We start from the raw sequence: 115,343 nt of genomic DNA, 5'->3' as shown, positions 1-115,343 counted from the left end.
CTGAAGGCCTCCATCAAACAATCCAAAATCTCCATCAATACGGCCGAATCCGAACTGGGCCACACGCGGATTACCGCCACCATGGACGGCACCGTAGTCGCCATTCCTGTTGAGGAAGGCCAATCCGTCAATGCGGCGCAATCTACGCCGACCATTATCCAGCTGGCCAATCTGGAAACCATGTTAAACAAAATGCAGATTGCCGAAGGCGATATTACGAAAGTCAAAGCCGGTCAGGATATTTCGTTCACCATTTTGTCCGAACCGGACACGCCGATTAAAGCAAAATTGGACAGTGTCGACCCCGGCCTGACCACCATGTCTTTGGGCAGCTACACCAGCAGCACGGACACGACTTCCAATGCGATTTACTACTATGCCCGCGCCTTGGTGCCAAATTCCGACGGCAAACTTTCCATCGGCATGACCACTCAAAACACGATTGAAATCAACGGCGTGAAGAATGTCTTACTGGTACCGACGCTGACTGTAAAAAAACATAACGGTAAATCCTATGTCAGCATTTTGGGTGCAGACAATAAAGCGGTAGAACGCGAAGTAACCGTCGGTTTGAAAGACAGCATGAATACCGAAATCAAAAGCGGCTTGAAAGAAGGCGAAAAAGTAATCGTTTCTGAAATGAGCGCAGACGAAAAGAATAAGAGCAGCGAACGCGCGATGATGGGCGGCGGCCCTCCCCGCTGATTGATTAAGGCCGTCTGAAAGGTTTGGCTGTGTTTCAGACGGCCTTGGTTTCTGTATGTCTATTTTTCGCCCGGAAAGATTATGAGTTTAATCGAATGTAAGAATATCAACCGTTTTTTCGGTAGCGGTGAAAACCGTGTGCACGTATTGAAAGATGTCAGCCTTTCTATTGAAAAAGGCGACTTTGTGGCGATTATCGGCCAATCCGGCTCGGGCAAATCGACGCTGATGAATATCTTGGGCTGTCTGGATACCGCCACCTCCGGCTCTTATCAAATCGACGGCATCGAAACATCGCAAATGCAGCCGGATGAGCTAGCAGCTTTGCGCCGTGAGCGTTTCGGCTTTATTTTCCAGCGTTACAACCTGTTAAGCTCGCTGACCGCCCGAGACAACGTCGCCCTGCCTGCCGTGTATATGGGCATGGACAGCAAAGAGCGCGCGGAACGTGCAGAAAAATTATTGGGCGATTTGGGTTTGCAAAATAAAGAAGGCAACAAACCCAGCGAACTTTCCGGTGGCCAGCAACAGCGTGTTTCGATTGCCCGCGCGTTGATGAACGGCGGCGAAATCATCTTTGCCGACGAACCGACCGGCGCATTGGATACCGCCAGCGGTAAAAATGTGATGGAAATCATCCATAAGTTGCATGAAGACGGGCATACCGTGATTATGGTTACCCACGACCCGGGCATTGCGGCAAATGCAAACCGCGTCATCGAAATCCGCGACGGTCAAATTATTTCGGATACGTCTAAAAATCCCGATATCCCGCCCAGCAAAGTGGAGCGGATTAAAGAAAAAGCTTCCTGGTCGTTTTATTACGATCAATTTATGGAAGCATTCAAAATGTCGGTACAGGCGATTATGGCGCACAAAATGCGTTCGTTACTGACCATGCTGGGGATTATCATCGGTATCGCTTCGGTGGTATCGGTGGTGGCCTTGGGTAATGGCTCGCAACAAAAAATCCTGGAAGACATCAACTCGATGGGCACAAACACCATCAGCATCTTCCCTGGACGCGGTTTTGGCGACCGTAGAAGCGGACGAATCAAGACACTGACGATTAATGACGCAAAAGCCATCAGCCAACAAAGCTACGTCGCCTCTGCCACCCCTCAAACCAACTCCGGCGGCACCTTGACCTACCGCAACACCGACCTGACCGCCTCGCTTTACGGCGTAGGCGAACAATATTTCGACGTACGCGGTTTGAAATTGGAAGAAGGCCGTCTGTTTGATGATGACGATGTAAAAACCGATGCCCAAGTCGTCGTTATCGACCAAAACACCAAAACCAAACTCTTCAGCGAAGGCGTTAATCCTTTAGGCAAAACCATCCTTTTCAAAAAACGCCCGCTAACCGTCATCGGCATTATGAAAAAGGATGACAACTCATTCGGCAATTCCGACTCGCTGATGCTTTGGTCGCCTTATACAACGGTCATGCACCAAATTACTGGTGAGAGCCATACCAACTCCATCGTTGTCAAAATCAAAGACGATGCCAACACGCAGGTTGCTGAAAAAAGCCTGACCGAGTTGCTGAAAGCACGCCACGGTACAGAAGACTTCTTTATGAACAACAGCGACAGCATCAAAGAAATGGTTGAAAGCACGACCGGCACCATGACGCTACTGATTTCTTCCATCGCGGTCATCTCTTTGGTGGTCGGCGGTATCGGCGTGATGAACATCATGTTGGTCTCCGTTACCGAGCGCACTAAAGAAATTGGCGTACGCATGGCAATCGGCGCGCGGCGCAACAATATTTTGCAGCAGTTTCTGATTGAAGCCGTCTTAATCTGTATCATCGGCGGCCTGTCAGGCGTATTGTTGTCCGCAAGCATCAGCCTGGTGTTCAACTATTTTGTTACCGATTTCCCGATGAGCATTTCCATGGCTTCCGTCATCGGCGCAGTTGTCTGCTCAACCGCCATCGGCGTCGCGTTCGGCTTTATGCCTGCCAACAAGGCTTCCAAGCTCAACCCGATTGATGCCTTAGCTCAAGATTGATTATGTTTCAGACGGCCTATTATCTTAAGGCCGTCTGAAATGCCGTTACCCGAAAGATTTTTATGAAGACGAAACCTTTTTCCCAAGCAGCCTTGTCATTGGCTGTTGCCCTTGCCCTAAGTGCGTGCGCCGCGCCTAAAGCCAATCCGAACCTGACGTTGGAAGCAACCGGCCAAGTCATGAGTACGGCGGAAACTGCCGAACGCTACGATGTAAACGGCAACTGGTGGGAAATCTACCAAAGCCCGCAGCTCAACGCGCTGATGGAGCAGGCGCTGGCGAACAATATCGATTTGAAACAGGCGGCCATCAGCGTCAACAAGGCTTTGTACCAAGCCAATATTTTGGGCGCGGATTTGGTACCTTCGTTCAGCGGCTCGTTGGGTGCGAATGCTTCTAAAAACCTGAAAACCGGCAGCCACGGTAATACCTTCAGTAGCCAGCTTGGCTTAAGCTATGAATTGGATTTGTGGCGCAAACTCAGTGCCACTGCCGATGCGCAGGTATGGGAATACCAAGCCACGCAGGAAGACATGGCCAACACGCGCCTGACTTTGATTAATAATGTCGCCGATGCGTATTTCAATATCGCCTACCTGAACGAAGCCATTGAGTTGGCGCAAAAATCGCTGAAGCAATATCAGGAAATCAACCGCATTGCGAATGCCAAGTTCCGCTACGGCCGGGCCGATTCCAGCCAGCCGACGCAAGCTAAACAGTCATTGTTGAACGCAGAAAACAGTCTGTTGTCTTTGCAAAACAATTTGGATACGCAAAAACAGGTTTTGCGTAATTTATTGAATTTAAGGCCGTCTGAAAACATGGCCGCCGATCCGGCACAATTCCGCCTGTTGCCTGTCAAAGGCGTGAACTTGGACGTACCGATTACCGTTTTAGCCAACCGCCCCGACCTACGTGCCGCCGAATACCGCCTACAAGCGTCGCAACAATCGGTCAACGCGCAAAAACGCAGTTGGTATCCATCGATTACTTTGGGCGCAAGTTTGAGTACGTCTTCCGATAAAGCGAAAAGCACGTTCAATATCCCCATGTTGGGCGGTTCGGCCACCATCAATCTGCCTTTCCTCAATTGGCAGACCATGAAATGGAAAGACAAAACCGTACAAGCGGAGATGGACAGTGCCAAGCTGAATTTTGAAAAAGCCCTGACCACCGCGCTCAACGAAGTCAACACCAACTACCTTGCCTACAAAAACGCGCAGGCCGGCCTTGCCAATCAGGAACAGCGTTATCAATTGGACAAGAAAAACAGCCATTACTATCAAGTGCGCTACCAACACGGTAAAAATGAACTGAAAGACTGGCTGGAGGCTTTGAATACGGAATACAGCTCGGCACAAAACCTGCTGAACCAACGCTATGAGGCTTTAAAATACGAAAATATGGTCTACAAAGCCATGGCGGGACGTTATACGCCGAAATAGCATTTTTAGACGGCCTTTGGTTAATTTCCGTCAAAGGCCGTCTGAAACCATTCAAGCAACTGAATTTTCATATATAATCGCGCGTTTATTTGATTTTATCCGGATAACATTATGGCCTTCGCCTCTCTCTTTACGCTTTTGGACGACATTACCGCCGTTTTGGACGACGTAGCGATGATGACCAAAGTCGCCGCCAAAAAAACCGCCGGCGTGGTCGGCGACGATTTGGCACTCAACGCCAATCAGGTAACCGGCGTATCTGCCGAGCGCGAATTGCCGATTATTTGGGCGGTGGCAAAAGGCTCTCTGGTCAACAAGCTGATTCTGGTGCCGCTTGCGCTGTTGCTTTCCGCTTTCGTGCCTGCGCTGATTACGCCGTTGCTGATGATCGGCGGTGTTTATTTGTGTTTTGAAGGCGTAGAAAAACTGTTGCACAAATTTCTGCACCGCAATGAACACGAAGACGGACACGATGCCGAGCCTGAAGTTACAGACGAAAAAACAAAAGTTAAAGGCGCGGTCCGCACAGATTTCATCCTCTCCGCCGAAATCATCATTATTGCGCTGGGCGTTGTTGAAAAATATGACCTGATAACACGTTCTTTGGTTATGGTTGCCATCGGTATCGGCATGACGGCGTTGGTGTACGGCTTGGTCGGTATTATTGTCAAACTTGACGACCTCGGTATGATGCTGATGCGCCAGAAAAGTGCCGCCGTACAAGGCATCGGACGCGGTTTGATTTCATTTATGCCTTGGTTTATGCGCGGCTTGAGCATTGTCGGTACGCTGGCGATGTTCTTGGTCGGTGGCGGACTGATCGCCCACAACCTTGGTTTTTTGCACGACTTCCTCCACGCGCAACATTGGGACAGCGGCATGATGGAACATATCGCCAATCTGGTGGTCGGAGTAGCCGCCGGTGCCTTAGCTTGCGCCATCGTCCTGCCTGCAATGAAATTGTTTCAAAAAGACTGATTTTGTTTCCCTGCCGTCTGAAAACCTTTCAGACGGCCCCAATACCATTTAAAGCATGAATATTTTCCGTAAACTCGAACAATACTGGCAACACCCGCTGCTGTACTGGCCGCTGGTCATCTTGATTGCCGCCGCGACGCCGTTCACTTTCGCCCCGTATTATCATTTCTGGCTGATGCCGCTGTTGTTTGGCGCGCTGATACGCCTGATTGAATTGCGTCCGCGCTTCGCCGTCATGACTGCCTATCTGTTCGGATTAATCGGTTATACGGCGCAGTTTTATTGGATACACACTGCCTTACATGATGTTTCGGGTCTGCCGGATTCATACGCCATCCCCCTCACCTTCCTGCTGCCGGCATTTCTTGCGCTTTATCCGGCCATCTGTTTTTGGGTGTGGAGAAAATGCAACCTGGCGCGCTGGGCCAAAACCGGCCTCCTGCTGCCGATTTTGTGGACGCTGGCAGAATTTGCCCGCGAACGCTTCCTGACCGGATTCGGCTGGGGTGCCATCGGCTATTCCCAAATCATCAAAGACAGCCCGTTGGCAGGTTTCGCGCCGTTAGGCGGCATTCATATGGTCACGCTGGCAACCGCTTTCCTCAGCGCATGGCTGGTGTTGCTGATTGACAACCACGGCCGTCTGAAACACCGCCTTCTGCCCTTATTCCTTATCGTTGCGCTCTGCTCCGTCGGCTATATTTCCCAACAAACCGAATACACCCGCCCCGACGGCAGCACCAGCACCGTCGCCCTGATTCAAGGCAATATCGAGCAAAATCTGAAATGGAAAGAAGAACAAATCATTCCGACCATTCAGAAATACTACGAACAAATCAGCAAAACCAGTGCCGACATCGTCATCCTGCCTGAAACCGCCTTGCCGCTGATGCGCCAGGACCTGCCCGAAGGCATCTTAGAACAATTCGCCGAACAGGCGCAAAGCAACGGCAGCGCATTGGCCATCGGTATCAGCCAATATACGCCCGACGGCAACGGCTACGAAAATGCCGTCATCAATTTGAGTGACTATCACAACAGCACTTCCGATACCATCCCCTACTACGCCAAGAACCACCTCGTTCCATTTGGCGAATACAAGCCATTGCCCATCATTACCGAGCGCCTCTATAAAATGATGGATATGCCTTTGGCCGACTTCCAAAAAGGCGGCGACAACCAAGCGCCTTTGATAATGAAAGATCAAAAAGTCGCCTTCAATATCTGCTATGAAGACGGTTTCGGCGACGAACTCATCGCAACGGCCAAACGCTCCACCCTGCTTGCCAACATCAGCAATATGGCGTGGTACGGCAAATCCAATGCCATGTACCAGCAGCTTCAACAGTCCCAAGCACGCGCAATGGAGCTGGGCCGCTACATGGTTCGCGCCACCAATACCGGCGCAACCGCCATTATTTCCCCTAAAGGCACGATTGTTGCCGAAGCCCAGCCGGATACAGAAACCGTCCTCGAAGGCCACGTCAAAGGCTACATCGGCGAAACGCCTTACATGAAAGCAGGCGGCTCAACCTGGCTTATCAGTATTTTGGCCACCATCAGCGTATTCCTTATCCTAATCGGCAGAAAGAAGTCTGAATAAAATTTTAAGACCTTGTTTAACAAGGTCTTTTTTATTGCTATAACTATTTACATACAGAAATGTTTGTAATATACTTATTCAAAACCTAGCAAATCACTCAAATTTTCAAAGACAATCAACTCCTGCAATTTAAGCAGCAAAAACTATTAAATCCATCGTTTAATTTACAGAAAAAATCCAACCCATAACAAAACAAACCACAGGCAGTGTTATACTGCTTGTCACACAATAAACAAAAAGCCGTTTTCAGACGGCCTAATCAAGGAGAGCATCCTTTTATGAATAAAGCTTTTGCATTACCCGTTATCCACAGCGGCAACGGTAGCCTCGAGCAATACATTCATACAGTCAACAGCATTCCCATGCTGACTGCCGAAGAAGAAACGCAACTGGCCGAACGCCAACAAAAAGGCGACCTCAACGCCGCCAAACAGCTTATTCTGTCCCATCTTCGCGTCGTCGTATCCATTGCACGCGGCTACGACGGCTACGGCCTCAACCAAGCCGACCTGATTCAAGAAGGCAATATCGGCCTGATGAAAGCCGTCAAACGCTACGAGCCAAGCCGCGGCGCGCGCCTGTTTTCGTTTGCCGTGCATTGGATTAAAGCCGAAATCCACGAATTCATTTTGCGCAACTGGCGTTTGGTCCGCGTTGCCACAACCAAACCGCAGCGCAAACTGTTCTTCAATCTGCGCAGCATGCGTAAAAACCTGAATGCCTTGTCTCCAAAAGAAGCGCAAGAAATCGCCGACGATTTGGGCGTCAAATTGTCCGAAGTCTTGGAAATGGAACAACGCATGACCGGCCACGACATCGGCATCATGGCAGAAAACAACGATGACGAGGACAACTTCGCCCCTATCGACTGGTTGGCAGACCACGATGCAGAGCCCAGCCGTCAATTGTCCAAACAAGCCCACTACGCCCTGCAAACCGAAGGTCTGCAAAACGCCTTGGCACAACTGGACGACCGCAGCCGCCGTATCGTTGAAAGCCGCTGGTTGCAAGACGATGGCGGTTTGACTCTGCACGAATTGGCTGCCGAATACGGTGTATCTGCCGAACGCATCCGCCAAATCGAAGCCAAAGCCATGCAAAAACTGCGCGGTTTCTTGGCAGAAGAAGCAGAAGCCGTTTAAGCCTTTCTTGATAAAAAGGCCGTCTGAATCTTTTCAGACGGCCTTTTCGATGGCAAACCTCATCATATCTTATCCCCCCAACACATTCATTTTAAAGCCCACTTAAGCTATAATAGCCACCACACACACTACCCGGTCATACCATAACCATGCAACTTACCGTCGTCGGACTCAACCACCAAACCGCGCCCTTAAGCATACGCGAAAAACTGGCATTTGCTGCTGCAAATCTGCCGGATGCCGTGTCCAACCTCGCGCGCAGCGAGGCGGCGGAAGAAGCAGTCATTCTTTCTACCTGCAACCGTACCGAGCTTTACTGCGTCGGCGAATCCGAAAAAATCATCAACTGGTTGGCAAAATATCACAATCTGTCCGTCGAAGAAATCCGCCCCTACCTCTATACCCTAGACAACAACGAAACCGTCCGCCACGCCTTCCGCGTCGCCTGTGGCTTGGATTCCATGGTCCTGGGCGAACCGCAAATTCTCGGTCAAATCAAAGATGCCGTCCGCGTTGCGCAAGAACAAGAAAGCATCAATACCCACTTAAACGCCCTGTTTCAAAAAACCTTTGCCGTTGCCAAAGAAGTGCGCACCGATACCGCTGTCGGTGAAAACTCCGTCTCTATGGCTTCCGCATCGGTCAAAATGGCAGAGCAAATCTTCCCTTCCATTTCCGACCTTAACATCCTCTTTATCGGCGCAGGCGAAATGATCGAGCTGGTGGCCACTTATTTTGCCGCCAAAAACCCCAAGCTCATCACCGTTGCCAACCGTACACACCAGCGTGCGCAGGAATTGTGCGACAAACTCAGTGTCAACGCCGAAGCCTGCCTGCTGAATGAATTGCCCGATATTCTTCATGATTATGACGTGGTTGTTTCTTCCACCGCCAGCCAACTCCCCCTCGTCGGCAAAGGCATGGTCGAACGTGCATTGAAAAAACGCCACAACATGCCTGTTTTCCTACTGGATTTGGCCGTTCCGCGCGACATTGAAGCCGAAGTCGGCGAATTGGAAGACGCATATCTCTATACCGTGGACGACATGATGGATATTGTCCAAAGCGGTAAAGACGCGCGCAAAAAGGCAGCGGCGGCAGCTGAAAGCATGGTGGAAGAAAAGGTCAGCGAATTTATCCGCCAGCAGAAAAACCGCCAAAGCGTTCCGCTTATCCGTGCCTTACGCGACGAAGGCGAACGCGCACGCCGCCAAGTGCTGGAAAATGCCATGAAACAACTGGCAAAAGGCGTATCGGCCGAGGATGTCCTCGAGCGCCTCTCCATTCAGTTGACCAACAAACTGCTCCACTCTCCGACACGCACGCTCAACAAAGCCGGCTCGGACAACAGCGAATTAATCGATGCCGTGGCGCAAATCTACCACTTGGACCAACACGACTGACCGTAATTTAAAGGCCGTCTGAAAGAAGCGAGACAACAGGTTCTATGCCAAAGTTTTCAGACGGCTTCAAAGCAACAAATTTCAATCATCATTTTTTCATTTAAAATGAAATGCTTGAAAAAAAACCGTTAAAGTGTAAAAATCCTACTTTATACATTTGAACAACATTCAAACAATAAAACTGCCTGCCGGCTCAAATACATGCCGACAATAAGATAGGCACCGGCAAAAGGAACTTTCGTGCATATTAAAACAAACACATATCTGGCCCTTGCTGTCCTCTCAGCATCCCTTCTTTCAGGTTGCGACAAAGTCAGCACCTTTTTCGGCAAAGAAGAAAGCAAAGAACTCGTCCAACGCATAGAAACCAATACCGATGACGGTAAGGTCGGCATGCTGTTGCCCGATTTCGCCCAATTGGTACAAAACGAAGGACAGGCCGTCGTCAATATTCAAGCAACTCCGGCAAAACGCACTGCGACACCGGATGACGACCACAGCATGGACCTGAGTCAATTCCCAGACAACGACCCGTTTTACGAGTTCTTCAAACGCCTCGTTCCCAATATGCCCGATATGCCTCAAGAAGAGGCCGAAAGCGATGATTTGAATTTCGGCTCCGGCTTCATCATCAGCAAAGACGGCTATATCCTGACCAATACCCACGTGGTTGCCGGCATGGGCAACATCAAAGTCCTGCTCAACGACAAACGCGAATACACGGCCAAACTGGTCGGCTCAGACGCCCAATCCGACGTTGCCCTCTTAAAAATCGAGCCGCAAGAAGACTTGCCGGTTGTCAAAATCGGCAATCCGAAAGATTTGAAACCGGGCGAATGGGTAGCCGCCATCGGCGCGCCTTTCGGCTTTGACAACAGCGTAACTTCAGGCATCGTCTCCGCCAAAGGCCGCAGCCTGCCGAATGAAAACTACACGCCGTTCATCCAAACCGACGTTGCCATCAACCCCGGCAATTCAGGCGGCCCGTTATTCAACCTCCGCGGCCAAGTGGTCGGCATCAACTCGCAAATCTACAGCCGCAGCGGCGGTTTCATGGGTATTTCGTTTGCCATTCCGATTGATGTCGCTATGAATGTGGCCGACCAATTGAAAGCCAACGGCAAAGTCCAACGCGGCCAATTGGGCGTGGTTATCCAAGAAGTTTCTTACGATTTGGCCAAATCTTTCGGTTTGGACAAAGCAAGCGGCGCGTTGATTGCCAAAATCATGCCGAACAGCGCAGCGCAACAAGCCGGTTTGCAAGTCGGTGATATTGTCCGCAGCGTGAACGGAGAAGAAGTCCGCGCTTCCAGCGATTTGCCGGTCATGGTCGGCTCGATGATGCCGGGTAAAGAAGTGACTTTGAGCATTTGGCGCAGCGGCAAACAAACCGATGTCAAAGTCAAACTTGGCAGCGCAGCCGAACAAACGGAAACATCGGCCAAAGAAACCGAACAGCCGCAACACGAAGGCGACCGTGACGGCTTTACCGTTGAAAACGCAGGCCTGACTTTGCAGGTTGAAAACGCAGACGGCAAACAACGCTTGATCGTTCTGCGCGTTAGCGGTGCGGCCGAACGTGCCGGCCTCAAACGCGGCGACGAAATCATTGCCGTCAGCCAAATCAGCGTCAATGACGAATCCACTTTCCGCAGCGCCTTGGAAAGCGCAGGCAAAAACGTACCGCTTCTGGTGCAACGCGACGGCAACACCTTGTTCCTCGCACTCAATCTGCAATAGCAAGATTTTCAGACGGCATGATGATGCATTAAATGATAAAATACCCATCAGTCAGAGGCGGTGGGTATTTTGTTATCCGCTTTCCAAATCTAGGCCGTCTGAAAATATTTCACTGCTTATATACAATATAATTATGCAACTTATTAATTATTCGAATTCTATTTTATCCATTGTTCCGGCAGCCATCGCGCTCGCCCTGGCCATTGCTACGCGCCGTGTATTGCTGTCCCTGGGTGTCGGCATTATCGTCGGCTCATTCCTGCTGGTAGGCGGTAATCCGCTTGATGCCTTGGTTCACTTGAAAGACATGGCCGTCAGCCTGACTTGGGCGGACGGAGATTGGTCTTTGGGCAAACCCAAAATCCTGCTCTTCTTGGTACTTTTGGGGGTTTTCACTTCTCTGCTGACGCATTCCGGCAGTAACCAAGCATTTGCCGATTGGGCGAAACAGCACATCAAAGGCCGCCGCGGCGCGAAGCTGCTGACTGCCTGCCTGGTATTCGTTACCTTTATTGATGACTATTTCCACAGTCTTGCCGTCGGCGCGATTGCCCGCCCTGTAACCGACAAATTCAAAGTTTCCCGTGCCAAACTGGCTTACATCCTGGACTCCACTGCCGCACCGATGTGCGTTTTGATGCCGGTATCCAGCTGGGGCGCATCGATTATTGCTACTTTGGCCGGCCTTTTGGTAACGTACAACATCACAGACTACACACCGATGGGCGCATTCGTGGCCATGAGCCTGATGAATTACTATGCCGTCTTCGCATTGATTATGGTGTTTGTCGTGGCCTGGTTCTCTTTCGATATCGGCTCAATGGCTCGTTTGGAACGCGCCGCTTTAAACGAAATTCATGATGAAACCGTTGACACCGGCCATCCTAACGGCCGCGTATTCGCGTTGATTGTACCGGTTTTGGTACTGATCGCCGCCACGGTTTCCGCCATGATTTACACTGGCGCACAAGCTTCTGAAACCTTCTCTTTGCTCAGCGCATTTGAAAATACCGATGTGAACACTTCCCTCGTGTTCGGCGGCACTTGCGGCGTATTGGCCGTCATTCTCTGCACCATCGGCACCATCAAAACCAGTGATTACCCCAAAGCCGTTTGGCAGGGCATCATCTCTATGCGCGGCGCCATTATCATCTTGATTTTGGCATGGATTATCAGCACCGTTGTCAGCGAGATGCACACCGGCGAATACCTCTCCACTTTGGTGGCAGGCAATATCCATGCAGGCTTCCTGCCCGTGATTTTATTTCTGCTCGCAGGCGTGATGGCCTTCGCTACCGGTACAAGCTGGGGCACATTCGGCATCATGTTGCCGATTGCCGCCGCCATGGCCGTCAAAGTCGAACCAGCGCTGATTATCCCCTGCATGTCCGCCGTCATGGCCGGTGCCGTATTTGGCGACCACTGCTCGCCGATTTCCGACACCACCATCCTCTCTTCTACCGGCGCACACTGTAACCACATCGACCACGTTACCTCGCAATTCCCTTACGCACTGACCGTTGCCGCCTCTGCCGCTATCGGCTACCTGATTTTAGGCATGACCGGCTCTGCGCCTTTAGGTTTTGTGGTAACCGGTATCGTGATGGTTGTGTTGATTTTCATCTTAAAAGACAAGAACAAAGCAACTGCCTAATTCAAAACCAATATTCAGACGGCCTGAGATATTCCGACACGCTCAGGCCGTCTGAATATTGCAATTACCCATATATCCATTATTCAGGACAAAACAATGAATATGCCCCATCTTCCACGCGGCCCCGTCATGGCCGACGTCGCCGCCTACCATCTGACCGAAGAAGAAAAACAACGCCTGCTCGACCCTGCCGTCGGTGGCGTTATTTTGTTCCGCCGCAACTTTGAAAACGTCTCCCAGCTCAAAGCTTTGGTTCAAGAAATCAAAGCCGTCCGCACGCCTGAACTCATCATCGCCGTCGACCACGAAGGCGGACGGGTTCAACGTTTTATTGACGGCTTCACCCGCCTGCCGGCCATGAACGTATTGGGTGAAATTTGGGACAACGAAGGCCAAGAAGCCGCCTGCGCCCAAGCAGAACAAGTCGGCTGGGTTTTGGCAACCGAACTCTCCGCCTGTGGTATCGACCTATCCTTCACGCCTGTATTGGATTTGGACTGGGGGCAATGCGCCGTTATCGGCAACCGCAGTTTCCACCGCGACGCCAACATCGTAACCCAGCTTGCCCTTGCCTTACAAAAAGGCCTGAACAAAGGCGGCATGAAATCTTGCGGCAAACACTTTCCCGGCCACGGCTTTGTCGAAGGCGACAGCCATCATGTCCTGCCTTGCGACGAACGCAGCCGCGAAGCGCTCGAAGCCGCCGACCTTATCCCCTTCCGCGCACTGAGCCAAGCAGGCATGGCCGCAGTCATGCCTGCCCACGTCGTATACCCGCAAATCGACAGCCAACCTGCCGGCTTCTCTGAAAAATGGCTGAAACAAATCCTGCGCCAAGAAATCGGATTTAACGGCGTTATCTTTTCAGACGACCTGACCATGGAAGGCGCATGCGGCGTCGGCGGTATTAAAGAACGCGCCCGACTTTCTTTTGAAGCAGGCTGCGATATTGTACTGGTATGCAACCGCCCTGACTTGGTCGATGAATTGCGAGACGGTTTTCACGCGCCGGCAAACGCCGATTTGGCAGCACGTTGGCAATACATGGCCAATACATTGACCGTACAAGAAGCTGCCGACATCATGGCAACTGAAGCATTCCAAGCCGCCCAACAAGCAACTGCCAAACTGGCAACGCCTAAAGACATCGCAGGCGGTGTCAAAGTTGGCGAAGCATTCTGATTCAAGGCCGTCTGAAACATTGACGGCAAATAAAAAAGGAAGACTTTTCAAGTCTTCCTTTTTTGATTCAAACCGATTAGCGGTGTTGCGGATTGTATCGGCTTTCCAATCGCAGGAATACCCAACCCAAAAAGCTTGTCAGCACCAAATAAATCAGCGCAATCGTATAAAGCGGTTCCTCATAGACAGAATAGCGGCCAGTAATCGTGCTTTGTACATAAGCCAACTCAGCCACACCGATGACGGACAACAATGAGCTGTCTTTCAACAAAGTAATAAATTCACTGGCCAATGGCGGCAACATACGGCGCAACGCTTGAGGCAAAATGACATAACGCATTGCCTGAGTATAGGTCAGCCCCAGAGAACGCGCAGCTTCCATTTGGCCTTTATCAATTGATTGAATACCGGCACGGAAAATTTCACAAATATACGCACCCGAGTTTGCAACCAAAGCCAAAGAGCCGGCAATCAGCGCACCATAAGAACGGCGCAGATCAACAGCTGCTTCGCCGCTAATCAGCACACCGTCGGCCGGGTGAACGAAAAATGGGAACCAAACATAAGCCCAAATCACAATTTGTACAAACAATGGCGTACCACGAAACAGCGTCACATACCAAAAAGAAATCTTACGCAATACCCAAGCCAAAGCACGCATCGGTGCACCGGCTTTTTCCGGATTGATCAAACGCGCCAATGCCAGCAGCAAACCCAAAACTGAGCCGCCTGCCGTTGCAACCACCGTCAGTCCCAGCGTCGTCAACACGCCGTAAAAAAACATCCAGCGGTATTCATAAATAATGTCAAAACGAAAATCCATAAACCTTCCGTCGGTCAAAATCGGTAACGAATCCGAATATTTTTTAAAATGAAGCTTGATATTTTACAAGAAAATACATTGCTTGAACGGTTTTTTGTTAAATTATTCCGCCCAACCCTGCTTTTTTTACATTTCCAATGAATTGACACCCCTTTTCACCTTTGCCCATATAGGACATTTTCCGTATAAAAAACAAAGCGCAAACCCAACACAAAATTGACCGAAACACAAAAACAGCGGATAATCCGCCCATTCTTCAAACATCTTTCAGACGGCCTTCCCTCTTCCCTTAAAGGCCGTCTGAAAACATTTTAAAAAGCATAAAACATGAAAGCACCCGAACTCTTATTGCCTGCAGGCGGCCTCGAGCGCATGCGTGCCGCCTACGATTACGGCGCAGATGCCGTTTACGCCGGCAGCCCGCGTTACTCCCTGCGCGCCCGCAACAACGAATTTGCCAAACTCGACGTCCTCGAGCAAGGCATTAAAGAAGCGCACGAGCGCAACAAAAAATTCTTCCTGACCGTCAACACGCTGCCGCACAACTCCAAGCTCAAAACCTTCGTTTCCGATATGGAGCCCTTGATTGCCATGAAACCCGATGCGCTGATTATGGCGGATCCGGGTTTGATCATGACCGTGCGCGAAAAATGGCCGGGAATGCCGATTCACCTGTCCGTACAGGCCAACACCACCAACTACTGGGGCGTAAAATTCTGGCAAAATATCGGTGTCGAACGCATTATTCTGTCGCGCGAATTGAGCATGGAAGAAATCGCCGAAATCCGCCAAGAATGCCCCGACATCGAGCTTGAAGTCTTCATTCACGGCGCATTGTGCATCGCTTACTCCGGCCGTTGCCTATTGTCGGGCTACTTCAACCACCGCGACCCCAACCAAGGCACCTGCACCAACTCCTGCCGTTGGGACTACAAAGTCCACAACGCCGTCGAAAGCGACGCGGGCGATGCCCAGCTTCTGCAGGGTTTCAACTTTGAAAAAGCCCAAGAAGAAGCCAACCAAAACTTCGAAGGCATCAACGGTCAAAAACGCCATCCCTACGCCGACAAAGTTTTCTTGATTGAAGAGTCCAACCGCCCGGGCGAAATGATGCCGATTATGGAAGACGAACACGGCACCTACATCATGAACTCCAAAGACCTGCGCGGCATTGAAGTCGTTGAGAAACTGGCCAAAATCGGCGTGGACAGCCTCAAAGTCGAAGGCCGTACCAAATCGCTTTATTATGTTGCACGCGTGGCCCAGTCCTACCGCAAAGCGATTGACGATGCCGTCGCAGGCCGTCCGTTTGATTACAGCCTGTTGAGCGAACTCGAAGGCCTTGCCAACCGCGGCTACACCAGTGGCTTCCTCGAGCGCCACCAAACTCAGGATTACCAAAACTACCTGACCGGCCACTCCATCGCCAAACAAAGCCAATATGTCGGCCATGTTACCGAAATCGATGAAAACGGCTGGGCGACAATCGAAGTCAAAAACCGCTTTGCCATCGGTGATTCACTCGAAATCATCCACCCAAGCGGCAACCAAACCATCAAATTGGAACAAATGACCCGCAAAGGTCAGCCTGTCGATGTTGCCCCAGGCAACGGCATTCAGGTCAAAATCCCCAACATGCAGGGCAAAGAAAAAGCTTTGGTTGCGCGGATTATGAATCCTTAAGCATCTACAAAACAAAGGCCGTCTGAAAGTTTCAGACGGCCTTTTTACATTATCTATGCTGTTTTAAGCCTGTTCTTGCAATACGGCGGCAATCAATTCTTCCGCACCATCATCTGCCAATTTTTTGGCGACAGCGCGACCCAAAGCATCGGCGTATTCGGTAGGGGCTTGCGCGTCCGCCTGCAAGATTATCGAGCCGTCGGGATGGCCGACCAAGCCGCGCAAGGTCAGCAAGCCGTTTTCTTCAGTGCAATATGCGGCCAGCGGCACTTGACAGCTTCCACCCAAAGCGCGCGCCAACGCGCGTTCGGCCGTAACGCAGGCGTGTGTGGTATCGTGGTTCAACGGCTTCAAGACTTCGTACAAATCTTCGCGATGCGCTGCAATTTCAATACCCAATGCACCTTGTCCGGCGGCAGGCAGGCTGTCGGATTCCGACAAAATCATGCGGATGCGTTCGTCCAATTCCAGACGCTGCAAACCGGCGGCGGCCAAGATAATCGCGTCGTATTCGCCGTTATCGAGTTTGGACAAACGGGTTTGCACATTGCCGCGCAAAGGTTTGATAACCAAATGCGGATAGCGGGCGCGCAACTGGGCTTCGCGGCGCAGGCTGGATGTGCCAACGACGGCGCCTTTGGGCATTTCTTCCAGACGCGCGTATTGGTTGGACACAAATGCGTCAAACGGATTGGCGCGTTCGCCGATGGCTGCAAGCGCGAAACCTTCAGGCAAATCCATCGGTACGTCTTTAATCGAATGCACGGCCAAATCAGCCCGGCCGTCATACAAAGCCTGTTCCAACTCTTTGACAAACAAGCCTTTACCGCCGACCTTTGACAAAGTTCTGTCCAAAATTTGGTCGCCGCGCGTGGTCATGCCCAAAATCTCGACCTCGCAATCGGGATACAGGGCTTTCAGACGGCCTTGAATGTGTTTTGCCTGCCACATGGCAAGCAGGCTTTCGCGACTGGCGATAACGAGTTTTTTCGGATTCATAATGGTTGCCTGAAAGATGGAAAACGGCATGAAGTCTATCATATTTTGGGCGGTTTTTCAGACGGCATGAGGGTGAATATGTTATATTTACGCCTAAAAACCAAATTTTCCGGACAACATGAAACGCGCCAAACAATATCCTTTTTTATCCTTACAGCGGCAACGTTTTCATCTGAACTTTGAAAACGCTTCTTCCGCCGCCGACCTTCCGAGCGAACGCGATTTTTACCGCTGGGCATGGTCTGCACTGAAAAACGAATACCGCCGCGCTGACATCAGCCTGATTCTTCTGGACGAAGAAGAAGCCCGTGCCTACAACCGCGACTACCGCGGCAAAGATTACGCCACCAATGTATTGAGTTTCGCACTCAACGAAGGCGAAATCCTGCCCGACCAGTTTTCAGACGGCCTGTATGGCGATTTGGTGATTTGTCCGCAAGTGGTTTTGAAAGAAGCCGCCGAACAAGGCAAAACACCCGAGCAGCATTTTGCCCACCTGACCATACACGGCACTTTACACCTGATGGGCTACGACCACATCGAAGACGATGAAGCCGAAATAATGGAAGCCGAAGAAATCCGCCTGATGCTGGCGGCAGGTTTCCCCAACCCCTACCAAGAGGACGAATATTAAAATGGACGGTACGCAGTCGAAACCCAAGTTTTTCGAACGCCTAATCTCCCGACTTGCCGGCGAGCCCGACTCCGCCGAAGACGTATTGACCCTGTTGCGCCAAGCGCACGAACAGGAAGTTTTTGATGCCGACACACTGACCCGGCTGGAAAAAGTATTGGACTTTGCCGAGCTGGAAGTGCGTGATGCCATGATTACGCGCAGCCGCATGAACGTATTGAAAGAAAACGACAGCATCGAGCGCATCACAGCCTACATCATCGAAACCGCCCATTCGCGTTTCCCCGTCATCGGCGAAGACAAAGACGAAGTTTTGGGCATTTTGCATGCCAAAGACCTGCTCAAATATATGTTTAATCCCGAGCAGTTCCACCTGAAATCCGTCTTGCGCCCTGCCGTTTTCGTTCCCGAAGGCAAATCACTGGCCTCCCTTTTAAAAGAATTCCGCGAACAACGCAACCACATGGCGATTGTCATTGACGAATACGGCGGCACATCCGGCCTGGTAACCTTTGAAGACATCATCGAGCAAATCGTCGGCGACATCGAAGACGAGTTTGACGAAGACGACAGCGCCGACAATATCCACGCCGTTTCTTCCGAACGCTGGCGCATCCACGCCGCAACCGAGATCGAAGACATCAACGCCTTTTTCGGCACGGAATACAGCAGCGAAGAAGCCGACACCATCGGCGGCCTGGTCATTCAAGAATTGGGGCACCTGCCCGTACGCGGCGAAAAAGTCATCATCGGCAACCTGCAATTTACCGTCGCACGCGCCGACAACCGCCGTCTGCACACCCTGATGGCCACACGAATTAAAGAAAACACGGATAAACCATGATTATTCTGGATCACGTCTCCAAACACTATCAAACACGCGACAACAAAGACTTTATCGCCGTCGAGCCGACCAGCCTCGAAATCAAACAGGGTGAAATCTTCGGCCTGATGGGCTATTCCGGCGCAGGTAAATCCACCCTGCTGCGCCTGATTAATTTATTGGAACGTCCGGATACAGGTACCGTCAGCGTATGCGGCCAAGAGCTGACCGCGCTCAATGCCACGCAACTGCGCCACGCCCGACAAAACATCGGCATGGTGTTCCAACAGTTCAACCTATTGAGCAACCGTACCGTTGCCGAAAACGTCGCCTTCCCTTTAGAAATTGCCAAATGGCCGTCTAAAAAAATCCAAGCGCGTGTTGAAGAATGTTTGGAAATCGTTGATTTGCAAGACCGTGCCAACCATTACCCGTCCCAACTTTCCGGCGGTCAAAAACAACGTGTCGGTATCGCCCGAGCGCTGGCGCCGCAACCTCAAGTCATCCTTGCCGACGAACCCACTTCCGCCCTCGACCCCGCCACTACGCGCAGCGTTTTGAAGTGTTTGGAAGACATCAACCGACGTTTCAACGTAACCATCGTCATCGTTACCCACGAAATGAGCGTTATCCGCCGCCTGTGCGACCGCGCCGCCCTCTTGGACAAAGGCCGTCTGCTGGAAATCGTTGAAGTACACGGCAACCAAATCCATGCCCAATCCGAAATCGGGCAAGAGCTGATTCGAGAGGACTAATATGGCAAATTTGACATTTGAAAGTGCTGTTGACACCATCGTCAGCATGAAAGGCGAAATTATCCAAGCCTTGGGCGAAACCTTTATTATGGTCGGCCTATCGACTACTTTTGCCGTTATCTTCGGTACGGTTTTGGGCGTATTGCTGTTTGTGACGTCTAGCCATCAGTTGCACTACAACAAACAGCTGAATTTGTTTTTGGACAACTTGGTTAACCTGATGCGTGCCTTCCCTTTCGTCATCCTGATGATTGCCATGATTCCCGTTACACGCGCCATTATCGGCACAACCATCGGCCCGGTTGCCGCCTCATTGGTATTGAGTGTATCCGGCCTGTTCTACTTCGCCCGTCTGGTCGAGCAAAACCTGCGCGAAGTGCCTAAAGGCGTGATTGAAGCGGCCTCCGCAATGGGTGCTTCCCCCATGAGCATCATCTGCAAAGTGCTTTTGAATGAAGCGCGCGCAGGTATGGTTTCCAGCATTACCGTACTGGCTATCGGCCTTCTGTCGTACAGCGCGGCGGCAGGTATGATCGGCGGCGGCGGCTTGGGCGACCTTGCCATCCGTTACGGCTACTACCGCTATCAAATGGAGGTCATCATCTTCATCGTCGCCATCCTGGTTTTACTCGTTATCCTGATTCAAGGCATCGGCAACAGATTGGCACGCAAACTGGACAAGCGTTAAGTAAACAGGCCGTCTGAAATGGACTTACTATTTTTCAGACGGCCTGTTATCTATTTAGAACATATTAGGATATATATTTCAAATAAATTTACAAAAAACATCCTCATATTTTCAAAATAGATTTACAATCCCTCTTTTTTGACGGCGGCAGCTTGAGGCCGTCTGAAACCGTTTTATCATCCATCAGGAGCAAAATTATGCGAATCAACCCATTCTTCAAAACCCTTTCTGCTGCTGCGCTGGCCATCGTATTGGCTGCCTGCGGCGGTCAAAAAGACAGCGCACCTGCTGCTTCTGCCGCTTCTTCTGCCGATAACGGCGCAGAGAAAAAAGAAATCGTCTTCGGTACAACCGTCGGCGACTTCGGCGATATGGTAAAAGACCAAATCCAACCGGCTTTGGAGAAAAAAGGCTATAAAGTCAAACTGATCGAGTTTACCGACTATGTGCGCCCCAACCTTGCTTTGGCAGAAGGCGAATTAGACATCAACATCTTCCAACACAAACCTTATCTGGACGACTTCAAAAAAGAACACAAACTGGACATCACCGAAGCCTTCCAAGTACCGACTGCTCCTTTGGGCCTCTATCCTGGCAAACTGAAATCTTTGGACGAATTGAAAGACGGTGTCAGCGTTTCTGCACCTAACGACCCATCCAACTTTGCCCGTGCATTGGTTATGTTGAACGAACTGGGCTGGATTAAACTGAAAGCCGACGTTGATCCGCTGACCGCATCTAAAGCAGATATTGCCGAAAACCCTAAAAATATCCAAATCGTAGAACTTGAAGCCGCCCAACTGCCGCGCAGCCGTGCCGACGTTGACTTTGCCATCGTTAACGGCAACTACGCCATGAGCAGCGGCATGAAACTGACGGAAGCCCTGTTCCAAGAGCCGAGCTTCGCCTACGTTAACTGGTCTGCCGTCCGCACTGCCGACAAAGACAGCCAATGGTTGAAAGATGTAACCGAAGCCTACAACTCTGACGAGTTCAAAGCCTACTCACAAAAACGCTTTGCCGGTTACAAATACCCTGCGGCATGGGGTGAAAACGCAGCTGCAGGTGCTCAAGCCGAAGCCGCCTCTACTGCTTCTGCAACCAAATAAATCGCTCTTTAAAAAAAGGCCGTCTGAACGTTCAGACGGCCTTTTTCTATCATCACTCACAAAGTCAAAAAATTATTTCTTATTGATATCAATCACTTAAATAATTTATTATATCAAACCGAATTAACTGTTGTAAAAATATTCAATAAAAATCCATGTTTTTATTCAATATAATCAATCACTAAATGAATTATTCTACTTTTTTATAATATTCACTGGTAATGTTCCGCTTATCCTGATATTATACCGTTTATCTAAAGACATCCGGTTATCTGCTTTTTAGACCGCTCATCTTAATTGCTTTAAACCACTTTGTCGGATTTTCCCATAATGTTGTGTTTCTCCGTTTCGAAGGGGTTTGAGCGGTCGAAATACCGTATTGCTTAGATATTAAAGCTTCGTGCTTTGAAATGAGTGAATTTTTGTTTTAAGTGTCGTAATCTCTTGCTAATTACTCCCAGCTGCAAGAGTTTCAGGGTTGTCTATTTGGACAACCCTTCTTTTTTATACTCCATTGTTTCAATAACTTAGACTTTCCCTTATTCATATATTCAAACCAACTGGCAAAACCATTCTTTTTCCCACCTCAAATCTTCTTCAATTCATTATTCGGCATTACCAGCCAAACCTGTGCATTTTTGACTTGGGCCGCTGCTCGGATGGCCGCTTCATCCATAATAGAAAATGCAGTCGAAAAAGCATCGGCAACCGCCGCACTCTCCGCCATAACGCTCATGCTTTTATAGCGCGGCTGGCTTCTGCCTGTGCGCGGGTCAAACAGATGGGTAAATTTGCCTGCCTCGTCCATTACCGTGCCATAGCCGCCCGATGTGGCAAACGCTTGATTTTTCATGGCAATGGTGGTCAGAATTTGGTCTTCTTGGTCAGGATTGCGGATGCTGACATTCCACTCGCGCTGGTTGGCATTATCAAAGCCGTAAATCTCCCCCATATCAATCAATGCCTGAGAAACGCCTTGCTGCTTCAACAATTCAGCTACTTTGTCGGTAATATAGCCTTGGGCGATACCATTAAGCGACAAGCCCATGCCTTTTTGGGCAAAACGGATTTCTTTTGTATCAAAGTCGACTTTATTGAAGTCCACCAATTTAAGCGTATCTTTGATGCTGCGTTCGGACGGCGGCGTTTCGGTTTTCGGATTCCGTCTGAAATGGTCGGCATACAGATTCCACAAAGGCTGAATACTGGGATCAAATGCACCTTGCGTCAGCCGATGAATATCCCGGCTGATACTGAGCAGCTGCAAAAAATCGGATGGCGGATTTTTCAGACGGCCTTCTCGGTTTAAGCGGCTGATCAGGCTGTCGTCCCGATACAGGCTGAAGATTTTTTCCAATCGTGAAACTTCCGCCAATACTTTGTTGATCAGTATCTCCGCCTGCTTGCGCTCAACGCCGAACAAACGCAATTCCGCACCCGAGCCTAATGCAATCCCTTTCCAGATAACAGGCTGCCCTTCTTGATTCGGGCTGGCTGAATGAGCCGGCCGATTGGTTTTTCGGCTGATGGCAAAGGGAATGCCGGCACCGACGGCAAGTGTGGCGGCGATGGCAATGAAGCGGCGACGCGTTAAAGGAGTGGACATGGCATATTCCTTGGATTTTTTATTTTTACATTGCAAGCCTGCATCATTAAATATCAATCGGCAAGCTTTCAACACAAAGGCCGTCTGAAATGGTTTCAGACGGCCTTTATTGATTGTTTTATTTGAAAATATATTCGTCGGGCATCTCTGCGAAACCGACAACTCTGCCGCCTTTTTCTTTGGCGAATTTTTCAGCTTGTGCCTTGTCGGCAAAAGGAAGCGCATCTTCCGCACCCATGCCGCCGATAAAGCTGCTTTCGATAACGTAATAGGCTTTTTTCGCATCTATCCATTCGGTGTCGGCATTGGGTTTTTCCCAATCTTTGACTTTACCCATATCGGTAACATAGATGACATGAATGCCTTTCGGCTCTTCAGGCAGCTTGGTGTAGCCGAACATCTGCTTGATGGTGGAAAACCAAACTGGTTTTTCAGGTTTGCCGTTCAAGAAGATTTGCGCTTTAGGGCCGTTGTGTTCAGTCAAATTCATGCTGCAGTAATGACCCACTGCGCTGTCGCTGATTTGTTGGGGCGCAGGCGGAGGGCTGTTGTCCTGCTTGCTGCAGGCTGCCAATGCGATGAGTGTGAAGGTTGTCAATAATATTTTTCTCATATTTGTCGCTTTCCGAAAATCCAGGCGGCTAAAATCAAAGGAATGATAACCCATAATACCTGAGCCGTCAGCAAAACAGGCATACTCAGGCTGATTTGTTCGCTCAAACCCGCCATGCCGGCATACATGGCTGTATTTTCGTAACCCGTCAGGTTCAGCAGGCGATAAATGTCTGCGGGGTTGAACAAAAGAACGGTTTCCACTACAGGCGCGGTAATGACTTGTTCGGTATCGGCAACCAAAACACCCAAAAGCGCCATATCGAAAATAACGACAAAAAACAGCCAAACGCCGATGGCGATACCGGCGGCAGTACCGCGTTCTTTAACTTTTGCGCTGATCAAATAGCCCATGGACAAAAAGGCTGCGCCAAGAATCACGCTGGCAGCAATCAAGAGGGCGAAAGGCTGCCATGCGGCAATATCAAAACCGCCGTTGGCAAGCTGAAGGGTAATACCTGCCAATCCGTAGCCTGCCGTGGTAGCAAGGGCAAGGATGATGAGGTGGCCGATAAATTTACCGGCAAGGATTTGGTTGCGCGAGATGGGGTAACTTAGCAGCAACGCCATTGTACCGCGCTCGATTTCGCCGATCAGTGCATCATAAGAGAGCAACATCGCAATCAGCGGAATCAGGAAAATAGACAGGCTGGACAGGCTGACTACGGTTACCGTCAAGGGATCAACTTTGACCGAACCGGTCGGCGAGCTGCCGAGAAAGCCTAATGACAGTGCCAATGCGGCAAGCAAAAGTGCGGCGGCAAGAACCCAACGGTTGCGCAGGCTGTCGCGGACTTCTTTGCCGGTAATAATCCAAACGGGGTTCATACGTCTTCCCTCTTCAAGAATTGCGCGTACATATCGTCAAGTGTAGGCGTGTGGATATCGATGTAGGCAAGACTGCCCAAATCACCCAATTCACTCAAAAGAGCCATGCGCTCTTCTGCTTTACATTGCGCTTGGTATGACAGGCCGTCTGAAAGCGGATGCCAACGCTCGCTCAACGGGCGCGCTTCCTTCAAGCGGACGTTGACGGTCAGCGGCAGGCCGCTTTGAACATGCAACTCATCCATGCTGCCGTCGGCAACTTTCACGCCGTTTTTCATGACGATGATGCGGTCGGCGTGGCCGTCAAGCTCGGCCAGTGCGTGGGTGCTGAGCAATACGGTTGCGCCGCGTCCATTGAGTTCGCGCACAACTTCATAAAACATTTGACGCGAAGCCGGATCAAGGCCGGTAGTCGGCTCGTCAAATAGTAAGACTTTAGGCTCACCCAACAAGGCTTGTGCCAAAGCGAGGCGTTGACGCATACCTTTGGAGTAAGTGCCGACACGGCGGCGTGCGGCCTGGGAAATGCCGACACGTTCGAGCAATTCGCGGTTTTTACTCAGGGGCTGTTTTTTAAGTTTGGCATAGAAATCCATGGTTTCGATACCGGTCAATGAAGGGTGCAATGCAACCGTTTCAGGCAGGTAACCGATTTGGCTGCGACGCTGCGCCCCTGCTTTACTTCCGGTCGGTTCTCCCAAAAGCATCACTTCGCCCTCGGTCGGCGTAATCAGGCCGAGTATCAGCTTCATAATGGTAGATTTGCCCGCACCGTTGTGTCCTGCCATGCCGACGCTCTCGCCAGCCTTGAGAACCAGATCGACTTGGTTGACGGCCTTTTGGCTGCCAAACTGCTTGGTCACGTTTCTCAATTCAACGTGGTTGGTACTGCTCATGGATATTCCTCTAGTGAATGTTTCAGACGGCCTTTGATATTGGGCCGTCTGAAAGGTTACATATTGGCATTTCCGCCTGTCAGCGCACCGTTTTCGGCATTACCCCATTCGGATTGGTGCGTTTTTGCCTCATGCAGCAATTCGTCCTTCATGGCTTCGTATTTGGTTGTCGTTTTATTGCGGACGGGGTTCATCAAAGGCTTGCTGTCAATTACACCGCCGGGCAGGATGGCGGGAAATTGCGATTGCGCCCATTTGACAATGCTGATGGCAGGGCTGTTCATCAATAACCGGGCGACGGGTGCGCGCCAGATGATTTGGTCGATAATCCCGTTGGGACGGTAGGCACTGTCGCCGAAGCCGTCGCCGTCAAGGTCAAAGGCGCTGTTATCGCTCCAATAGTTGCCGCGACCACCCTCGCCCCAATCGAGGAAGCGGGTGCTGACATATTTAACCTGGCTTTCGTTGTTAATAAATGAATTTTCGTACAGGGTTGTGCCTTCGATGGCTGCGGTGAAGTGGATACCGATTTGGCAGTTCTCAAAATGATTGGCAAAGATTTTATCGTAGTTGGCATTGTAGGCAAACACGCATTTGCCTGCCTTATTGATCACATTATCGTGAATTTCGGAATAATTGACGTAGTTGAGCATAATGCCTTGGTCGCGACTGCCAACGGCAATGTTGCCATACACTTTCAGGCGTTCGGAAAACATCAGCACATAACCCATATTGTTGCCGACGGAGATATTGTTGCTGACTTCGCTGTCATTGGTGTACATATAATGGACGGCAAAGCGTAAGTCGCTAAAACGGTTGCCTTTGTAGGTATTATGGGTACTGGTATTTGAAAAAATACCGTCACGGCCTTTGGAAATATCGTTATCGACCACTTGCGCACCGGGCGCATTCCAGACGGTTACGCCGTTGCCGCGTTCGTTGACGCGCAGGGTTGCATCGCCGATGATTTTATTTTCCCGCACCATGGATTCTGCCGCACCGTGAATATACACGCCGACAGAGTTGTCGATGATGTTGTTATGCTCCACCAGCGCGCGCGTTGCCGTCTCTTCTAAATAGATACCGGCATCCATTGCCGGCAAACTCATGCCGGAATGGGAAACGGTCAGATTGCGCAAAGTTACATCAGGCGCATGAACGGCAACCGTCCTCCCGCTCCGGTCGCCGACAATCTTGGCGGAACGGTCGGCAGGGCCTTCGATGGTAATGGGTTTGTCGATATAGAGTTTGGTTTTGTATGTACCGGAGGCAAGCTTGAGCGTATCGCCGGCTTGGGCGCGCGCCAAAGCATCATTGAGATTGTCTTGTGCGGATACGTTGATGACTGCGGCAAAGGCCGTCTGAACCATGCTGCCAAGCAGCAATACGAGTGCGGCACGTTGCCATTTGGAACGATGGATTTGTGTGTGCGTCATAATCATATCTCTGTTTCAGACGGCCTGCTTGCCGCATGATAAACCGATGCGGAAACAGGTATTTTGGTGTTATAGCAAAGCTGTCTGATGATGGCTTTCATTTTGTGGCCATATCGGCCGACAAACAACTTTGCTATAAAGGCCGTCTGAAAGAATATTTTTTCAGACGGCCTGAAGAATTAAATCATCAAACCGAAATTATTTTGGTTTAACAATCATTTGGCCAGACATTTCCATGTGCAATGCGTGGCAGAACCATTGGCAGTAGTACCAGTGTACGCCTGGACGGACAGCTTTGAAGGTTACAGAAGATGTAGCTTGCGGGCCAATCTCCATAGCAATGCCATAACCTTCCAAAGTAAAGCCGTGAGTCAAGTCTTCAATGGTCTCAACGTTGGTTACATATACAGTAACTTCGTCGCCTTGGTTCACTTCAAATTGAGGAACGCTGTAAGCAGGCGCAACGGCAGTCATGTACACGCGTACTTTGTTGCCTTCGCGTACGACTTTGGCAGCTTTTTCCAGCTCAACACCGTCTTTTTGAGCTTGTTCCAAAGCTTCTTGCCAGAACCATGGGTCTTTGCGGTCCCAAGTTTTGCTTGGGTTCACTTTAGACGCGGCAACTAAGCACAAGTCGTGTGGTTCGGCAAAAGTCGGATTGTCATGCACCAGACGCATTTCGTCGCCGGAGATGTCGATCAATTGGTCACACTCAGGTTTCAAAGGACCGGCATTCAAGAAGCGGTCTTTAGAGAACTTGTTCAAAGATACCAACCATTTACCGTCGGCTTCTTTGGTTTCGCCCATGGTAGTGTGGTTGTGGCCAGGTTGATAGTGAACGTCGAGTTTTTGTTTAATCGGATCGATTTTCTCGCCTTTATAGGCTTTAATCGCGTCATCGATGTTCCATTTCACCATTTGGCTGTCGATAAACAATGTAGTATAGGCATTGCCGCGACCGTCAAATGCAGTGTGTAATGGGCCAAGACCCAGTTGAGGCTCGGCTACGACAACATCGCGCTCTTTGATTTTACCTGCAAACAAGTCATCCAGTTTGCTGACATCCAATACGGTAACGGTTGGAGACAGTTTACCGTTGAGCATGATGTATTTACCGTCAGGGCTTGCATTACAGCCGTGAGGAGAGTTAGGAACCGGGATATAACGAGTGTATGGAGAGTTGGCTTCCGCACGACCGTCCAACATTTTCACGCCGTTAACTTCTTTGAAATCGCCTTTTTTGATGCCTTCTTCGATGGCGGCCAGGTTAAATACCACACACCAGTCTTGTTCGTTAGAAGATGCACCTTGTACAGTCAGAGCACGCTCAGAGTTATAGCAGGTAGAGAAAGAGTATTTACCTTGGTAGTCGGCATCGCCATTATCCAAGTTACCGTCTACCAATACTTGCCATGCGATGTCCATGGTTTCGCCGTCAACGGCAGTATAAACGGCATTCCAAGTTTTAGGATCATCCCATTTGCCTACGCCGTCAACAGGAACGATATGCTCGCCGTTGGCAAAGACGTAGCCGGTTTTCGGATAGCGTTGAGGACGCAGACCGTGAACACCTGAAACGTTTGGAATTTCAACGATTTTATCGGTTTTCATCACATCCAAGCGGATACGGCAAACACGGTTGTTTGCTTTATCGTTGGCATATGCATAGCGGCCGTCATAAGTTTGATCGGTAAAAGACAAGTGCGGGTGGTGCAAGTCGCCGTTAGGGTAGCAGCGCAGACCGCTGTCTTGCAGGAATTTACGGGTTTCCGGCGTAATTTTTTCATTCAAAATACGCAGGCTCTCATTGGTACGACCCCAACCGGTAGCGCTGTCCATATTGAATACAGGGATACGCATCAACTCACGCATAGAAGGTACGCCGATCAAGCGCATTTCGCCTGATTGACCGCCTGACAAGAAACCGTAGTATTGGTCAAGTTCGCCCGGACCGACTTCGGAAGTTTGTTTGCCCGGCTCGGCAGAATGAGCAGCGGCTTTTTCGGCAGGTGCAGCACCGGAAGCAGCAGCTTTATCACCCTCGCCGTTAGAGCAACCGGCCAAGCCCAACAAACCGGCACCGGCAATACCTGCACCGGAAGCAGCGGCAGTACCTAAGAATGAACGACGGCTTAAGCCGTTTTGTTCTAATTTTTCGTCTGACATACGACACTCCTTGGATAAAATCCGGCGGCCGATTTTTCAGACGGCCTGCCGATGAAAAACTTTCTAAGTCGGGCTGCCGATACAGCCCTCTTTTTTTATTGATAAATTACTACTTGTCGACACTGATTGCCGATTCTTTTTTAACAAACTGGACGACTTGTTCTTGGGCATTTTGCGTTGCTGCCGCATCATGCTGTTCAGCTTTTGCCGCCGCTTGTTTTTGTTTTTTCTTATTCGTTGCCACTACTTGAGGACAACGCGTATCGTGATGATACATTACCTGACAATGCAGACATTGGATACATTCGTTCGGATGAATGTCGCCTTCTGGTGCGATTGCCTGTACTGGACATTCGTGTGTACAAATCTGGCATGGATTACCGCACATTTTATAACGGCGCAGCCAATCAAACACACGGAAGCGGCCCGGCAATGCGATACCTGCACCCAAAGGACACAGATAACGGCAGAAGAAACGTTCGATAAACAAGCCTGCAATCAGCAACGCGGCAGCAAACAGAACAAACCACCATTCACGCATGAATTTCAAAATAATTGCAGTTTTGAAAGGCTCAATTTCAGCAAATTTTTCAGCCGTACCCAAATCGTACAGGGAAATTGCCAACAAAGCGAAGAAAATTACATATTTAATCGCACTCAGACGGGTATGCAACAAGTGTGGCACGGTAATTTGTTTCAGACCCAATTTTTTAGCGATACGGTTGGCTAACTCTTGCAATGCACCGAAAGGACACAACCAACCACAGAATGTACCGCGGTTCCACAACAGCATGGTTGCCGCCGTAAAGAGCCACAGAATGAATACCAGCGGATCCATCAGGAAGAATTCCCAGTGGAATTCAGTCAAAATGGCTGAGAACAACGTCAAAGTATTCACTACCGATAATTGTGCCTGAGCATACCAGCCGATATAAAACAGCGTAAAGGTCAGGAAACAGAGACGGAACCGGTCATACCATTTTTCGTAACGGACAATCCAGTCTTGGAACAGGAATACCAACAGAAGAATTGTCAAAGCAATACCGACAACCACGATTTGACCTTGTTTGGCTTTCCAAACCTGTTTCCAAAGTTGGTTGGATACGCCTTCCTCAGCTGTTGCATCTTCTGCAATACCTGTACTTTCTTCCGGAGCAGAGGCTGCCGCAGCCACCGGCTCAACCGGTGCGCTGATTTCAACCGGCGGTGCTTTAGGATCGTCAACGTAGTAGCCTTTTGGCAATTCATAATCCAAATCGGCAGTTACAAATGCCTTATCATTTACGCTCAATACACGTTGAATCATCAATTGCAAACGCCATGGCTCAGCACCATCAAATTCCACACCTTCGGGGATAGTGAACCAAGAAACTTCTTTAAACGCGGGCGCACCTTCGGCGGATAAAGCAACTACACGTTCATGTTGCGCATCAGTAAAGCGGAAGCTGGTATCGCCTTGAATCATTTCAATACGGTCAAAGATACCGCCGCGGACATAACCTGAACCTTTCCAAGAATAGCGACCCTCGCCGGCCACCATCACGGCTTCTTGGCCAGGTTTCAAACGTTTTTGCAGGTTATTCCAACCAGCTTCACCTAAAAGGCTTTTACCGATGGAAGGTTGGCTGACCAAGGCAACATACAGATCAATAAATGTATCGTTACCATCGCCCTGCTCCGCATGATCTGCCACACCTGCTTTACCGCTTTTCTCAAACAGTTTATTGATTTCGTCGATAGAAATATGCAGATGACCGACGGCTTTTTGTTCCAAAAGCGCATTCCATGACAGGATATCTTGTTTGTCTTGATTGGCAACACGACGCGGACGAGTTTGAACGGCAGGTTCGGCAGACTGTTCGCCGGAAGCAGCGGCCGTACCGGCTTGAACTGCTTTATCTGTACCCAAATGATATTGATGGATTACTGCTTTAACAGAGCGCTGAATACTGTCATTGATGACCATCAGGGTTACAGTCGCACCACTAATAATATCCCCCGGTGCAACACCTGGTTGAGGCGGGTTTTTAATAAAATTTAAGCCGATATATTTGTCAATGAATTTATCGACACGGGATTGCGGGATACCGATCAGCATAATCGGCTCATGGTGCTCAACCAATTTTGCGCCGGCAATAGTGCCATCATTGGCCAAGGCAACCATCGTATCGATCGGTTTACTCGAATAACCGCGCGTATTGACTACGTCAGTCGTAATATAAACCAAGCCAAGCTGCTCTTCGCCTTTGTATACGCGAGCAACCAAGGGCTTACCTTCTGGCTTACCGTAGCGGTTAGCACCTGGGAAAATTTCAGACGGCTGAACTTTTGCCAAGAAATCAGGTAAGCGTTCCGCATAAGCAGGCAGGCTTACCATCATCATGAAAAATACAGCAAACAGCATAAGGATTCGTTTCCAAATGCCACTTAAACACTTTACTTCAAGGCAGGACATGGCTATTCCCGATATATCGATACTCTAAACACTGATATTATATGAATCATCCATCGGCAATAATTTGATTAAAATCAAGTTTACAAATCTTAAAACCAAATTCTATATGCTAATAATACTTTAGAACTATATTGAACAATCCTATCTTTAGCAGACATGAAACACTGGAAAATCAACCCGCTTCAACAAATCTTCTTATATTATTAATTTATTTATAATAATATTCAAAACAATTCCTAAAATTCTATTCAGCATATATTAAAGTAGAATACAAAGATTCAATCTTAATTTCAATAGGCCGTCTGAAAATAATCTAAAAACTTTAGCTCCCCATTCTTTCAACACAAAATATACTTTCCGTACAAACAAAAAGAGCCTGTATAACACAGGCTCTTTTTTCAGACTAATCTTAAGTCAGATTAGAATTTATGACGCAGGCCAACAGTACCAGCAGTTTTCTCGTATTTGTAGTCGCCTTTGCCTTCTTTCAACCAACCGGCTGACAACAGGGCAGACGTACGTTTAGAGAAGTCGTAGTCAGCACCAACGATAACTTGGTTGTACGCGCTGTTTTTTTGTTTTACGCCATCTTCTTTAGCTTTGAAGCCGTGAGCGTAAGAAACACGAGGAGTTACATTGCCGAAGCGGTAAGCAGCAGTTGCACCAACTTCAACACGTTCGTTTTTCTTAGCATGAGCAGTATCAGCTTTGAAGCCTTCGTATTGACCTACAACAGCAACCATCAGGTTGTTAGCATCGTAACCAGCAGTCAGACGGTGTGCTTGGTGATCTTTGTAAGTACCAGCAGCCAAAGTAGTGTTGCCGTTGAATGCATCCAAGTAGCCAGCATCCAGGTCAGCACGTTTAGCGTAAGAACCAGCATAGCGACCGAAGAAGCCAGAGTTTTCGTAGTTCAGACCCAAATCGTAAGATTCACGGCTTTTCACAGTGTGAGTGTATTTGTCGCCAGGATTAGCATTGTCGCGAGGTTGGTATTGTACGCTTGTACTGAAACCACCAAATACAGGAGAGTCGTAACGTACAGACACTTTACGAGTATCTACACGTTTGATTTTACCCAGTTGCAGAGCGTCTGCGTTAGCGGCACCAGATTCCCAAGGGTCGAAGCTGTCGCTGCTGTCTTTCAGAGCAGTGTTCAGGTTACCGGCACGAACTTTACCGAAGCCACCTTCCAAACCGATGAAAGATTCACGGTTAGCAAAACCAGAGTCACCACCGGCGATAGAAGTGTTTTGTTCAACTTGCCAGATAGCGTTCAGGTTGCTACCCAAGTGTTCGTGGCCTTTGAAACCGATGCGAGAACCGTAGTCAGCAATCTCAGTAGCAGTTTTAGAAGTAGCTTTACCCACTTTTACTTTAGAAATTTCAACGCCGGCTTTAACTTGACCGTACAGAGTCACATCAGCCATAGCTGCAACAGGCAGAGCTGCCAAAGTCAGAGCAATCAGAGATTTTTTCATTGCTGTATTCCTTTTCTATTGTGAAGAAATAACTTAAGCAGACCGGACAATCCGCTTAGGCTTACATTATCGCTGGAATCAGCGATTCCATGACTGTTACTATAATTGCTCCTCTCTAAAAAAACAAACTTTATTCAATCCACCCCCACCACCCTTGAAACCCAGTAAAGGCAAACACAGCCTAAAAAAAGGAAATTTATTATTTAAAATCAATGATAAATTTCTTTTAAAACCAGTTGTGCATTTTTACAACACTTTATTAATTTACACATCAATCACGCTATTTTGTTGCTTTTATACCAACAATCCGTCAATTAGGCCGTCTGAAAAACGTTACCCGAAACATTCATCCACTCAGGCAGAGGCAGTTTTACCACCCCAAACTCATCAGGATAATCAACACCTGTCAAATACAGGCCGTCAGACATAAAAGTCGGAGGCGCTTTCAATCTGCTTCTTGCATGAAAGATTGACTGAAATTCATCCACACTGATCCTGCCACTTCCCACATATACCAATGCACCCATGATATTGCGCACCATATGATGCAAGAATGCATTTCCATGCAAATCAAGGCACAAATAATGAGGAGTCCCACTAATACTTGCCCTATATAGCGTTTTTATAGGCGATTTTGCCTGGCACTCAGCCGCACGAAAACTGGAGAAGTCATGTTCACCCTCCAATAAAGCAGCAGCCTGCCTCATTAAATTTAAATCTAATTTCAAATGCGTCCACCCCACCCTGCCGACCAACAACGGAGAGCGAACCGGAGATGACTCCAGCAAATAACGGTAATGCCGACCATAAGCATCAAATCGGGCATTGAAATGCGGTGCAACTTTTTGCGCAAACAATACAGCCACACCGTCAGGCAAATGCGCATTGACTCCACGCACCCACGCTTGCTCCGGACGGCTTACAGATGTATCAAAGTGTACAACCTGAGCTGTCGCATGCACGCCCGTATCCGTCCTTCCCGCAACAATCGTATTAATCCGCTCTCCTGCTATTGAAGTTAATGCCTGCTCTAAGGCCGTCTGAACAGTCGGCAAATCTCCTGCCTGTTTTTGCCAACCATAAAAACGGCTTCCGTCATAAGAGAGGGTTAAAGCCCAACGCTGAACGGAACGTCCTGTTGTATTCGTTTGTTCGGTCATTTTTGATACTTCTTATAAATTGATATTGCTGCCCACACTCGAGTAACAAATATTAAAAGGCGTGATCATCGCACGCCTTTCATCATGTATTTCAGACAGCCCTTATCTTCGTCCACCATAGAACTGCCATGCAATACTGTCATATCTAAAAATGGATTCGGCCCAAATCTCATTTTTTAATTTACCATAAAAAAGATGCCGTCTGAAACGGCATCTTCATTTGACTGACACTTATGCGCCAAGTTCTTTCATCAGTTTTTGGGCTTTATATAGAATATCGCCTTCAGCTTCTTCGATCAGCCCTTGCAATGTTTCTCGGGCTGCCTCAGGATCACCGATCTCGATATACATCTTGGCCAAATCATATTTAGCCTCGAGCGGAGCAGTCATACCGACTGATTCTGAAACAAAGCCCCTTTCGCTATTGCTTTTATCGGCTGCCACTGAAACATCTTCAGCCTCCCATTCCAATGCACCTTCTTCAATCACAAACTCGGAAGCAGCTTCTTCTTTCTCTGCTTCTTCTTTGGTTTCTTGAATTTGCACGTCCTGATCTTGTTTCACATCAAATGGCAGCACATGGTCATCTGAATTTTCAGGCGTTTCTACTGTAAACTCTAGCGGCTCTTCATTTCGCTCAGGCATAACAACAGATACCGGCTGATACGGATTTTCCGGCTCAGGCTCGTACACGCTTTCTGTCGACTCGATATTGTCCCAATCAGCATGGCGGCGTTGCTCTGTTTCTGCATCATGCGTTACTGCACTGGAAAGAATACCTGCCTGACTATGGTCAATCTTGCCCAAGTCAAGTTTGACATCGTCAACATTGGAAGATTCTTCTACTTCATTGATAACGATATCATCTTCAAAATCATCTTCGACAAGCAAACCTTCTTGAGTTTTTTCAGACGGCGTTACTTTGCTTGCGGCAACCGCAGCGGCGGCTGAAGCAGCAACACTTTTCTGTACAGGCTTTTCTTCATCCTTACGGCTTGCAGACGCGGCTTTCGGCTCGTCTTTACGTTTACCGGCAACTCTCAACAACAACCAAGCAGCAATAAGGGCTGCGCCGCCTGCCAACAGCCATTTCCACAAATTGCCGTCTGATTCACTCTCTACCGACTCTGCAGCAGAATCAGTCGTAGCAACAGGTTCTGAAGCCAATACATTATCTTGGGCATCAGAAGCCATAGCATCTTGAACATCGGAAGCAGGAGCTGCTGATGCTGCATTTTCATTGATAGACGCAGATGCCACTTGCTCTGTTTGCGCAGCTGAAGCTTGTTTCACTTCTTCCTGTTGCGGAGGGTTTGCGCCGGCATCTTTAACCTGAGTTTCAGGCTGAGTAACAGGTTTTTCTGTTTTAACTTCTGTTGCATTGGCGGCTTCATTGCCTTTTTCCGGCGCCGTATCGGCTTTAACAGGCGAAGAAGCAGCCAAGCGTTGCAACTCGCTACGGCTCGGGATATTCAGCACTTTACCTGCCAACATACGGTTGGCATTGTTATCAATAAACACATTCGGATTGGCATTAACCAACGCTTGAATGGTTTGATCCAAGGTCATACCTTGCGGACGGATGCTGGACGCAATGGCAATCAGGGTTTCACCCGTACGTACCAAATGCTGCCTGCCTGAACGTACGGCCGTATCGTTTTTAGCAGAGGCCGTCTGAACTTGTTTTTTCTCAGCCTTACGTTGCGCATCTTTACGCGCTTGAGCTGCCTGATTGCCTGCTGCTTTATTGTTTTTTGTTACAGGCTGTTGGGCATTGCGCGTCGGCTCGAAGGATTGGGATTCGGCAGCTTGATGGGGGCGAACGGATGCCGCATCTTTAGCGTCGTATCCGGCCGGATCAATGATGGCAGTGTATTCACGCGATTGCGCGCCGACACCTACTTGGAAAACCAAAACAGGATCTTTAATGGCTTTGGAAGAACGAATCGTAACGACTGCCTTATCGCCTGATTTGCGTACCGCTGCGCGCAAATTGCCATTTGAAATAGTGGCCTTACCGCCATTAAGTAGAGCCTGAGCTTCCTCGCCTGTTACGGTAATACTGCCTGTAAAAGGTTCGCCCAGATGAGATTGGACATTCAAGCCGCCCAAACCTGCTGAAGCACCGAGCGATGTCATTAAAGCGATAGAAGCTGTAATTAATTTAATATTGTGATGTTTTTTCAAAACTGATCCCCTGTTCGGAAATTATGGTACTGACCAATGTGCGCGCATTTAACCATATATTTACTAGATATTACGTCATGATATATTTTTAACCCATTCCTGCCAAGCAATAGAGGCCATTCAGCCTGAAATTCCTTGGTAAATCTATTACTTTTGCATGCTTGTGTTTCTTTTTTACAAATTTCTCCGACCCAAAACAAATATTTTATATAAATATATGCGGCATTAAAGTCATGAGGGAAGGTGCAAAAAAACACATCTGCCTGTATGATTAGCATTTACTCAATTAGTTTCATCATTAACATATGAAAGTTTTGAGCGACTTATTCGCCGTATTCTTATTTTTCATTACATACATCATCACCAAAGACATGATTGCCGCAACGGCTGTTGCGGTTATAGTCGGCATTGCCCAAGCTGCGCTGACCTTTTGGAAACACCGCAAGCTGGACACCATGCAATGGATCAGCCTGATTTTGATTGTCTTTTTTGGCGGTGCAACGATTTTACTGAAAGACAACCGATTCATCATGTGGAAACCGACCGTTCTGTTTTGGATCGGCGCGATCGTCATGCTGTTTAGTCATCTTGCCGGTAAAAACGGGCTAAAAGCCGTGATGGGTAAAGAAATGCAGCTTCCTGATTTTGTATGGACGCGCCTGACTTATGCATGGATTGGCTTCCTGATTTTTATGGGCGCTGCCAATCTCTTTGTCTTTACGTATTTTCCAGACCAATGGGTCAATTACAAATTGTTTGGCACATTGGGTTTCACAATCATTTTTTCTATCGCACAGGGCATGTATCTGATGCGTTTCCAGCCTAAGGAGAACCAATAATGGAATATTTCATGCTTTTGGCCACTGATGCCGAAGATGTCCACGAAGCACGCATGGCGGCACGCCCCGCGCATTTGGCACGTTTGGAAGAATTGAAAGCGCAAGGCCGTCTGCTGACTGCCGGCCCCAATCCCCTGCCGGATAATCCGGAACGCGTCTCCGGCAGCCTGATTGTGGCTCAATTTGAGTCTTTAGACGCCGCACAAGAATGGGCCGAACAAGACCCTTACGTCGATGCCGGCGTATACGCCGAAGTCTTGATCAAACCCTTTAAAGCCGTGTTCAAATGAGCAATATGCGTCAAATGATTGAAGAACGCCTGCAAGCACTTGAGCCTGAGTTCTTCGATTTTGAAGATGAGAGCCATCTGCACGCCGGCCATGCCGGCAATAAAGGCGGCGGGCATTATGCGATATTGGTGGTCAGCAACGCATTTGAAAATATCGGCCGCCTCCAACGGCAACGTATGATTAAGCAGCTTTTACAAGACTTGTTTTCAGACGGCCTGATTCATGCGCTCAGCATCAAAGCAACCACGCCGGACGAATACTTCCATTAAGATTACCGCCCAAACTTTGATTTCCAATCATTAATTTAGAAGAGAAATACGATGAAAAAAACCTACTTTGCTTCAGCCTTGATGCTCGCCCTGACTTCCGGCACCCTGTTTGCCCAAACTTTGGTTACCGTCAACGGCCAGGCTATCGACAGCAGCGTTATTGACGACCAAGTGGCTTCCGTACGCGCCAGCAATCCTAACATTCAAGATACGCCTGAATTGCGTCAAATGCTGACTGAACGTCAAGTTATCAGTACTGTGGTTACCCAAGAAGCCAAAAAATTAAAGTTGGATCAAAGCGCTGAATTCAAAGCGGCACTGGAGCAAGCACGTGCCGATGCCGCCAAGCAAGGAGCGGATAAAAAGCCTACATTCAAAACCGAATGGGCGGCTTTTGAAAATGACTTGCTAGGCCAAGCTTTCGCAGCACACATCATCCGCCAATTTCCTGTTCAAGAAAAAGATGTCAAAGCCGCTTACAATGATTTCAGCAACTTCTATAAAGGCACCCAAGAAGTCCAACTGGGCGAAATCGTAACCGACAGCAACAGCAATGCCCAAAAAGCCATTGCCGACTTGGACGCAAAAAAAAGCTTTGCTTCGGTATTGAACCAGTATTCAATTGATGAGGCAGCCAAAAAAGCCGGCGGCATCCCTAAAGCTTATGTTCCGCTCAAAGATTTACAAGAATCAGCACCTCCGCTTTATGCAGCCGTCAAAGACCTGAAAAAAGGCACGCACACTAAAACGCCGCTACAAAACGGTAATCTGTATGCCGTCTTCTATGTCAATGATCGCCGTAACGTTACCGTGCCTTCTTATGAAGCCTCTAAAAACGAGATTGGCAGCGATTTACAGGGAGCCCGTGTCAATGCGGCCATTCAATCATTGCTGAAAAAAGCCAGCATCAAAGTCAACAAATAATATAACATGCCCGCCGTTTATAGCGGCGGGCAATAAGGAACTCACATGAACATCAAGCCCAAAACTGCCGTTTTGGCCATCATTACCCTGTCAACGATCGGTTTGGCAACCGCCAAAGCGCCTGATATCGATCCCGCCCGTATCGACAGCATGGTTGCCGAAGTATTGAGACAGGCCGACCAGCATCCTAACCAGACTGCCAAACCCGATGGTCAGGCAATTCGCAAAGATGTGGTTACACGCTTGCAGACTTTGGAAATCTTGAAAAATGAAGCCTTCAAAGCTGGTTTGGACAAAGATGCGGAAGTGCAAAATCAGTTCAAAAACGTTGAAGCTGAGTTCTATGCCAACCAATACGCCGCTTATCTAGAACGTCAAACCGCAGTTGACGATACCGAGTTGCGCCGTTTCTACGACCAGCAAACACGCATTATCAAGCTGCAACAAGTCAGCTTTGCCTCCGCCGACGAAGTACGCGCCGCGCAAGAACTGCTGCTCAAAGGCTTGTCATTCGAAGAGCTGATGAAGCGCTATCCTAACCCAGAACAAGAATTTGACGGCTTCATTTCTCCGCAACAGCTTCCTCCCCAACTGGCCGTTGCTTTTGCCGACATGACTCGAGGCGACGTAACGCATGAGCCGATTCAGATGGAAAACCGTTTTTATCTGTTTAAACTCAGTGCAGTAGAGCATGATCCGAATGCCGAACCTTTCGAGCTGGTACGCAATCAAATTGCCCAAGCAGTTAAACGACAAAAAGTTAGTAATCAGATTGAACGCATCTTAAAAGAAAACGGCATTAATCCGTAAATTGATTCAATGGTTTCAGGCCGTCTGAAACCATACTCCAACCCAAAGGGCGTGTCTTTTACGCCCTTTTTCTACAACTCCTTGTATTCACAAAACATCATGCGCGCCGTTATTCAAAAAGTTACCCAAGCCAAAGTTGACGTTTTGTCCGAAAACTCCCGCGAAACCTGCGGCAAAATCAACAACGGATTTATGATATTGCTCGGCGTTACCCACACCGATACAGAAACAGACGCCAAATACATTGCGGATAAAACCGCCAACCTGCGTATCTTTGAAGACGAAAACGGCAAATTAAATTTATCGCTCAAAGATGTCGGTGGCTCGATATTGCTAGTTTCCCAGTTTACCCTTTACGCCGATGCGCGCAGCGGCCGCCGTCCGTCCTTCTCCAATGCCGCCCCTGCCGAACAAGCGGATAAACTCTATCAATATACCGCACAACTTCTACGCGAACATGGACTGACTGTTGAAACCGGCAGATTCCAAACCCATATGCAGGTTTCCCTTTGTAATGACGGGCCGGTTACCTTATTGCTTGATTCGCAAAAAACATTCTAAATTTCATCAAAAAAGGCCGTCTGAAATCTTTCAGACGGCCTTTTCATTTCTAATCATCACTAAATCAAGCCTTGCGCTTTCACCCAGTTCACAATATCTGCCTCAACGGCTTCAGGCGAACCCGGATTGTCGATTTTAACGCCGTACTCATCCGTACCCAGCTCTTCCAAAATCTCCAGCTGCGAATCCAGCATACCAGCTTTCATATAATGCCCCTGGCGCGACAGCATACGTTCGAGATTGATTGCTTGAGGCGGAGTCAGATGGATAAAAGCCACCTTCCCTTCCGCACCACGCAGAATATCGCGATAGTGATGCTTGAGTGCGGAACAAGTAACGATGGAATATTTCTCCCCGTTTTTTGCCTGCTCCGTCATCCAGTCACGCAAATTGCCCAGCCAAGGATAGCGGTCTTCATCCGTCAGCGGAATACCGGCACCCATTTTGTCGCGGTTGGCTTGGGTATGGAAATCATCGCCTTCGGCATAGGGACATTGATCAAGATATTTTTGTAATGAGAGTGCGGCCGTGGTTTTACCGCAACCGCACACGCCCATCATGACAAAATGTGTCGTCATTTTTCTACTCCTTGTTTATCTGGATTTTAACGGCATTTGAAAACAGGCGGATTGTGTTATCTCAAAAACACTATCCGCCGGCCATTTTCGATTAAACCAAGATAAACAACACTGACGATAAAGCAAAACCGATGAGTGCGATAAGTGTTTGGTTGACCGTCCATGTCTTCAAGGTCGTCGGCACATCCATATCCAACAGACGGCCGACAAGCCAGAAGCCTGAGTCGTTAAAGTGGCTGCAACCGACGGAACCCGCCGCCGTCGCCAATACCACGCAAGTAATCTGCCAATCGCTGAAACCTGCCGCCGCAACGGCCGGTGCCATCAATGCGGCAGCGGTAGTCAATGCAACAGTCGCAGAACCTTGCGCAATACGTAAAGCCAAAGCCACCAAGAAACAGCCCAGTAAAACAGGAATACCCAAGTCCGCCATGCTGTCAGCCAAAGCCTTACCGATACCGGAAGCACGCAATACGCCGCCGAACATACCGCCTGCACCGGTAATCAAAATAACCGAGCAAACCGGGCCCAATGCGCCATCAATGGTTTTCTCCAAAGCACTGGCTTTTTCGCCACGTTTGCTGCCCAATACATACAGGGCTACCAAAACAGAAATCAGCAAAGCAATCGGTGTCGAACCGAGCATTCGTGCAAACTGCACCCAACCTTCATCCGCACTGACCATTTTCTCGCTGATCAAAGTAGATAAACCAGTATTCAAGAAAATCAACAACATAGGAATCAGCATAATGCCGATGACTGTAGATGCTTTTGCAGGCGCTTTCGGTTGGTCGTTATCTTGCGTACCGCCGCTGAGCAGATCAGGAACGGGCACATGAATGCTGCGACCCAAAACTTTACCCAATAAATAGCCGCTAAAATACCAAGTAATCAAGGTAACCGGCAAACCCAAAATCAGCAGTTGACCGATGTTTGCGCCATAAAACTCAGAAGCAGCAATCGGGCCGGGATGTGGCGGCAGGAAGACGTGCATGACGGAAAATGCGCCAATAGACGCCAACGCATAGGGCAAAACAGTTTGCTTCATGCGGCGTGCCGTTGCAAACACAATCGGCAACATCACCACCAAGCCGGCATCAAAGAAAATCGGAAAACCAAAAATCAAAGAAGCCACGCCTAAGGCAAACGGCGCACGTTTTTCACCAAAAATCCGAATCAGCGCATCCGCCAAAGACTGGGCACCGCCGGAAGTTTCCACTAAACGGCCGAGCATTGCGCCCAAACCGACCAGCAACGCTACGCTGCCGAGCGTGCCGCCAAAGTTTTTGACCAACACATCATTAACGATACTGCCCATAGGCAGGCCTGTTACGATAGCAGTCAGCAGGCTGACCAATACCAACGTCAGCAAAGCATGAACACGCAGTTTCACAATTAAAATCAAAATCAGCAAAATTGCTGCCGCCGCAATACCGAGCAAAGTACCGGCACTCAGCGTTTGAGTCCAACCATCCATTTTGAAGCCTTTCTCTGTAAGAAAAATACAAATTTATTAATGTTTTTTAACATATATGAATACGATAACACATTTATCCATGAAATCGTACGGCTGAATCCGGCCAAAATATAAGCACCTATTTTTCCGAACCCTTTTTGTAAGATGCTTGAAAATAAGGAGGACAAAGAAAAACAAGAGCAATAAAAAGGCCGTCTGAAAAGTAGTTTATTTTCAGACGGCCTGACATTATGCTTCTCAATAAGATAGAAACAGATGGCTTTTTCAAAGATCTGAGACCAAGCCCCTCGGTTATACCTGGGTAAAAATTACCTCGTTTTCCAAACGTGATTTCGGCAATTTGGCATTAAAATCATCTTCGGCGCGATAGCCCAATGCGACAACGGCAACAGCACGATAACCTTTTTCAGCCAAACCAAATTCTTGATCCAAAACAGCCATATCCACCCCTTCCAACGGAACGGCATCCACCCCCAAGGCCGCGGCGGCAAACAGGGTAAAGCCCAAATTAATATGAACTTGTCTCGACAACCATTGGGTTTCGTCTTGCATTTGATTGCGGTGGATACCCAAGAAAGTACGGCGCGCATTATCACCCATTTGCTTATTTTCGGCCGTAGCAAAACGTCCGTCTTTATCTTCCTGTTCCAACACGCCTGCCAAATAGTCATCATCGGCATGCACCCGCGCCGCAAATACGATTACATGTGAAGCGTTGATAATTTTGGGCAGGTTGTACGGAAAATTTTCTGCAGATTTGGCTACCCGTGCTTTCCCTGCTTCATTATCCGTAATCACAAAATGCCAAGGTTGGATATTGACGCTGGAAGGACCGTAGCGCAGTGCCGCTTCGATTTGGGCAAAATCTTCGGCTGAAATTTTTTTGGAGGCATCAAAAGATTTGGTGCTGTAACGTTTTTGTACGATATCCTGAACATTCATCATGTTGTTCCTTAAAATTTAAAACTATCATAAACACAAAGGCCGTCTGAAAAATCCTTCAGACGGCCTTTATTCTCAAATTTCCGCCGGCGGCTGCGGTGTATCCTCATCTTCCTGCTGCGTTTTGGCCTTGGCAAAACGGCTGAACCAAATGCCGGCTTCGTAGAGCAGAATCAACGGAACGGCAAGCAGGGTTTGAGAAATTACATCAGGCGGCGTGATGATTGCGGCCACGATAAACGCTCCCACGATAACATACGGACGGGCGTTCTTAAGCTGAGCGGTCGAAACAATGCCCATTTTTGCAAGCAATACCACAACGACGGGAACTTCAAACGTCGTACCGAATGCGACAAACATGCCCAAAATAAAGGACAGGTATTTGTCGATATCGGTCGCCATATTGACGCCGACAGGGGTTACACCGGCCAAGAATTTGAAAATAACGGGAAACACCAGAAAATAGGCAAACGCCATACCGACGAAGAAAAGCGTTACGCTGGACAACACCAGCGGCGTAATCAAACGCTTTTCGTTTTGGTATAAGGCCGGGGCGACAAACGCCCAGACTTGATACAGCGTGTGCGGCAAGGACAGCAGAAACGCCGCCATCAAGGTAACCTTGACCGGCACAAAAAACGGCGCGATCACATCGGTCGCAATCATGCTGGTATCTTTAGGCAGATTGGCCATCAATGGTTCGGCAACAAAAGTATAGAGCTGCTGGGCAAACGGCATCATGCCCAAGAAGCAGACGACGATGCCGATGACGATCCACATCATGCGGCGGCGCAGCTCGAGAAGATGCTCAATAAGCGGTTGGACGGGTTGTTCGTTTTGAGGTTCGGACACCGGTTGACTCACTTTTTACTTACGGACGCGCAGTTTGGGTTTGGCGTGGAATTTCGGGCGCATATCGCGCTTGCGGCTCATCGCCTGCTTACGCAGAGATGTCGTATGCAGCGGAGGAACATCGGCGGCAGGAGCTTCGACATAGCTGACTTCAACCGCCGGAGCGGGGGAAACCGATGCGGTCAAATACTCACGCCAAGCGCGGTCTTGCTCGGACTCGGCATTTTCAGCCCCGGCAGGCTCTTGAGTTTGCACTGCCCCACCCTCTTCAGGAACTTGGGACGCACTTTCATTTTCAGTGCTGCTTGAAGCCAAATCAGGCAGAGGATTACCGAACTCGTCCACGCCAAAATCGGCTGGCGTTTTTTGTTCGGGCAGGCGCTCCCAAGGCTTGAGGCCGTCTGAAATATCATTCAGATTTTTTTGTGCATCATCGCCCAAGTCTTTGATACCGTCGCGAAACTCCGAAGCGGCGGCTTCAAATTCCTGCTTGACTTTGCGCAATTCATCCAACTCAGCCTGAGTATTGAGCTCCTGCTTGACGTTGTTGACGAAGCCTTGCAATTTGCCGACCAAACGCCCGGCCGTGCGCGCGGCTTGCGGCAGACGTTCGGGGCCTAACACTATCAGGGCGACAACGCCGACCAGCAGCAATTCACCCAAACCGAAATCAAACATGGATTATGCTTTGTCTTCGTCTTTTTTGTGTTCGATAACTTCGTCTTTTTTGGCATCTTTGCCGTCTGTACCTTCGTTCAGGCCTTGTTTGAAGTCATGCACTGCGCCGCCGAGGTCTTTGCCGACGTTGCGCAATTTTTTGGTACCGAATACCAAAACGACAATAATCAGTACGATAATCCAGTGCCAAAGAGAGAAGCTACCCATGATAAATCCTTGAATTTGTTTAATTTAAAAAGAGATAATAATTATGCGGGCGTACCCATGATATGGATATGCAGGTGGAAGACTTCCTGTCCGCCGCCTTTGCCTGTGTTGATCAGGGTTTTGAAACCGTCGGTCAAACCTGCCTCATGGGCGATTTGAGGGACTTTCAACATCATTTTACCCAACAGGGTTTGATGTTCGGCAGTGGCGTGTGCCAGTGAATCGAAGTGTACTTTCGGAATCAGCAGCAGATGTACCGGCGCGGCAGGGCGAATGTCTTTGAAACAAAGCATCTCATCGTCTTCGTAAACGGTTTGTGCCGGAATATCTTTGGCGGCGATTTTGCAGAAAATACAATTATCCATAATGGCTCCAATGGCCGTCTGAAAACGGGTGCAACGGGTTTCGCCAAACAAAGTGAAATCGTTTTTGCCCCAAGAGACGGATTCTGAAACAGGTCAAATACGGGATTGTAATATAAATTCAAGATTCTTTGCGAGAAGCTTTTTCCACCAATCCCGACAAACCTTGACGGCGCGCAAGCTCGTTGACCACATCTTCGGCGCGCAATCCATGATGCGCCAATAAAACCATGGTGTGAAACCACAAATCCGCCACTTCGTAAACCAAATGTTCGCCGCCGCCATCTTTAGAGGCCATCAAGGTTTCACCCGCTTCCTCGATAACTTTTTTCAGAATCTTGTCTTCGCCTTTGTGCAACAGTTGGGTAACGTAAGAAGCATCGGGATCGCCGCCTTTGCGCGAATCGATGACGTTTTGGATTTGGGTAAGGATGGTATCGGTCATGGTCGGTTTCTCTTATTTCTTTCAGACGGCCTTAAGGATGTTTATGTCCGTAAATTGCTTCTTCGTCTTTCAACACGGCATCCACTGTCTGCCATGCACCCTCTTGCCAAACTTTGTAAAAGCAGCTTTCACGCCCGGTATGACAGGCAATGCCGCCGTTTTGTTCAATCAACATAACCACAGCGTCGCCATCGCAATCCAGGCGCAATTCGTGTACTTTTTGCGTATGCCCGGACTCTTCGCCCTTCATCCATTGTTTTTGGCGGGAACGGCTGTAATAGTGGGCAAAACCGGTTTCTACGGTTTTTTGCAGGGCTTCTGCGTTCATCCAGGCGACCATCAGCACACGGTGTGTCTGCCAATCTTGGGCAATCGCGCAAACCAAACCTTTTTCATCAAATTTTACGGCATTTAGCAGCGTTTCGTTTATGTTCGACATTCGCGTTTTCTCCCATATTTTTCAGACGGCCTTTGGATAGCAATCACAAACGCACTTCGATTCCTGCTTCGCGCATGGCCAGTTTTGCTTCGCAGATACTCGCTTCGCCAAAGTGGAAAATACTGGCGGCCAATACCGCATCGGCCTTCCCTTCTTTAATGCCGTCCACCAAGTGTTGAACCGAACCGACGCCTCCGGAAGCAATGACCGGAATATCGACCGCTTCACTGACCGCGCGTGTCAAAGGCAGGTTGAAACCTTGCTTGGTGCCGTCCCGGTCCATGCTGGTCAGCAAAATCTCGCCCGCGCCGCGCCGCTGCATTTCGACAGCCCATTCCACCGCGTCCAAACCGGTCGGATTACGTCCGCCGTGGGTAAAGATTTCCCAACGGGTGTTTTCAGGGTTGACCGCTTTGGCATCGACAGCAACGACAATCGCCTGAGAACCAAAAAAACCGGCCGCTTCGTTGACCAAATCAGGATTGGTTACGGCTGCCGTATTGATGCTGGCCTTATCGGCACCGGCATTGAGCAGGCGGCGGATATCGGCAACCGTACGCACACCGCCGCCGACTGTCAATGGAATAAAAACTTGCGAAGCGACCGCCTCGATAACGTGCAAAATAGTATCGCGGTTGTCGCTGGAAGCGGTGATGTCCAAAAAGGTCAACTCATCCGCACCTTCATCATTGTAGCGTTTGGCAACGTCAACCGGATTGCCTGCATCGCGCAAACCCAAAAAGTTGACGCCTTTTACCACACGGCCGTCTTTTACATCCAGACAAGGAATAATTCGTTTTGCCAATGCCATACCCAATACCTCTTATCCGTTATCAGGCCGTCTGAAACCGTCAGGCCAAAAATTTGCCCAACCAATCCGGCAAATGTTGCAACAATTGAAAATAACCGATACCGGCCATCATCGCCAACACGCAGGAAATAATAAAATTGCTGTCGATACGGCCGACAATGGCGAAAATCAACCCGGCAAATGCCCATATTATCCCGTTGAAAATCATCCAATAGGTATCGATAATCGGCAAATCAAACGCCGTCAGCTGCCGCAATATCACTGCAATCAGTGTAAACCACAAACTTTCGCTTAGCGGATACACTTCTCGGTCGGATGACCAGATAATCCAAAAACCCAAAACAAACGCTTCAAGCATATTAATCCCTTAATAAAATATCGATTGGGCTGTTTTTATAATTATTTCAAATAGATATAAACCCATGACCCATACAGGCAATCCCTTTGAGTGCATTTTTGTGTGCCGCGTCAGCCGCTGCATTTTAATGGCCTGCAAGGTCTTATCTGTATAATCCGACACATTTAAGCCAAAGAATCGGCCAGTTTTTGCGACTGTGCAAAATCAATGCTTCCCTCGTAAATTGCACGGCCGGTAATCGCACCGCTCACGCCTTCTTTTTCGACGGCACACAATGCGCGGATATCATCCAAATTCGTCAAGCCGCCGGAAGCGATAATCGGGATATTCACGGATTGGGCCAATTTGACGGTAGCTTCGATATTCACCCCGCTCATCATGCCGTCGCGGCCGATATCGGTGTAAATAATGCTATTGACGCCGTCATCTTCAAAACGTTGGGCCAAATCGACGACATGATGTTCCGTTACCGTTGCCCAACCGTCTATCGCCACCATACCGTCTTTGGCATCCAAGCCGACAATAATCTGCCCCGGAAATTCCTTGCATGCTTCGCGCACAAATTCAGGATTTTTTACCGCAGCCGTGCCGATAATCACATCAGTCAGCCCCAAATCCAAATACTTTTCAATGGTTTCCAAATCACGGATGCCGCCGCCAAGCTGTACCGGAATATCTTTGGCCACGGCGGCCAAAATTTCTTTAATCGCCGGAAAATTTTGAGGAACGCCTGCGAATGCGCCGTTCAAATCAACCAAATGCAAACGGCGTGCGCCTTGGTTGCGCCAATGCAAAGCCATCTCTGCCGGCGAATCGGAAAACACCGTCGCCTGCTCCATCAAACCTTGTTTTAAGCGGACACAACGTCCTTCTTTCAAATCAATGGCAGGTATCAACAGCATTTTTTTCTCCTCTATTCAGTTTCAGTATATTTTACACAAATTAGCGATTTTTAGCAGATTTATGTTAAAAACCTCAAATCTGCCAATTTAAAAAATTCCGCAGCAGCAATAATCCTGCCTGATGACTTTTTTCCGTGTGAAACTGTGTGGCAAACACATTGTCTTGACCGACAATGCAGGCAAATTCATTCGGATATTCGCTGACGCCTAAAACAATCTCTTCATTTTTCGGCGCAAAATAATAGCTGTGAACAAAATAGAAATACTCGTTCTGCCCAATGTCTTGAAACAAAGGATGCGGGGGGGTTTGATGTACTGTATTCCAGCCCATATGCGGCACTTTCAGACGGCCTCCTTGCGCATCGGTTTGATTGGGCAAAAACCGTTTGACTTGGCCTTCAAACCAACCCAAACCATCCGTATCGCCTTCTTCGCTGTGTTCAAACAATAATTGCGCACCTACGCAAATTCCAAAAAACGGCTTGTTTTTCAGGCCGTCTGAAACCGCCTCGCCCAAACCACTGGCCTTCAGCGCAGACATACAGTCCGGCATGGCGCCCTGCCCCGGAAAGATAACCTTATCCGCCGCCATCACTTCTTCGGGCCGCGAAGTCAGATAAACCTCGGCATTTTGCTTGGACAAGACCTGCGCCGCCTGAACGGATTTCAACACTGAATGCAGGTTCCCCATTCCATAATCGACAATCGCTACTTTCATTGCATCTCCTCAGGCCGTCTGAACCATTTAATGATTAATATAATAATAAGAATGATTGTAGCAAAAGATGGTTTAAAACAAAATATTGCCACTATACAAAACGAATAATAAAAGGCCGTCTGAAATCCCAATCGGTTTCAGACGGCCTTTATTCATTCAAACGCTGCCTTATTCTTCTGATGCGGCTTCCGCTTCTTCTTGAACAGATTCTTCGCTCAGCGTGCCTTTGGTAGAAGGCGTTTGACCAATCATGCGCGGATCGTATTCGACTGCCATGCGCAGGGCGCGGCCGAAGGCTTTGAAAACGGTCTCGGCTTGATGGTGCGCATTACGGCCGCTCAAGTTATCGATGTGCAAGGTCATCATGCTGTGGTTCACAAGGCCGTGGAAAAATTCTTCAAACAAATCGACGTCAAAACGGCCGATCAGGGCGCGGGTAAAGTCGATGTTGTATACCAAACCGGGGCGGCCGGAAAGGTCGATAACCACACGGCTCAACGCTTCATCCAGCGGAACATAGGCATGACCATAACGGGTAATGCCGGCTTTATTGCCAAGCGCTTGTTTCAAGGCTTGACCCAATACGATACCGATGTCTTCAACGGTGTGATGGTCGTCAATGTGCAAATCGCCTTTGCAGGTAATATCCAAATCAATCAAACCATGACGCGTCACTTGGGCAAGCATGTGTTCAAGGAAAGGAACGCCTGTATCCAAGCGGTATTTGCCAGTACCGTCAAGATTGAGGCTGACGGTGATTTGGGTTTCGCTGGTATTGCGGGTAACGGTAACAAAACGGCCCTCGGTTGAAACACTGGCATCTGCCGCTTCGGCGGTTTGTTTTTCCAAACGTGCCGCTTCAACCGCTGCTGCTTTTTCTTGGTCTTTGCTGTGATCACGGTTCAGCCAGCCTTTGCGTTTGTGCATGCCGGATTCCAACTTCGCAGCCAGGCTCGGACGAATGCCGCGCGCAGACTCATCGCCTGCTTGTTGTTCCAAACGGCGTTTGAGCTGAGACAGAGAGGCAGAGTTTTCATAACCGCATGCGCGTGCAAGCTTGGTCAATGAGCCGGCTTCTTCAACCAGTAACAGAAAATTGGTCAAATGCAGTTGAGCTTTGTTCATGATAATAGTTCCTTGAAATCAAAGATTGGGGTAAAGGTTTTTAATAACGGCCAAGACGGCATCATTTTGCGCTGCCGAGCCTATGGTTATGCGGACACACTGATCCAAAAGCGGATGGCTTCCATGCAGTTTTTTAATCAGTATGCGGTTTTGCTTCAATGTTTCAAACAGCCCGTCCGCATCAGGAACGCGAACGGTAATAAAGTTGGCTTCGCTTGGGAAAACTTCCAAACGGTTTAATTTCAACAATTCATTCATTATGCGCGAACGCTCGTTTTTTAATGTATCTATGTTTTGTTGAATGATTGGATGATGTTTCAATGAGAATTTCGCCGCCGCCAAACTCAATTGATTCATATTGTAAGGAGGCAGGATTTTAACCAGCTCTCCAATAATGCCCGGGCTTGCCGCCGCATACCCCATCCGCAATCCGGCAAAGCCGATTTTGCTGATGGTACGCATTACAACCAGATTTTCAACTTCTCCCGCCCACGGAAGGAAACTGTCATGATGAAATGCGCCATATGCCTCATCAACAACCACAATGCCGGTTGCCGCACGAACAACCGCCTCTACTTCTTCTCGTTTAAAGCACACGCCGGTAGGGTTATTGGGATAAGCAATAAAAATTAATGACGGCTGATGTTGCTCAATCGCGGACAAAACGGCAGGAAGATTTAAAGTGAAGTCCGGATTTAAGGGAACGCCGACATATTCCATGCCATAAAGCGCGGCATTATGACGATACATAACAAAACTTGGCTCAATACCCAATACACACGCATTGGGTTTGGCAACCAGCATGGTCAAAAACTGGATAAGCTCGTCGGAGCCGTTGCCCAATGCGATTTCCGCCTTACCGGGAATACTGAAGACTTTCCTTAATTCTTCATAAATCCCGCTCTTGGCTGTATGAGGATACAAATGAATCGGGGCTTCTTTTACTATATCCGCCCATTCTGACAACAAAGATTCATATCCGGCGAAAGGATGATGCGGACACTCCATGGCGTCCAACTTAATAAAACCTTCCGGCAAATCGGCAACCTGATAGGCTGTCATTACTTTAATATCATCACGGATAACGTCAGCAATGCGATTCATGGTTTTCTATCCTCCTGAGATAAAGCGTCTATAATAATAGCACAATCTTTATTTGATAAATATATTAATAAGACTATAAAACAGGATAAAGTTTCATTAATTTAAAGAAAAACAATAAATTCTTTCTTGAATATCCTTAAGCAATATTCTTGGCTCCCCCTGCATTTTTAGCGGTATAATTTCAAGTTTTCCAGTACGGCTTACGCCCTTTATATCGTGAACAATACACGCTCCCTGTTACCTTATCTTGCAACTTCCATAAGTCTTATCCTTTTGATTTTGCTTTCCTTATCATGGGAATTATGGATCGCACCATTGCGCGAAGGCGGCTCATGGCTGGCACTGAAAGCCCTGCCTTTGTGCCTGCCGTTGACCGGCATTTTGAAAAAACGCATCTACACTTACCAATACAGCTCCATGCTGATTCTGATTTACTTTGCCGAAGCCTGTATGCGCCTGGCAGACACGGCTCTCGTCAGCCGGATTTGCGCCGCCGTTTCCGTATTATTGTGCATTGCTTTTTTCCTCGGCTGCCTTGCATTTATCAAACAACAAAAACACACATCAAAATGACCTACCACACACTTTCAGACGGCCTGACCCAATCTTCAGTAAAAACCTTTTGGCCTTTATGGCTCAGTTTTCTTTGGATTTGCGCCGTCCCTTTTCTCTCACTCTACCGAGTCGGCCCACTACCCAGCTTTTATCTGGAAGCCATTTCACTGAGTGGCTCATTGGTACTGACATTGATTAGCGCACACAAAGGCCTGTTGAATATCCGCCTTCCTGCACTCAGTATCGGTTTGTTTACCATGGCTGCATTTTGGTCGCTCCAAGCGCGCCTCATGCACTCTACCTACCCCGGCATGAGCGACATCACTGCCTGGACCTTTGCCATTTTGGCACTGGGCGCATGGTCGGTTCGCGGCTGGGTAACGGCTTACGGACAAGAACGTGTCGTCAGCATCTTTGCTTGGTCTTTATTGATAGGGGCAACCATACAGGCCGCCATCGTCTGGCTGCAATTTAAAGGCTGGTCCAATGTAGAGTGGTTGAACGGCATCATTGCCCGAAGCAACGGCACCGTAAACGGCCAACTCGGCCAACGAAACCATTTGGGACATTATTTAATGTGGGGCATTTTGGCGGCATCCTATTTATGGACGGCACGCAAAATGCCCAATACAGCAGGTTTTCTGTTCGTATTGGCTTTGACCGCAACCCTCGGCCTTGTCAACTCACGCACCATCTTAGGCTACATCGCCGCCCTATTCCTGATTACGCCGTTATGGTTTTGGCGTACCCGTTTCCAACACAAACGCGCACTGTGCATTTTTCTCCTGACCGCCATCCTGGCCGCCGCTTTCCAATTCGGCATGGGCAGCCTGTTGGACTTGTTTGGCAACGTCAAATACGAAACCGCTGTCGAACGCGCAGGCACCAGCGGTTTTGAAGGTTCTATGCGCCAAATCGAATGGAGTAAGGCATGGATTGCCTTTCAATCCGCACCTTGGTTCGGTCATGGCTGGAACAGCTTTGCCCAGCAAACCTTCCTGATCAATGCCCAACAACACTACTTCCCCAACAACATCCTCGGCGTACTGTTTACCCATTCGCACAATATCGTTATGCAGTTATTGTCCGAAATGGGCATTGCCGGCACCTTGCTCGCAGCCTTAACCCTGCTTGCAGCCGTGTGGCGACTGTTGGGCCGCAACCAAACACCGGCCTCGCTGTTTTTACTGACTGCCGCCGCCGTCAGCCTTTGCCACAGCATGCTTGAATATCCGCTTTGGTATATTTACTTCCTCACCGTATTCAGCCTGATTCTGTCGTTGACACCCTCTTATCCGAAAGATGTTTCAGACGGCCCTTTATCTACCCGAATCAGACAATGGGCAGGCGGTATAGCCGCTTTATCGATTTTAATCGGCATGGCAAACCTCAGCTGGGAATATCAAAATCTGACCCAATATAGCCGTGTAGGGAAAACCGATGATCAGCAAACGGTTCAAAACAAAATCGACGGCTTGCAACGACTTTCCAAAGAAAGCCCCATGCTTGCCTATTACGCCGATTTGAGCTTGAGCAAACGTGCAGATCCGACCGATGCCTACATCCGTCCGTGGGCGGAAGAAGCCGCACTCAAAGCCCTGACCTATCGCCCCTACTCCAGCGCCTACCAAGTCGGCCTTTACCTCTACCGGCAAGGCAAAAAAGAAGAAGGTGCGCAATGGATGCAGGCAATGCAATATTATTACCCTTATATGATGTATTTCTACGCCGACAAAATACGCAGCCACCCGGCATTCGCCCCCTTGTTGCCCAAACTTTTGTCCGATTGCAAAGATTTCATCAACGCACCGAAACACCAAACCGCCCAATCATGCGACAAACCCTGAACAAAATACACCCAATTGTCAGTTTGTCCTTACAGGCCGTCTGAAAATGTAAAGAGCAGCGAGTTTCTATGCAAAAAAGCGCAAAAGCACAGAAAATTACGCTATCAACAAAAGCAGATTGCATGTTAAGATTGAACACAACTCTATTTTAAGCGCCGTACTGCCATTTAGTACCGCGGCGCATACAATCACGAAAAGGAAATTCCATGAGTCGCGTATTACTCGTAGATGACGATGCCCTCTTGACCGAATTGCTGACCGAATACCTGACCGCCGAAGGCCTCAACGTTCATAGCGTTCCCGACGGCGAAGCCGGCGTTCAAGAAATTCTGACCGGACAATACGATGTCGTCGTATTAGACTCCATGATGCCTAAAATGAACGGTTTGGACGTACTGAAAAACGTACGTACCCAAAGCACCGTGCCCATCATCATGCTGACCGCGAAAGGCGACGACATCGACCGCATCATCGGTCTGGAAATGGGTGCGGACGATTATGTTCCGAAACCATGTACACCGCGCGAACTCTTGGCACGCATCAACGCCATCCTGCGCCGTGCGCAACACAGCAACGAACAAAACAACGCGCCTAACAGCATTTCTGTCAGCGACGTCGTTTTGTACCCGGCCAAACGCCAAGCCAGCATCAAAGACACTCCGCTCGAATTGACCAGCACCGAATTCAACCTGCTCGAAGTTTTGATGCGCCACGCCGGACAAGTCGTCAGCAAAGAGACCCTGTCTATCGAGGCACTCGACCGCAAACTGGCTAAATTTGACCGCAGCATCGACGTACACATCTCCAGCATCCGCCACAAATTGGGCGATGCCTCCCTGATTCAAACTGTACGCGGCTTAGGCTACCTGTTTGTTAAAAACTAAAGATTAAACAGATCAATGAAACTGTTTCAACGCATCTTCGCCACATTTTGCGCAGTCATCGTCTGCGCAATCTTTGTGGCGAGTTTTTCATTTTGGCTGGTACAAAACACCCTCGCCGAAAACCAATTCAACCAACGCCGTACCATCGAAACTACATTGATGAGCAGCATCATCTCCGCGTTCAACTCGCGCGGAGACAGCGGTGCGCGCGAAATTCTTTCGGAATGGAAAAACAATCCGGTTTCCAATGCCGTTTATGTGATTACCGGCGACGATAAAAAAGATATTTTAGGCCGCAACATCGACAGCCTGTCCATCGAACGCGCCCGCATCTTTGCCATCAACAATCCCGAATCCGATTTAGCCCACATCGAATACGACCGTTTCGGCGAAGAATACCTCTTCTTCATTAAAGGCTGGGACAATCATCAAGCCCAACGCCTCCCTAGCCCGCTCTTTATTCCCGGCCTGCCGCTTTCACCTATTTGGCACGAATTTATCATTCTGTCTTTCATCATCATCGTCGGCCTGCTGATGGCATACATCCTTGCCAACAACATTACCAAGCCCATCAAAATTCTTGGTAGTGGCATGGACAGAGTAGCCAACGGCGAACTCGAAACCCGTATTTCTCAACAAGTTGACGACCGTGACGACGAATTGTCCCACCTTGCCGTACAGTTCGATAAAATGGCCGAGAAACTGGAAAAACTTGTGGCCAAAGAGCGCCACCTGCTTCACCACGTTTCTCATGAAATGCGTTCGCCGCTGGCGCGTATGCAGGCGATTGTCGGCCTGATTCAATCTCAGCCGCAAAAACAAGAGCAATACCTCAAGCGGCTTGAAGGCGAATTGGTGCGCATGGATACTTTGGTAGGTGAATTATTGACCCTCTCCCGCCTGGAGACCTCCAATATTCCTTTGGAAAAAGAAAACCTCAAACTCGTTCCGTTTCTGACCAACTTGATTGAGGACAACCAAAGCATTGCCCACCAAAACAATCAAAGCGTTACCCTGAGCATTGACCCTAAAATCCCTGAAAATGCCGTGATCAGTGCCAACGAAGGCTATCTGTACCGCGCCTTTGACAACGTTATCCGCAACGCCATCAACTACAGTCCGGAAGGCAGCACCATTCAGGCCCATATCGGACAAGACGGCAAACACTGGATTATCGATGTTACCGACAACGGCCCGGGGGTCGATGAAATGCAGCTTCCGCATATTTTTACCGCCTTTTATCGTGCCGACTCCAGCGCACACAAGCCCGGTACCGGCTTGGGACTTGCCTTGACGCAACACATCATGGAGCAGCACTGCGGCAAAATCATTGCTGAAAATATCAAACCCAACGGCCTGAGGATGCGTTTTATCCTTCCCAAAAAGAAAGCCGGAGACAAAAAAGAAGCCTAAAAATAAGGCCGTCTGAAACTCTTCAGACGGCCCAAAACACAAATAAGGAACCATCATGAATGCAACCGTCCAAACCGGCTACTTCTTCATGCCCGAACACATCATCCTTGTCGGCGCCAGCGAACGTCCGCACAGCCTTGGTGAACGCATTTTCAGCCACCTGCTCGGTTCCTCATATCAAGGCAAAATCACGCCCGTCAATCTCCGCCACAGCAGCGTCGCCGGCCTCCCTTCCTACTCCAGCCTCAGCAAAATTCCAGGCCAGGCCGACCTAGTTGTCGCCGTCATCCCGCACGACCATTACGACACACTGTTCAAAGCCTGCCGCAAAAAAGGCCTGCGCCACATTATCCTGATCCAAGATTGGGAAAACCTGCCGCCCGAATCCTGCAAAAACGCCCGTTCCATCATTCAAAAATATCACGGCGACGAATTAAACATCAGCGTGTGCAACAGCGCAGGTGTCCAACTTCCCTCACTCAATCTCAATATCGGCACCCAAGCCGACTATCCGGCCGGCCATATCGCATTACTCACCGGCCACAGCACTGTCAGCCGCAACATCAACCATCTGCTGAACGCAATGCATCAAGGCGTATCGCGCCACATCAGCCTCAACTACAACCTAAGCCCCACCACATCCGCCGACTGGCTCAACCGCTTCGGCCACAACCGCCATACCAAAGTTGCCGTCATCCACTACAATCCGGCCGAAAACCAACGCGAGCTGTTCAGCGCCATCCGACACTTTGCACGCCACACCCCGCTTATCCTGTTGTCCACACATTACACCGACGACACAGACAAAGCCGTCCTACACAGCCTCAGCCGCCATTGCAACTTCCTGCCGGTATTCAAGACCAACGAACTCGAAGCAGCCTTAAAAGCCCATCTTTCCGGCATTCCCGTCATTACCCATCCCACCATATTGTCCGATACGCCGATAGAATGGCTGCGTAGCACCGCCGATGCCTGCCAATTGACCCTCAACCTTCCAACCGACGCACCATCCATCCAACAAGGCTGCATCGGCAGCGACCCCACGCCTGCACGCATCCACCGCCTGGCACTCGAACAATTGCAAAATCCGCACACCCAAGCCCTGCTCGGCATTATTTCGCCGGACGCGTACGGCATTCATCAAACACTGAATAACTTAGCACAAAAAACCAGCAAGCCCATTCTCATCAGCCATCGTTTTTCAGACGGCCTAACCCGGTTCAACACCCCGGAAGAAGCCTTGCTGACACTTTATTTCCGCAATCAAACCGCCTGTTTGCAACAAGCGCAAAACACCCCTGCCCCAGCAAAAACAGGCCGTCTGAAAATGCCTAAAAACAAAAGTATCGATAAAGCCATTGCATCCGGTCAAACCGACCTGATGGCAGAGGCCCTATACCTGCCTCCGTGCCAAACCCAAAAGCATAATGCCGTTCAATTCCGATTCAGCCGTCATCCCATTTACGGCAAGATCCTGACCGCCCATTACAACGGCCAAACCCAAGCCGCATTACCGCCCTTTACCACGCTCGATATCCAGCGTTTAAGCCAATTTGCAGAACTTGACAACACTTCCGTTCTCAATCAATTCCTGCATTCCCTAAACACGCTTATCCACAACAACCAGCATATCGGCGACATCATCCTCAACTACAACGGCGGCCAATACAGCAGCACCATCATTCCCGAAATTATAGAAAAACCAGCCGCGCCGACAACCAAAATCCCCAAAAAAGCCGTCCAAACCTTAGAACAGGCCGCCGCCAAAATGCAAAGTGCCGCCGCCTACCTCCAACAAAAAAATCCGGCCGCAGCCGAGTTTCTACGCAACACCGGAGAAGCCGCGTCCGAACTGCTGCACCCTAAAACCGAAACGCCCGAGATACAAAACGTACTCGCCCCCTACCCGAACCAAACCGACACATTCGTCCTACCCGACGGCAATACCCTGCACATTCGCGCACTAGAGCCTGAAGATGCCGAAGCCAAACAAAAATTTGTCTGCCAATTACCTGCGGCCGACCGCTATACGCGCTTCATGACCCACACCAACGAATTGCCGCAGCCCACACTCGCACGGCTGACCCGCCCCGATTTCCATAACGAATGCGCATGGGCCGCCTTCGCTTCAGACGGCCGTATCGTCGCAGTCAGCCGTTACAGCCGCATCAATCGCAACGAATGCGAATTCGGCATTACATTGGCTGCCGAAGCCCGTAAAACCGGCTTGGCCGGCAAAATGATGAGCCTCATTATCCAAACTGCCACACAGCAAGGTTATCAAACCATGAATGCAGAAATCCTCAAAGAAAACACACCGATGCTCAAACTCGCTGAAAAATCAGGATTTACCGTTACCCCGTCGGAAACCGACCACGGACTGTATCAAGCAAGCCTCGATCTGAACGCATGGCAAAACAGCAACAAAAACAAATAAAAACTTGCATAACCCGTGTGAAATATCCTAAAATTAGCGGTTTCTATATATCCGCATTTTTCAAAAGGACTCAAAATGGTAGTTATCCGTTTGGCTCGCGGCGGCTCAAAACACCGCCCTTTCTTCAACGTAGTCGTAACTGACTCTCGCAACCGTCGTGACGGCCGCTTCATCGAGCGCGTAGGTTTCTACAACCCCGTTGCCAACGAAAAACAAGAACGCGTACGTTTCGACGCAGACCGCATCAACCACTGGGTCGCTCAAGGCGCGAAAGTTAGCGATGCAGTTGCCAAACTGATTAAAGAGCAAAAAATCGCTGCTTAATCAGCTGAAACGACCATGACAGACACTCAAAAACGGGTAGCCATGGGCTACATCAAAGGCGTATTCGGCATTAAAGGCTGGCTTAAAATCGCCGCCAATACCGAATACACCGACAGCCTGCTGGACTACCCAGAGTGGCAGTTGTGCAAGGATGGCAAAACCCTGAATGTCACGCTTGAGACAGGTAAAATTGTCAATGGCGAACTTCAGGTCAAATTTGAAGGTATAGACGATCGCGATCAAGCATTTGCCTTGCGCGGCTATACCATCGAAATTCCCAGAGAGTCATTCGCCCCTACTGAGGAAGACGAATACTACTGGGCAGATTTAGTCGGCATGACCGTCATCAACAAAGAAAACATCGTCCTCGGCAAAGTCAGCAACCTGATGGAAACCGGCGCGAATGATGTTTTGATGATTAAAGGCGAACACGGACAAATCCTGATTCCCTTCGTCTCCAACTATATCGAATCTGTCGATACCGACAGCAAAACCATTATCGCCGACTGGGGCTTGGACTACTGATGCTGATTCAAGCCATCACCATTTTTCCAGAGATGTTCGACAGCATTGTCGAATATGGCGTTACAGGCAGGGCAAGAAAACAAAACCTTTGGCAGTTTCAAGCCATCAATCCCCGAAAATTTGCTGACAACAAACTTGGCTATATCGATGATCGCCCCTTCGGAGGTGGCCCGGGAATGATTATGATGGCACCGCCGCTTCAAGCGGCAATCGAAGAAGCCAAAACAAACTCGCAAAAGCCTGCCAAAGTAATTTATCTCAGTCCGCAAGGTCAGCCGCTGACACACAAAAAGGCTGTAGAACTTGCCGAACTGCCCCATCTTATTCTTCTATGCGGACGCTATGAAGGCATAGATGAAAGACTGCTGCAAAGCAGTGTGGACGAAGAAATCAGCATTGGCGACTTTGTTGTCTCGGGTGGCGAATTACCCGCCATGATGTTGATGGATGCCGTCTTAAGATTGGTTCCGGGTGTATTGGGCGATATACAGTCAGCCGAACAAGACTCGTTTTCAGACGGCCTTTTAGACTATCCTCATTACACCAAACCCGTAGAATTCCAAGGCATGATGGTTCCTAAGGTCTTACGCTCAGGAAATCATGGCTTGATTGCCGAGTGGCGATTAAAACAATCGCTGCGACGCACTTTAGAGCGCCGACCCGATTTACTGGAAAAGCGCAGTTTAATCCCAAAGGAATCCCGCCTCTTAAAAGAAATCTTGCAAGAGCAACAGGAAATCCAATCATAACTTAGGAAAAACAAATGAACTTGATTCAACAATTAGAGCAAGAAGAAATCGCTCGCTTGAACAAAGAAATCCCTGAATTCGCTCCAGGCGACACCGTTGTCGTATCTGTACGCGTGGTTGAGGGTTCTCGCAGCCGTCTGCAAGCATACGAAGGTGTGGTTATCGCCCGCCGCAACCGTGGCCTGAACAGCAACTTCATCGTTCGCAAAATCTCTAGCGGCGAAGGTGTAGAACGTACTTTCCAACTGTACTCTCCTACCGTAGAAAAAATCGAAGTTAAACGCCGTGGTGACGTACGTCGCGCTAAACTGTACTACTTGCGTGGCCTGACCGGTAAAGCAGCCCGCATTAAAGAAAAATTGCCTGCTCGCAAAGGCTAATAGCTTTCATCAAAAACCCACTTCAATGAAGTGGGTTTTTTGTTTTTATACAAAATCTCCTCGTCTTTCTTACACAATCCTGCAAGCCAATCACAATTCCCATATCACGCATAAACTTAAACAGAATCATAACTCCCCTGCTTCTTTTAACCTTTATAAAAAAGGCCGTCTGAAACAAAAGATTCAGACGGCCTTTAATCACATCGGGCAGTTATTTAAACCATCTTGCCAATGCTGGGATACGCGACAACAACAGTGTATCCAAAATCCAAATAACAACGATTGCAGCAATGGCCGTTGGGAAAATCACAGCCAAAATCAAAAGTGGCACAGCCATTGCCCACCATACCGGCAATTTGATTTTCTGTGCAGGAGGAACCAGACCACGCGCTTCCGAAGGACGGCGTTTCCACCACATCACACAGCCGCTGACACAGATAAAGATAATCGCCAGACAGAACAAGACATTTGCCAATACGCTCCACCAGCCCAGTGTACCCATATGCAAAGCAATGCTTGCCGCCATGAATTTACCAAACCAGTTGTAATCGTCAAAATGAATATCAGCCAGGATTTTGCCGCTGTATTGATCAATATGTACCGTACGGTCGGCGGTCGGACTAATCATATCGTAACTCATTGAGTCTTGCGACAGCGTCCATACACCGGTCTCACCCTTAGGTAAATTAAGCTGATAGCGGCCTTTAAAGCCAATTTCGCGTGCAAAGCGGTCAACCGTCTCCAACGTCATCGGCTCGCTCGGATTAATGCCGTTTTCACCCAGTGTCGTACCGGAAACTGGCATAGGTGTCAGCTCCAAAATCCATGGCACTTCTTTGGATTTGCCATCATTCAACACATCGCCATGAGTTGGCACGGAAGATATCGGATTAGGCTCCACACCCCATTTACCGGCTGGGAATTGGCTCCATGCCTGCACAGCCTTACCGCCCCAAATACCTGCCCAAGCAATACCAGAAAAACAGAACAGCAGCAAAATCAAAGAAACCCAAGAGCCAACCGCACCGTGCAGGTTACGCCACCAAGAACGGCCTTTTCCTGCTTTAGGTAAAAGAACGGCCTTCAGACTACGCTGTTTTACCCACCACAAATAAATACCGGTCACAATCATGATGATGGTTAGCGACGCAGCAGTTTCCAACAGGTAGTCACCAGTCGCACCCATCATCATGTCGCCGTGGATTTCGTCCATCGTGTGATACCAGCCTTGACCGCGCGGCATCGTATTCACGACTTTTGCCGTATAAGGATCAACGGCAACCATAGTGGCTTTATCGTCGTTGTTCACACGAAATACGGCCACCATATCATCTGCGCGCGGCGCAATATATTGCACCACAGAAGCAGTTTCCGGATTCACAAACTGTCTGGCGGCCTCAGCTTGAGCCGACAAAGGCTGCACCACTGCTTGCGGCGTAACATGTATCCGCTCGCCCTCTTTACCGGTGATATTGGCAAATAACAGCATTCCCAACCCTGTAACAGCCAGCAGGGTTAAAAACGGCGCGACCAAAAGTCCGGCATAAAAATGCCATCGCCAAACAGTCAAATAACGGCGGTTAGCCTGTTGTTCATTTTGGGAAGTTGGTTTTGTTTCCATATATTCTCTTTATATAATTAAAGCAGACTAATCCTTAAGGATTATTAACAGACATTTTAATCAAAACCATTCATTTACGAAACCGTTTTTCAAGTGCAGCTTTGAAATACTTCAATATTTAGTTTGCAGGCCGTCTGAAAAAACAAAATAGACAGAAAACAACACTTTACTGAAAACCCGTTTTAATCATTGCGGTTTCGGCAGAATTTGGTAGAATACAGGCATTACTTATTTATTCATCAAGCCGCCAAGCTTTGGCGGCTTGTATTTTTATTTCCAATCCGGCTACTGTGCGTGGCCGGATAATATTTTAAAAGCATCATCATGCTTTCATGGAGAATCTTATGCAAAAAATCCCTTTGACCGTCCGCGGTGCAGAATTATTGAAACAAGAACTTCAACACCTAAAAAGCGTGGCTCGTCCAGAAATTATTGAAGCCATTGCAGAAGCACGTTCACACGGCGATTTGTCTGAAAATGCCGAATACGAAGCCGCCAAAGAGCGCCAAGGCTTTATCGAAGGTCGTATTGCCGAGCTGGAACACAAACTCTCTATGGCCCACATCATCAATCCTGCCGAAATCCATGCCGAAGGCAAAATCGTATTCGGCACAACAGTAACACTGGAAGATTTGGAAACCGAAGAACAAGTAACCTACCAAATTGTCGGTGAAGATGAAGCAGACATTAAAGAACGCAAAATCTACGTTGGCTCCCCAATTGCCCGTGCCTTGATCGGAAAAGAAGAAGGCGACGTTGCAGAAGTTCAAGCCCCCGGCGGCGTGCGTGAATATGATATTATTTCCGTACAATACATCTAAATAAACTCAAGGCCGTCTGAAAACGTTTTCAGACGGCCTTTTGTTACACCATCACAACTAAAACAGAATTTCCCAAAGAGAAACCAGATGAGTCTACCCTACAAAATCACTCAAACCGCTGCTGCCATTTGGCTAGGCATGCAACTGACAGCAGGCTATATTATCGCCCCCATCCTATTCCATCTCCTGCCTAAGATGCTGGCAGGAGAAATCGCCGGCATTTTGTTTGCCATTACCGCAATATGCGGCTTAGTTATTTTTGGTGCAGCCTATGCCTTTTTTAGACGGCAACTTGCCTCCCTCTCTTGGTGGGTTTTGGTACTTTGGCTACTCTTAGCCTGTAATCATCTTTTGGTTACGCCGGTTATCGAGGCGCACAAGTACGGACTGGATAACTGGCTCTTGTCCCTAGTAGGCGGAACATTCGGCATTTGGCATGGTTTATCCAGTATTATTTTTTTAATCTGTACGATACTGGCAGCTATGTGCGTATGGAAATGGCCCGGGCCAAACTAAACTGTTTTAATAAAAGGCCGTCTGAAAATAAATCTTTCAGACGGCCCTTCTTATTTTGAAATCACGAATTATCTTGATTACTCAAATACAAGCCATAAAAAAATGCCCCACATATCGTAGGGCATTTTTCACAAACCGATTAAGGTTTAGCGTAACCGTGAACGCCATTGTAAGGAGCTGGGATCCAACCTTCATCAGTAGCAGGCAATTCGCCTTGACCTTCGATAGTTTGGCCTGGAGCAACTTGACGAGTAACAACGCTGCGGATTTTAACATCAACGCGACGGTCAGGTTCGATACAAGCGATAAGAGCAGCACGTTTCTTAGCTTTAGAAACTTTTTTGCCCAGTTTAGCAACTTCAGCTTCACAAGTAGCAGTCATTTGAGCTTGAGATTCGCCCAGACCTACTGCAGAGATTTTGCTAGAAGCAACGCCATGGCCTACCAAGTAGTTAGCAACTACGTTGGCACGACGCTCAGACAGAGCTTGGTTGTATTGTTCAGAACCCATGAAGTCAGTGTGACCTTCAACACGTACGGTTTGTACGCTTTCGTTGCTCAGGCGTTGGGCCAAAGCGTCCAGGTTTTCTTGAGCTTCAGGACGGAGGTTGTCTTTGTCGAAGCCGAACAGAGTTTTAGAAGACAGGGAAACAGTTTCATCAACATACTCAGGAGCTTGTTGTACAGGAGCAACTGCTTCGCGGTCACCACATTCAACACGGCCTTCGGTAGCTTTGTCGAAGTAGCTGTTTTTCCAGCATTCGCCGTAGTTGTTACGGACGATTTCTTGAGATTGGCTGCTTACGGTGTAACCGTGTTTGGTATGCGCTTCGCTGGCCATTGCGGTGCCAGAGGCAACCAAGGCAACGAACAATGCGCTTAATTTCAGCTGTTTGGTCATTTTATTCCCTCATCAAATTGTTATGCGGCGGACTAGGAAAGCAACCGCTGCAAAGTACCAATATACAGGCCGCAGTATCAAAACAGCGGCAAATCGGATATATCAGGTTGCACTATAAAGAAGCGCAAGGCAAACTGTCAATACTCGATGCCTTCAAACAATTATGAAGTGCCTGCTTCCTAGTAGTTAATCATGCCGAAAAATCAATCTTGTGTCATTAATTTAGGGCAAAATCAGCCAATTCATCCGCTCAAAGTTGTACAAAAACAACAAAACTTCATTCCCCTTTCATTCACAGATTTCCTGTTTTCATATCATTAAAAGATATTTTCATTAAAAACAACCATTTTCAAAACTCAGGGCAAAACCGGGCAAAATATGTTAAATTACAGACCGTTTGTCGCACAAAATCCACAATAACAACGTATCCGATACTGCTACCATGAAACTGCAACAATTACGTTACGCCCTTGAAGTTTACCGGCACAATCTGAATGTCTCCGAGGCTGCCGATGCGCTTTTTACATCCCAGCCCGGCATTTCCAAACAAATCCGCCTGCTTGAAGAAGAATTGGGTATCCAAATTTTTATCCGCAGTGGCAAGCGTGTGGTTTCCGTTTCGCAACCGGGCAAAGCCGTGTTAGAGATTTCGGAACGGATTTTGCGCGATGTACAGAACATTAAAAATATCGGCAGCGAATTTACCGATCATGACAGCGGCTCCCTGACCATTGCCACGACGCACACCCAGGCGCGTTATGCATTGCCTAAAATCGTTGCAGAATTTGTGAAAAACTACCCTAAGGTCAATTTGACCATCAAACAAGGCAGCCCTTCCGCTATTGCCCAAATGGTCAGCAGCGGAGAAGCAGATTTGGCAATTATTACCGAACGCATTGACGATCACCCCGAGTTAGGCAAACTGCCCTGCTATGAATGGAACCATGCCGTCATTGTTCCGCACGACCACCCTCTTTTAGACTGCCGCAATCCTTTAAGCCTTGAAGATTTGGCTTCTTTTCCGCTGGTTACTTACGAATTTGCGTTCAACTCCGGCAGCAGCATTGCACGTACCTTTAATAAAGCGCATATTGAGCAACCTGATGTTGCTTTATCGGCTGCCGATACGGATGTATTGAAAACGTATGTACGCTTAGGCTTAGGCGTGGGTTTGATGGCCAAAATGGCGTACGATCCCGTTGTCGATCAAGACTTGCAGCTGATAGACGCGGCGCACTTATTTGAGCCGTCGCCCACTTGGATAGCCTTACGCACCGATACCTACCTGCGTGGTTATGCCTATGATTTTATACAGATGTTTGCTCCGAAACTGACCCGCGAAGCGGTTGACCGCATTCTGTACACGCCGGTCGTTGAAGATTTTTCAATTTAACATCTAACTATCACTTGCGTAACTTAACAATTATTCTTTAACTTTTGTTAAAAAGGCCGTCTGAACAATTTCAGACGGCCTCAGATTCAGATAGCGTGCGAACAACCGGAAACCATTTTCTTCAAAGTCGTCGCATCTAGGATTTTGATGTGCTTGTGTTCAACCGAAATCAAGCCTTCGTGATGGAATTTGGATAAGGTGCGGCTGACCGTTTCCAGTTTCAGCCCTAAATAGCTGCCGATTTCCTCACGCGACATCCGCAGGATAAAATCGTTGGCGGCAAAACCTCGGGAATAGAGACGCTGAGACAAGTTGAGCAAGAATGCGGCCAAGCGCTCTTCGGCGCGCATATTACCCAAAAGCAACATCACGCCCTGATCTCGGACAATTTCACGGCTCATCAAACGGAAAAAGTGGGAGCGGAGGCTGGGAATATCCTGACCGAGTTCTTCAATATGCGTAAACGGAAGCTCACATACTTCGCTGTCTTCCAAAGCCACAGCATCACAACTATGAATATGGGAGCAAATCCCATCCATCCCGATCAGCTCGCCCGACATAAAAAAGCCGGTTACCTGATCTCGTCCATCTTGGCTGGCGACTGTTGTCTTAAAGAAGCCCGCACGAATGGCAAATAAAGAGGTAAACGGCTCGCCAGCGCGAAATAAGTACTCGCCTTTTTTCAGACGGCGGCTTTGACGGATAACCGCATCCAATTGTAAAAACTCGTTAGGCATTAGTCCGACAGGCAAACACAGTTCGCGTAAAGAACATGTGGAACACAAGGTTTTCATTTGATGTGTTGCATTGTGTGTAGCCATAACGCACCTTTAATTTGCTTAGTTCTCTCAATCCCTGATTAAGCCGAATAACTATTGACCCATGTCAAAGTCGGCATATCATTATGAGGCATTCTACCAAACTATCGAAATTTTGACTAAAATTTTCCCTAATTTCCTTACTTCATACTACAAGCCCCGACCATGAAAATCATCCCCATCTCAAATAACACCAACACAAACAATGAATTACCGGAATTCGACCGCGAATTGATTGCCAGCTTGCCATCAAGCGGTCCGCGTTATACATCCTATCCGACCGCCGACCGCTTCCATGAAGGCTTTAAAGAAGCCGAATATATCCAAGCTTTAAACCTGCGCAACATGGGCGCGCTCAACAAACCCCTTTCACTCTACATCCACATTCCCTTCTGCAATACCATCTGCTACTACTGCGGCTGCAATAAAATCATTACCAAAGACAAAAGCCGTGCCGATGCCTATATCCAATATCTGGAAAAAGAAATGGAATTGCTGGCACCGCATTTGGGCGGAAGACACCAGCTCGCGCAACTCCACTTCGGCGGCGGCACGCCGACATTCCTGAGCGACGACCAACTCGAACGCGTCTTCGACATGATCCGCAAATACTTCCAGCTGATTCCCAACGGCGAATACTCCATCGAAATCGACCCGCGCAAAGTCAGCCGCGAAACCGTCCTCAAACTGGGCAAACTCGGCTTCAACCGCATGAGCGTCGGCATTCAAGACTTCGACCCTAAAGTGCAGGCAGCCGTCAACCGTATCCAAAGTTACGAAGAAACCAAAGAAGTGATTGATGCCGCCCGCGAAGCCGGGTTTAAATCCGTCAGCGTCGATTTGATTTACGGCCTGCCGCACCAAAACACCGAAAGCATCAAAACCACCATCGACACGGTCTTATCCCTCGACCCCGACCGCCTCGCCCTCTACCACTACGCCCACCTGCCGCATATCTTCAAACCGCAACGCCGTATCGACACCAATGTCGTTCCCGGCAGCGAAGAAAAACTCGATATGCTGCAATATTGCGTTCAAACCCTGACCGAGCGCGGCTACGTCTTCATCGGCATGGACCACTTTGCCAAACCTGACGACGAGCTCTCCATCGCCCTCAAAGAAGGTTTCCTGCAACGAAATTTCCAAGGTTATTCCACCTATGCCGACTGCGACTTGGTGGCGATCGGCGTGTCCTCTATCGGCAAAATCGGCAGCACCTACTCCCAAAACGAGCGCGATATCGATGCCTATTACGCCGCACTCGATGCCGGACACCTGCCTATCATGCGCGGCTACCAGCTCAATCAAGACGACATTTTGCGCCGCAACATCATTCAGGATTTGATGTGCCGCTTCTCGCTCGACTATCGAATTTATGAAAGCGTGTTCGGCATTCCGTTTAGCCGTTATTTCGCGGTCGAACTGGAAGACATGAAGCAGCTGGAAACCCTCGGCCTGGTCCGCCTCAAACCGCACGGCCTGACCGTTACGCCGAAGGGCCGTTTCCTGATCCGCAACATCGCCATGGTGTTCGACTATCATCTGCGCCATAAAGAAACCAAAGCCAAATACTCACAAACCGTATAAATGCTTAGGCCGTCTGAAAGTATGTGTTATATTTCAGACGGCCTTTTTCACATCAAAAGCAACACAATGGATCAACCCGATTTCTTCCCCATTCCCAGCCCCTGCATCGGCGTTTGCGAAGCCAATGCCAAAGGCTATTGCAAAGGCTGCCTGCGCAGCCGGGAAGAGCGCTTGTACTGGCACCAGATGACCGACAGCCAAAAGCATCAAGTCATGCACCTTCTATCCCTCAGGAAAGCCAAAATCCGCAACCGCAAAACAGAAAAGCCCGACACGGGCGAACAACCGATTCAAAACCTGCTCGATTTCTAAACCGCCCTTACCGCACACACCAAAAGGAAAAACATGAAAAAGCTGCTCACCTGCCTGCTTGTACCATTGACCGCCCTTGCCCTGGGTGCCTGCAAACCCGCCTCAACTTCACCCGACAGCAAACCTGCCGAACTTAACTGGCAGCAGCCCAAACTCACCAGCAATGTTTGGAAAATCAGCAAAGAAGGCCAACCTGATTCCTATCTGCTCGGCACCATCCACATGGGGCAAACCAATCAGACCTTGTCTTCCGATGCAGGCAAACTGTTGCAATCCACCGACCAACTGACCACAGAAGTTGACGCATTGCCGGACAGCAGTCCGGAAACAAAAAAAATGTATCAAAAATACTTCAAAGAAGTCATGAGTACCGAACCACTCAGCCGCAAGCTTGGCAAAACAGATTTCCGTCTTTTACAAGAAATCTATTCACAAAATGAAGAAAGCCGACCCATCGCCAAAATTGCCGACAAACTCCACCCGTGGGCAGCATTGGTTTTTGCCGGCAGCGCATTTCCCCAAGGATATAGCGCAGAAACCGGTGCAGATATGTTGCTGACCAACGCAGCAGTCAATATCAACAAACCGCGTGGTTCATTAGAAAGCTTGGACGAAGTTTCCGCAATCTTCAAAGCACAGCCTGAAGAAACCATGATCAACTTTCTGAAAGCCAGCATTAAAACCAATAAAGAAGAAACCGAAGATGTCAAAAAACTCCATCAAGCCTATTCAGACGGCCGCTTTGAAGAACTGATCCCACTTTTAGAAGAAACCGAACAACGCACCCTCAAACGTGTTGATGCCAAGTACGCCAAAGCCATGTCCGATTGGCTGAAAAACGATCTCCTGATCCGCCGCAACCAGGCATGGCTGCCTAAAATCCGCAAGCAATCCGCCAAACAAAGCACCCTCTTTGCCGTCGGCATTGCCCATTTACCCAGCGAAAAAGGCTTAATCGAACTATTGCGTCAAGAAGGCTATCAAGTAACGCCTGAACCCAAAGTCCTGATTTGGCAATAAACCCCAATCCAACAACAAGGCCGTCTGAAAGTCTTTCTTTCAGACGGCCTTTATTTAATCTCTATTAAATGAAGCAGTAAGCAATGTTGAGCGCAAAATCAATCGCCCAATGCCGCTACCATCACCGCTTTAATCGTGTGCATCCGGTTTTCTGCCTGATCAAACACAATGCTGGCTTCGCTTTCAAAGACTTCTTCCGTTACTTCCACACCATTCAGGCCGAATGTCTCATAAATCCATTCGCCGACTTTGGTTTCGCGATTATGGAAAGCAGGCAGGCAATGCATAAACTTGACTTGAGGATTTTCAGCCGCGGCCATTAATTCGGGCGTAACTCGGTAATCTTTCAGCAAATCAATACGTTCCTGCCAAGCCTCTTTAGGCTCGCCCATGCTGACCCACACATCGGTATGGATAAAATCCACGCCTTTCACGGCTTCTTTCACATTCTCCGTCAACAGAATCCGTCCGCCGGTCTCTTTGGCAACAGCCTGCACCGTCTCGATAATGTTTTCAGACGGCCATAAACTTTTCGGCGCACCGATACGCACGTCCATGCCCAGTTTTGCAGCCAACACCAGCAACGAATTGGCCATGTTGTAACGCGCATCACCGACATAGGCAAACGCAACTTGTTTCAAAGGCTTGTCGCTATGCTCGCGCATCGTCAGCGCATCAGCGAGCATTTGAGTCGGGTGAAACTCGTTGGTTAAACCATTGAACACAGGCACGCCTGCATATTTGGCCAGCTCTTCCACCACATCCTGCCCAAAGCCGCGATACTCGATACCGTCAAACATCCGCCCTAAAACACGCGCCGTATCCTTAATGCTTTCCTTATGCCCGATTTGGCTGGCAGAAGGCTCCAGATAAGTTACCCCTGCCCCTTGGTCGCGCGCGGCCACTTCAAACGCGCAACGGGTGCGGGTCGATGTTTTCTCGAAAATCAGGGCAATGTTTTTCCCCTTCATCCTCTGCACCTCGCGCCCTGCTTTTTTAGCTGCCTTCAATTCGGCGGCAAGGTCGAGATAGGCGGTGATTTCTTCGGGCGTGAAATCCAGAAGTTTCAAGAAATGGCGGTTTTTCAGGCTCATGTCGTATTTCTCTTTTCTAGCGTGGGCGTTGCCCAACATTTTTCTCCGTGCAGATTTTGTCGGACTTCCCCGACCTTCTGCTACTCAATTTTTCAGAATGCGAAGCCTGCCCGTAGCGCGGCCTCTTATTCTCTATCAAAACTCAAAACAAGGCCGTCTGAACCTCGCCACGCTCTAAAGCAAGCAACGATTGTTTGCGGTTCAAACCGCCTGCGTAGCCGGTCAACTTGCCGTCGCTGCCGATAACGCGGTGGCAGGGAATCAGGATGGACACTTTGTTCTGCCCGTTGGCAGCGGCAACGGCACGAATGGCCTTGGGATTACCCAACTGCTGCGCCTGCTCCTTGTAGCTGCGCGTTTCGCCGTAAGGAATGGTCAGCAACGCATTCCATACCTGCTGCTGAAAGGCCGTGCCTATCATTTCCAAAGGCGTCGCAAAAACTTTCAGACGGCCTTGGAAGTATAAATCCAATTCTTGGCGCAAAAGTTGCGTTTGCTCATTTTCTTGGAAAATAAACTGTCCGTGCAAAGCTTTTTGGACAGCCGTGATTTCCTGCCCTAGCTGTTTCTGACCGACAAATTCCAGCAGACACAAACCCTTACTGCCGAACACCGCCAACATCTCGCCCAAAGGCGTGGCAAGCGCGGCTGCAGTCAGTTCGTTCGGACTATTCGGATAACGCGTTTCCAACAGTCGGATGGTTCGGCGGATACGGACATATTCTTCAGGGGCGCAACCGATACTGTCGATAAAATCCTGCTCAAACTGCTTGGCTTCGTGTCCCGTAAGACGCTCGTCGAAGCCGGTGGAAAAATCGGTTTCCAGTCGCTCGCGGATTTCATTCCACTTTGATGGAAGCTCGTTTAAAGAAGGCAGAGTAATCATATTTTGCCTTATTCAATTATCGATAACTTAATAGAAAACAAAAAGAATAAAAGAATCGTACCGCCCTATCGTTTTTCAAAGCCTACGGCACGGCCTTTTCACTTCAACAAACGCTTCAACATACCTTCATACACTGCCGACAGCTTCGGAATATCTTCCAAACGTACGTTTTCATTGATTTGGTGGATGGTCGCGTTGGACGGGCCTAATTCGATGAGCTCTTTGGCAACGGCCTTGATGAAGCGTCCGTCCGAAGTGCCGCCGGTGGTGGACAATTCGGCCTCAACGCCACAAATCTCGGCAATGGCTTCGCGTGCCACGTCGGTCAGTTTGCCCGCGTGGGTTAGGAAAGGTTGGCCTGAACAAGACCACTGCAAATCGTATTGCACACCGTGTTTATCCAAAATGGCGTGAACGCGTTGTTTCAGCCCTTCTTCGGTAGACTCGGTAGAAAAGCGGAAATTGAATTTGACGTTCAGCTCGCCCGGAATCACATTGGTCGCGCCTGTGCCGCCGTTGATATTGGAAATTTGGAAACTGGTCGGCGGGAAGTATTCGTTGCCCTCGTCCCAAACTTCCTGCGTCAGCTCCAGCAAGGCCGGGGCAAAAGTATGCACGGGATTGATGGCCAAATGCGGATAGGCAATATGGCCTTGCTTGCCTTTGATAGTCAGATTGCCCGACAACGAGCCGCGGCGGCCGTTTTTCAACATATCGCCCAATTTATCCACGGCAGTCGGTTCGCCGACGATGCAGTAATCAATCAACTCGCCGCGCGCTTTCAACACATCGACGACTTTGGTCGTGCCGTCCAGCGCATCGCCCTCTTCGTCCGAAGTAATCAGGAGCGCAATGCTGCCTTGATGATCGGGATGTTCGGCAACGAAGCGTTCGCAGGCGGTAACGAAACAGGCAATGCTGGTTTTCATGTCCGCCGCGCCGCGCCCGTATAATCTTCCGTCGCGCTCGGTCGGCTCGAACGGTGGCGAATCCCATTTTTCAACAGGGCCTGTCGGCACGACGTCGGTATGTCCGGCAAAGCAGAACACCGGAGCCTGCGTACCGCGGCGCAACCAAATATTTTTGGTGTCGCCAAAATGAAGCTCTTCTACGGCAAAACCGATTTTGTGCAGGCGTTCGGCCAGCAGTTGTTGGCAATTTTGGTCATCCGGCGTAACGGACGGGCGGGAAATCAACGCTTTGGCGAGTTCTAGGGATTGGGTTTCGATCATTGTGTTCACTTTGAAAAACAGGCCGTCTGAAACGTTCTGAATATGATTTTCAGACGACCTTGAGTTTATTTGAAGATACTGAATGGGCAGTTTGTCTTTCTGCGTCCTGAGTTATTTTCCATGACAAGCTTCATACAGCGGCAGTAAGTCTTCCACTGTTTCCACTATCCATTTCGCGACATCCTGCTTGCCCAAATCATCGCGTTCGATGTGTTTGCCGATGCAGAAGAAATCTTTGTCGTCTCGAAGCTTTCTATCGCCGTCGCTTTGTTGGGCGACGGTACGATAATCGTCATATTCGCTTTCCGCACCGTGCCACATATCGAAGGAAGCGTATTTTTCGGTATCAAAATTATCCAGCCAGCGGTTGTAATCGGGCAGCGCAATGGGGGAAACATCGGCTTTATAGCAGTGCCAATCCAAGCTGACGCTCAAACGGCGGCGGTTGAGCAAAATCGACAAAATTGCTGCGGAATTTTTATATTGCTCGTATTTGAAATAGGCAAAGAAATGGGCGCGGACCTGCCAGCCGTTACACCAGCGTTCGATATGCGGCGGCGCAAACGGTGCACCCAATTCGGCGGCAACCTGCTGGATCAGCTGCTGCCATACTTGCCAGTTTTCTTTATAGTCGGCCTTGATTTGCGGAATGCTTTCAGGCTGGTATTTTTTAAGCTGGGAAAATTGAAAAAAGGGAATATTGAACAAATCGCAACTTTTTGGGGTCAGCATAATATATCCTTGAGACGATTGTTTCAGACGGCCTTATTTGCGGCGGCGTGCAGCCATAATTTCGCCGATTTCGGTCAGCTTTTCTTTGGGGATAAAGGTTTTGCCCATATCAAACAGCGGCTCTTCAATCGCCAGATGGACATCATATCCTGCGACAAAGCGTTTGAACGTTTCCGCATCGGGGATATAGGCGTTGTCTGCTTCGAGTTTGGCGAATTCGGCGGATACCGCCTCCCAGTTGTTGTGCAGGCTGATATGTTGGCGCAACAGCTCGTCAACGCTTTCTTGAGCTTGCGGTGCATATTGCAATAGAAGCGGGAAGAAATTTTCTTCTTCGTCTTCATGGTGCAACGGCGCGGCAACATTAAAATATTGGGCAATCTGGCGGATGGTTTGCAAAACGATTTGATTGCAGCCGTTTTCGGCAATATAGTCCGACAACATGGCAACCTGGCTGCAGAAACGGCGCACTTTGCCATGACAGGCGTACAACATTTCAATGGGTTCGGCAAAAGTAACGCTTTTGGTTTCAAACGGATTCATGGTTTTGAGGTTTTATTCTGAAATTAATGTTTCCAGATTATAACAAAACAGCCTGCGCAAGGCAGGCTGTCTGTTTTTAAGCTTAAAGCGGATTAGTCAACCAAAGTAACTTTACCGTTCATCAAAGCACCGTGACCTGGGAAGGTACAAGCGAATTTGTATTCGCCGCCGGCCAATTTAGCAGGATCCAGAGTCAGGGAAGATTCTTCGCCGCCGCCAACCAGTTTAGTGTGGGCAACAACGCGTGCGTCGTCAGGTTTAACGTAGTCAGTTGCAGCAGCACCGGCACCGTCTTTGAAAATACCGTCCATGTCTTCGGCTTTACCGATGACGATGTTGTGACCCATGCTTTCTTTAGGTTGGGTACCGGTGTGTTTCAAAGTGATGGTGAATTCTTTACAAGCTTTGCTTACTTGGATTTCTTTAGTGTTGAACTGCATAGCGTCGTTGGCTTCAACAGTAGTTGCGCAGTTGCCGGCAGCAGGAGCGGCGGCAGCATCGGCTGGAGCAGCTTCAGAGGCAGGAGCGGCATCGGCAGGTGCAGTAGTTTCTGCAGGAGCAGCTTCAGAAGCAGCGGAAGCAGCAGGTGCTTCAGCAGGTTTTGCAGCTTCTTGAGAGCATGCAGCCAAGCCGATAACGGCAGCGGAAATCAGAGCCAGATAAGCTTTCATTGATGTATCTCCTAATGATGAGAGTCTTGTTAAGTTCTATTAATAGAACCCGCGCGAATATATTAACAAAGGCAAATACCAGACTTAAACTTATTCACGCAGAGCGATAAGAAATTCAGGCGTTATTTTGCTACAAACTTCGCACGAAATCAAAGTTTCAGGCCAAGTTTACATCAGTTTACCTAAAAGAAAACAGTTACTGTTTAGGTCGTATTTCTTTAGTATTAGATGCTATCGGTCAAATGAAATAAGTTTTAACATTTATTAACTATAATCTCATTCGGCATGATTTTATCGGCTGTGCTTGCGTACCAATTCTGCCAATGCCGCTGCCAATTCGGGATGCCTGTCTTCCAATTTGGCCGCAGCCGCATCGAAGCTATCTAAAGCGGCCTCGCTCAATCGCAAGCTATTGGTTTTCGGCTGAGGAGGAGGTTTGGGGACCACCCTGACCGCTACTTCCCGTATTCCGTCATGCAATGCTTGCAACTTGGGCAACATGGCGGGCAGGATCATTTTCAAACGCGAAGCAGCCATATTGTTGGCGGCCAGCAAAACCAGCCTTCCGTCTTCAATACAGGCCGTCTGAAAATGCGGATGCAGGTTGACCGGCAAAACCGTTTTGATTTTTGCATCCAATTTCCGCCATTGTTGCGATTGTTGCAACAAGCCCGCCAATAAGCGGTCGCGCTTGCCCAATTGTGCTAAATCCATATATTTCAGACGGCCTTTCAGTAAATTAACCAAACAATTACAATTGAAATACAGCAAAACCGCCTTTATTTCAAACAGCATTACCGCGTTATACAAGCGCTTGTGTTAAAATCCCAATTTCGCCCACTATTATATCAAGGCGCAGGAATTATTCATGCTGACAAACATTGCTAAGAAAATCTTCGGCAGCCGCAACGACCGCCTGCTGAAACAATATCGTAAATCCGTTGCTAAAATCAATGCACTCGAAGAACAGATGAAAGCGTTGAGCGACGCGGATTTACAGGCCAAAACCGCCGAATTCAAACAACGCCTCGCTGACGGACAAACGCTAGATGATATTTTGGTTGAAGCCTTTGCCGTCTGCCGCGAGGCATCCCGCCGTGTATTGGGCATGCGCCACTTCGATGTACAGTTGATCGGCGGCATGGTCCTGCACCATGGCAAAATCGCCGAAATGCGTACCGGTGAAGGTAAGACATTGGTGGCCACCCTTGCCGTTTACCTGAATGCATTGTCAGGAAAAGGTGTACACGTCGTTACCGTCAATGACTACCTCGCCTCCCGTGACGCAGGCATTATGGAGCCGTTGTACAATTTCTTAGGCTTGAGCGTCGGCGTGATCGTAGCCGATTTGCAACCTTTCGAACGCCAAACCGCTTACGGTGCCGACATTACTTACGGCACCAACAACGAATTCGGTTTCGACTACCTGCGCGACAATATGGTGACCGACCAATACGACAAAGTTCAGCGCGAATTGAACTTTGCCGTTGTCGACGAAGTGGACTCCATTTTGATCGACGAAGCGCGTACGCCGCTGATTATTTCCGGCCAGGCAGATGACAACATCCAGCTCTACCGCGTGATGGATGCCGTTCCAGCCCACCTTATCCGCCAAGAAACCGAAGAAGGCGAAGGCGATTACTGGGTAGATGAAAAAGCACACCAAGTTATTCTGAGCGAAGCCGGTCACGAACACGCCGAACAAATCCTGACCCAAATGGGCTTATTGCAGGAAAACGACTCGCTCTACTCTGCCGCCAATATTTCCCTGATGCACCACCTCATGGCGGCATTGCGTGCGCACACCCTGTTCCACAAAGACCAACACTACGTCATTCAAGACGGCGAAATCGTGATTGTGGACGAATTTACAGGCCGTCTGATGGCCGGCCGCCGTTGGTCCGAAGGCTTGCACCAAGCCGTTGAAGCCAAGGAAGGCGTAGAAATCAAACGCGAAAACCAAACGCTTGCCTCCATTACCTTCCAAAACTACTTCCGCCTGTACAGCAAACTGTCCGGCATGACCGGTACGGCCGACACCGAAGCCTTCGAGTTCCAAAGCATTTACAACCTCGAAACCGTCATCATCCCGACCAACCGTCCGGTACAACGTAAAGACTTCAACGACCAAATCTTCCGCTCAGCCGAAGAAAAATTTGAAGCCGTTGTCAAAGACATTGCCGAATGCCACAAAAACGGCCAACCGGTTTTGGTCGGTACCACCAGCATCGAAAACTCCGAACTGGTTTCTGACTTGTTACACAAAGCCGGTCTGCCGCATAACGTTCTGAACGCCAAAGAACACGAGCGCGAGGCATTGATTGTGGCCCAAGCCGGTAAAGTCGGCGCAATTACCGTTGCCACCAACATGGCCGGCCGCGGTACCGATATTGTCTTGGGCGGCAACCTCAAACATCAAATCGAAGCTATCCACGCCGATGAAACCCTGAGCGAACAGCAAAAACAAGCGCAAATTTCCGCCCTTGAAAGCGGCTGGCAAACCGAACACGACCAAGTTGTGGCCGCAGGCGGTTTGCACATTATCGGTACGGAACGCCACGAAAGCCGCCGTATCGACAACCAATTGCGCGGTCGTGCAGGCCGTCAGGGCGATCCCGGCTCCAGCCGTTTTTACCTGTCGTTTGAAGACCCATTGCTGCGCCTCTTTGCTCTCGACCGTGCCGCCGCCATCCTCAACCGCCTGGCACCCGAGCGCGGCGTTGCCATCGAACACGGCCTGCTGACCCGTCAAATCGAAGGCGCGCAACGTAAAGTCGAAGGCCGCAACTTCGATATGCGTAAACAGGTTTTGGAATACGATGACGTTGCCAACGACCAACGTAAAGTGATTTACCATCAACGCAACGAAATCCTGACGACTAAAGACGTCAGCGATTTGACCCGCGAAATCCGCGCCGACGTTATCAGCGACTTGGTTGATTACCACATTCCGCCTGACAGCATGGAAGAGCAATGGGACATTCCGGCACTTGAGCACCAACTTGCCGCCGATTTCCGCCTGCATGTCGATATTAAAGGCTGGCTGAAAGAAGACAGCACTTTGGACAACCAAGACATTAAAGAGCGCCTCATCAAACGCATCGAAGACGAATATGCCGAGAAAGTCGAATTGGTCGGCAAACAAGCCATGTCGGATTTCGAACGCAACGTTATGCTGCAAGTTATCGACAACCAATGGCGCGAACACCTCGCCGCCATGGACTACCTGCGCCAAGGCATCCATCTGCGCAGCTATGCTCAGAAAAATCCGAAACAAGAATACAAACGTGAAGCTTTCATCATGTTTGAAAACCTGTGGCGCAGCATCAAACAAAACATTGCCGCTTTGCTGACTGCCGTTCAAATCGAGCGCAACAGCGAATACGACCACACCACCGCACAAAGCGTCAGCGATGTTCAAACCGTCCACTCCGACGCGCCCGATATGGAAGAATTGCTCGGCCAATCGCAAACCGATTTGGTAACCGAAGCGTTCGATCCTGACGGTACCGACTTCAGCCCTGAAGCGCTTGCACAAAACGGCCTGATTGTTCACCGTAACGATCCTTGCCCTTGCGGCAGCGGCCTGAAATACAAACAGTGCCACGGTAAATTGAACTAAGCAGTCATTTCAAAAGGCCGTCTGAACGGTGAAACGAGAATCTTTGATTCCGTTCTCACATCTGTTCAGACGGCCTGAGAATTATCCAAATAAACAAAAAATTTCCAAACCCAATTTCAAAAGAGTATCCCTATGGCAGGCAATACTTTCGGACAAATCTTTACCGTTACCACTTTCGGCGAAAGCCACGGCGCAGGCTTGGGCTGCATCATCGACGGCTGCCCGCCCGGATTAGAATTGAGCGAAGCGGATATCCAATTTGACCTTGACCGCCGCAAACCCGGCACCAGCCGCCACGTTACACAACGCCGCGAAGCCGACCAAGTCGAAATCCTCTCCGGCGTATTCGAAGGCAAAACCACCGGCACCCCCATTGCCCTCCTGATCCGCAATACCGACCAACGCAGCAAAGACTATGGCAATATCGCCACCAGCTTCCGTCCCGGACACGCCGATTACACCTACTGGCACAAATACGGCACACGCGACTACCGCGGCGGCGGTAGAAGTTCCGCCCGCGAAACCGCCGCACGTGTTGCCGCGGGAGCAGTTGCTAAAAAATGGCTGAAAGAAAAATTCGGCACGGAAATTACCGCCTACGTTACCCAAGTAGGCGAAAAAAAAATCCAGTTTGAAGGTTACGAATATATTTCCCAAAATCCTTTTTTTGCCGCCAACCAAAGCCAAATTAAGGACTTGGAAAACTATATGGACAGCGTGCGCAAAGCATTGGACTCTGTCGGCGCAAAACTGCATATCGAAGCGGCTAACGTCCCCGTCGGCTTGGGCGAACCGGTTTTTGACCGTCTCGATGCAGAAATTGCCTATGCCATGATGGGCATCAATGCCGTCAAAGGCGTAGAAATCGGCGCAGGTTTTGATAGCGTAACGCAACGCGGCAGCGAACACGGCGACGAACTCACGCCACAAGGCTTTCTATCCAACCACTCAGGCGGCATCTTGGGCGGCATCAGCACCGGACAAGACATTCATGTAAATATTGCCATCAAACCGACCAGCTCCATCGCCACACCGCGCCGCAGCATCGATATAGAAGGCAATCCTGTCGAGCTTGCCACACACGGCCGCCACGACCCCTGCGTCGGATTACGCGCCGCTCCGATTGCAGAAGCCATGCTGGCATTGGTATTGATTGACCACGCCTTACGCCATCGTGCGCAAAATGCCGATGTTCAGGTTAATACACCAGACATTGCCAAATTGGAAAAGTAACCGTTTATTTCTGAATATTCTCAGAAAAATTTAGCCAAATCACAGTCTTTATACTACAATAGCACCTTATTGCCGTATGACGAAAATACGGATTTAGATTAGAGGAATACAACCGCAATGGCACAAGAAACCGCTTTGGGCGCTGCGCTGAAATCTGCCGTCCAAACCATGAGCAAGAAAAAACAGACAGACATGATTGCCGACCACATTTACGGCAAATATGATGTGTTCAAACGATTCAAACCGTTGGCTGTCGGCATCGACCAAGATTTGGTTGCTGCCCTGCCCCAATACGACCCTGCACTGATTGCACGCGTACTGGCCAACCACTGCCGCCGCCCACGCTATCTGAAAGCCTTGGCCCGCGGCGGCAAACGTTTCGACCTGAACAACCGCTTCAAAGGCGAAGTCAGCGCAGAAGAGCAAACCATCGCTCAACAGCACCCTGCCGTTCAGCAGACATTGGCTGCACAAGCCGAACGCCAAGCCGCTAAAGCTGCCGCCGAAGCAGAAGCGTCTCCTACTCAAGTTGAGGAGACCAACAAAGCTGCTGAATAATGTTCAGACGGCCTGTCATAGCTTGTTCTAAATAAAGACCCCGATTCAATGACTTTCTGACTTTCTTAAATGTCGTTGAATTGGGTTTTTTTATTGCCTTAACCTTATAGTGGACTGATTAAAAATAGCTTTGTTTGCCCTCACCAAGCCAAGTTTTGAAACCAAAAATCTTTTCTAAAATATTCCCAATAAGGTATTTCTCTATCACCTTGATTATTCTTGTATCAGTTCAAACATTGAAAAGCATGATTTATGCATCGTTAAAACAAACTAAAATCTATCCCTTACAAAAATAAGCAAAGGCCGTCTGAAATCTCTTTCAGACGGCCTTTTTCAATCAAGTAATCTTAAAACACGGCCTGCAAAACCAAATAGCTGACAACAGACAAAACGGCAGCAGCAGGCAAGGTAATGACCCAAGCAAGGCCGATCGGTTTCATCAATTTCCAGTTGGCATTGCGGTTAACCAAGCCGATACCCAAAACGGCACCCACCAAGATATGGGTACTGGAAACAGGCAAGCCCATAAATGATGCGGCCATCACGACGGCGGCGGCAGAAAGCTCGGCTGAGAAGCCTGACGCAGGGTGCATTTCCGCCAAGCTGGTCCCTACGGTTTTAATCACTTCTTTACCGACAAACCACAAACCGACGATCAAAGCGATACCAAAAGTTAACATGGCAATCGGTGGCACGGCGTTTTGAGCAGTAATGCTGTTGGTACGCAGCACGTCCATAATCGCGGCAAACGGACCAATCGCATTGGCAATATCGTTCGCACCATGGCTGAATGCGAAACCGCAAGCGGTAAATACCTGCATCCATGAGAACATTTGGAAAGTTGATTTATCCAAATCTTTGCGTTTCAAACTTTTGGCAAATACAAACGTACCCATCCAAATAGCCGCGCCGATCATGAAAATGGTCAGGAAGCTGTTGACGTTGCTCATACCCAAATGCAGATTTTTTAGACCTTTGAAAATCAGCATGGCCGCAATCATCATACCGCCGACAGAAGCAATAAACGGCACCCAAGAATGCAGGGCTTTGTAAGAATCTACTTCACCCTTACGGCTGTCAAAGCGGTATAGGCCGCGATAATACTCAGACTGCAACTCTTCGGGATCAAAGTCCGGCTCATCATAAATTTGGGCATCGTGCGCCATTTTAGTGGCGTATTCGACTTTTTCAGATTCACTCAAGGCCTCAAAAAACTGGCGGTGCTCTTCTTTATAGGCTTTCTTCTCCAGTTTGATGCCTTTCAGCGTATTGCCGGCCCAAGAGTTGTAATCCAAAACATTTTTCTTGATTCGTGAAAACAACAGATAGGAAACGATGCCGCCCAAAACCGGGGACAAAATCCAAGACAAGGCAATCTCACCCAATTTATCCCACTGAATCAATGCAACGGAATCTACGCCGTTTAACGTCGCCATACACAATGCACTACCGACAATACCGCCGATAATCGCATGCGTCGTCGAGACAGGAAGGCCTTTATGCGATGCAAAAAGCAGCCACAATGCCGCAGCCAAAAGCGCAGACATCATAATAAAGACAAACTGCATCGGATCCAAATGCATCGCATTCAAATCGACAATACCCTTGCGGATGGTATCTGTTACCTCGCCACCGGCAATCACTGCGCCGCTGACTTCAAATACTGCCGCAATCAGCAAGGCTTGCGGAATGGTCAATGTGCCGGAGCCGACACTTGTACCGAAAGAGTTGGCAATATCGTTACCGCCCACATTAAACGCCATGAAGACGCCGAAAAAGGTGGCAAGGATAAACAGGCCGGAATGGTTGTAATGGGTATAACCCAGGCCCCAATAAATAAAATAGCCGACCATGCTCACAAGCATAGCGGCGAAAGCCGTATTAATCAGCTTCAAGTTCGCACTCGACTGAGTTTGAGCCATGGAAAGTTTCCTTTTGGAAAACATGTTGAGTCGCGCTATTTTAACCTCTTTGTAATCTTTCTTGCACCAACTATTTACATTAAACGCCGAAATTCCCGTAAAAACGTCAAAAGGCGTTAAAATGTCGTTTTACCTTCCCTTTCTGTAACCGAAATGCAACCTCAATACTATATCGGCATCATGTCCGGAACCAGCATGGACGGTGCCGATGCCGTACTGATTCAAATGCAGGGCAAGCAATGGCAACGCGCCGTCGCCCACAGTTTTCTCCCCTATTCAGACGGCCTGCGCCAAGAATTGTTGGCACTGCAAGACATAGGCGAAAATGAATTGCACAAAAGCAATATCCTGGCGCAAACACTCAGCCGCCTATACGCCCAAACCGTACAGCAACTGTTGACAGAGCAAAACCTGTCTGCCAAAGACATTGCCGCGATCGGCTGCCACGGACAAACCATCCGCCATGCACCTGAACACGGTTACAGCATTCAACTGGTCAACCTCTCCCTGTTAGCTGAACTGACCGGCATTTTCACTGTCGGCGACTTTCGCAGCCGCGACCTTGCCTGCAACGGTCAAGGTGCACCCCTCGTCCCCGCTTTTCACGAAGCGTTGTTTCAAGATGCGAATGAAACCCGCGCCGTACTCAACATTGGCGGCATTTCCAATATCAGCATCCTCCCGCCCGACAGCCCTTCTTTCGGTTTCGATACCGGCCCCGGCAATATGTTGATGGATGCATGGATGCAACATATTTGGCAGCAGCCTTACGACAAAAACGGGGAAAAAGCCGCACAAGGCGAAATCCTCCCTGACCTGCTCGCTTCCCTGCTCGACCATCCTTATTTCAGCCGCCCTTATCCGAAAAGTACAGGACGAGAGTTGTTTTCTCTAAGCTGGCTTCAATGCCGTCTGAAAGGTAATGAAAAGCCGGAAGACGTCATGCGCACATTGGTCTTTTATACTGCACAAACCATTTTTGATGCGACCAAACAAGCTGCCCCGGCGATTCATCATCTTTATATCTGCGGCGGCGGCATCCGCAATCCGGTGTTAATGCATGACTTGGAAACCCTGTTTTCTCCCGACACCCAATTGCACAGCACAGCCAAGCTCCATCTTGACCCGCAATGGGTCGAAGCCGCTGCTTTTGCCTGGCTTGCAGCCTGTTGGTGCAATCAAATTCCAAGCAATCCCCACCATGCAACCGGCGCACATTCACACCGAATTTTAGGCTCCGGACATTACGGCAACTAAAGTCGGATAAATAAAAAGGCCGTCTGAACATTTTCAGACGGCCTTTACTAATTAGCCTTCACTTATTCTTCTTCCGGCAAACGGTTGATTTTCACACGTGCAATCCGTTGTCCGTCCTTCTCAACCACTTCAAAACGCCAGCCGTGATAATCGATGAAATCGCCTACATCAGGAATACTTTGCAATTCTTCCATAATTAAGCCCGCAACGGTATGAAAGTCAGCGTCTTCCTCTTGGGCAGGCAAATTTAATTGAGAAGCCAATTCCACATACTCCAATGCACCATCCACAGACAGCGTTTCATCCTGACTGGCTGGAGCAGCTTCTTCTTCCTCACGCTCGAATTCCTCGGGGAATTCCCCGGCAATGGTTTCCAACAAATCTTTCATGGTTACCATGCCCAATACCGCACCAAACTCATCCACCACCAAGGCATAATCCGCGCTGCTTTGACGGAACAATTCAATCGCATTCAATGCCGTCGTACTGTCCGGCAAAATCAACGGCTGGCGCAAGGCCGTCTGAATATTGATTTCCCCAGATTCAAGCAGCTGGTTCAGCAAATCTTTTTTACTGATATAGCCCAAAGGCTCATCTACACCTGCCTTACCGACAACCAACAAACGGCTATACGGCGTATTTTTCAGCTGCGCATTTTGTTCTTCCCGACTTTGGGAAATATCCAACTTCTCGATCTCCCGACGCGGAATCATCACACCCATAATCGGACGCTCCGCCAAAGTCAGCACGCTGCGAATCATGGATTTTTCGTTTTCTTCAAAATGCTCGTCATCACCGCCGTTATCGCCTGCTTTTGCCAAAATGCTTTCGCGGATACCCATCATGCCCAACACATTTTCAGCGGTACGCTTACGCCAAGAGGTACTGATGTAGTCATTTTTGCGGGCATTCTTTTGCGAAACCTGATTAAACAGTTCGATCAAAATCGAGAAGCCGATCGCCGCATACAAATAGCCTTTCGGAATATGGAAATGGAAGGCTTCCGCAATCAGGCTGAAACCAATCATCAACAAGAAACCCAAACACAACATCACAACAGTCGGATGCTTGTCCACAAAGGCAGTCAACAGTTTGCTGGCAGAAATCATCACCGTCATCGCCACAACCACTGCCCCCATTGCCACCACAATATGATCCACCATCGCCACTGCTGTAATGACAGAATCGATAGAGAAAACCGCATCCAAAATCAAGATTTGCGCCACAACGCCCCAAAAAGAAGAATGCTTCTTCTGCCCTTCAGCAACCGCAAATTGATTGTGGCCTTCAAGGCGTTCGTGCAGCTCGGTAGTCGCTTTATAAAGCAGGAAAATACCGCCGGCAAACATAATCATGTCTTTGCCGGAAATCTCCAAGCCACCCAGCTCAAACAAAGGTCGTGTCAGCGTCATGATGTGCGCCATGAAGCCCAGCATGAAAATCCGAATAACGACAGCCAAACCCAAGCCTGTTATCCGCGCCCTATCCCGTTGCGACGGTTTGACCTTGTTTGCCAAAATTGCTACGAAAACAAGGTTATCTATACCTAAAACAACTTCCAAAACCAGAAGCGTGGCAAAGCCTATCCAAGTATGCGGCTCGGCCAACCAACTGAAATCCATAATGATTGCGTTCCTTTAAAATACAAAAAGGCAGCCGTTCCGCTTAAAACGGACAGACTGCCAAATTTCGGGCATAAATAAAGGGAAAGAAGCGGTATAACAACTACTCTGCTCTGTGTCTTTCATGAAAAATTTATGCCCCGGTCAAAAATAATGGCAAACAGTTTATCAGTTTGACGAAAGAAAGGCAAAGTCCGACAGCATATTTTCTTTTAAAAACAGCCTACAGCTGCCAACAAATCACTTTCTCCAGCGTTAACAAAAGGAATCGGTCGATATATTTGGTGATCATGGTTTGTTCGGTTTGCCAAAAGAAGATTCTTATAAGAGACCCCCTAAATGCCTGGGTAAAAACTTAGGTTTTTTTACTAAGGTCTCAAGCCGTCTGAAAAATTGGGATTTTTTCAGACGACACGGTTTATATAGACAATAATTTTCTTAGAAAATATAACGATTATATTCTTTCAGAAATTACGGATATACTTAATCTCCATACAGTTAAAGTAATTAATCTGCCATCTAAATAAGAATATTCTAATTGAAGAGCATCATCTTCAAAGCAAATATTTCCAGCTGTAAATGTATTGCCATCTAGCCTACCTGTTATCTTATATTGTGTACTATCACCTATTCTTTCAAAAGGAATAATAACAGATTCATCTGTATCAACCTCTTCCAATATAAACTCATCAATAATGAAATAGTCAAGTTCCACATTGTAAACTTTATTCACTTCAATAGCCATTGGACAACAATTAAGGAAACAATATAGATCGTTATTTTCTATAGAAAAATATGCAAATTCCTCAATTGTTTCATCCATTTTTTTTAGCTTTGCTGAGTAAATCATTTTTAACCTTTCATAAATTATTTTACTTCATAAATTGTTTTATCTTTTGGATTGCTACGATTTATAGCTTTCCAAAACTCTTTTCCACTTTTCACATGGATGGTTGTGATGTAACCTTGATGATTTGTTCCTATAAAGGCTGATGAATTAAGTGTAATCATTTAATCAATTACCATCAAAATATCTTAAAATATTAACCAATAGATAAAATAAAAACCACCATGTAACATGGTGGTTTTCAAATCTGGCTCCCCGACCTGGGCTCGAACCAGGGACCTGCGGATTAACAGTCCGTCGCTCTACCGACTGAGCTATCGGGGAATTAAAGACGAAATTATATAGAAAATGTCAGAAACCTGTCAAGAAACAATCTATATAAAAACAAAAATATTTTTATATCTTTTTAATTTATAAAGAAATTTTTATAATATTCCAGCAATTTGTTTGGCCGCACGTTTCGCATCCAACAAAATCAAGCCCAATTTACCGCTTTCTTTTGCCATCAATGCCAACACTGCATTTTCACCTGCCTGACTCAGCAAAATATAGCCATTTTTACCTTTAACCATTACCTGATCCAACTCACCGCAAGCCAACTCGTGTACGGAACGATTACCCAACGCCAAAAGCGTTGCCGACATCGCACCTACACGGTCTGCATTCAAATGCGAAGGCAGCATGGTTGCGATCGGCAGGCCGTCTGTAGAAATAACTGCAGAAGCAGTGATATCAGCAGAGGTATTGTTCAAATCGCTTAATACAGAGATTAATAGTTGTTGCATAGTCGCTCCATTCTAAAATAAATATTGGTCAGGCAAAAATCAACGGCTGCCGTATCGGTGGTACAGCACTTTAACCAAAGTAACAAAAGCCTCTTTATTTAAATCAGGCATTCCGCCAATTACCAAAATCAGTTTGGTCATGCCAATATACAGTGGAAAAAAGGTCAATTCACTTTGGCCTGAAGGATCGCAAATACCCCATGCACTATTATTGATATGCAGATTATTGCGAATCAACAGACGGTGATTGTCTTCCATTTTGGCCACTTCGCTCGCCAAAAGACCCAATTCTTCTGCTGCCTCGTGATGGAAATTGGCATTGGCAAAATACAAACCGTTTTCATCAGCCAACAAAGCTTTGCCAGAATTAGACAACTGTTCCAACAATGTCGGTAATTGTTCGTCAGTCAGATGGATATCCTCTGTGCTGATTTCCTCATCACCGTACAAAAACTCCAAGCGTTGGAGGCGATACAACAGGTTTAAAGCGGTATTGATATCGCTGGTGTCTGCCCACGCCAAAAGTTTTTCACTGCTGATGGTTTCAGACGGCTCTGCACGCAACAGACCATACAATAAAGTTCTGCTGGCGCTGGGCGTATCACTTGAAACGGCATAATACGCACCTGCCGGTGTAATCTTAGGATATAAATTTGATTGTAAAGAGAGTGTCGCTTCCATCTTATACCTCTAATCCGGGGTCAATTGAGAACAACATGGCAGTAACCAATTGTTTTACATCGTCTTCTCGACGTGCATCAATCTCAAAAACCGGTACATTAAAATTATTCTGTGCTAAATATTTTTGATATACATCTACGCTTGGCAAGGAGCGGATATCCATCTTCGTTACCCCTACAACCAAAGGCGCTTTTTTCAGCAACTCTCGGAACGCATCCAAGAAGAATTGCAAATCTTTCAATGGATTGCTTCTTGTATTATCTAAAAGAAGCACTAAGCCCATACTGCCTTGGCTCAGAATTTCCCACATAAAATTAAAACGCTCCTGACCAGGCGTACCATAAAGGTGAACCTTGGTTTCCTCATCCAAATGAATGACACCGTAGTCCATTGCCACAGTCGTGTACCCCTTGCGGACAAGTGTCATATCGGATGCGGATGCATCGGTTTGAACCGGCGGTTCATCAGATAAAGCTGAAATTGCAGTGGTTTTACCTACGCCAACAGGACCGGTAAAGATAATTTTATTTTCTTTCATGACGTGTCCTTTACGATTTACCCAGCAACTTACGCATCAGGCGTTGCAACAGGCCGCGAGGTTGTTCTTTAGACGGACCGGCAACTTTTTGAGCCTCTTTGCTCATTGCTGTTTCAGGTACGTCTTTGCTATTCACATCAATCTGTTCATTCAAGGAAGGCGTATTATTCGCATCTGTTGCAAACTCTGTATCTGTCGCCAAAAAGCCTGTTATATATGTTGCCGATAAATAATTCAAAATATCAGGCATCTCTAATGGCATGACTTTATAAAGAACATTCAGATTAACGGATGTTTTCGTCAGAAATGCCGACAGACGCATAGATTCCGGAACATGCGCCAAACGGGTTAAGTTTGGCCAACGCTTGAGCGTAAAGACAGTTTGCGGCGTCATCGGATAAATCAGACGGCCTGATGCAGTCCAAATGGCCATTTGCCACAAGCATGACATAATGGTAACTTTGGCTTTCTCTTTCCATTGCGGATTATCAGGAACAGCCTTACACACAACTGCCAAGTTATCGTTTTTACACAATTTCTCCAACTCATTGGCACTGACTGTCAGCAGCACACGTTGAATGCTGGGAAACACGATCAATATCGGCTTGCCTTCATGCAAGACGGCAATATCTTGGTGTCCTTGACTGGCAAATTTCAGTGCACCCAACAAGCCTTTATTTGGATTAAATCGGCGAATGGTGGCTTTTCTTTCGCCATCAGAATTTGATTGTCCTTTATTCTCTTCAGCCGCTTGTTGTTCAGACGGCTCAAAAACATTCCCGCCCTGAGCCAGGCTGCGCAAAACAGGAAACAAGGTATCGAATTTAACCGGCTTGGCCAAATAAGGAGTCGTTACGGTTGGCAATTCAGAAGAAAACATTGCCACAGGTACTTCCGGATAAGTTTTCTTCGACTCTTTCCAAGCTTCTACACCTGCCGGAGTATCGGTATCAACCAATACCAAATCCGGTTTTTCATCAGAATCAGGGGAAACGATGATGTAATTCGTCGTATTGTGCATTTTAAATGCCATACGGAATACCGCCTGCTGTTGCTCACCCATCTCCTGTAACATAACCCGTATGGTTTTAATTTTTGGTAAATGATTATTCATTACTCGTACTTTCTACGATTATCTTATTTTTTTGAATATTGGTTCATTCGTTGCAAGAGACGGCTCATTGCCAAGACAACCTCTTCAGGCAGGCTGACAACACGTTCGCGCAACAAGCGCAGGAATTGCTCCAAACGTCCCCAGTCTTCGACGCGTTCGTACAAATCAAACAAGATGATGTACAGCTGCGATTCTTGAGGATACTGTAAAACAGCTTGTTCCAGAGTGCTGATAGCCAAATCCAACTGACCGTAGGCCAACAGAGATTCCACTTCTTTCAGAGCTTCATCGGCAGGTGAAGAGCTTGCGCTGATGACAGAAGAATCTTTTTGAACCAAATCGCGATATTTGGCTTTCATCTGCAAAGAACTTGGCTGAATATAACCGCGCTTCAAACCAATCTCTTTAATTTGCTGTTCAGACGGCCCTTTTTCCAAATCATCAAAAATTTCGTGATAACCAAGGCTATAACCCCAACCAAGCATACGTTCTTTTACTTGACGACCATATTGGCCCAAAGAGTGGTAAAGCTTCCACAGGTGCTTGGCAAACTGCCCTACTTCTTCATTCTGATAATCCAGACGCAAGGCATCGATAATGAGACCAGCAGGTTTCGCAGAAGTTTGGATTGCTTTGTTGTATTGATGCAAAGCAGTCTCGTAGCTGATCTTGTCTTTCAGGATTTTTGCACTACGCTCCGGCTTGGCAAAACCAATCACCGCGCCCATCTCTTCAGGGCTGATTTCGCCAAAGTCTTTCTTGCCTAATACGATAGGCGCGCGTTTGCCCATACCTGGCACGACAATGCGTTCGGCCGAATCGTTCTCAAAGGCAATATGCTCGTCGGAAGCAACTTCCAAACCGCTTTGTTCGCCAATTTGACGATCCACTTCCTGCATATTCCAACCGAGATGATGCTCGGCAAAAACGCGCAAGCGCAGATTGGTTGAATCTAAAGCCAAACCGGCTTTCAAGTATTCGGCTACGCTGTCTTCAGAAAGGGAAGCACTATGGCGCTCAAGCGTATCTGCCAGCATATCGATATTGCCGACGCGCAGATTCAAACCGATTAATTCATGAACCAGTTTTTCCGGTGCACCGTCTTCCAAAGTATTGAGATAACCGGCCAAAGACTCTGCAGCCTTGCTCTCATAACCGAATTGTTTATAAACCTGGTATTCGGTCAATGGATCGACTTCTTGTGCAGAAACAGAAGCCGTAGCATTGCTTGAGCCGCTTCCGCCCCATTCCCAATCTTGATTATCCGCATTGGAAACTGTCTGGTTGACTTTCTCAATCCAGTCGTTTCCATCCTCAGAGGAGGCTGTATGAGCGGCAGATTTATGGCCGCCTTTTGATGCATGTGCGCTTTGTTTGCCTGAGTTGCCTCTTTGTTCGCTACTTTGCTTATGACGAACAAAAAACAACACCAGCAAAAAAAGCACCAGCAAAAAAATAGTTAAAAGTTGATAGTTCAAGAACACCTCCCGGTCTTGTGCTGCAAACTGCATTTATTAACATCTGTTGCTTTACGCGCAACTTCAACGTTATGAATTCCCCAAATGAATGATGATAACATGAATGCACTCATTTTTACATTAAAAACCCTACTCACATAAAGGACTTGATACCAATTTACAACTCAAACACACCGATGGATTCAACATGCGAGGTTTGTGCAAACATATTCATGATTCCTGTCGCCTTAAACTTATAGCCCTTATCCACCAAGACACCGGCATCCCGTGCAAATGTTGATGGATTGCATGAAACATATACTATCTTTTGGGGCAAAAACGGCTTATGTAGCGATTTGACAACAGCATAAGCTCCGCTTCTCGGTGGATCCAGCAGCATCTTGTCAAATTTCCCCCATGACTCGACAGTCTTTTCATCGGTATCGAACAAGTCGGCAACAGAAAACGTCATATTCTCGGCACAACGATTCAGGCGGGCATTTTCCCTTGCCCTATCGACCAAATAATCAGCGCCTTCAATACCGACAACCGATGCGCCACTTTTCGCCAGCGGCAAACTGAAATTGCCCAAACCACAAAACAAATCGGCAATCCTCTCCCCTTTTTGAGGGTTTAAAAGCCTGACCGCCCTTGCCACCATCACTTCGTTCAATTGCGCATTAATCTGCGTAAAATCACCCGGTTTGTAAGGCATTTCCACGTCAAATTGAGCAAAATTATAGTTCAGAGCAGGCGCATTCTCGGGATAAAACGGCAAGGACTCGGCATGATCCTGCAGCCATATTTGCCATGCTTTTTCAGCACCCGACAATATCTTATCAAACCAATTACGCAATTCGCTTAATATTTGTCCAAACGGTTGATTTACGAAACGAATGTTGAGTGCGGTCACATTTCTCCCACAATAAAACTCAACAAATTTCACTTTTACACCGTCATCATGCAGCTTTTGCAGCAAATTTCGGACATCAGGCAATTTATCAGAAACATGTTTAGGCAAAATAGAACAATGGCGGATATTGACGACATCATGGCTTTTTTTAGCCTGAAAACCGAGTTTCAGACGGCCTTTTTTATCCACCGCAACACTTAAACGTGCCCTATCGCGATAATACCAGGAGAAACCATATAAAGGAGGCAAAATTATCTCCGGCTTGACCTTACCTATCCGTTCCAACTGTTCTTCCAAAATCCGTTGCTTTAATGCAACTTGCGCGCCAAAGGAAACATGTTGGAGCGAACAGCCACCACATGTATCAAAATAGCAACAAGCGGGCTCAACGCGTTCGGAAGAAGGTTTTAAAACCGTTTCGACCTGAGCTTCTGCAAACTGCTTTTTCTCTTTATGAATAGCAAACGTTACACGCTCTCCGGGCAGCGCACCGCCGATGAATACAGTCTTCCCATCGACTCTGGCAACACCCCTGCCCTCATAATCCAAAGAAAAAACTTCCGCCTCTTGATACCGTTCTTTCACACTCATACCGTTTCCGTCAGACAGCCGCTTACCGGCCGTCTGACTGTCTTTGCAATACCGAAAGCGCATATTTTCTCACAAAAACACAGAGTTTCAGGTATCATGCGCCAAAAACTTTCATTTCAATCCCTACAAAAAAAGACGACATGAAAAAATTATTCCTTGGCCTGACAGCCGCTCTTCTGACCTCGGCCGCTGCTGCAAACACACTTATTCCAGACGTCTCTCCCGCCTCTTCCGGACAACACGTCGTTATCAATATTACGCAACAGCGTTTGTTCCTCTACGACAACGGCAAACTGAGCAAAATTTATCCTGTTGCCGTCGGCAAAGCCATGACTCAAACCACTCTGGGCGAACACAAAATCGGCGCCAAAGCCTACAACCCGGTTTGGCACATTCCCAAATCCATCCAAAAAGAACGCAATGACGGCGTAAAAAGCGTACCGGCCGGTCCGAATAATCCGCTGGGTCCCGTATTTGTCCGTCTTGGCGACCCCAAATTGAGCCTGGGCATTCACGGCACCAATGCCCCTGCCAGCGTGCCCGGTGTCCGCAGCCATGGTTGCGTGCGCATGAAATCGCCTGACGCATTGGAATTTGCCAAAACCATCGCAACAGGTGCTCCCGCCTCCGTTATCTACCAAATGGCAAGCCTGAACGAAGATGCCAACCAAAACTTGTGGCTGGCTGCCTATCGCGACCCGTACGACAAGAAAAACCTTGATACGGCTGCCCTGAAAAAAAGCATTGCCGCTTGGGCAAAAGCGCACGGCAAAACCATTCCTGCAGCGCGTGTGGATGCAATCCTGAAAGGACGCACCGGCGCGGCAAACTGTCTGACCTGCGCCAAAGGCGTGAAACTCAAATCGCCTTTAAAATCTTTGGCATGGACCAGTGGCACGGATGCTTACAGCAAACCCAAAGTCATGCCGAAACCGGCTCCTGCTAAAGATGTGGTATTGCCTCAAGGCACTGAAATCGAAGTTGATGCTACCGACGATACAAATAAGGCAGCATCCGAACCGAAACAAAGCGTTCGTCCGACTCCGGTGAAACCGGCAAAACCAGCTGCCAAACCGGCAACCACTCCTGCCGAGACACCTGCTTCGGAGCCTAAAGCCGCTTCCGAACCGGCTACTGCCCCGGCCTCTGCGCCTGTGAAAGAGGCTCCGGCAAGCAGCGAACCGGAAGATTTGCTGTTCTAAGCAGAACAAAACACATAGCCAAAGGCCGTCTGAAACGAATTGTTCAGACGGCCTTTTCGTATTACTGAATATTGGAAATAGATGCCCCCTCTTAATTCAGACGACCTTTTTGCTTTCCAAATATTCTGACAAGCCGCGTTCGCGCAAAATACAGCTCGGACATTCATGACAACCACCGACCACGCCGTTATAACAAGTATGCGTATGCTCGCGAATATAATCCAACACACCCATTTCATCCGCCAATGCCCAAGTTTGCGCTTTGGTTAAATACATCAAGGGCGTGTGGATTTGAAAAGCGTAATCCATAGCCAGATTCAGCGTAACATTCATCGACTTGACGAACACATCGCGACAGTCGGGATAACCGGAAAAGTCGGTTTCGCACACGCCGGTAATGATATGGCGTATCCCCTGCCCTTTGGCGTAAATGGCGGCATAAAGCAAAAACAAAGCATTGCGCCCATCTACAAATGTATTGGGCAGGCCGTCTGAAGCCGTTTCAATCGCCGCCGTATCATCCATCAAGGCGTTATGCGTAATCTGTTGCATTAGACTCAAATCGAGCACGGTCTGCTTCACGCCCAAATCTTGGGCAATCCAACGCGCGCGCTCCAATTCGATGGCGTGGCGTTGTCCATATTGAAAAGTGATGGCCTGCACATTTTCAAGGCCATAGGTTTGAATTGCCTGAATCAGGCAGGTCGTTGAATCCTGCCCGCCCGAAAAAATAACGAGGGCTTGCTGTTTTTCCATTGTAAATTCCTAGTTTTGTTAACGCGGGAGGTTTGCGAACCGCGAGATTTGAAGATTGACGGATTATAACGGATTTCGTCTATAATCACGGCACTTCGTTTTCTTTTATATAGCATAATCATGAGCATCTACGCCCTGAAACCAAAATTCCAAAACCTGTTGCGCCCCATTGTTAAGAGACTGTATCAAAAAGGCATTACTGCCAATCAGGTTACCCTGTTTGCCTGCGCCGTTTCCATTTTGATCGGTTTGCTTTTAGCATTGTTTGCAGGTGTATCCACATTATTCTGGCTTTTGCCGATCTGGTTGTTCGTCCGCATGGCACTGAATGCGATGGACGGTATGCTGGCACGGGAGTTCGGCCAACAATCGGCATTGGGCGGCTATTTGAATGAAATCACCGATATTGTTGCCGATGCTGCTTTGTATCTGCCTTTTGCCTTTATCGCGCCCTTCGGCGGCATACAAATTGCCCTGTTTATTTGGCTGGCGACAATGACTGAGTTTTGCGGCGTTTTGGGGCAAGTTCATGGCAACGGCCGGCGTTATGACGGGCCATTCGGCAAAAGCGACCGTGCATTCTTTATCGGCGCATTGGCAGTATGGTACGCAATCGCCGGCAGCTTCCATTCGACTTTCTATATCCTTATGTGGCTGGCCTGCGCGGCATTGGTTTACACCTGCTACAAACGTGTCATCAATGGCTTGAAGGCCGTCTGAAATTTATCCACGTTCTTGGGTTAATCATCGTTGATTAGAGTATTTAAACCCATCAACCTGTTTTACTGAAAACAAGAAGGCCGTCTGAAACCATAAACTATCGGTTTCAGACGGCCTTTTATTCAGCCCAAGATAACTTACTGTTTACCCAGTTGACTGTAATCTACCAACATATACTTGGCAGTAATTTTCTGCGAAGCATTACCTTCATCACCCATCAAAATCATCTGCGGCTTGCCGTTAACGGTAATCGAATCGACGGCTTCGACGTTGGTGATGTGTTGCAGATTAGGCAGAGAGATTTTTTGCGGTTCATCGGTCGGATTACCGCTCCAAGTCCACAGTTGTGAGAATTTCTGTCCATTCTCATCCTTCACTTCATTGGCGATCACGTAGGTTTTCAACACAGGATCATAGTTGAGGGAACGGATACCGCCGCCATCAATATCAATCACCGCCACTTCATCAAATTCAGGTTTGGCATTGCGCTCAAATACATCTTTCGGATTGCTGATAAATGCGACCAAAGCCATGTTGTTGAACTCAGGGTCACGGAATCCCAAAACGAGACGTTTTTTCACCGGATCAAACGCCATGCCTTCAATATTGATTTCTTCAAAAGAAACTTCAGCCTTGGTTCGCTCGCGAATCAAATCATGCAGCTTGTGGTCGGTTTCCAAGACCTGCGTCAGATTGTCGTAGCTGGTCAGCCCCAACACATTACCGTCTTGGATTTTAAAGCGCATCAGGTGTTCGCGGTCAGGCGAGCGGTTACCTTTACGGGTGCGCGAGTGTGAAGTCAGTGCGTAGATAAAGCCTTCATCGTCGCGCGCCAAAGCCTCCAAGTCGCTCAGGCGGCGTTTGAAACCGGTAATCACGCGCGTATCCAATGCCTCGTCTTCCACAAACCTGCCCGTTTTATCAATGCTGACAATACTGAACGCATGGTTGGGTTCGTCTTCCGCAATCAACAAATTCCCGTCCGGAAGCTGTTGTACGGCGGAAGGCTCGTACACACCGTTAAACATATTGATCCCCATCGAACGCAGCTCTGCCGCATTGTTGGCCGACGGTATCAGCAATGACGGCAATGTTTTCACGCCGATAAATGCCACCAGTGAAGCCAGCAAGCCCCAGCGGAATACCGCGTAAGACAAATTGATGTATTTGAACTGTTTGTCCGCCAACAAACCAAGCCAATAAAGATGGTCGCTCATCTTTTCATAGATTTGTTTACGGTCGCCCATAATCTCCTGCATCATTTCCCAATATTGATCTTTTTGCAGTTTCACACGGTCTTCATAAATCAAAATATTGGGTTGGCTGCCGCCAAAAAAGCGCGTTTCGGTACTACTGAGTCGGGTTTTCAAGTCCCGCAGCTTAGAACGGCCGCGGATAAAATCCTTAAACCATGTCCGCGCCGCCTGCATTTTGCCGATACGTTCCGGCGAAGCAGAAAGCAATGCAAACACGATAGACGCGGTGGCAGTAATCATAAACGTACTGGCCGGAATCAAAAATTCGGGCGACGATGAAAAAATAAACGCGCCCGAAATCATCAGTGCAGACACGATAAAACCATTCAGCGAAATCATAATATTCGCTTTGGTTGCCGCCAGTGCCAACAATTCCATCTCCGAGCGTACGGCATTGCGGAACATAGTTTCCACGCCCTTATTCGTACCCAACAGATCAGGCGCATTCAAATCTTCGGCTTTATTTTTTTTTCTTTTTTGCCTTGTCTTTTTTGCGTTTGGTTTTCTTTTCACTTTTTTCAGACGGCATCTCAGGATGTTCAACTGCTTCCTGACCTTCTACCGTTTCCTGAATTTCTACCGTTTCAGCCGCAACCTCAACTTCGTTTTCAACAGTATTGTTTCGATTGCGATCCCAAAAATCAACGTCCTGTTGGGAATCGGCAGATACGCCGTCGTTTAAAGGTTTGCCTTGGTCGCCCATCTGCTTCGGCCGGCCATTTTCCTTCCAATCATTCAAATCCATATCATGACTCCCAACATCAAACACTTTGAATTAAATGGAAAATAAAAAACATATTTAGTTCATTTATTTTAGGTAATTTACATGCCGCTTACACTCTTTAAATACCTAAATAGCAAACTGCCGCAGAACCCCAAAGTCCTGCGACAACCCGCTTTGCATCAAAATATTAATAGTCGATGCGTTCTTTAATAATTTTCAAATCAGGATAAGACAAAACAATGTCGTACTCACGACCGTCTTTAAAAGCCTCGATATCCAACACAGGCTGGCCTCGACGACTATCGGCTTCAACATCGTGAACTTGATAGCCGCGTTGTTCCAACATTTTTACGGCTTTAGCACGGTTTTGCTCGAAGTTTTTGTCGCTGTAGATTTTTTGTTCGATGTAATCGCCGGCACCGGCAGTAGCGGCAGACAAAGCAACGATAGCGGTCAATAAGAATTTTTTCATGTTTGATTTCCTTTTCAAATGTGTATTCGGGTTTCGATGGATGTATTAAAACACAGTAAAATTAGCAGTTAATTAGTGCTTGGTTAAGCGCAGTAAAGGCCGTCTGAAAACTGTTCAGGCAGCCTTTAACCTTAATCATCAAATTTCAAACGTATTGCTTAAGTGTAAATCCAGAGAGTTAGAAACAATGAAAAGCCTGCAGCGAATATTCACCCAACAAACGGACAAATCATGAACAAATTTTGCGAAATCACCTTTTGCCAACAAATCGGCAGTAGTTTGTAAGGTTATCCAAACACCCTCTATCTAACTTTTTAACAATCACTGTCATCAGTTCTAAGTAAAATTTGAAACCATCTTTTACCATTTCTCTCCATCATTGCATTCGTCCGTCTATCGGATAATCATTGCATTTATTCGATATGTCATGATACTGTTCAAAAAATATGACTATTAGGAGTTTCTCATGTCCGAACAGCAAAAATTCTTTTCTACCCAAGACGGGACTTCGCTTTTCTACCGCTATCGCCCTGCTGCCGACGGTTCTTCCGATAAAGCCATTGTGCTGTTTCATCGCGGGCATGAGCATTCCGGCCGGATGATGTTTGTGGCGGATGAGTTGGGTTTTGATGATTTTTCCTATTTTGCTTGGGATGCGCGCGGTCATGGTTACAGCCCCGGTGAACGTGGCGATAGTCCGAGTATTGGCACTTCGGTTGCTGATGTAGATGATTTTATCCGACACATTCAAAGCGAATACGGCATCAAACCTGAAAACATTTGCGTGATTGCGCAAAGTGTCGGTGCGGTATTGGTTTCTACTTGGTTGCACGATTACGCACCGAAAATCCGTTGCGCCGTATTGGCTTCGCCTGCGTTCAAAGTCAAACTCTATGTTCCGTTTGCCCGTATTGGTTTGAAAATTATGCAAAAATGGCGTGGCAATTTCTTTGTCAACAGCTATGTCAAAGCCCACTATCTGACCCACAATGTCGAACGTCAAAAAAGCTACGACAATGATCCGCTGATTGCCCGCGCCATTTCTGTGCGCATTCTGCTGGGTTTATATGAGGCGGCCGAACGTGTAGTCGCCGATGCACAAGCGATTACTACGCCTGTACAACTGTTGATTTCAGGCAGCGATTGGGTCGTTCATCACAAACCGCAACACGATTTTTACAACCGTTTGGGCAGCCATATTAAAGAACGCCATATCCTGCCCGGTTTTTACCACGATACTTTAGGCGAGCAAGACCGTGAAATCGCGTTTGTAGAAATGCGCCGTTTTATCCGCGAGCGTTTCAACCAACCTTTGCAACCAGTTGATTTAACCCAAGCCCATTTGCACAGCGACAGCCGCCGCGAAGCTGACGAACTGGCTACGCCTTTGCCTATTTGTTCGCCACGCGGTGCATTTTGGGCAATATATCGTGCCTCGCTCAAACTGGGTGCGCGCTGGAGTGAAGGCTTGAGAATCGGTCAAGAAACAGGTTTTGATTCAGGCAGCACGCTGGATTACGTCTACCGCAATCAACCGCAAGGCAGCAACGCTTTCGGTGTATGGGTGGACAAATACTATCTCAATGCCATCGGCTGGCGTGGCATTCGCCAACGCAAAGTCAATATCGGCAAAGCCATTCAGACGGCCTCAGCCAAACTGCGTGAAGCAGGCAAACCTGTACACGTTTTGGATATCGCGTCTGGTCATGGCCGCTATGTATTGGACGCACTGACTGCCGACACATTGCCTGATTCCGTACGCTTGCGCGATTACAGCCCGATTAATGTCGAAGCCGGTCGCAAGCTGATTGCCGAGCGCGGCTTGCAAAACACGGTAACCTTCAATGAAGTCAATGCCTACGACCGCGCCAATTATCACGATTTGCAGCCGCGTCTAACGCTGGGCATTGTTTCCGGCCTACATGAATTGTTTGCCGACAATGATTTGATTTTGAACTCGCTCTACGGCTTCGGCGAGGCCATTGAAACCGGCGGCTACCTGATCTACACCGGCCAGCCGTGGCATCCGCAACTGGAAATGATTGCCCGCGCCCTGACCAGCCACAAATCAGGCAGCCCAAACTGGGTAATGCGCCGCCGCAGTCAGCAGGAAATGGATCAGTTGGTTGAAAAAGCCGGTTTTGAAAAAATCCATCAATGGATAGACGAAGACGGTATTTTCACCGTGAGCTTGGCAGTGAAGAAATAAAAATAAAGGCCGTCTGAACAAATTTTTAACTTTCAGACGGCCTTATTAAACCATGTACCTATCCATGAAACCCGCCCTCAAAACCTCCCTAATCAAGCTGATTTTAGTCGGTATCCTGTTCTACACCAGCTACGGCCTGTCCAATCATTACGCGGCATCGCTGGACTATGTGCCGGAAGTTGCTTTTGCATGGGAGCGCAATATTCCGTTTTGGGCATGGACGATTGTGCCTTATTGGTCGCTAAACCTGATGTATGCCGCGGCATTTTTCCTTTGCCGTGATACACATGAACAAAACCGATATGTAGCGCACCTTGTAGCTGCCCAACTGATTGCAACTCTTTGCTTCGTGCTGTTTCCGCTGCGTTTCGGATGGACTAAACCGCCTGCCGATGGGCTGTCGGGCTGGCTGTTTGATTCATTGGCTGCGTTTGATTTGCCGTACAACCAAGCGCCATCTTTACATATCGCGTTGGCGATTATCGTGGGTGCATTTTATTGGACGCGTTTTCCCAAAATCCGCCTGCCGCTTTTCTTATGGCAAAGCCTGATTGCCTTGTCGGTACTGACGACTTATCAACATCATTTTATCGACGTACCAACCGGAGCATTGCTCGGCTGGCTGGTGTTGTGGGCTTTCCCGCATCAGATGACTTCGCCGTTAAAACTGGGCTCAAGTGATGTACGCTCAAGAAAGATTGCGCTGCTGTATTTGCTTGGTGCGTGTTTGATGGCTTTGCCTGCGCTGCTGGGTGGCACGTGGCTGTGGTTGATATGGATGAGCGTGTCTTTGCTGATGGTGGCTTTTGCCTATTTGACTGGAAATGCAAACGTATTCCAAAAACAGGCTAACGGTAAATTATCGGCAGCAGTGACGGTTTTGCTGTTGCCTTATCTGGTGGGCGTACGGCTAAACATGGCGTATTGGTTACGCGGTAAAGCGAAAACAGCACAAATCCGCCATGATGTATGGATTGGCAGCGTTTTAGGGATTTCAAACCATCAGCCTGCGGTATTGGATGTATGCGCCGAATATCCCTGCCGTAGCCATCAGGGAGTATATTGCGCCCTGCCTTTACTGGATATGGCAACGCCGTCTGAAAACGATTTGGTTCAGACGGCCTCGATATTGGAAACCTTGCGCCAAAAACACGGCAAAGTATTGGTATGTTGCGCTTTGGGTTATGGAAGAAGTGCAGCAGTGGTGCTGACGTGGCTGCTAGCCTATGGTGGCTGCAAAGACTTGGCGCAAGCGAAGGCCGAACTCAAACAGGCTCGACCGCAAATGGTATTATCGCCGGCCACCGCCCAGGCAGTCGAAGCTGCGGCCAACCGTTTAAAACAAGGATAATGATGGACAACGCAACCGATAGCCGTATTACTGCCCACCTACTCTCTACCGCACATTATGTTGCCGCCTGCAATGCCTTGCTGCTCGCCTTGTCGGCAAAATATGGTGGTGCTTGGTTTGCGGTGCAACTCGTCTTAGCAGCGGTTTTGTTGTACTGCCATATCCGCATTCACTTCGACCGCCGCGTGTTCCAAGACTTTGCCGACAACCACTACGCTCCTGAAGACTTCGATCACGCCTTACAGCAAAACGGTTTGCGTCAAATTTCAGGCAACCGTACTTTGACCCAACGGATAAACGGCGCACTTTCCCTATGGCGCAAATGCTTATACCTGACCGCCGCACAATTTTTAATTTTGCTTATCCAAAGCATTTGATTATTTTGCTGATTTACTCAAATCGAATCCTTAGCGGTATCTCACTCCCAAAGGCAGAAACAATGAAAAACTTTCTCAAAAAACAACTTGCCTGGCTAACCGACCAAGCCTTGTGTCTGTCGGTCTCTTTTCTTACGGGCGTACGTCCTAAAAGTCCGCGCGAGCTGACATTCAATCAGCACCAAAAAGTTTATTACGCCAATCACGGCAGCCATGGTGATTTTGTGTTGGTGTGGATTTCCCTGCCCCGCCGCTGGCGTTTGTCCACGCGCCCTGTCGCCGGTTCGGATTACTGGCTGACGAGCAAACTCAAACGCTTCATCATTCAAAACGTTTTCAATGCCTTGCTGATTCCGCGCCATAGCGATAATCCGCAAGCGATTACCGAACAGATGAAAGACGCGCTGAACGCAGGCGACTCCTTGATTATTTTCCCTGAAGGCACGCGTAACACTGACGACAACACCTTCCTGCTGCCGTTCAAGTCCGGCATTTATCATCTGGCAAAAAGCAAACCCAATACCGAATTTGTTCCGATTTGGATAGACAACATCAGCCGCGTACTGCCCAAAGGCAAAATCCTGCCTATACCGCTTTTGTGTGAAGTCCATATCGGACAGCCGCTTACCTTGCAGGAAAACGAAGACAAAGACAGTTTTTTGACACGCAGCCGTGAAGCGCTGCTGGCACTCAGGCCGTCTGAAAACGACCGCAGCGAGCTTCGCCAAAATAAACCTGAAGTTCATCAAAACAAAGAAGGACAAGCATGAGCCTTTCTACGACTTCCCAACAAATCATTGTCGAACAAGCCGCCGCTCATCTGACTCCGCAAGCCGGCTATATTTTTGTCAGCGTATTTGCCGTATTGTGTTTCGCCAGCATCATCGGACAATGGCTCAAGCGCAAAAACGGTGCAGATAATGCCACCATCGCCAACCTCAACGCCCGCATTTACGCATGGTGGCTGATGACGCTGGTGTTGCTGGGCGCGTTTTGGTTCGGCAAAATCGGAACGGTTGTACTGTTTTTCCTGATTTCATTTGCCACACTGCGCGAATTCATGACCCTCGTCTATCGCCGCCGCAGCGACTATTACAGCATGGTGGTCTGCTTTTACCTGCTGCTGCCAGTGCAATACTATTTCGTCTATGACGGCTGGTACGGCATGTTCAGCATTTTTATTCCGGTTTACGGCTTTTTGATACTGCCGATTATTGCCAGCCTCAGCGGCCAAACCGCGCACTTTTTGGAACGTGCCGCCAAAACACAATGGATGGCGATGATTTGCATCTTCTGCCTGTCCCATGTTCCGGCGCTGATGTTTCTAGACTTGGACGGCTTCGACAACGGCAACAATATCCTGTTGCTGATTTTTCTGATTGGCGTGGTACAAGTATCGGATGTATTGCAATACGTTTGGGGCAAACTGATTGGCGGTGCAAAAATCATGCCTTCGCTTTCGCCGTCAAAAACCATTTCCGGTACAGTCGGCGGTATTTTGTCGGCCACGGCCATTGCCGCGTTGATGGCGCCGATTACGCCTTTCTCCCACGGCCAAGCGGCCGTTATCGGCTTCATCGTCTGCATGATGGGCTTCTTTGGCGGCCTGGTTATGTCTGCCATCAAACGCGATTACGGTGTCAAAGATTGGGGCAATATGATACGCGGCCACGGCGGCATGCTTGACCGCGTGGATTCGATTTGCTTTGCCGCACCCGTGTTTTTCCACATCACCCGTTATTTCTGGAACGGCTAAACTTCAGGCCGTCTGAAAACTATTTTTCAGACGGCCTTTAATATCCGAAACTGCCAATCCACCGATTCGTTATACAATACGCAACCCTTGTTATTACATACACACAATATGAATAAACCCTCTCCAATCTTTCCCATTTTTCTTGCTACGATTATCTTCGCCCTCATTGTTTGGTCAGGTATCAATCCCCATGACCGCGCAGTCTGGTACGCCGAAATCATCCCCGTAGCCTCCGTATTCTTCCTTCTGGTTGCCACCTACCGCATTTTCCGCTTCAGCAACCTGGCCTACTTATTCATGAGCTTCTGGCTGATTATGCATTCCATCGGCGCATACTATACTTTTGCCGATGTACCGTTTGAATCCATCAACCGCTTTGTCGAACCGATTTTGGGCGAAAACCGCAATCATTACGACCGTATTGCCCACTACATCATCGGCTTTTATGCCTACCCGATGGCCGAATGGCTGCTGCGCCGCAAGCTGTGTAATCTGCCGCTGGCCTTGTTTTTCTCCCTGTTCTTCATCATGAGCGTGGCTGCCGCCTATGAAATCATCGAATGGCAATATGCCGTTATCGACGGCGGAGAGGCCGGACTGGAGTTCTTGGGTTCTCAAGGCGATATTTGGGACGCGCAAAAAGACATGCTTGCCGATACTTTGGGCGCGTTAACCTCGCTGTTTATTTTTGTGTTTACCCGACCCGATAAACGTTTGGGTTTCTCTTAAATATATCCCTTTAAAGCAAAAGGCCGTCTGAAACCAGATTTTCAGACGGCCTTTTTTCATTTTTCTATCGCTATTATTGTAAAAATTAATAAATACGATAGTTAAAAACATAAGCCGATTTTGAAACAAAATCCGTCATCAAAATTTTTAAGCACATGAAATATATAAAAAACAACGTCTGTTAAGATTTTGTAAACAATATGCCTACGTCAACCTGAATTTTTCAATTTGATTTAAATCAGCATATCTTGTGTCATTAATCCATAAAATATCCGGAATTCTACAAAATATTGATTAACCCGATAGAGGTTATCATCAAGACGAGGAACACAAAATGCAGAAAATTCCAGAATTGGTCTGCCCCGCCGGCAACCTGCCTGCACTGAAAACCGCTGTGGACAACGGTGCGGACACGGTTTACATGGGTTTGAAAGATGCGACCAATGCACGAAACTTTCCGGGACTGAATTTCGATATGAAATCGGCGCGGGAAGGCGTAGCTTACGCCCATGCGCGCGGGCGCAATGTACTGATGGCCATCAATACATTCGCACAAGCGGGCCAAGTGGAGCGTTGGCACGCCGCTGTGGATACGGCGGCGGATTTGGGTGCCGATGCGATTATTGTTGCCGACCCCGCCATCATGGCGTATGCGGCAGACAAACATCCGAATTTACGCCTGCATATGTCGGTACAAGGTTCGGCCACCAATTACGAAGCCATCAATATGATGAAAGAGCTGTTCAGCATCCGTCGTGCCGTTTTGCCGCGCGTACTGACCATCGATCAGGTCAAACATGTGATTGACAATACTGATGTGGAAATTGAAGTCTTTGGCTTCGGCAGTTTGTGTGTGATGGTGGAAGGCCGTTGCATCTTGTCGAGCTATGCAACAGGCGAATCGCCCAATATGCAAGGTGTCTGCTCTCCGGCAAAATCCGTCCGCTGGGAACAACTGCCCGACCGCATGAACGTACGTCTAAACCAGGTATTGATAGACCAATACAAACCCAATGAACCGGCAGGTTATCCAACCTTGTGCAAAGGCCGCTTTGAAGTCAATGATGAAACTTACTATGCTTTGGAAGAACCGACCAGCCTGAATGTTTTGGAAATGTTGCCCGAACTCATCAAAATCGGTGTGTCCGCCATCAAAATCGAGGGACGCCAACGCAGTCCGATGTATACGGCGCAGGTAACCAAATCCCTGCGCCAAGCACTGGATGCAGCCGCAGCCGACCCGTCGCATTTCAAAGTCAATCCGTCCTGGAACAATGCCTTGAGCAAAGTTTCGGAAGGTCATCAGACAACTTTGGGCGCATACAACCGCCCATGGAAATAAGGGAAAAAAAATGAATTCATTGAAATTGTCGCTGGGCCCTATTTTGTTTTTCTGGCAAAAAGAAGCCCTGCTGGAATTTTACGTTTCCATGCTGGATACGCCGTTGGATACGGTTTATTTGGGCGAAGTAGTCTGCTCACGCCGTCAGAAAATGCGCTTTGCCGACTGGTTCGGACTGGCTGAAGACCTGGCGGAAAGCGGTAAGGAGATTATTCTTTCTTCACAAGTCCTGCTCGAAAGCGAATCCGATCTGAAACGCCTGCGTAAAATCACGGAGCAGGGAAAGTTTAAAGTTGAAGCCAACGACATGGGTGCGGTCAAATTGGCACGCGAACACGGCATCCCGTTTGTTGCCGGCGCAAGCCTGAATATCTACAACGAAACCACTTTGGACGTATTCCGAAAATTAGGGGCATTCCGCTGGATTGCACCGTCCGAGCTGAGCCGCGATAAGGTTGCAGAAATCATCAAGGCTTCAGACGGCATTGAAACCGAACTCTTTGCTTGGGGCAAAATGCCGCTCGCCTATTCATCACGTTGCTTTACCGCCCGCCATTACAATCTGAATAAAGACAGTTGCGAGTTCCGCTGCCTCGACCACGAGCACGGTATGGCCATGAATACGCGCGAAGGCCAGCCGTTTCTCACCATCAACGGCATCCAAACCATGTCTTACGGCTGCCAAAACCTACTGCCCCACCATGAAGATTTGAATAAAATCGGCGTGAATATGCTCAGACTGTCGCCACAAATGCACGGCATGGCTGAAATTATCCAAATTCACCGCGATGTATTGGACGGAAAAGCTACATGGGAAGATGTCCGCCCCGAGTTGGAACGACTGACTACCGGAACACTGGTTGACGGCTATTGGCGCGGCCAGCCCGGTATTGAAACCGTGAAGGAGGCATATTATGGCGCTGCCTGAAATCATATTACCCAAATGGATGGCAAAAATCGGTACCAAACTTCCCGGTAAACCTCCACGCTTTGTTTTGGTCTCCGTATTGAATACCATGCTGAAAAAAGGTTTACTGCCTGCCGATATGGAACTTTTTGCCGGAAGAAAATTCGAAATCGAAGTTTTGGATGCCGGTATCAAAGTGCGGTTTAGTGCCGATACGGAAAAATTCCTGGACGACAACTTCAGCGGCGCCCCCGATCTGAGACTGGCTGCCAACGGTATAGACTTCATGCGCATGATGATGCGCGAGGAAGATCCCGACACCTTATTTTTTAACCGTAAATTGCAAATTGAAGGCGATACGGAACTGGGGTTAATTACCAAAAACTTACTCGACAGCGTCGAGTGGCCTTTCAGCGAATGGTTCCTGAAACGCAGTACATCCACTTTGGATTGATTAATTTTGGTTGAACCAAGAACAAAGGCCGTCTGAATGTTTCAGACGGCCTTATATATTTTGCCTCTTTTTGATATGTTTTTTCTTATTGGTTTTATCAAATATAAAAAAGCGTACCTTGTTAGGTACGCTTTTTTCAATCCAACTCAAAATTAGAATTTTGCACCGGACTCATTTGCCATAAAGTCTACAGCCGCTTTAACCTCATCGTCACTCAAGCTGCTGTTGCCGCCTTTGGCAGGCATTGAATTAAAACCTTCAAGCGCGTGTTTGTGCAAAGTATCTTTACCTTGCTTAATTCGAGGAGCCCAGTCGTCTTTTTTACCGACAACAGGTGCGCCCGGAATCATACCACCATGACATGTTTTACAGTTGGCTTCAAAAACAGCTTTGCCGTCTACCTTAACCGGAGCTGCTTCTGCTTTTTCAGCAGGTTTGGCTTCAGCAGCCGCCGGAGCAGCTTTGGCATCTGAAGCAGCTTTATCGGCAGCAGGAGTCGAAGCAGCCGCCGGAGCAGAAGCATCGGCAGGTTGAGCTGCCGGAGCAGGCTCGGCTTTTTTAGCAGGAGCTTTTTTACCGTCTTTGTTGGACAAACCCCAAACATAAGCGGTCATGATGTGCAGCTTGTCTTTGTCGAGGAAGTGACCCCAAGCAGGCATTTGGCTGCTGCGGCCGTTGGTAATGGTTTCGGTAATCGCTTTTTGAGTACCGCCCCACAACCATACATCGTCGGTCAAATTCGGGCCGAGGCCTTGGATACCTTGACCTTTGTCGCCGTGACAAGTGAAACAGTTGGCAGGTGGGCCGCTAAACAGGACTTTACCGCGTTCGGCGCGTTCCTCATCGTATTGGCCTTTAGGTTTAGAAAGGGACATCACATAATGTGTTACGTTTTTCACGCCTTCTTCACCCAAAGCAGGACCCCAGGCCGGCATAGAGGCAGTACGGCCTTTTTCGATGGTTTCCTGAATCTTTTCAGGTTCACCGCCCCACAACCAATCGTCGTCGGTCAAATTCGGGAAGCCTTTTGAGCCTTTGGCATCTGAGCCGTGACATTGGATACAGTAGGTATTGAAAAGGTTTTGTGCAATAGCACGGGCTTCAGGGTCTTTAGCCACTTTCTCAATCGGCATATTGGAAAATTTAGCATACACTTTACCGTATTGCTGATTGGCTTTGGCAACTTCTTCTTCATATTGACCATGGCTGCTCCAGCCCCACAGGCCTTTGTAATCGCCGATACCCGGATACATAATCAGGTAGCCGACGCCAAACAGCCATGTGCAGACATAAAGCCAAAACCACCAACGTGGCAGAGGGTTGTTGTACTCCGAAATGCCGTCCCACTCATGACCTGTGGTTTTTACTTCTTCGCCTTTTTTAGGGCGTTTCACAACGTTTTGCGAAAGCAGAAGCCAAGCCAGGCCGATGAAGCTGAGCACGACGATAACGGCAATATATATACTCCAGAAACTACTGGTAAATTGGGATGTTGTGTTCATTATTTTGCTCCGTGATCACGGACTGACTGAGCTTGATCGTCCTTTTCAGACGGCCTTTGTTCGTCATTATCGAAAATACTGCTGGCAGCATCGTCATAGTTTTTCTTATTGCGTCTATTGAACACAATATAGAGGACTAAAATAAAGCTGATAAATACCCAAACAGTAAAGAGCGAGCGAGCCCAGTTAGCGTCCATGATGTTACCTTACGTTTTTCAATGCCAAGCCCAAGCCTTGCAGGTAGGCGATAACAGCGTCCAGCTCTGATTTGTTGGCCAGCATTTCAGGTGCTTTGGCAATTTCTTCATCGCTGTAAGGTGTACCCACTTTACGCAGGGCTTTCATATGCGCCACAGTTGCCTCGGCATCGACTTTATTGCGTGCGAGCCATGGGAATGCAGGCATATTGGACTCCGGCACAACGTCGCGCGGGTTCAGCAGGTGGATGCGGTGCCATTCATCGGAATAACGGCCGCCAACACGAGCCAAATCCGGACCGGTACGTTTAGAACCCCATTGGAACGGATGGTCATAAACAGACTCACCGGCAACGGAGTAATGACCGTAACGTTCAGTTTCTGCACGGAATGGACGAATCATTTGAGAGTGGCAGTTGTAGCAGCCTTCGCGCACATAAATATCGCGACCGGCCACTTGCAGGGCATTATATGGTTTCACGCCGGGTGCAGGTTCGGTAACTGCCTTGGTGAAGAACAGCGGAACAGCCTCGATCAGAAGGCCGACGCTGACTACAAGCAGGGTGAATACAATCAGTACACCGACTTTTTCTTCAGCTAATTGTTGTAATTTCATTTTGGTAGCCTATCTTTCTTGTCATTAGTGGTGTTGAGTTTGAGAAACCGCAGGAATCTCAGCATCAACGGCTTTACCACTGATAGCAGTACGGTAAACGTTATATGCCATGATGCACATACCGCTCAGGTACAGAAGACCGCCGGTGAAACGAATCATGTAGTAAGGCATGGTACGTTTTACGGATTCAACGAAGGAATAAGTCAGCGTGCCGTCGTCATTCAAAGAACCCCACATAAGACCTTGCATTACGCCGGCAATCCACATTGCAGCGATATACAGAACCACGCCGATGGTCGCGATCCAGAAATGCGCCTCAACCAATTTGGTGCTGTACATTTCATTTTTGCCGAACAAGCGGGGAATCATATAGTAAACGGAACCGATGGTTACAAAGCCCACCCAGCCCAATGCGCCGGCGTGAACGTGTGCAACAGTCCAGTCGGTGTAGTGGCTCAGAGCGTTAACGGTTTTGATAGACATCATCGGGCCTTCGAAGGTAGACATACCGTAGAAAGACAGAGAAACGATCAAGAATTTCAAAATCGGGTCGGTACGCAGTTTGTCCCATGCGCCGGACAGAGTCATGATACCGTTGATCATACCGCCCCAAGAAGGCGCAAACAGGATCAAAGACAATACCATACCCAAAGATTGAGTCCAGTCAGGCAATGCAGTGTAGTGCAAGTGGTGAGAACCAGCCCACATATAAGTGAAAATCAAAGCCCAGAAGTGGACAACGGACAAGCGGTAAGAGTAAATCGGACGGCCTGCTTGTTTAGGGACGAAATAGTACATCATACCCAAGAAGCCGGCTGTCAGGAAAAAGCCCACCGCATTGTGGCCGTACCACCATTGAACCATCGCATCAATCGCACCTGCGTAAACCGGGTAAGATTTCATCAAACCGGCAGGGATGCTGATATTATTGACGATGTGCAACAGTGCAACGGCCAAGATAAAGCCGCCGTAGAACCAGTTGGCAACGTAAATATGTTTGATTTTACGTTTGGCAATCGTACCGAAGAATACGATGGCGTAGGCAACCCACACCAGCGTAATCAAAATGTCGATAGGCCATTCCAACTCGGCGTATTCTTTACCTTGGGTGTAACCCATAGGCAAACTGATGGCCGCAGCCACGATAACGGCCTGCCAACCCCAGAAGGTAAATGCAGGCAGCCAACCGCCAAACAGACGGGTATTACATGTACGTTGAACAACGTAGTATGATGTACCGATCAAACCGCAACCGCCGAATGCAAAAATAACCGCATTGGTGTGCAGAGGACGCAGGCGGCCGAAGTGGAACCAAGGTCCGATATTGGATAAATCGAGGGCCGGAGCAAAAAGCTGGGCAGCGACGATAACGCCGACCAACATGCCCACAATACCCCAAACTACAGTCATGATGGCGAACTGGCGCACCACTTTGTAGTTATAAGTTTGTGTGTCCATGGAAGTCTCCATAAATTATGGGTATAAAAAATTTTTATCTCACCCCAACCCCTGCATTTACGAAAAGCGCAATACGGCCAAGGCTCAAATTTTTCTAAATTTAACATAGACACCACAACATGCCAAGCAAAATTACATTCCATATTGCATAAAATATTTAGCAAGACATAAATTCATTTCTTTTATAATCAATAAATTATTAAAACATACGCATTAAATCGGATAGGGTATTTTTTCAAGCCCCCTTTTTCATACAGTTTTATTGATATAGATTAAGCCCACCCCTTAAAACCCCTTCTTCTTAATAAACTTTAGCAAATTAACCAATAGCTATGATTAATTACAAAATTACCCCCAACTTTCTGTCTCATGAATGGCACATCACCTTATCATTCACTCAAACCAATGATTCAGAAACAGAAATCAGCTTACCCAACTGGGTTCCCGGCAGCTATCTCATCCGTGACTTTGCCCGCCACATCACGCACATCAGCGCGCGCTGCAACGGCAAAGCCCAACCGCTGACACAAACCAGCAAAAACCATTGGCAAACCCCTGCCCTCAGTGGAGCGTGGGAAATTTACTACACTGTTTACGCATTCGACTTATCAGTTCGCGGCTCATTCCTCAGTACTGAGCGCGGCTTTTTCGACGGCGCGTGCCTATTCTTAAAAGTGCACGGACAAGAACACCGGCCACATCAAATCAAATTTTCCACCCTGCCGCACACATGGCAGATAGCCACCACACTGCCCCAAACCTCGGCAACCACTTTTCAGACGGCCTCATACGCCGAGCTTATCGACCATCCGGTTGAAACAGGCATCATCGAATTTCTCGAATTTGAAGCACAAGGCATTCCCCACCGTATTGCATTAAGCGGCATCTATCCCGATTTTGACCGTGCCCGCTTCCTCGCCGATATTCAAAAAATCTGCGAAACCGAGTTGGCGATGTTCCCCACCCCTGCTCCGTTTACCGAATACCTTTTCTTACTACATCTGGGCGACAACCTCTACGGCGGGCTGGAACACATCAGCAGCACCGCCCTACTCGCCGACCGCCACAGTCTGCCATCTTATAATATGGGCGAGGCCGATAAAGCCTATACCGAATTGCTCGGCCTTTTCTCCCACGAGTACTTCCACGCATGGAACGTCAAATCCATCAAACCGGCCGTATTCGCACCTTACAACCTCGACCAAGAAAACTACACCGAGCAACTTTGGGCATTTGAAGGCATTACCTCCTACTACGACGACCTCTTTCTTGCCCGAAGCAAAACCATCAGTCCCGAAGCCTACCTCACCCTGCTTGCACAAAGCATCACACGCGTCCAGCAGACACAAGGCCGTCTGAAACAAACACTTGCCCAATCCAGTTTCAGCGCATGGGACAAGTTCTACAAACAAGACGAAAACAGCCCCAACGCCATCGTCAGCTATTATCAAAAAGGCGCACTGGCCGCACTTTGTCTCGACCTTATCATCCGTGAAAAAAGCCAAGGCAAATACACCCTAAACAGCGTGATGCAGCAACACTATCGCGACTGGTGTAATACCCATCAAGGCATACCTGAAAAACACTGGCAAACCCGTTGCCAAGAAATAACCGGTTTAGATTTAGAAACCTTCTTTCAGACGGCCTTATACAGCACCGATGATCTTCCGCTCGCAGAATGCCTGCAAAGCGTAGGTGTCAAACTCGACTTTATCCCCCTACCCCGCCAACACGGAGGAGCATTTGCAAGCAAACCCCAATCAGTTGCACCCGCCAACGATTTGGGCGCACGTTTCAAACAAAACAGCGACCATGCAATCCTGACTCATGTATTCAATGGCGGCAGCGCAGAAAATGCCGGACTCTGCCCGCAAGACAAAATCATCGCCTTGGGCGGCTACGCCTGCAACGACCTTGCAGCGCAGTGGAGCAAACTGCCTATCGGTACGCGCACCACCATCCATTTCTTCCGCCAAGGCCTATTGCGCGAGACCAGCATCACAGTTCAAGCAGCAGAAGCCAATACTGCCCTGCTGCACATTACCGATCGCCAAAAACTCGAAAACTGGTTGTACAATCATTAAATAAAACTTCAGACGGCCTGCTACTTCACAGGCCGTCTGAAATCAACATACCCATTCAATATAAAGAAAGGAAAAACTATGCCCATCCGCAAGCTGACCGACTCCCTCTATATCGCCCCCCAACTGACCGAAGCCGATGTCCAAGAAGCCGTACGTCTCGGCATCCAAACCGTCATCTGCAACCGCCCGGACGGCGAAGAAGAAAACCAACCTGCTTTTGCAGAAGTTCAAAACTGGTTTAAAGAGGCCGGCATCAACCAATTCTCACACCAGCCCGTTGTCGCGCCTCAAATCAACGCAGCCGATGTCGCAGCCTTCCAAAATCTGTTGCAACAATCTCCGACTCCTATCCTTGCCTTCTGCCGTACCGGCACACGTTGCTCCCTGCTTTGGGGTTATCATCAAGTGCAACACGGCGCATCCGTAGCCGAAGTGGTTGCCGCAGCCGAACAGGCAGGCGTTAACCTCAGCAACTTTGAAGTCCGTCTGCAAGAAGCCAAAGATAAAGGTTTGGCTTAATACCTAAGTTATATAGTAACTAGTAGTCCTTAAGGCCATCAGGCCGTCTGAAACCGATTATTCAGACGGCCTGATGGCCTTAGCTTATTTTTAATTTATTTCCACTATCTTAAAGATATATTTTCTAAATTAAAACAGAATTGACCTGTGTCAATACCCCAATCCTATTTTCATTTATAATGCCTTCCAATGATTCAGGGCCATGCCCGAATCTTCCAGTTTCCTCGATAAGAGCCAGCTCTCTTATTCAATGATTTTTCTTTCCTCTTGATGTGTGTGTGTTTGGGTGTGGCTGAGTGCCACCCCCTTTTTTTATACCTACCCTCTTGGAGGCTGTCTGAAACTTTCAGACGGCCTTTTCTTTCCCCTAGCAAAAATAGTATAAAATCCCCTTATCGTTCAAACCACAAACCCCAAACACCATGGTCAACAAACTCACTCCCCCTCCCAGCCTGCCCGATCCGCAAGACCTCCGCGCCGTTATCGCCTACAACATGCGCCTCTATCGCGTCAACCACGGCTGGTCGCAAGAAGAACTCGCACGCCAATGCGGACTTGACCGCACCTACGTCTCCGCCGTCGAGCGCAAACGCTGGAACATCGCCCTTTCCAACATCGAAAAAATCGCATCCGCACTCAAAATCGCCCCTTACAAACTTCTCCTTCCGCCGCAAGAAATGCTCCGCCAAATGACCGAGCCTGCCGATACCCAAGCCTAATTCACAACCAGACACCATCATGACCGCCGCCCAACAAGCCATCCAAACCTACCGGCAGCAAAAAGCCGCAGCAGAAACCGCCTACCGCCAAAACAACCGCCCTACCGCTTACTTCCGCGACCATATCGCCGCTGCCGAAACCCTGCTGCAAACCCTCTGGCAAATCCACTTTCCCGACAGCGACGACATCAGTCTGATTGCTATCGGCGGCTTCGGGCGTTGCGAACTCTATCCCCATTCAGACTGGGATTTAGCGATTATTTCCTCTACTCCTTTTTCAGACGGCCTGCAACAACAAACCGCCCAATTTATCCAAACCCTTTGGGACGCACGCCTCAATCCCGCCATCAAAAGCGGCAGCATAGAAGAAATCCTCCAAAGCACCCAAAACGACATTACCGGCGAAACCGCCTTTCTTGAAGCACGCCATCTCCAAGGCAATCCCAACCTTACCGCCCAACTTCTAAACAAACTCAACACACGCCGCAACACAGCCGCCTTCATCGAAGCCAAACTCCTCGAAATGGAGCAACGCCACACCAAATCCCAAGGTACAGGCGCACAACTCGAACCCAACATCAAAACCTGCCCCGGCGGCCTGCGCGACATCCACACTCTTATCTGGACAGCCAAAGCACAAGGCATAGACAGCAACCCCACCGCCCTCGTTACCGCCGGCTTCCTCACCCGCGCCGAAGCCGGCATGCTGGCCCACGGCTACCGCCGCCTCGCCAACATCCGCATTCACCTCCACCTTACCGCCGACCGCCCTGAAGACAGGCTGCTTTTCGACTACCAGTCCCAAGTCGCCGAAAGCTTAGGCTATACCCAACCCGACATCCGCGGCAGAAGCGAAGCCCTGATGCACACCTTCTACCGCGCCACCAAAGCCATCAAACAACTCAACGGCATCCTCATTCCGATTCTCAAAAACCATCAAACCCCCGGCCGCCTCCAGCACATCCACCCCATCGACAGCCACTACAAACGCATCGGCCACCAAATCGCCGCCAACGACCTTGCCCTGTTCGAGCAAAACCCCGAACACATCTTCACCATCATCCAAACCATGCAGGAGCAAAACATCACCACCATCGAGCCGCAAACCCTGCGCGCATGGTGGGCGGCCACACGGAAAATCAACGCCCGTTTCACCCAAAATCCAGAAAACCGCCGCCGCTTCATCCAATTCTTCAAACACGGCACCGGCCTCACCCAAACCCTCCGTTTTCTCAACCTCTACGGCGTACTTGGCCGCTATCTCCCCGCCTGGGAAAAAATCACCGGCCTGCTCCAACACGACCTCTTCCATATTTACCCCGTAGACGACCATATCCTGACCGTCGTCCGCAATATGCGCCGTCTCGCCATCGAAACCCACAGCCACGAAATGCCCGAGGCCAGCGCCATCATGCAGGCCTACCCACGGCCGCACATCCTCTACACCGCCGCCCTGTTGCACGACATCGCCAAAGGCCGTGGCGGCGATCACGCCAAAGAAGGCATCAAAGACGCCCAACAATTTGCCGCCGACCACTACTACACCGAAGAAGAAAGCCACCTCCTCGCATGGCTGGTTGAAAACCATCTGCTCATGTCCACCGTTGCCCAAAAAGAAGACATCCAAGACCCGCACGTCCTCCAAGCCTTCTGCCGCCGTATTCCCACACGCGAATACCTCGACGCACTCTACCTGCTTACCATTGCCGACATCCGCGGCACCAACCCCAAACTTTGGAACACATGGCGCGCCAGTCTGCTCCAAACCCTCTACCACAGCACCGCCGCCGTTTTAAACAGCAAACACCACGATCCCGAACGCCTCCCCAACCGACGCGAACAAGCCTCGACCGATCAGCTCACGCGCGCGGCCGTTCCCCTCAAAAACCAACAAAAGCTCCGCCGCATTCTCGGCAGCGCATACTACGTCCGCCATCAGACACGGGAAATCCTCTGGCACACCGCAAATCTCGCCTACGATACCCAAAGTCCGGCCGTCCGCAGCCGCATCCTTCCCCAAAGCAACAGCCTTCAAGTCATGGTGTTCATGCCCAATGGCGACCGCCTCTTCGCACGCCTCTGCCGCATCTTCAGCAGCCACCGTTTCGACATCCAAGCCGCCCGCGCCTTCATTACCGAGCACGACTACATCCTCGACACCTTTATCTTGCAACTTCCCGACAATCTCCCGCCCGAAGAATATCCCGACCGCCAAAGCGCACTCGAAGCCGAGCTCAACAGCTTCATCCACGGCAATACCACCGTCCAAAAACAAAGCGGCCGCCCACACATCAGCCGCCGCATCCGCCATATCCCCATCCCTCCTACCGTAATCATCACCCCCGAAGAAGATTATCCCGGCTGGCACACCATAGACATCACCGCCGTCAACCGCCCCCACCTCCTCGCCGACATCGCCGAGACCTTCTTCGCACACAACATCAGCCTGCGCTACGCCAAAATCACCACCTTGGATCAGCGCATTGAGGACAGCTTCATCACCTACAGCCCATCCCTGCAAGACCCACAAACCCAAAACACCCTAAAACAAGCATTGATCGAAGTCTTGACCCCATAAAGGCCGTCTGAATATCTTAAAAACATAGGGTGAGCATTTTTTGCTCACCCTAATCACATCCAAATTATAAACATCCTGAATATATCCTTCTAAAACACTCAAGAAATCCAA

General features: G+C 48.6%; 109 protein-coding genes, 1 tRNA gene, 1 pseudogene and 1 riboswitch (1 of these 112 cut by a window edge). Of the genes and pseudogenes, 56 read left to right on the top strand and 55 right to left on the bottom strand.

Annotated elements, in window-relative coordinates:
• The 10 genes from ACTHUF_RS09460 to nagZ form a co-directional block, all read left to right on the top strand.
• Positions 1-705: the 3' portion of an efflux RND transporter periplasmic adaptor subunit gene (locus tag ACTHUF_RS09460; protein ID WP_101755936.1), read on the top strand. It extends 477 nt beyond the left edge of the window; only the last 705 of its 1,182 coding nucleotides appear in the window; the start codon falls outside the window, past its left edge; the stop codon is at positions 703-705.
• 81 nt (positions 706-786) lie between these two features.
• Positions 787-2,724: a MacB family efflux pump subunit gene (locus ACTHUF_RS09455; protein WP_440407525.1), complete on the top strand. Its 1,938-nt coding sequence runs from the start codon at positions 787-789 to the stop codon at positions 2,722-2,724.
• A 62-nt stretch (positions 2,725-2,786) separates the two neighbouring features.
• Positions 2,787-4,169 (top strand): TolC family protein, encoded by a 1,383-nt coding sequence (locus tag ACTHUF_RS09450; protein ID WP_440407524.1) that lies wholly within the window; start codon positions 2,787-2,789, stop codon positions 4,167-4,169.
• 111 nt (positions 4,170-4,280) lie between these two features.
• Entirely contained in the window at positions 4,281-5,147 is an 867-nt protein-coding gene (locus tag ACTHUF_RS09445; RefSeq protein WP_315093072.1) for a DUF808 domain-containing protein, read from the top strand.
• A gap of 55 nt (positions 5,148-5,202) precedes the next feature.
• Complete coding sequence (gene lnt, locus ACTHUF_RS09440) at positions 5,203-6,750, top strand: apolipoprotein N-acyltransferase (RefSeq protein WP_440407523.1); 1,548 nt, start codon at positions 5,203-5,205, stop codon at positions 6,748-6,750.
• Between the two features lie 278 nt (positions 6,751-7,028).
• Positions 7,029-7,892 carry an RNA polymerase sigma factor RpoH gene (gene rpoH / locus ACTHUF_RS09435; RefSeq protein WP_004519690.1) on the top strand — a complete coding sequence of 288 codons (864 nt, stop codon included), beginning with the start codon at positions 7,029-7,031 and terminating at the stop codon, positions 7,890-7,892.
• Between the two features lie 149 nt (positions 7,893-8,041).
• Entirely contained in the window at positions 8,042-9,295 is a 1,254-nt protein-coding gene (gene hemA, locus ACTHUF_RS09430; protein ID WP_315093068.1) for a glutamyl-tRNA reductase, read from the top strand.
• A gap of 240 nt (positions 9,296-9,535) precedes the next feature.
• Positions 9,536-11,035: a DegQ family serine endoprotease gene (locus ACTHUF_RS09425; RefSeq protein WP_440407522.1), complete on the top strand. Its 1,500-nt coding sequence runs from the start codon at positions 9,536-9,538 to the stop codon at positions 11,033-11,035.
• Between the two features lie 133 nt (positions 11,036-11,168).
• Positions 11,169-12,689 carry a Na+/H+ antiporter NhaC family protein gene (locus tag ACTHUF_RS09420; RefSeq protein WP_440407521.1) on the top strand — a complete coding sequence of 507 codons (1,521 nt, stop codon included), beginning with the start codon at positions 11,169-11,171 and terminating at the stop codon, positions 12,687-12,689.
• A gap of 96 nt (positions 12,690-12,785) precedes the next feature.
• Positions 12,786-13,871 (top strand): beta-N-acetylhexosaminidase, encoded by a 1,086-nt coding sequence (gene nagZ, locus ACTHUF_RS09415; RefSeq protein WP_315093064.1) that lies wholly within the window; start codon positions 12,786-12,788, stop codon positions 13,869-13,871.
• Positions 13,872-13,947: 76 nt separating this feature from the next.
• Here nagZ and ACTHUF_RS09410 read toward each other — a convergent pair whose 3' ends face one another.
• Positions 13,948-14,694, bottom strand: coding sequence for an amino acid ABC transporter permease (locus ACTHUF_RS09410; protein ID WP_049322801.1), 747 nt, complete (start codon positions 14,692-14,694; stop codon positions 13,948-13,950).
• A 327-nt stretch (positions 14,695-15,021) separates the two neighbouring features.
• On the opposite strand from ACTHUF_RS09410, the gene trhP reads away from it, so the two are divergent.
• On the top strand, positions 15,022-16,377 hold the full coding sequence (trhP, locus tag ACTHUF_RS09405; protein WP_315093060.1) for a prephenate-dependent tRNA uridine(34) hydroxylase TrhP: 1,356 nt from the start codon (positions 15,022-15,024) through the stop codon (positions 16,375-16,377).
• 63 nt (positions 16,378-16,440) lie between these two features.
• Here the strand turns inward: trhP and hemC are convergent, their stop codons facing one another.
• Complete coding sequence (gene hemC, locus ACTHUF_RS09400; protein WP_315093058.1) at positions 16,441-17,376, bottom strand: hydroxymethylbilane synthase; 936 nt, start codon at positions 17,374-17,376, stop codon at positions 16,441-16,443.
• Positions 17,377-17,494: 118 nt separating this feature from the next.
• On the opposite strand from hemC, the gene ybeY reads away from it, so the two are divergent.
• From ybeY to ACTHUF_RS09375, 5 genes are all read left to right on the top strand, one after another.
• Positions 17,495-18,010 (top strand): rRNA maturation RNase YbeY, encoded by a 516-nt coding sequence (gene ybeY / locus ACTHUF_RS09395; RefSeq protein WP_311477585.1) that lies wholly within the window; start codon positions 17,495-17,497, stop codon positions 18,008-18,010.
• Between the two features lies 1 nt (position 18,011).
• Positions 18,012-18,854 carry an HlyC/CorC family transporter gene (locus ACTHUF_RS09390; protein ID WP_003748594.1) on the top strand — a complete coding sequence of 281 codons (843 nt, stop codon included), beginning with the start codon at positions 18,012-18,014 and terminating at the stop codon, positions 18,852-18,854.
• Positions 18,851-19,588, top strand: coding sequence for a methionine ABC transporter ATP-binding protein (locus tag ACTHUF_RS09385; protein WP_049331197.1), 738 nt, complete (start codon positions 18,851-18,853; stop codon positions 19,586-19,588). The genes ACTHUF_RS09390 and ACTHUF_RS09385 overlap by 4 nt, the downstream gene beginning before the upstream one ends.
• A gap of 1 nt (position 19,589) precedes the next feature.
• Positions 19,590-20,276 carry a methionine ABC transporter permease gene (locus tag ACTHUF_RS09380; RefSeq protein WP_036493208.1) on the top strand — a complete coding sequence of 229 codons (687 nt, stop codon included), beginning with the start codon at positions 19,590-19,592 and terminating at the stop codon, positions 20,274-20,276.
• A gap of 197 nt (positions 20,277-20,473) precedes the next feature.
• The gene (locus ACTHUF_RS09375; protein ID WP_036493205.1) at positions 20,474-21,385 is read left to right on the top strand and encodes a MetQ/NlpA family ABC transporter substrate-binding protein; all 912 of its coding nucleotides are present in this window, start codon (positions 20,474-20,476) and stop codon (positions 21,383-21,385) included.
• 586 nt (positions 21,386-21,971) lie between these two features.
• Here ACTHUF_RS09375 and ACTHUF_RS09370 read toward each other — a convergent pair.
• The 10 genes from ACTHUF_RS09370 to ACTHUF_RS09325 all read right to left on the bottom strand — a co-directional run bounded on the left by ACTHUF_RS09370 (position 21,972) and on the right by ACTHUF_RS09325 (position 36,164).
• A complete protein-coding gene (locus ACTHUF_RS09370; protein WP_440407520.1) occupies positions 21,972-22,991 on the bottom strand; it encodes an FAD:protein FMN transferase in 1,020 nt (339 codons plus the stop codon).
• 118 nt (positions 22,992-23,109) lie between these two features.
• On the bottom strand, positions 23,110-23,604 hold the full coding sequence (locus ACTHUF_RS09365) for a nitrous oxide reductase accessory protein NosL (RefSeq protein WP_003748604.1): 495 nt from the start codon (positions 23,602-23,604) through the stop codon (positions 23,110-23,112).
• Positions 23,601-24,431: an ABC transporter permease gene (locus tag ACTHUF_RS09360; RefSeq protein ID WP_036493197.1), complete on the bottom strand. Its 831-nt coding sequence runs from the start codon at positions 24,429-24,431 to the stop codon at positions 23,601-23,603. The genes ACTHUF_RS09365 and ACTHUF_RS09360 overlap by 4 nt, the downstream gene beginning before the upstream one ends.
• Positions 24,428-25,327, bottom strand: coding sequence for an ABC transporter ATP-binding protein (locus ACTHUF_RS09355; RefSeq protein ID WP_003748608.1), 900 nt, complete (start codon positions 25,325-25,327; stop codon positions 24,428-24,430). The genes ACTHUF_RS09360 and ACTHUF_RS09355 overlap by 4 nt, the downstream gene beginning before the upstream one ends.
• 56 nt (positions 25,328-25,383) lie before the next feature.
• A complete protein-coding gene (locus ACTHUF_RS09350) occupies positions 25,384-26,763 on the bottom strand; it encodes a nitrous oxide reductase family maturation protein NosD (RefSeq protein ID WP_371460289.1) in 1,380 nt (459 codons plus the stop codon).
• Between the two features lie 198 nt (positions 26,764-26,961).
• Positions 26,962-28,929: a TAT-dependent nitrous-oxide reductase gene (nosZ, locus tag ACTHUF_RS09345; protein ID WP_036493194.1), complete on the bottom strand. Its 1,968-nt coding sequence runs from the start codon at positions 28,927-28,929 to the stop codon at positions 26,962-26,964.
• 109 nt (positions 28,930-29,038) lie between these two features.
• A complete protein-coding gene (locus tag ACTHUF_RS09340) occupies positions 29,039-31,333 on the bottom strand; it encodes a 4Fe-4S binding protein (protein ID WP_440407519.1) in 2,295 nt (764 codons plus the stop codon).
• A gap of 470 nt (positions 31,334-31,803) precedes the next feature.
• Entirely contained in the window at positions 31,804-32,865 is a 1,062-nt protein-coding gene (gene porB, locus ACTHUF_RS09335; RefSeq protein ID WP_049348587.1) for a trimeric porin PorB, read from the bottom strand.
• A 314-nt stretch (positions 32,866-33,179) separates the two neighbouring features.
• A complete protein-coding gene (gene truA, locus ACTHUF_RS09330; RefSeq protein WP_070836892.1) occupies positions 33,180-34,025 on the bottom strand; it encodes a tRNA pseudouridine(38-40) synthase TruA in 846 nt (281 codons plus the stop codon).
• Positions 34,026-34,256: 231 nt separating this feature from the next.
• Complete coding sequence (locus ACTHUF_RS09325) at positions 34,257-36,164, bottom strand: FimV/HubP family polar landmark protein (protein WP_440407534.1); 1,908 nt, start codon at positions 36,162-36,164, stop codon at positions 34,257-34,259.
• A gap of 353 nt (positions 36,165-36,517) precedes the next feature.
• Here ACTHUF_RS09325 and ACTHUF_RS09320 point away from each other — a divergent pair, with 353 nt between their 5' ends.
• The 6 genes from ACTHUF_RS09320 to dtd all read left to right on the top strand — a co-directional run bounded on the left by ACTHUF_RS09320 (position 36,518) and on the right by dtd (position 39,905).
• Positions 36,518-37,051, top strand: a complete 534-nt coding sequence (locus ACTHUF_RS09320; RefSeq protein ID WP_049348592.1) for a septation protein A — start codon at positions 36,518-36,520, stop codon at positions 37,049-37,051.
• Complete coding sequence (locus ACTHUF_RS09315; protein WP_004519663.1) at positions 37,051-37,341, top strand: YciI family protein; 291 nt, start codon at positions 37,051-37,053, stop codon at positions 37,339-37,341. Before ACTHUF_RS09320 ends, ACTHUF_RS09315 begins: the two co-directional genes overlap by 1 nt.
• Positions 37,338-37,610: a BolA family protein gene (locus ACTHUF_RS09310; protein WP_036493183.1), complete on the top strand. Its 273-nt coding sequence runs from the start codon at positions 37,338-37,340 to the stop codon at positions 37,608-37,610. Before ACTHUF_RS09315 ends, ACTHUF_RS09310 begins: the two co-directional genes overlap by 4 nt.
• Positions 37,611-37,661: 51 nt before the next feature.
• Positions 37,662-38,534 (top strand): peptidylprolyl isomerase, encoded by an 873-nt coding sequence (locus tag ACTHUF_RS09305; protein WP_314060202.1) that lies wholly within the window; start codon positions 37,662-37,664, stop codon positions 38,532-38,534.
• Between the two features lie 45 nt (positions 38,535-38,579).
• Positions 38,580-39,344, top strand: coding sequence for a peptidylprolyl isomerase (locus ACTHUF_RS09300; protein ID WP_314060205.1), 765 nt, complete (start codon positions 38,580-38,582; stop codon positions 39,342-39,344).
• 99 nt (positions 39,345-39,443) lie between these two features.
• On the top strand, positions 39,444-39,905 hold the full coding sequence (gene dtd, locus ACTHUF_RS09295; protein ID WP_314060208.1) for a D-aminoacyl-tRNA deacylase: 462 nt from the start codon (positions 39,444-39,446) through the stop codon (positions 39,903-39,905).
• A 59-nt stretch (positions 39,906-39,964) separates the two neighbouring features.
• On the opposite strand, the gene ACTHUF_RS09290 is transcribed toward dtd, so the two are convergent.
• The 15 genes from ACTHUF_RS09290 to hisC all read right to left on the bottom strand — a co-directional run bounded on the left by ACTHUF_RS09290 (position 39,965) and on the right by hisC (position 50,903).
• Positions 39,965-40,483 carry a gluconokinase, GntK/IdnK-type gene (locus ACTHUF_RS09290; RefSeq protein ID WP_311476962.1) on the bottom strand — a complete coding sequence of 173 codons (519 nt, stop codon included), beginning with the start codon at positions 40,481-40,483 and terminating at the stop codon, positions 39,965-39,967.
• 91 nt (positions 40,484-40,574) lie between these two features.
• Complete coding sequence (locus ACTHUF_RS09285; protein WP_070814810.1) at positions 40,575-41,960, bottom strand: GntP family permease; 1,386 nt, start codon at positions 41,958-41,960, stop codon at positions 40,575-40,577.
• Positions 41,961-42,251: 291 nt separating this feature from the next.
• A complete protein-coding gene (gene nfsB, locus ACTHUF_RS09280; RefSeq protein WP_315093043.1) occupies positions 42,252-42,905 on the bottom strand; it encodes an oxygen-insensitive NAD(P)H nitroreductase in 654 nt (217 codons plus the stop codon).
• Positions 42,906-42,977: 72 nt separating this feature from the next.
• Entirely contained in the window at positions 42,978-43,754 is a 777-nt protein-coding gene (gene tatC, locus ACTHUF_RS09275; RefSeq protein ID WP_315093041.1) for a twin-arginine translocase subunit TatC, read from the bottom strand.
• 15 nt (positions 43,755-43,769) lie between these two features.
• A complete protein-coding gene (tatB, locus tag ACTHUF_RS09270) occupies positions 43,770-44,432 on the bottom strand; it encodes a Sec-independent protein translocase protein TatB (RefSeq protein WP_315093039.1) in 663 nt (220 codons plus the stop codon).
• 3 nt (positions 44,433-44,435) lie between these two features.
• On the bottom strand, positions 44,436-44,639 hold the full coding sequence (gene tatA / locus ACTHUF_RS09265) for a Sec-independent protein translocase subunit TatA (protein ID WP_003679438.1): 204 nt from the start codon (positions 44,637-44,639) through the stop codon (positions 44,436-44,438).
• A gap of 41 nt (positions 44,640-44,680) precedes the next feature.
• A complete protein-coding gene (locus ACTHUF_RS09260; protein ID WP_315093036.1) occupies positions 44,681-45,004 on the bottom strand; it encodes a histidine triad nucleotide-binding protein in 324 nt (107 codons plus the stop codon).
• 118 nt (positions 45,005-45,122) lie between these two features.
• Positions 45,123-45,446 (bottom strand): phosphoribosyl-ATP diphosphatase, encoded by a 324-nt coding sequence (locus ACTHUF_RS09255; RefSeq protein ID WP_315093034.1) that lies wholly within the window; start codon positions 45,444-45,446, stop codon positions 45,123-45,125.
• Between the two features lie 31 nt (positions 45,447-45,477).
• The gene (hisI, locus tag ACTHUF_RS09250; RefSeq protein ID WP_003748650.1) at positions 45,478-45,885 is read right to left on the bottom strand and encodes a phosphoribosyl-AMP cyclohydrolase; all 408 of its coding nucleotides are present in this window, start codon (positions 45,883-45,885) and stop codon (positions 45,478-45,480) included.
• 43 nt (positions 45,886-45,928) lie between these two features.
• Positions 45,929-46,696 carry an imidazole glycerol phosphate synthase subunit HisF gene (hisF, locus tag ACTHUF_RS09245; RefSeq protein ID WP_315093032.1) on the bottom strand — a complete coding sequence of 256 codons (768 nt, stop codon included), beginning with the start codon at positions 46,694-46,696 and terminating at the stop codon, positions 45,929-45,931.
• Between the two features lie 40 nt (positions 46,697-46,736).
• Positions 46,737-47,054: a hypothetical protein gene (locus ACTHUF_RS09240; RefSeq protein ID WP_036493171.1), complete on the bottom strand. Its 318-nt coding sequence runs from the start codon at positions 47,052-47,054 to the stop codon at positions 46,737-46,739.
• 164 nt (positions 47,055-47,218) lie between these two features.
• A complete protein-coding gene (gene hisA / locus ACTHUF_RS09235) occupies positions 47,219-47,956 on the bottom strand; it encodes a 1-(5-phosphoribosyl)-5-[(5-phosphoribosylamino)methylideneamino]imidazole-4-carboxamide isomerase (protein ID WP_315093030.1) in 738 nt (245 codons plus the stop codon).
• 73 nt (positions 47,957-48,029) lie between these two features.
• Positions 48,030-48,674 (bottom strand): imidazole glycerol phosphate synthase subunit HisH, encoded by a 645-nt coding sequence (gene hisH / locus ACTHUF_RS09230; RefSeq protein ID WP_440407518.1) that lies wholly within the window; start codon positions 48,672-48,674, stop codon positions 48,030-48,032.
• A 168-nt stretch (positions 48,675-48,842) separates the two neighbouring features.
• Positions 48,843-49,799 (bottom strand): imidazoleglycerol-phosphate dehydratase HisB, encoded by a 957-nt coding sequence (gene hisB / locus ACTHUF_RS09225; RefSeq protein WP_440407517.1) that lies wholly within the window; start codon positions 49,797-49,799, stop codon positions 48,843-48,845.
• An 18-nt stretch (positions 49,800-49,817) separates the two neighbouring features.
• The gene (gene hisC / locus ACTHUF_RS09220; protein ID WP_440407516.1) at positions 49,818-50,903 is read right to left on the bottom strand and encodes a histidinol-phosphate transaminase; all 1,086 of its coding nucleotides are present in this window, start codon (positions 50,901-50,903) and stop codon (positions 49,818-49,820) included.
• 216 nt (positions 50,904-51,119) lie between these two features.
• Here hisC and ACTHUF_RS09215 point away from each other — a divergent pair, with 216 nt between their 5' ends.
• The 9 genes from ACTHUF_RS09215 to rplS all read left to right on the top strand — a co-directional run bounded on the left by ACTHUF_RS09215 (position 51,120) and on the right by rplS (position 60,017).
• On the top strand, positions 51,120-51,476 hold the full coding sequence (locus ACTHUF_RS09215) for a DUF2069 domain-containing protein (RefSeq protein ID WP_440407515.1): 357 nt from the start codon (positions 51,120-51,122) through the stop codon (positions 51,474-51,476).
• Positions 51,473-53,305: a Wzy polymerase domain-containing protein gene (locus tag ACTHUF_RS09210; RefSeq protein WP_440407514.1), complete on the top strand. Its 1,833-nt coding sequence runs from the start codon at positions 51,473-51,475 to the stop codon at positions 53,303-53,305. Before ACTHUF_RS09215 ends, ACTHUF_RS09210 begins: the two co-directional genes overlap by 4 nt.
• 206 nt (positions 53,306-53,511) lie before the next feature.
• A complete protein-coding gene (gene misR, locus ACTHUF_RS09205; RefSeq protein WP_003748666.1) occupies positions 53,512-54,189 on the top strand; it encodes a two-component system response regulator MisR in 678 nt (225 codons plus the stop codon).
• Positions 54,190-54,204: 15 nt separating this feature from the next.
• Positions 54,205-55,602: a HAMP domain-containing histidine kinase gene (locus ACTHUF_RS09200; protein WP_315093020.1), complete on the top strand. Its 1,398-nt coding sequence runs from the start codon at positions 54,205-54,207 to the stop codon at positions 55,600-55,602.
• A gap of 55 nt (positions 55,603-55,657) precedes the next feature.
• The gene (locus ACTHUF_RS09195) at positions 55,658-58,039 is read left to right on the top strand and encodes a GNAT family N-acetyltransferase (protein WP_440407513.1); all 2,382 of its coding nucleotides are present in this window, start codon (positions 55,658-55,660) and stop codon (positions 58,037-58,039) included.
• A 75-nt stretch (positions 58,040-58,114) separates the two neighbouring features.
• Entirely contained in the window at positions 58,115-58,363 is a 249-nt protein-coding gene (rpsP, locus tag ACTHUF_RS09190; RefSeq protein WP_003684452.1) for a 30S ribosomal protein S16, read from the top strand.
• 15 nt (positions 58,364-58,378) lie between these two features.
• The gene (gene rimM, locus ACTHUF_RS09185; RefSeq protein WP_036493152.1) at positions 58,379-58,888 is read left to right on the top strand and encodes a ribosome maturation factor RimM; all 510 of its coding nucleotides are present in this window, start codon (positions 58,379-58,381) and stop codon (positions 58,886-58,888) included.
• Entirely contained in the window at positions 58,888-59,637 is a 750-nt protein-coding gene (gene trmD, locus ACTHUF_RS09180; protein WP_440407512.1) for a tRNA (guanosine(37)-N1)-methyltransferase TrmD, read from the top strand. The genes rimM and trmD overlap by 1 nt, the downstream gene beginning before the upstream one ends.
• A gap of 14 nt (positions 59,638-59,651) precedes the next feature.
• A complete protein-coding gene (rplS, locus tag ACTHUF_RS09175) occupies positions 59,652-60,017 on the top strand; it encodes a 50S ribosomal protein L19 (protein WP_003679470.1) in 366 nt (121 codons plus the stop codon).
• Between the two features lie 211 nt (positions 60,018-60,228).
• Here the strand turns inward: rplS and ACTHUF_RS09170 are convergent, their stop codons facing one another.
• Complete coding sequence (locus ACTHUF_RS09170; RefSeq protein WP_049348234.1) at positions 60,229-61,638, bottom strand: PepSY-associated TM helix domain-containing protein; 1,410 nt, start codon at positions 61,636-61,638, stop codon at positions 60,229-60,231.
• A gap of 344 nt (positions 61,639-61,982) precedes the next feature.
• On the opposite strand from ACTHUF_RS09170, the gene greA reads away from it, so the two are divergent.
• Together greA and ACTHUF_RS09160 are read left to right on the top strand one after the other, a co-directional pair.
• On the top strand, positions 61,983-62,459 hold the full coding sequence (greA, locus tag ACTHUF_RS09165) for a transcription elongation factor GreA (protein ID WP_049322768.1): 477 nt from the start codon (positions 61,983-61,985) through the stop codon (positions 62,457-62,459).
• A gap of 87 nt (positions 62,460-62,546) precedes the next feature.
• The gene (locus tag ACTHUF_RS09160) at positions 62,547-62,975 is read left to right on the top strand and encodes a DUF4149 domain-containing protein (protein ID WP_049348236.1); all 429 of its coding nucleotides are present in this window, start codon (positions 62,547-62,549) and stop codon (positions 62,973-62,975) included.
• A 139-nt stretch (positions 62,976-63,114) separates the two neighbouring features.
• Here ACTHUF_RS09160 and ACTHUF_RS09155 read toward each other — a convergent pair whose 3' ends face one another.
• Positions 63,115-63,876, bottom strand: a complete 762-nt coding sequence (locus tag ACTHUF_RS09155; protein ID WP_049348237.1) for an OmpA family protein — start codon at positions 63,874-63,876, stop codon at positions 63,115-63,117.
• A gap of 442 nt (positions 63,877-64,318) precedes the next feature.
• Here ACTHUF_RS09155 and ACTHUF_RS09150 point away from each other — a divergent pair, with 442 nt between their 5' ends.
• Positions 64,319-65,269 carry a CysB family HTH-type transcriptional regulator gene (locus ACTHUF_RS09150; RefSeq protein WP_049348254.1) on the top strand — a complete coding sequence of 317 codons (951 nt, stop codon included), beginning with the start codon at positions 64,319-64,321 and terminating at the stop codon, positions 65,267-65,269.
• An 86-nt stretch (positions 65,270-65,355) separates the two neighbouring features.
• Here the strand turns inward: ACTHUF_RS09150 and fnr are convergent, their stop codons facing one another.
• Entirely contained in the window at positions 65,356-66,090 is a 735-nt protein-coding gene (fnr, locus tag ACTHUF_RS09145; protein WP_003748691.1) for a fumarate/nitrate reduction transcriptional regulator Fnr, read from the bottom strand.
• Between the two features lie 162 nt (positions 66,091-66,252).
• On the opposite strand from fnr, the gene hemN reads away from it, so the two are divergent.
• The 3 genes from hemN to ACTHUF_RS09130 all read left to right on the top strand — a co-directional run bounded on the left by hemN (position 66,253) and on the right by ACTHUF_RS09130 (position 69,006).
• The gene (hemN, locus tag ACTHUF_RS09140) at positions 66,253-67,674 is read left to right on the top strand and encodes an oxygen-independent coproporphyrinogen III oxidase (RefSeq protein ID WP_036493135.1); all 1,422 of its coding nucleotides are present in this window, start codon (positions 66,253-66,255) and stop codon (positions 67,672-67,674) included.
• A 66-nt stretch (positions 67,675-67,740) separates the two neighbouring features.
• Positions 67,741-67,986 carry a DUF1289 domain-containing protein gene (locus ACTHUF_RS09135; protein ID WP_440407511.1) on the top strand — a complete coding sequence of 82 codons (246 nt, stop codon included), beginning with the start codon at positions 67,741-67,743 and terminating at the stop codon, positions 67,984-67,986.
• Between the two features lie 33 nt (positions 67,987-68,019).
• Entirely contained in the window at positions 68,020-69,006 is a 987-nt protein-coding gene (locus ACTHUF_RS09130; protein WP_440407510.1) for a TraB/GumN family protein, read from the top strand.
• A 98-nt stretch (positions 69,007-69,104) separates the two neighbouring features.
• Here ACTHUF_RS09130 and argF read toward each other — a convergent pair whose 3' ends face one another.
• The 7 genes from argF to ACTHUF_RS09095 all read right to left on the bottom strand — a co-directional run bounded on the left by argF (position 69,105) and on the right by ACTHUF_RS09095 (position 74,878).
• A complete protein-coding gene (argF, locus tag ACTHUF_RS09125) occupies positions 69,105-70,100 on the bottom strand; it encodes an ornithine carbamoyltransferase (RefSeq protein ID WP_440407533.1) in 996 nt (331 codons plus the stop codon).
• 142 nt (positions 70,101-70,242) lie between these two features.
• The gene (locus ACTHUF_RS09120) at positions 70,243-70,986 is read right to left on the bottom strand and encodes a methylated-DNA--[protein]-cysteine S-methyltransferase (RefSeq protein WP_440407509.1); all 744 of its coding nucleotides are present in this window, start codon (positions 70,984-70,986) and stop codon (positions 70,243-70,245) included.
• 98 nt (positions 70,987-71,084) lie between these two features.
• Positions 71,085-72,218: a succinyl-diaminopimelate desuccinylase gene (dapE, locus tag ACTHUF_RS09115; RefSeq protein WP_440407532.1), complete on the bottom strand. Its 1,134-nt coding sequence runs from the start codon at positions 72,216-72,218 to the stop codon at positions 71,085-71,087.
• Positions 72,219-72,329: 111 nt separating this feature from the next.
• Complete coding sequence (locus ACTHUF_RS09110; RefSeq protein WP_004519621.1) at positions 72,330-72,950, bottom strand: glucose-6-phosphate 1-dehydrogenase family protein; 621 nt, start codon at positions 72,948-72,950, stop codon at positions 72,330-72,332.
• A gap of 33 nt (positions 72,951-72,983) precedes the next feature.
• Positions 72,984-73,493, bottom strand: a complete 510-nt coding sequence (locus ACTHUF_RS09105) for a hemerythrin domain-containing protein (protein ID WP_315093006.1) — start codon at positions 73,491-73,493, stop codon at positions 72,984-72,986.
• 92 nt (positions 73,494-73,585) lie between these two features.
• The gene (gene azu / locus ACTHUF_RS09100; RefSeq protein ID WP_036493110.1) at positions 73,586-74,164 is read right to left on the bottom strand and encodes an azurin; all 579 of its coding nucleotides are present in this window, start codon (positions 74,162-74,164) and stop codon (positions 73,586-73,588) included.
• Between the two features lie 291 nt (positions 74,165-74,455).
• The gene (locus ACTHUF_RS09095) at positions 74,456-74,878 is read right to left on the bottom strand and encodes a DciA family protein (RefSeq protein ID WP_315093003.1); all 423 of its coding nucleotides are present in this window, start codon (positions 74,876-74,878) and stop codon (positions 74,456-74,458) included.
• Between the two features lie 154 nt (positions 74,879-75,032).
• Between ACTHUF_RS09095 and secA the strand changes: the two genes are divergently transcribed.
• The 3 genes from secA to ACTHUF_RS09080 all read left to right on the top strand — a co-directional run bounded on the left by secA (position 75,033) and on the right by ACTHUF_RS09080 (position 79,577).
• Entirely contained in the window at positions 75,033-77,786 is a 2,754-nt protein-coding gene (gene secA / locus ACTHUF_RS09090; RefSeq protein WP_440407508.1) for a preprotein translocase subunit SecA, read from the top strand.
• Between the two features lie 132 nt (positions 77,787-77,918).
• Positions 77,919-79,019, top strand: a complete 1,101-nt coding sequence (gene aroC / locus ACTHUF_RS09085) for a chorismate synthase (protein WP_440407507.1) — start codon at positions 77,919-77,921, stop codon at positions 79,017-79,019.
• A 117-nt stretch (positions 79,020-79,136) separates the two neighbouring features.
• Positions 79,137-79,577 (top strand): ProQ/FINO family protein, encoded by a 441-nt coding sequence (locus ACTHUF_RS09080; protein ID WP_315092998.1) that lies wholly within the window; start codon positions 79,137-79,139, stop codon positions 79,575-79,577.
• A 347-nt stretch (positions 79,578-79,924) separates the two neighbouring features.
• Here ACTHUF_RS09080 and ACTHUF_RS09075 read toward each other — a convergent pair whose 3' ends face one another.
• Complete coding sequence (locus ACTHUF_RS09075; protein WP_003748724.1) at positions 79,925-81,499, bottom strand: inorganic phosphate transporter; 1,575 nt, start codon at positions 81,497-81,499, stop codon at positions 79,925-79,927.
• A 153-nt stretch (positions 81,500-81,652) separates the two neighbouring features.
• Here ACTHUF_RS09075 and ACTHUF_RS09070 point away from each other — a divergent pair, with 153 nt between their 5' ends.
• The gene (locus tag ACTHUF_RS09070; protein WP_440407506.1) at positions 81,653-82,756 is read left to right on the top strand and encodes an anhydro-N-acetylmuramic acid kinase; all 1,104 of its coding nucleotides are present in this window, start codon (positions 81,653-81,655) and stop codon (positions 82,754-82,756) included.
• A gap of 62 nt (positions 82,757-82,818) precedes the next feature.
• Here the strand turns inward: ACTHUF_RS09070 and ACTHUF_RS09065 are convergent, their stop codons facing one another.
• The 10 genes from ACTHUF_RS09065 to rlmD all read right to left on the bottom strand — a co-directional run bounded on the left by ACTHUF_RS09065 (position 82,819) and on the right by rlmD (position 91,304).
• Positions 82,819-84,378 carry a TerC family protein gene (locus ACTHUF_RS09065; protein ID WP_049323927.1) on the bottom strand — a complete coding sequence of 520 codons (1,560 nt, stop codon included), beginning with the start codon at positions 84,376-84,378 and terminating at the stop codon, positions 82,819-82,821.
• Positions 84,379-84,832: 454 nt separating this feature from the next.
• Entirely contained in the window at positions 84,833-85,228 is a 396-nt protein-coding gene (locus ACTHUF_RS09060; RefSeq protein WP_036493096.1) for a hypothetical protein, read from the bottom strand.
• A 17-nt stretch (positions 85,229-85,245) separates the two neighbouring features.
• Positions 85,246-85,389 (bottom strand): hypothetical protein, encoded by a 144-nt coding sequence (locus ACTHUF_RS09055; RefSeq protein WP_168166705.1) that lies wholly within the window; start codon positions 85,387-85,389, stop codon positions 85,246-85,248.
• An 84-nt stretch (positions 85,390-85,473) separates the two neighbouring features.
• Positions 85,474-85,549, bottom strand: a tRNA-Asn gene (locus ACTHUF_RS09050).
• Between the two features lie 101 nt (positions 85,550-85,650).
• Positions 85,651-86,010, bottom strand: coding sequence for a roadblock/LC7 domain-containing protein (locus tag ACTHUF_RS09045; protein WP_440407505.1), 360 nt, complete (start codon positions 86,008-86,010; stop codon positions 85,651-85,653).
• A 39-nt stretch (positions 86,011-86,049) separates the two neighbouring features.
• Entirely contained in the window at positions 86,050-86,691 is a 642-nt protein-coding gene (locus tag ACTHUF_RS09040; protein ID WP_003748732.1) for a hypothetical protein, read from the bottom strand.
• A 1-nt stretch (position 86,692) separates the two neighbouring features.
• Positions 86,693-87,229, bottom strand: a complete 537-nt coding sequence (locus tag ACTHUF_RS09035; RefSeq protein WP_003748733.1) for a GTP-binding protein — start codon at positions 87,227-87,229, stop codon at positions 86,693-86,695.
• 10 nt (positions 87,230-87,239) lie between these two features.
• Entirely contained in the window at positions 87,240-88,343 is a 1,104-nt protein-coding gene (locus ACTHUF_RS09030) for a response regulator (RefSeq protein ID WP_440407504.1), read from the bottom strand.
• Positions 88,344-88,366: 23 nt separating this feature from the next.
• Positions 88,367-89,854 (bottom strand): 23S rRNA methyltransferase, encoded by a 1,488-nt coding sequence (locus ACTHUF_RS09025; protein ID WP_070822019.1) that lies wholly within the window; start codon positions 89,852-89,854, stop codon positions 88,367-88,369.
• Between the two features lie 124 nt (positions 89,855-89,978).
• On the bottom strand, positions 89,979-91,304 hold the full coding sequence (gene rlmD, locus ACTHUF_RS09020) for a 23S rRNA (uracil(1939)-C(5))-methyltransferase RlmD (protein ID WP_440407503.1): 1,326 nt from the start codon (positions 91,302-91,304) through the stop codon (positions 89,979-89,981).
• Positions 91,305-91,444: 140 nt separating this feature from the next.
• On the opposite strand from rlmD, the gene ACTHUF_RS09015 reads away from it, so the two are divergent.
• A complete protein-coding gene (locus tag ACTHUF_RS09015) occupies positions 91,445-92,506 on the top strand; it encodes a L,D-transpeptidase (protein WP_070615891.1) in 1,062 nt (353 codons plus the stop codon).
• 96 nt (positions 92,507-92,602) lie between these two features.
• Here ACTHUF_RS09015 and queC read toward each other — a convergent pair whose 3' ends face one another.
• A complete protein-coding gene (queC, locus tag ACTHUF_RS09010) occupies positions 92,603-93,262 on the bottom strand; it encodes a 7-cyano-7-deazaguanine synthase QueC (protein WP_315092986.1) in 660 nt (219 codons plus the stop codon).
• A gap of 3 nt (positions 93,263-93,265) precedes the next feature.
• Positions 93,266-93,311: riboswitch (PreQ1 riboswitch) on the bottom strand.
• 71 nt (positions 93,312-93,382) lie between these two features.
• Here queC and ACTHUF_RS09005 point away from each other — a divergent pair.
• Positions 93,383-93,982, top strand: coding sequence for a CDP-alcohol phosphatidyltransferase family protein (locus tag ACTHUF_RS09005; protein WP_315092984.1), 600 nt, complete (start codon positions 93,383-93,385; stop codon positions 93,980-93,982).
• 137 nt (positions 93,983-94,119) lie between these two features.
• Here ACTHUF_RS09005 and ACTHUF_RS09000 read toward each other — a convergent pair.
• A pseudogene (locus tag ACTHUF_RS09000) lies at positions 94,120-95,983 on the bottom strand (Pycsar system effector family protein).
• Positions 95,984-96,149: 166 nt separating this feature from the next.
• Complete coding sequence (locus ACTHUF_RS08995) at positions 96,150-96,434, bottom strand: PepSY domain-containing protein (RefSeq protein ID WP_049323918.1); 285 nt, start codon at positions 96,432-96,434, stop codon at positions 96,150-96,152.
• A gap of 466 nt (positions 96,435-96,900) precedes the next feature.
• Here ACTHUF_RS08995 and ACTHUF_RS08990 point away from each other — a divergent pair, with 466 nt between their 5' ends.
• The 9 genes from ACTHUF_RS08990 (at position 96,901) to ubiT (ending at position 105,559) form a co-directional block, all read left to right on the top strand.
• The gene (locus ACTHUF_RS08990; RefSeq protein WP_315092979.1) at positions 96,901-98,643 is read left to right on the top strand and encodes a bifunctional alpha/beta hydrolase/class I SAM-dependent methyltransferase; all 1,743 of its coding nucleotides are present in this window, start codon (positions 96,901-96,903) and stop codon (positions 98,641-98,643) included.
• A gap of 64 nt (positions 98,644-98,707) precedes the next feature.
• Entirely contained in the window at positions 98,708-99,994 is a 1,287-nt protein-coding gene (locus ACTHUF_RS08985; protein WP_440407502.1) for a phosphatase PAP2/dual specificity phosphatase family protein, read from the top strand.
• A gap of 2 nt (positions 99,995-99,996) precedes the next feature.
• Complete coding sequence (locus tag ACTHUF_RS08980) at positions 99,997-100,371, top strand: hypothetical protein (protein WP_440407531.1); 375 nt, start codon at positions 99,997-99,999, stop codon at positions 100,369-100,371.
• 62 nt (positions 100,372-100,433) lie between these two features.
• On the top strand, positions 100,434-101,141 hold the full coding sequence (locus tag ACTHUF_RS08975) for a lysophospholipid acyltransferase family protein (protein ID WP_440407501.1): 708 nt from the start codon (positions 100,434-100,436) through the stop codon (positions 101,139-101,141).
• The gene (locus ACTHUF_RS08970) at positions 101,138-102,127 is read left to right on the top strand and encodes a phosphatidate cytidylyltransferase (protein ID WP_070850153.1); all 990 of its coding nucleotides are present in this window, start codon (positions 101,138-101,140) and stop codon (positions 102,125-102,127) included. Before ACTHUF_RS08975 ends, ACTHUF_RS08970 begins: the two co-directional genes overlap by 4 nt.
• A 108-nt stretch (positions 102,128-102,235) precedes the next feature.
• Complete coding sequence (locus ACTHUF_RS08965) at positions 102,236-102,856, top strand: DUF2238 domain-containing protein (RefSeq protein WP_070646683.1); 621 nt, start codon at positions 102,236-102,238, stop codon at positions 102,854-102,856.
• A 334-nt stretch (positions 102,857-103,190) separates the two neighbouring features.
• On the top strand, positions 103,191-104,198 hold the full coding sequence (gene ubiU, locus ACTHUF_RS08960; protein ID WP_440407500.1) for a ubiquinone anaerobic biosynthesis protein UbiU: 1,008 nt from the start codon (positions 103,191-103,193) through the stop codon (positions 104,196-104,198).
• 10 nt (positions 104,199-104,208) lie between these two features.
• Positions 104,209-105,126 (top strand): U32 family peptidase, encoded by a 918-nt coding sequence (locus ACTHUF_RS08955; protein ID WP_070822660.1) that lies wholly within the window; start codon positions 104,209-104,211, stop codon positions 105,124-105,126.
• Positions 105,113-105,559 (top strand): ubiquinone anaerobic biosynthesis accessory factor UbiT, encoded by a 447-nt coding sequence (gene ubiT, locus ACTHUF_RS08950; RefSeq protein WP_049323906.1) that lies wholly within the window; start codon positions 105,113-105,115, stop codon positions 105,557-105,559. Before ACTHUF_RS08955 ends, ubiT begins: the two co-directional genes overlap by 14 nt.
• A gap of 152 nt (positions 105,560-105,711) precedes the next feature.
• On the opposite strand, the gene ccoP is transcribed toward ubiT, so the two are convergent.
• The 4 genes from ccoP to ccoN are packed head-to-tail and all read right to left on the bottom strand — an operon-like array spanning position 105,712 to position 109,332.
• The gene (gene ccoP, locus ACTHUF_RS08945) at positions 105,712-107,061 is read right to left on the bottom strand and encodes a cytochrome-c oxidase, cbb3-type subunit III (RefSeq protein WP_315092969.1); all 1,350 of its coding nucleotides are present in this window, start codon (positions 107,059-107,061) and stop codon (positions 105,712-105,714) included.
• A complete protein-coding gene (locus ACTHUF_RS08940) occupies positions 107,061-107,258 on the bottom strand; it encodes a cbb3-type cytochrome oxidase subunit 3 (protein ID WP_003748776.1) in 198 nt (65 codons plus the stop codon). The genes ccoP and ACTHUF_RS08940 overlap by 1 nt, the downstream gene beginning before the upstream one ends.
• A gap of 4 nt (positions 107,259-107,262) precedes the next feature.
• On the bottom strand, positions 107,263-107,874 hold the full coding sequence (ccoO, locus tag ACTHUF_RS08935) for a cytochrome-c oxidase, cbb3-type subunit II (RefSeq protein WP_003748778.1): 612 nt from the start codon (positions 107,872-107,874) through the stop codon (positions 107,263-107,265).
• A 24-nt stretch (positions 107,875-107,898) separates the two neighbouring features.
• Positions 107,899-109,332: a cytochrome-c oxidase, cbb3-type subunit I gene (gene ccoN, locus ACTHUF_RS08930; RefSeq protein WP_003748780.1), complete on the bottom strand. Its 1,434-nt coding sequence runs from the start codon at positions 109,330-109,332 to the stop codon at positions 107,899-107,901.
• 332 nt (positions 109,333-109,664) lie between these two features.
• On the opposite strand from ccoN, the gene ACTHUF_RS08925 reads away from it, so the two are divergent.
• From ACTHUF_RS08925 to glnD, 4 genes are all read left to right on the top strand, one after another.
• Positions 109,665-111,416 carry a M61 family metallopeptidase gene (locus ACTHUF_RS08925; RefSeq protein ID WP_440407499.1) on the top strand — a complete coding sequence of 584 codons (1,752 nt, stop codon included), beginning with the start codon at positions 109,665-109,667 and terminating at the stop codon, positions 111,414-111,416.
• A gap of 78 nt (positions 111,417-111,494) precedes the next feature.
• Positions 111,495-111,935 (top strand): TIGR01244 family sulfur transferase, encoded by a 441-nt coding sequence (locus ACTHUF_RS08920; protein WP_315092962.1) that lies wholly within the window; start codon positions 111,495-111,497, stop codon positions 111,933-111,935.
• 422 nt (positions 111,936-112,357) lie between these two features.
• Entirely contained in the window at positions 112,358-112,654 is a 297-nt protein-coding gene (locus tag ACTHUF_RS08915; RefSeq protein WP_003680870.1) for a helix-turn-helix domain-containing protein, read from the top strand.
• A 19-nt stretch (positions 112,655-112,673) separates the two neighbouring features.
• A complete protein-coding gene (gene glnD / locus ACTHUF_RS08910) occupies positions 112,674-115,232 on the top strand; it encodes a [protein-PII] uridylyltransferase (protein WP_440407498.1) in 2,559 nt (852 codons plus the stop codon).
• The last annotated feature ends 111 nt before the right edge of the window (positions 115,233-115,343 follow it).

Origin of the sequence: Neisseria sp. P0024.S006 (assembly GCF_051956595.1) — a bacterium.
Classification (GTDB): Bacteria; Pseudomonadota; Gammaproteobacteria; order Burkholderiales; family Neisseriaceae; genus Neisseria.
The sequence above is the reverse complement of the archived record's forward strand: the minus strand, read 5'-3'. Positions and strand labels throughout refer to the sequence as shown.

Bases quoted from the DNA above. Each gene is read 5' to 3' on its own strand.
- ACTHUF_RS09455 (WP_440407525.1), top strand. From the start codon at position 787: ATGAGTTTAATCGAATGTAAGAATATCAACCGTTTTTTCGGTAGCGGT.
- ACTHUF_RS09450 (WP_440407524.1), top strand. From the start codon at position 2,787: ATGAAGACGAAACCTTTTTCCCAAGCAGCCTTGTCATTGGCTGTTGCC.
- ACTHUF_RS09445 (WP_315093072.1), top strand. From the start codon at position 4,281: ATGGCCTTCGCCTCTCTCTTTACGCTTTTGGACGACATTACCGCCGTT.
- lnt (WP_440407523.1), top strand. From the start codon at position 5,203: ATGAATATTTTCCGTAAACTCGAACAATACTGGCAACACCCGCTGCTG.
- rpoH (WP_004519690.1), top strand. From the start codon at position 7,029: ATGAATAAAGCTTTTGCATTACCCGTTATCCACAGCGGCAACGGTAGC.
- hemA (WP_315093068.1), top strand. From the start codon at position 8,042: ATGCAACTTACCGTCGTCGGACTCAACCACCAAACCGCGCCCTTAAGC.
- ACTHUF_RS09420 (WP_440407521.1), top strand. From the start codon at position 11,169: ATGCAACTTATTAATTATTCGAATTCTATTTTATCCATTGTTCCGGCA.
- nagZ (WP_315093064.1), top strand. From the start codon at position 12,786: ATGAATATGCCCCATCTTCCACGCGGCCCCGTCATGGCCGACGTCGCC.
- ACTHUF_RS09410 (WP_049322801.1), bottom strand. From the start codon at position 14,694: ATGGATTTTCGTTTTGACATTATTTATGAATACCGCTGGATGTTTTTT.
- trhP (WP_315093060.1), top strand. From the start codon at position 15,022: ATGAAAGCACCCGAACTCTTATTGCCTGCAGGCGGCCTCGAGCGCATG.
- hemC (WP_315093058.1), bottom strand. From the start codon at position 17,376: ATGAATCCGAAAAAACTCGTTATCGCCAGTCGCGAAAGCCTGCTTGCC.
- ybeY (WP_311477585.1), top strand. From the start codon at position 17,495: ATGAAACGCGCCAAACAATATCCTTTTTTATCCTTACAGCGGCAACGT.
- ACTHUF_RS09390 (WP_003748594.1), top strand. From the start codon at position 18,012: ATGGACGGTACGCAGTCGAAACCCAAGTTTTTCGAACGCCTAATCTCC.
- ACTHUF_RS09385 (WP_049331197.1), top strand. From the start codon at position 18,851: ATGATTATTCTGGATCACGTCTCCAAACACTATCAAACACGCGACAAC.
- ACTHUF_RS09380 (WP_036493208.1), top strand. From the start codon at position 19,590: ATGGCAAATTTGACATTTGAAAGTGCTGTTGACACCATCGTCAGCATG.
- ACTHUF_RS09375 (WP_036493205.1), top strand. From the start codon at position 20,474: ATGCGAATCAACCCATTCTTCAAAACCCTTTCTGCTGCTGCGCTGGCC.
- ACTHUF_RS09370 (WP_440407520.1), bottom strand. From the start codon at position 22,991: ATGTCCACTCCTTTAACGCGTCGCCGCTTCATTGCCATCGCCGCCACA.
- ACTHUF_RS09365 (WP_003748604.1), bottom strand. From the start codon at position 23,604: ATGAGAAAAATATTATTGACAACCTTCACACTCATCGCATTGGCAGCC.
- ACTHUF_RS09360 (WP_036493197.1), bottom strand. From the start codon at position 24,431: ATGAACCCCGTTTGGATTATTACCGGCAAAGAAGTCCGCGACAGCCTG.
- ACTHUF_RS09355 (WP_003748608.1), bottom strand. From the start codon at position 25,327: ATGAGCAGTACCAACCACGTTGAATTGAGAAACGTGACCAAGCAGTTT.
- ACTHUF_RS09350 (WP_371460289.1), bottom strand. From the start codon at position 26,763: ATGACGCACACACAAATCCATCGTTCCAAATGGCAACGTGCCGCACTC.
- nosZ (WP_036493194.1), bottom strand. From the start codon at position 28,929: ATGTCAGACGAAAAATTAGAACAAAACGGCTTAAGCCGTCGTTCATTC.
- ACTHUF_RS09340 (WP_440407519.1), bottom strand. From the start codon at position 31,333: ATGCTGTTTGCTGTATTTTTCATGATGATGGTAAGCCTGCCTGCTTAT.
- porB (WP_049348587.1), bottom strand. From the start codon at position 32,865: ATGAAAAAATCTCTGATTGCTCTGACTTTGGCAGCTCTGCCTGTTGCA.
- truA (WP_070836892.1), bottom strand. From the start codon at position 34,025: ATGACCGAACAAACGAATACAACAGGACGTTCCGTTCAGCGTTGGGCT.
- ACTHUF_RS09325 (WP_440407534.1), bottom strand. From the start codon at position 36,164: ATGACATCGCTCGGTGCTTCAGCAGGTTTGGGCGGCTTGAATGTCCAA.
- ACTHUF_RS09320 (WP_049348592.1), top strand. From the start codon at position 36,518: ATGAAAGTTTTGAGCGACTTATTCGCCGTATTCTTATTTTTCATTACA.
- ACTHUF_RS09315 (WP_004519663.1), top strand. From the start codon at position 37,051: ATGGAATATTTCATGCTTTTGGCCACTGATGCCGAAGATGTCCACGAA.
- ACTHUF_RS09310 (WP_036493183.1), top strand. From the start codon at position 37,338: ATGAGCAATATGCGTCAAATGATTGAAGAACGCCTGCAAGCACTTGAG.
- ACTHUF_RS09305 (WP_314060202.1), top strand. From the start codon at position 37,662: ATGAAAAAAACCTACTTTGCTTCAGCCTTGATGCTCGCCCTGACTTCC.
- ACTHUF_RS09300 (WP_314060205.1), top strand. From the start codon at position 38,580: ATGAACATCAAGCCCAAAACTGCCGTTTTGGCCATCATTACCCTGTCA.
- dtd (WP_314060208.1), top strand. From the start codon at position 39,444: ATGCGCGCCGTTATTCAAAAAGTTACCCAAGCCAAAGTTGACGTTTTG.
- ACTHUF_RS09290 (WP_311476962.1), bottom strand. From the start codon at position 40,483: ATGACGACACATTTTGTCATGATGGGCGTGTGCGGTTGCGGTAAAACC.
- ACTHUF_RS09285 (WP_070814810.1), bottom strand. From the start codon at position 41,960: ATGGATGGTTGGACTCAAACGCTGAGTGCCGGTACTTTGCTCGGTATT.
- nfsB (WP_315093043.1), bottom strand. From the start codon at position 42,905: ATGATGAATGTTCAGGATATCGTACAAAAACGTTACAGCACCAAATCT.
- tatB (WP_315093039.1), bottom strand. From the start codon at position 44,432: ATGTTTGATTTCGGTTTGGGTGAATTGCTGCTGGTCGGCGTTGTCGCC.
- tatA (WP_003679438.1), bottom strand. From the start codon at position 44,639: ATGGGTAGCTTCTCTCTTTGGCACTGGATTATCGTACTGATTATTGTC.
- ACTHUF_RS09260 (WP_315093036.1), bottom strand. From the start codon at position 45,004: ATGGATAATTGTATTTTCTGCAAAATCGCCGCCAAAGATATTCCGGCA.
- ACTHUF_RS09255 (WP_315093034.1), bottom strand. From the start codon at position 45,446: ATGACCGATACCATCCTTACCCAAATCCAAAACGTCATCGATTCGCGC.
- hisI (WP_003748650.1), bottom strand. From the start codon at position 45,885: ATGTCGAACATAAACGAAACGCTGCTAAATGCCGTAAAATTTGATGAA.
- hisF (WP_315093032.1), bottom strand. From the start codon at position 46,696: ATGGCATTGGCAAAACGAATTATTCCTTGTCTGGATGTAAAAGACGGC.
- ACTHUF_RS09240 (WP_036493171.1), bottom strand. From the start codon at position 47,054: ATGCTTGAAGCGTTTGTTTTGGGTTTTTGGATTATCTGGTCATCCGAC.
- hisA (WP_315093030.1), bottom strand. From the start codon at position 47,956: ATGCTGTTGATACCTGCCATTGATTTGAAAGAAGGACGTTGTGTCCGC.
- hisH (WP_440407518.1), bottom strand. From the start codon at position 48,674: ATGAAAGTAGCGATTGTCGATTATGGAATGGGGAACCTGCATTCAGTG.
- hisB (WP_440407517.1), bottom strand. From the start codon at position 49,799: ATGAACAAAGCTCAACTGCATTTGACCAATTTTCTGTTACTGGTTGAA.
- hisC (WP_440407516.1), bottom strand. From the start codon at position 50,903: ATGAATCGCATTGCTGACGTTATCCGTGATGATATTAAAGTAATGACA.
- ACTHUF_RS09210 (WP_440407514.1), top strand. From the start codon at position 51,473: ATGACCTACCACACACTTTCAGACGGCCTGACCCAATCTTCAGTAAAA.
- misR (WP_003748666.1), top strand. From the start codon at position 53,512: ATGAGTCGCGTATTACTCGTAGATGACGATGCCCTCTTGACCGAATTG.
- ACTHUF_RS09200 (WP_315093020.1), top strand. From the start codon at position 54,205: ATGAAACTGTTTCAACGCATCTTCGCCACATTTTGCGCAGTCATCGTC.
- ACTHUF_RS09195 (WP_440407513.1), top strand. From the start codon at position 55,658: ATGAATGCAACCGTCCAAACCGGCTACTTCTTCATGCCCGAACACATC.
- rpsP (WP_003684452.1), top strand. From the start codon at position 58,115: ATGGTAGTTATCCGTTTGGCTCGCGGCGGCTCAAAACACCGCCCTTTC.
- rimM (WP_036493152.1), top strand. From the start codon at position 58,379: ATGACAGACACTCAAAAACGGGTAGCCATGGGCTACATCAAAGGCGTA.
- trmD (WP_440407512.1), top strand. From the start codon at position 58,888: ATGCTGATTCAAGCCATCACCATTTTTCCAGAGATGTTCGACAGCATT.
- rplS (WP_003679470.1), top strand. From the start codon at position 59,652: ATGAACTTGATTCAACAATTAGAGCAAGAAGAAATCGCTCGCTTGAAC.
- ACTHUF_RS09170 (WP_049348234.1), bottom strand. From the start codon at position 61,638: ATGGAAACAAAACCAACTTCCCAAAATGAACAACAGGCTAACCGCCGT.
- greA (WP_049322768.1), top strand. From the start codon at position 61,983: ATGCAAAAAATCCCTTTGACCGTCCGCGGTGCAGAATTATTGAAACAA.
- ACTHUF_RS09160 (WP_049348236.1), top strand. From the start codon at position 62,547: ATGAGTCTACCCTACAAAATCACTCAAACCGCTGCTGCCATTTGGCTA.
- ACTHUF_RS09155 (WP_049348237.1), bottom strand. From the start codon at position 63,876: ATGACCAAACAGCTGAAATTAAGCGCATTGTTCGTTGCCTTGGTTGCC.
- ACTHUF_RS09150 (WP_049348254.1), top strand. From the start codon at position 64,319: ATGAAACTGCAACAATTACGTTACGCCCTTGAAGTTTACCGGCACAAT.
- fnr (WP_003748691.1), bottom strand. From the start codon at position 66,090: ATGGCTACACACAATGCAACACATCAAATGAAAACCTTGTGTTCCACA.
- hemN (WP_036493135.1), top strand. From the start codon at position 66,253: ATGAAAATCATCCCCATCTCAAATAACACCAACACAAACAATGAATTA.
- ACTHUF_RS09135 (WP_440407511.1), top strand. From the start codon at position 67,741: ATGGATCAACCCGATTTCTTCCCCATTCCCAGCCCCTGCATCGGCGTT.
- ACTHUF_RS09130 (WP_440407510.1), top strand. From the start codon at position 68,020: ATGAAAAAGCTGCTCACCTGCCTGCTTGTACCATTGACCGCCCTTGCC.
- argF (WP_440407533.1), bottom strand. From the start codon at position 70,100: ATGAGCCTGAAAAACCGCCATTTCTTGAAACTTCTGGATTTCACGCCC.
- ACTHUF_RS09120 (WP_440407509.1), bottom strand. From the start codon at position 70,986: ATGATTACTCTGCCTTCTTTAAACGAGCTTCCATCAAAGTGGAATGAA.
- dapE (WP_440407532.1), bottom strand. From the start codon at position 72,218: ATGATCGAAACCCAATCCCTAGAACTCGCCAAAGCGTTGATTTCCCGC.
- ACTHUF_RS09110 (WP_004519621.1), bottom strand. From the start codon at position 72,950: ATGCTGACCCCAAAAAGTTGCGATTTGTTCAATATTCCCTTTTTTCAA.
- ACTHUF_RS09105 (WP_315093006.1), bottom strand. From the start codon at position 73,493: ATGAATCCGTTTGAAACCAAAAGCGTTACTTTTGCCGAACCCATTGAA.
- azu (WP_036493110.1), bottom strand. From the start codon at position 74,164: ATGAAAGCTTATCTGGCTCTGATTTCCGCTGCCGTTATCGGCTTGGCT.
- ACTHUF_RS09095 (WP_315093003.1), bottom strand. From the start codon at position 74,878: ATGGATTTAGCACAATTGGGCAAGCGCGACCGCTTATTGGCGGGCTTG.
- secA (WP_440407508.1), top strand. From the start codon at position 75,033: ATGCTGACAAACATTGCTAAGAAAATCTTCGGCAGCCGCAACGACCGC.
- aroC (WP_440407507.1), top strand. From the start codon at position 77,919: ATGGCAGGCAATACTTTCGGACAAATCTTTACCGTTACCACTTTCGGC.
- ACTHUF_RS09080 (WP_315092998.1), top strand. From the start codon at position 79,137: ATGGCACAAGAAACCGCTTTGGGCGCTGCGCTGAAATCTGCCGTCCAA.
- ACTHUF_RS09075 (WP_003748724.1), bottom strand. From the start codon at position 81,499: ATGGCTCAAACTCAGTCGAGTGCGAACTTGAAGCTGATTAATACGGCT.
- ACTHUF_RS09070 (WP_440407506.1), top strand. From the start codon at position 81,653: ATGCAACCTCAATACTATATCGGCATCATGTCCGGAACCAGCATGGAC.
- ACTHUF_RS09065 (WP_049323927.1), bottom strand. From the start codon at position 84,378: ATGGATTTCAGTTGGTTGGCCGAGCCGCATACTTGGATAGGCTTTGCC.
- ACTHUF_RS09060 (WP_036493096.1), bottom strand. From the start codon at position 85,228: ATGATTTACTCAGCAAAGCTAAAAAAAATGGATGAAACAATTGAGGAA.
- ACTHUF_RS09055 (WP_168166705.1), bottom strand. From the start codon at position 85,389: ATGATTACACTTAATTCATCAGCCTTTATAGGAACAAATCATCAAGGT.
- ACTHUF_RS09045 (WP_440407505.1), bottom strand. From the start codon at position 86,010: ATGCAACAACTATTAATCTCTGTATTAAGCGATTTGAACAATACCTCT.
- ACTHUF_RS09040 (WP_003748732.1), bottom strand. From the start codon at position 86,691: ATGGAAGCGACACTCTCTTTACAATCAAATTTATATCCTAAGATTACA.
- ACTHUF_RS09035 (WP_003748733.1), bottom strand. From the start codon at position 87,229: ATGAAAGAAAATAAAATTATCTTTACCGGTCCTGTTGGCGTAGGTAAA.
- ACTHUF_RS09030 (WP_440407504.1), bottom strand. From the start codon at position 88,343: ATGAATAATCATTTACCAAAAATTAAAACCATACGGGTTATGTTACAG.
- ACTHUF_RS09025 (WP_070822019.1), bottom strand. From the start codon at position 89,854: ATGCAGTTTGCAGCACAAGACCGGGAGGTGTTCTTGAACTATCAACTT.
- rlmD (WP_440407503.1), bottom strand. From the start codon at position 91,304: ATGAGTGTGAAAGAACGGTATCAAGAGGCGGAAGTTTTTTCTTTGGAT.
- ACTHUF_RS09015 (WP_070615891.1), top strand. From the start codon at position 91,445: ATGAAAAAATTATTCCTTGGCCTGACAGCCGCTCTTCTGACCTCGGCC.
- queC (WP_315092986.1), bottom strand. From the start codon at position 93,262: ATGGAAAAACAGCAAGCCCTCGTTATTTTTTCGGGCGGGCAGGATTCA.
- ACTHUF_RS09005 (WP_315092984.1), top strand. From the start codon at position 93,383: ATGAGCATCTACGCCCTGAAACCAAAATTCCAAAACCTGTTGCGCCCC.
- ACTHUF_RS08995 (WP_049323918.1), bottom strand. From the start codon at position 96,434: ATGAAAAAATTCTTATTGACCGCTATCGTTGCTTTGTCTGCCGCTACT.
- ACTHUF_RS08990 (WP_315092979.1), top strand. From the start codon at position 96,901: ATGTCCGAACAGCAAAAATTCTTTTCTACCCAAGACGGGACTTCGCTT.
- ACTHUF_RS08985 (WP_440407502.1), top strand. From the start codon at position 98,708: ATGAAACCCGCCCTCAAAACCTCCCTAATCAAGCTGATTTTAGTCGGT.
- ACTHUF_RS08980 (WP_440407531.1), top strand. From the start codon at position 99,997: ATGGACAACGCAACCGATAGCCGTATTACTGCCCACCTACTCTCTACC.
- ACTHUF_RS08975 (WP_440407501.1), top strand. From the start codon at position 100,434: ATGAAAAACTTTCTCAAAAAACAACTTGCCTGGCTAACCGACCAAGCC.
- ACTHUF_RS08970 (WP_070850153.1), top strand. From the start codon at position 101,138: ATGAGCCTTTCTACGACTTCCCAACAAATCATTGTCGAACAAGCCGCC.
- ACTHUF_RS08965 (WP_070646683.1), top strand. From the start codon at position 102,236: ATGAATAAACCCTCTCCAATCTTTCCCATTTTTCTTGCTACGATTATC.
- ubiU (WP_440407500.1), top strand. From the start codon at position 103,191: ATGCAGAAAATTCCAGAATTGGTCTGCCCCGCCGGCAACCTGCCTGCA.
- ACTHUF_RS08955 (WP_070822660.1), top strand. From the start codon at position 104,209: ATGAATTCATTGAAATTGTCGCTGGGCCCTATTTTGTTTTTCTGGCAA.
- ubiT (WP_049323906.1), top strand. From the start codon at position 105,113: ATGGCGCTGCCTGAAATCATATTACCCAAATGGATGGCAAAAATCGGT.
- ccoP (WP_315092969.1), bottom strand. From the start codon at position 107,061: ATGAACACAACATCCCAATTTACCAGTAGTTTCTGGAGTATATATATT.
- ACTHUF_RS08940 (WP_003748776.1), bottom strand. From the start codon at position 107,258: ATGGACGCTAACTGGGCTCGCTCGCTCTTTACTGTTTGGGTATTTATC.
- ccoO (WP_003748778.1), bottom strand. From the start codon at position 107,874: ATGAAATTACAACAATTAGCTGAAGAAAAAGTCGGTGTACTGATTGTA.
- ccoN (WP_003748780.1), bottom strand. From the start codon at position 109,332: ATGGACACACAAACTTATAACTACAAAGTGGTGCGCCAGTTCGCCATC.
- ACTHUF_RS08925 (WP_440407499.1), top strand. From the start codon at position 109,665: ATGATTAATTACAAAATTACCCCCAACTTTCTGTCTCATGAATGGCAC.
- ACTHUF_RS08920 (WP_315092962.1), top strand. From the start codon at position 111,495: ATGCCCATCCGCAAGCTGACCGACTCCCTCTATATCGCCCCCCAACTG.
- ACTHUF_RS08915 (WP_003680870.1), top strand. From the start codon at position 112,358: ATGGTCAACAAACTCACTCCCCCTCCCAGCCTGCCCGATCCGCAAGAC.
- glnD (WP_440407498.1), top strand. From the start codon at position 112,674: ATGACCGCCGCCCAACAAGCCATCCAAACCTACCGGCAGCAAAAAGCC.